Source organism: Actinomadura opuntiae (assembly GCF_030283205.1).
In the GTDB taxonomy this organism is placed as follows: Bacteria; Actinomycetota; Actinomycetes; order Streptosporangiales; family Streptosporangiaceae; genus Spirillospora.
The window spans coordinates 446,670-561,644 of record NZ_JASNWF010000002.1 but is presented as its reverse complement, the minus strand read 5'-3'; the positions used below and the strand labels follow the sequence as shown (position 1 = coordinate 561,644).

The 114,975-nt window shown below is 72.0% G+C and carries 99 protein-coding genes, 2 tRNA genes and 1 pseudogene (2 of these 102 running past the window's edge); 29 read left to right on the top strand and 73 right to left on the bottom strand.

What is annotated here, in order from left to right; genetic code table 11:
- The 5 genes from QP089_RS06045 to QP089_RS06025 all read right to left on the bottom strand — a co-directional run.
- Positions 1-759, bottom strand: partial view of an ABC transporter permease gene (locus QP089_RS06045; RefSeq protein WP_285910305.1) — the 5' portion only. The gene continues 1,773 nt to the left of window position 1, outside the view; only the first 759 of its 2,532 coding nucleotides appear in the window; it begins with the start codon at positions 757-759; its stop codon lies off the left edge, out of view.
- Between the two features lie 4 nt (positions 760-763).
- A complete protein-coding gene (locus QP089_RS06040) occupies positions 764-1,537 on the bottom strand; it encodes an ABC transporter ATP-binding protein (protein WP_285910304.1) in 774 nt (257 codons plus the stop codon).
- 263 nt (positions 1,538-1,800) lie between these two features.
- Positions 1,801-2,076, bottom strand: coding sequence for a chaplin family protein (locus QP089_RS06035; RefSeq protein WP_285910303.1), 276 nt, complete (start codon positions 2,074-2,076; stop codon positions 1,801-1,803).
- A 155-nt stretch (positions 2,077-2,231) separates the two neighbouring features.
- The gene (locus tag QP089_RS06030) at positions 2,232-2,927 is read right to left on the bottom strand and encodes a response regulator transcription factor (RefSeq protein ID WP_446474010.1); all 696 of its coding nucleotides are present in this window, start codon (positions 2,925-2,927) and stop codon (positions 2,232-2,234) included.
- Positions 2,928-3,051: 124 nt separating this feature from the next.
- The gene (locus tag QP089_RS06025; protein WP_285910301.1) at positions 3,052-4,215 is read right to left on the bottom strand and encodes a sensor histidine kinase; all 1,164 of its coding nucleotides are present in this window, start codon (positions 4,213-4,215) and stop codon (positions 3,052-3,054) included.
- Positions 4,216-4,320: 105 nt separating this feature from the next.
- On the opposite strand from QP089_RS06025, the gene QP089_RS06020 reads away from it, so the two are divergent.
- The gene (locus QP089_RS06020) at positions 4,321-5,337 is read left to right on the top strand and encodes an SAM-dependent methyltransferase (RefSeq protein WP_353070552.1); all 1,017 of its coding nucleotides are present in this window, start codon (positions 4,321-4,323) and stop codon (positions 5,335-5,337) included.
- Between the two features lie 327 nt (positions 5,338-5,664).
- On the opposite strand, the gene QP089_RS06015 is transcribed toward QP089_RS06020, so the two are convergent.
- Complete coding sequence (locus QP089_RS06015) at positions 5,665-6,873, bottom strand: cytochrome P450 (protein ID WP_285910300.1); 1,209 nt, start codon at positions 6,871-6,873, stop codon at positions 5,665-5,667.
- Positions 6,874-7,108: 235 nt separating this feature from the next.
- Positions 7,109-7,555 carry a MarR family transcriptional regulator gene (locus tag QP089_RS06010; protein ID WP_285910299.1) on the bottom strand — a complete coding sequence of 149 codons (447 nt, stop codon included), beginning with the start codon at positions 7,553-7,555 and terminating at the stop codon, positions 7,109-7,111.
- Between the two features lie 86 nt (positions 7,556-7,641).
- On the opposite strand from QP089_RS06010, the gene QP089_RS06005 reads away from it, so the two are divergent.
- On the top strand, positions 7,642-8,481 hold the full coding sequence (locus QP089_RS06005; RefSeq protein ID WP_285910298.1) for an alpha/beta fold hydrolase: 840 nt from the start codon (positions 7,642-7,644) through the stop codon (positions 8,479-8,481).
- 81 nt (positions 8,482-8,562) lie between these two features.
- On the opposite strand, the gene QP089_RS06000 is transcribed toward QP089_RS06005, so the two are convergent.
- Positions 8,563-9,726: a PH domain-containing protein gene (locus QP089_RS06000; protein ID WP_285910297.1), complete on the bottom strand. Its 1,164-nt coding sequence runs from the start codon at positions 9,724-9,726 to the stop codon at positions 8,563-8,565.
- 356 nt (positions 9,727-10,082) lie between these two features.
- Complete coding sequence (locus tag QP089_RS05995) at positions 10,083-10,733, bottom strand: PH domain-containing protein (RefSeq protein ID WP_285910296.1); 651 nt, start codon at positions 10,731-10,733, stop codon at positions 10,083-10,085.
- A 79-nt stretch (positions 10,734-10,812) separates the two neighbouring features.
- Between QP089_RS05995 and QP089_RS05990 the strand changes: the two genes are divergently transcribed.
- The gene (locus QP089_RS05990; RefSeq protein ID WP_285910295.1) at positions 10,813-11,961 is read left to right on the top strand and encodes an NADH-quinone oxidoreductase subunit D; all 1,149 of its coding nucleotides are present in this window, start codon (positions 10,813-10,815) and stop codon (positions 11,959-11,961) included.
- Positions 11,962-11,989: 28 nt separating this feature from the next.
- Here the strand turns inward: QP089_RS05990 and QP089_RS05985 are convergent, their stop codons facing one another.
- The 11 genes from QP089_RS05985 to dacB form a co-directional block, all read right to left on the bottom strand.
- Positions 11,990-12,463 carry a DUF3180 domain-containing protein gene (locus QP089_RS05985; RefSeq protein WP_285910294.1) on the bottom strand — a complete coding sequence of 158 codons (474 nt, stop codon included), beginning with the start codon at positions 12,461-12,463 and terminating at the stop codon, positions 11,990-11,992.
- The gene (gene folK / locus QP089_RS05980; RefSeq protein ID WP_285910293.1) at positions 12,460-13,047 is read right to left on the bottom strand and encodes a 2-amino-4-hydroxy-6-hydroxymethyldihydropteridine diphosphokinase; all 588 of its coding nucleotides are present in this window, start codon (positions 13,045-13,047) and stop codon (positions 12,460-12,462) included. Before folK ends, QP089_RS05985 begins: the two co-directional genes overlap by 4 nt.
- Complete coding sequence (folB, locus tag QP089_RS05975) at positions 13,044-13,424, bottom strand: dihydroneopterin aldolase (RefSeq protein WP_285910292.1); 381 nt, start codon at positions 13,422-13,424, stop codon at positions 13,044-13,046. Before folB ends, folK begins: the two co-directional genes overlap by 4 nt.
- Complete coding sequence (locus tag QP089_RS05970) at positions 13,421-13,858, bottom strand: nuclear transport factor 2 family protein (protein ID WP_285910291.1); 438 nt, start codon at positions 13,856-13,858, stop codon at positions 13,421-13,423. The genes folB and QP089_RS05970 overlap by 4 nt, the downstream gene beginning before the upstream one ends.
- A complete protein-coding gene (folP, locus tag QP089_RS05965) occupies positions 13,855-14,736 on the bottom strand; it encodes a dihydropteroate synthase (RefSeq protein WP_285910289.1) in 882 nt (293 codons plus the stop codon). Before folP ends, QP089_RS05970 begins: the two co-directional genes overlap by 4 nt.
- Before the next feature lie 148 nt (positions 14,737-14,884).
- Positions 14,885-15,499, bottom strand: coding sequence for a GTP cyclohydrolase I FolE (gene folE, locus QP089_RS05960; RefSeq protein ID WP_285910288.1), 615 nt, complete (start codon positions 15,497-15,499; stop codon positions 14,885-14,887).
- Positions 15,500-15,504: 5 nt separating this feature from the next.
- Complete coding sequence (gene ftsH, locus QP089_RS05955; protein WP_285910287.1) at positions 15,505-17,511, bottom strand: ATP-dependent zinc metalloprotease FtsH; 2,007 nt, start codon at positions 17,509-17,511, stop codon at positions 15,505-15,507.
- Between the two features lie 316 nt (positions 17,512-17,827).
- On the bottom strand, positions 17,828-18,391 hold the full coding sequence (gene hpt / locus QP089_RS05950; RefSeq protein WP_285910286.1) for a hypoxanthine phosphoribosyltransferase: 564 nt from the start codon (positions 18,389-18,391) through the stop codon (positions 17,828-17,830).
- Positions 18,392-18,486: 95 nt separating this feature from the next.
- Positions 18,487-19,494: a tRNA lysidine(34) synthetase TilS gene (gene tilS, locus QP089_RS05945; protein ID WP_285910285.1), complete on the bottom strand. Its 1,008-nt coding sequence runs from the start codon at positions 19,492-19,494 to the stop codon at positions 18,487-18,489.
- Between the two features lie 88 nt (positions 19,495-19,582).
- The gene (locus QP089_RS05940; protein ID WP_285910363.1) at positions 19,583-20,695 is read right to left on the bottom strand and encodes an Rv3626c family coenzyme F420 biosynthesis-associated protein; all 1,113 of its coding nucleotides are present in this window, start codon (positions 20,693-20,695) and stop codon (positions 19,583-19,585) included.
- A gap of 116 nt (positions 20,696-20,811) precedes the next feature.
- The gene (gene dacB / locus QP089_RS05935) at positions 20,812-22,122 is read right to left on the bottom strand and encodes a D-alanyl-D-alanine carboxypeptidase/D-alanyl-D-alanine endopeptidase (protein ID WP_285910284.1); all 1,311 of its coding nucleotides are present in this window, start codon (positions 22,120-22,122) and stop codon (positions 20,812-20,814) included.
- A 218-nt stretch (positions 22,123-22,340) separates the two neighbouring features.
- Between dacB and QP089_RS05930 the strand changes: the two genes are divergently transcribed.
- Positions 22,341-22,832, top strand: coding sequence for an inorganic diphosphatase (locus tag QP089_RS05930; RefSeq protein WP_285910283.1), 492 nt, complete (start codon positions 22,341-22,343; stop codon positions 22,830-22,832).
- Positions 22,833-23,037: 205 nt separating this feature from the next.
- Here QP089_RS05930 and QP089_RS05925 read toward each other — a convergent pair whose 3' ends face one another.
- Both QP089_RS05925 and QP089_RS05920 read right to left on the bottom strand, forming a co-directional pair.
- Positions 23,038-24,282, bottom strand: a complete 1,245-nt coding sequence (locus tag QP089_RS05925; RefSeq protein WP_285910282.1) for an NlpC/P60 family protein — start codon at positions 24,280-24,282, stop codon at positions 23,038-23,040.
- Positions 24,283-24,441: 159 nt separating this feature from the next.
- Positions 24,442-26,244: a sigma-70 family RNA polymerase sigma factor gene (locus QP089_RS05920; RefSeq protein ID WP_285910281.1), complete on the bottom strand. Its 1,803-nt coding sequence runs from the start codon at positions 26,242-26,244 to the stop codon at positions 24,442-24,444.
- A gap of 236 nt (positions 26,245-26,480) precedes the next feature.
- Between QP089_RS05920 and QP089_RS05915 the strand changes: the two genes are divergently transcribed.
- The gene (locus tag QP089_RS05915; RefSeq protein ID WP_285910280.1) at positions 26,481-27,338 is read left to right on the top strand and encodes a helix-turn-helix domain-containing protein; all 858 of its coding nucleotides are present in this window, start codon (positions 26,481-26,483) and stop codon (positions 27,336-27,338) included.
- A complete protein-coding gene (locus tag QP089_RS05910; protein ID WP_285910279.1) occupies positions 27,335-29,866 on the top strand; it encodes a VIT domain-containing protein in 2,532 nt (843 codons plus the stop codon). The genes QP089_RS05915 and QP089_RS05910 overlap by 4 nt, the downstream gene beginning before the upstream one ends.
- A gap of 746 nt (positions 29,867-30,612) precedes the next feature.
- Here the strand turns inward: QP089_RS05910 and QP089_RS05905 are convergent.
- Positions 30,613-31,566 carry an alpha/beta fold hydrolase gene (locus QP089_RS05905; protein ID WP_285910278.1) on the bottom strand — a complete coding sequence of 318 codons (954 nt, stop codon included), beginning with the start codon at positions 31,564-31,566 and terminating at the stop codon, positions 30,613-30,615.
- The gene (locus tag QP089_RS05900) at positions 31,563-32,459 is read right to left on the bottom strand and encodes an alpha/beta fold hydrolase (protein ID WP_285910277.1); all 897 of its coding nucleotides are present in this window, start codon (positions 32,457-32,459) and stop codon (positions 31,563-31,565) included. The genes QP089_RS05905 and QP089_RS05900 overlap by 4 nt, the downstream gene beginning before the upstream one ends.
- Before the next feature lie 99 nt (positions 32,460-32,558).
- Here QP089_RS05900 and QP089_RS05895 point away from each other — a divergent pair, with 99 nt between their 5' ends.
- Positions 32,559-33,152: a TetR/AcrR family transcriptional regulator gene (locus QP089_RS05895; RefSeq protein WP_285910276.1), complete on the top strand. Its 594-nt coding sequence runs from the start codon at positions 32,559-32,561 to the stop codon at positions 33,150-33,152.
- Between the two features lie 34 nt (positions 33,153-33,186).
- Here QP089_RS05895 and QP089_RS05890 read toward each other — a convergent pair whose 3' ends face one another.
- From QP089_RS05890 to QP089_RS05870, 5 genes are all read right to left on the bottom strand, one after another.
- Positions 33,187-34,125 carry an NAD-dependent epimerase/dehydratase family protein gene (locus QP089_RS05890; protein WP_285910275.1) on the bottom strand — a complete coding sequence of 313 codons (939 nt, stop codon included), beginning with the start codon at positions 34,123-34,125 and terminating at the stop codon, positions 33,187-33,189.
- Positions 34,122-34,643, bottom strand: coding sequence for an SRPBCC family protein (locus QP089_RS05885; protein WP_285910274.1), 522 nt, complete (start codon positions 34,641-34,643; stop codon positions 34,122-34,124). Before QP089_RS05885 ends, QP089_RS05890 begins: the two co-directional genes overlap by 4 nt.
- A gap of 80 nt (positions 34,644-34,723) precedes the next feature.
- A complete protein-coding gene (locus tag QP089_RS05880) occupies positions 34,724-35,134 on the bottom strand; it encodes a hypothetical protein (protein ID WP_285910273.1) in 411 nt (136 codons plus the stop codon).
- A gap of 44 nt (positions 35,135-35,178) precedes the next feature.
- Complete coding sequence (locus tag QP089_RS05875; protein ID WP_285910272.1) at positions 35,179-35,802, bottom strand: TetR/AcrR family transcriptional regulator; 624 nt, start codon at positions 35,800-35,802, stop codon at positions 35,179-35,181.
- Positions 35,803-35,940: 138 nt separating this feature from the next.
- Entirely contained in the window at positions 35,941-37,419 is a 1,479-nt protein-coding gene (locus tag QP089_RS05870; protein ID WP_446474005.1) for an MFS transporter, read from the bottom strand.
- Between the two features lie 75 nt (positions 37,420-37,494).
- On the opposite strand from QP089_RS05870, the gene QP089_RS05865 reads away from it, so the two are divergent.
- Positions 37,495-37,878 carry a MarR family winged helix-turn-helix transcriptional regulator gene (locus tag QP089_RS05865; RefSeq protein WP_353070551.1) on the top strand — a complete coding sequence of 128 codons (384 nt, stop codon included), beginning with the start codon at positions 37,495-37,497 and terminating at the stop codon, positions 37,876-37,878.
- Positions 37,879-38,156: 278 nt separating this feature from the next.
- The gene (locus QP089_RS05860) at positions 38,157-39,467 is read left to right on the top strand and encodes an aspartyl protease family protein (protein WP_285910271.1); all 1,311 of its coding nucleotides are present in this window, start codon (positions 38,157-38,159) and stop codon (positions 39,465-39,467) included.
- Positions 39,468-39,617: 150 nt separating this feature from the next.
- Here the strand turns inward: QP089_RS05860 and QP089_RS05855 are convergent, their stop codons facing one another.
- From QP089_RS05855 to QP089_RS05840, 4 genes are all read right to left on the bottom strand, one after another.
- Entirely contained in the window at positions 39,618-40,799 is a 1,182-nt protein-coding gene (locus QP089_RS05855; RefSeq protein ID WP_285910270.1) for a hypothetical protein, read from the bottom strand.
- Between the two features lie 80 nt (positions 40,800-40,879).
- Positions 40,880-40,955 (bottom strand) — tRNA-Thr (locus tag QP089_RS05850).
- A 64-nt stretch (positions 40,956-41,019) separates the two neighbouring features.
- Complete coding sequence (locus QP089_RS05845) at positions 41,020-42,546, bottom strand: alpha/beta hydrolase (protein WP_285910269.1); 1,527 nt, start codon at positions 42,544-42,546, stop codon at positions 41,020-41,022.
- Between the two features lie 44 nt (positions 42,547-42,590).
- Positions 42,591-43,373: a TetR/AcrR family transcriptional regulator gene (locus tag QP089_RS05840; RefSeq protein ID WP_285910268.1), complete on the bottom strand. Its 783-nt coding sequence runs from the start codon at positions 43,371-43,373 to the stop codon at positions 42,591-42,593.
- Positions 43,374-43,475: 102 nt separating this feature from the next.
- Here QP089_RS05840 and QP089_RS05835 point away from each other — a divergent pair, with 102 nt between their 5' ends.
- Complete coding sequence (locus tag QP089_RS05835) at positions 43,476-44,954, top strand: MDR family MFS transporter (RefSeq protein WP_285910267.1); 1,479 nt, start codon at positions 43,476-43,478, stop codon at positions 44,952-44,954.
- 689 nt (positions 44,955-45,643) lie between these two features.
- Here QP089_RS05835 and QP089_RS05830 read toward each other — a convergent pair.
- The 4 genes from QP089_RS05830 to QP089_RS05815 form a co-directional block, all read right to left on the bottom strand.
- Positions 45,644-46,081: a DUF5666 domain-containing protein gene (locus QP089_RS05830; RefSeq protein ID WP_285910266.1), complete on the bottom strand. Its 438-nt coding sequence runs from the start codon at positions 46,079-46,081 to the stop codon at positions 45,644-45,646.
- 1,240 nt (positions 46,082-47,321) lie between these two features.
- Entirely contained in the window at positions 47,322-48,599 is a 1,278-nt protein-coding gene (locus QP089_RS05825) for an ABC transporter permease (RefSeq protein WP_285910265.1), read from the bottom strand.
- On the bottom strand, positions 48,596-49,306 hold the full coding sequence (locus tag QP089_RS05820) for an ABC transporter ATP-binding protein (RefSeq protein ID WP_285910264.1): 711 nt from the start codon (positions 49,304-49,306) through the stop codon (positions 48,596-48,598). Before QP089_RS05820 ends, QP089_RS05825 begins: the two co-directional genes overlap by 4 nt.
- Before the next feature lie 29 nt (positions 49,307-49,335).
- Positions 49,336-50,562: an efflux RND transporter periplasmic adaptor subunit gene (locus QP089_RS05815; RefSeq protein ID WP_285910263.1), complete on the bottom strand. Its 1,227-nt coding sequence runs from the start codon at positions 50,560-50,562 to the stop codon at positions 49,336-49,338.
- Positions 50,563-50,746: 184 nt separating this feature from the next.
- On the opposite strand from QP089_RS05815, the gene QP089_RS05810 reads away from it, so the two are divergent.
- From QP089_RS05810 to QP089_RS05795, 4 genes are all read left to right on the top strand, one after another.
- Positions 50,747-51,499 carry a DUF427 domain-containing protein gene (locus QP089_RS05810; RefSeq protein ID WP_285910262.1) on the top strand — a complete coding sequence of 251 codons (753 nt, stop codon included), beginning with the start codon at positions 50,747-50,749 and terminating at the stop codon, positions 51,497-51,499.
- Between the two features lie 212 nt (positions 51,500-51,711).
- Positions 51,712-52,920 carry a ferredoxin reductase gene (locus QP089_RS05805; RefSeq protein WP_285910261.1) on the top strand — a complete coding sequence of 403 codons (1,209 nt, stop codon included), beginning with the start codon at positions 51,712-51,714 and terminating at the stop codon, positions 52,918-52,920.
- Between the two features lie 12 nt (positions 52,921-52,932).
- Complete coding sequence (locus tag QP089_RS05800; protein WP_285910260.1) at positions 52,933-54,045, top strand: fatty acid desaturase family protein; 1,113 nt, start codon at positions 52,933-52,935, stop codon at positions 54,043-54,045.
- 106 nt (positions 54,046-54,151) lie between these two features.
- Positions 54,152-55,582 carry an MFS transporter gene (locus QP089_RS05795; RefSeq protein WP_285910259.1) on the top strand — a complete coding sequence of 477 codons (1,431 nt, stop codon included), beginning with the start codon at positions 54,152-54,154 and terminating at the stop codon, positions 55,580-55,582.
- A 48-nt stretch (positions 55,583-55,630) separates the two neighbouring features.
- Here QP089_RS05795 and QP089_RS05790 read toward each other — a convergent pair whose 3' ends face one another.
- The 10 genes from QP089_RS05790 to topA form a co-directional block, all read right to left on the bottom strand.
- Positions 55,631-56,455 (bottom strand): PSP1 domain-containing protein, encoded by an 825-nt coding sequence (locus tag QP089_RS05790; RefSeq protein ID WP_285910360.1) that lies wholly within the window; start codon positions 56,453-56,455, stop codon positions 55,631-55,633.
- Positions 56,456-56,518: 63 nt separating this feature from the next.
- Positions 56,519-57,538: a TolB-like translocation protein gene (locus QP089_RS05785; protein WP_285910258.1), complete on the bottom strand. Its 1,020-nt coding sequence runs from the start codon at positions 57,536-57,538 to the stop codon at positions 56,519-56,521.
- Positions 57,539-57,682: 144 nt separating this feature from the next.
- Positions 57,683-58,525, bottom strand: coding sequence for a fructosamine kinase family protein (locus QP089_RS05780; RefSeq protein WP_285910257.1), 843 nt, complete (start codon positions 58,523-58,525; stop codon positions 57,683-57,685).
- Between the two features lies 1 nt (position 58,526).
- The gene (locus QP089_RS05775) at positions 58,527-59,006 is read right to left on the bottom strand and encodes a low molecular weight protein-tyrosine-phosphatase (RefSeq protein WP_285910256.1); all 480 of its coding nucleotides are present in this window, start codon (positions 59,004-59,006) and stop codon (positions 58,527-58,529) included.
- Between the two features lie 19 nt (positions 59,007-59,025).
- On the bottom strand, positions 59,026-59,838 hold the full coding sequence (locus QP089_RS05770; RefSeq protein WP_285910255.1) for a permease-like cell division protein FtsX: 813 nt from the start codon (positions 59,836-59,838) through the stop codon (positions 59,026-59,028).
- 52 nt (positions 59,839-59,890) lie between these two features.
- Positions 59,891-61,372, bottom strand: coding sequence for a carboxylesterase/lipase family protein (locus QP089_RS05765; RefSeq protein WP_285910254.1), 1,482 nt, complete (start codon positions 61,370-61,372; stop codon positions 59,891-59,893).
- 271 nt (positions 61,373-61,643) lie between these two features.
- Positions 61,644-63,350, bottom strand: a complete 1,707-nt coding sequence (locus QP089_RS05760) for a S8 family peptidase (RefSeq protein WP_285910253.1) — start codon at positions 63,348-63,350, stop codon at positions 61,644-61,646.
- Positions 63,351-63,500: 150 nt separating this feature from the next.
- Positions 63,501-64,643, bottom strand: coding sequence for a DNA polymerase III subunit delta' (locus tag QP089_RS05755; RefSeq protein WP_285910252.1), 1,143 nt, complete (start codon positions 64,641-64,643; stop codon positions 63,501-63,503).
- Positions 64,644-64,661: 18 nt separating this feature from the next.
- Positions 64,662-66,779, bottom strand: coding sequence for a dTMP kinase (gene tmk / locus QP089_RS05750; protein ID WP_285910251.1), 2,118 nt, complete (start codon positions 66,777-66,779; stop codon positions 64,662-64,664).
- Positions 66,780-66,807: 28 nt separating this feature from the next.
- The gene (gene topA / locus QP089_RS05745; RefSeq protein WP_285910250.1) at positions 66,808-69,549 is read right to left on the bottom strand and encodes a type I DNA topoisomerase; all 2,742 of its coding nucleotides are present in this window, start codon (positions 69,547-69,549) and stop codon (positions 66,808-66,810) included.
- A 253-nt stretch (positions 69,550-69,802) separates the two neighbouring features.
- Here topA and QP089_RS05740 point away from each other — a divergent pair, with 253 nt between their 5' ends.
- Positions 69,803-69,988 (top strand): DUF5703 family protein, encoded by a 186-nt coding sequence (locus tag QP089_RS05740; RefSeq protein WP_151540728.1) that lies wholly within the window; start codon positions 69,803-69,805, stop codon positions 69,986-69,988.
- A gap of 326 nt (positions 69,989-70,314) precedes the next feature.
- Here QP089_RS05740 and QP089_RS05735 read toward each other — a convergent pair whose 3' ends face one another.
- The 3 genes from QP089_RS05735 to QP089_RS05725 all read right to left on the bottom strand — a co-directional run bounded on the left by QP089_RS05735 (position 70,315) and on the right by QP089_RS05725 (position 74,878).
- A complete protein-coding gene (locus QP089_RS05735; protein WP_285910249.1) occupies positions 70,315-72,612 on the bottom strand; it encodes a chaplin family protein in 2,298 nt (765 codons plus the stop codon).
- Positions 72,613-72,744: 132 nt separating this feature from the next.
- Complete coding sequence (locus QP089_RS05730) at positions 72,745-73,467, bottom strand: hypothetical protein (protein WP_285910248.1); 723 nt, start codon at positions 73,465-73,467, stop codon at positions 72,745-72,747.
- Between the two features lie 100 nt (positions 73,468-73,567).
- Positions 73,568-74,878, bottom strand: coding sequence for a M20/M25/M40 family metallo-hydrolase (locus QP089_RS05725; RefSeq protein ID WP_285910247.1), 1,311 nt, complete (start codon positions 74,876-74,878; stop codon positions 73,568-73,570).
- A gap of 125 nt (positions 74,879-75,003) precedes the next feature.
- Between QP089_RS05725 and QP089_RS05720 the strand changes: the two genes are divergently transcribed.
- The 5 genes from QP089_RS05720 to QP089_RS05700 all read left to right on the top strand — a co-directional run bounded on the left by QP089_RS05720 (position 75,004) and on the right by QP089_RS05700 (position 82,754).
- Positions 75,004-75,089, top strand: a tRNA-Leu gene (locus QP089_RS05720).
- A 237-nt stretch (positions 75,090-75,326) separates the two neighbouring features.
- Positions 75,327-76,400 (top strand): tetratricopeptide repeat protein, encoded by a 1,074-nt coding sequence (locus tag QP089_RS05715; protein ID WP_285910246.1) that lies wholly within the window; start codon positions 75,327-75,329, stop codon positions 76,398-76,400.
- Positions 76,384-79,698 carry a CHAT domain-containing protein gene (locus QP089_RS05710; RefSeq protein WP_285910245.1) on the top strand — a complete coding sequence of 1,105 codons (3,315 nt, stop codon included), beginning with the start codon at positions 76,384-76,386 and terminating at the stop codon, positions 79,696-79,698. Before QP089_RS05715 ends, QP089_RS05710 begins: the two co-directional genes overlap by 17 nt.
- 2 nt (positions 79,699-79,700) lie before the next feature.
- Complete coding sequence (locus tag QP089_RS05705) at positions 79,701-80,192, top strand: hypothetical protein (protein ID WP_285910244.1); 492 nt, start codon at positions 79,701-79,703, stop codon at positions 80,190-80,192.
- A gap of 423 nt (positions 80,193-80,615) precedes the next feature.
- Positions 80,616-82,754, top strand: a complete 2,139-nt coding sequence (locus QP089_RS05700) for a tetratricopeptide repeat protein (RefSeq protein WP_285910243.1) — start codon at positions 80,616-80,618, stop codon at positions 82,752-82,754.
- On the opposite strand, the gene QP089_RS05695 is transcribed toward QP089_RS05700, so the two are convergent.
- Both QP089_RS05695 and QP089_RS05690 read right to left on the bottom strand, forming a co-directional pair.
- Positions 82,738-83,223 (bottom strand): hypothetical protein, encoded by a 486-nt coding sequence (locus QP089_RS05695; protein WP_285910242.1) that lies wholly within the window; start codon positions 83,221-83,223, stop codon positions 82,738-82,740. The genes QP089_RS05700 and QP089_RS05695 overlap by 17 nt on opposite strands.
- Before the next feature lie 170 nt (positions 83,224-83,393).
- Positions 83,394-84,566: a hypothetical protein gene (locus tag QP089_RS05690; RefSeq protein WP_285910241.1), complete on the bottom strand. Its 1,173-nt coding sequence runs from the start codon at positions 84,564-84,566 to the stop codon at positions 83,394-83,396.
- A gap of 766 nt (positions 84,567-85,332) precedes the next feature.
- Between QP089_RS05690 and QP089_RS05685 the strand changes: the two genes are divergently transcribed.
- From QP089_RS05685 to QP089_RS05675, 3 genes are all read left to right on the top strand, one after another.
- Entirely contained in the window at positions 85,333-88,503 is a 3,171-nt protein-coding gene (locus tag QP089_RS05685; protein ID WP_285910240.1) for an AfsR/SARP family transcriptional regulator, read from the top strand.
- Positions 88,504-88,679: 176 nt separating this feature from the next.
- Positions 88,680-89,624: an NHL repeat-containing protein gene (locus QP089_RS05680; RefSeq protein WP_285910239.1), complete on the top strand. Its 945-nt coding sequence runs from the start codon at positions 88,680-88,682 to the stop codon at positions 89,622-89,624.
- Between the two features lie 112 nt (positions 89,625-89,736).
- On the top strand, positions 89,737-90,912 hold the full coding sequence (locus QP089_RS05675; RefSeq protein WP_285910238.1) for a N(5)-(carboxyethyl)ornithine synthase: 1,176 nt from the start codon (positions 89,737-89,739) through the stop codon (positions 90,910-90,912).
- Between the two features lie 18 nt (positions 90,913-90,930).
- On the opposite strand, the gene QP089_RS05670 is transcribed toward QP089_RS05675, so the two are convergent.
- Together QP089_RS05670 and QP089_RS05665 are read right to left on the bottom strand one after the other, a co-directional pair.
- Positions 90,931-91,341, bottom strand: a complete 411-nt coding sequence (locus QP089_RS05670; RefSeq protein ID WP_285910237.1) for an STAS domain-containing protein — start codon at positions 91,339-91,341, stop codon at positions 90,931-90,933.
- 132 nt (positions 91,342-91,473) lie between these two features.
- Positions 91,474-91,677, bottom strand: a complete 204-nt coding sequence (locus QP089_RS05665) for a DUF7489 domain-containing protein (protein ID WP_285910236.1) — start codon at positions 91,675-91,677, stop codon at positions 91,474-91,476.
- Positions 91,678-91,978: 301 nt separating this feature from the next.
- On the opposite strand from QP089_RS05665, the gene QP089_RS05660 reads away from it, so the two are divergent.
- The 3 genes from QP089_RS05660 to QP089_RS05650 all read left to right on the top strand — a co-directional run bounded on the left by QP089_RS05660 (position 91,979) and on the right by QP089_RS05650 (position 94,820).
- Positions 91,979-92,437 (top strand): DUF5994 family protein, encoded by a 459-nt coding sequence (locus tag QP089_RS05660; protein ID WP_285910235.1) that lies wholly within the window; start codon positions 91,979-91,981, stop codon positions 92,435-92,437.
- A gap of 74 nt (positions 92,438-92,511) precedes the next feature.
- Positions 92,512-92,898 (top strand): STAS domain-containing protein, encoded by a 387-nt coding sequence (locus QP089_RS05655; protein WP_285910234.1) that lies wholly within the window; start codon positions 92,512-92,514, stop codon positions 92,896-92,898.
- 182 nt (positions 92,899-93,080) lie between these two features.
- A complete protein-coding gene (locus tag QP089_RS05650; RefSeq protein WP_285910233.1) occupies positions 93,081-94,820 on the top strand; it encodes a SpoIIE family protein phosphatase in 1,740 nt (579 codons plus the stop codon).
- 40 nt (positions 94,821-94,860) lie between these two features.
- On the opposite strand, the gene QP089_RS05645 is transcribed toward QP089_RS05650, so the two are convergent.
- The 3 genes from QP089_RS05645 to QP089_RS05635 form a co-directional block, all read right to left on the bottom strand.
- A complete protein-coding gene (locus tag QP089_RS05645; protein ID WP_285910232.1) occupies positions 94,861-95,157 on the bottom strand; it encodes a hypothetical protein in 297 nt (98 codons plus the stop codon).
- A gap of 100 nt (positions 95,158-95,257) precedes the next feature.
- Entirely contained in the window at positions 95,258-95,686 is a 429-nt protein-coding gene (locus QP089_RS05640) for an STAS domain-containing protein (RefSeq protein WP_285910231.1), read from the bottom strand.
- Positions 95,687-95,702: 16 nt separating this feature from the next.
- A complete protein-coding gene (locus QP089_RS05635) occupies positions 95,703-96,083 on the bottom strand; it encodes an STAS domain-containing protein (RefSeq protein WP_285910230.1) in 381 nt (126 codons plus the stop codon).
- 733 nt (positions 96,084-96,816) lie between these two features.
- On the opposite strand from QP089_RS05635, the gene QP089_RS05630 reads away from it, so the two are divergent.
- Positions 96,817-97,089: a MerR family transcriptional regulator gene (locus tag QP089_RS05630; protein WP_285910359.1), complete on the top strand. Its 273-nt coding sequence runs from the start codon at positions 96,817-96,819 to the stop codon at positions 97,087-97,089.
- 10 nt (positions 97,090-97,099) lie between these two features.
- Here QP089_RS05630 and QP089_RS05625 read toward each other — a convergent pair whose 3' ends face one another.
- From QP089_RS05625 to QP089_RS05580, 10 genes and pseudogenes are all read right to left on the bottom strand, one after another.
- Positions 97,100-97,711, bottom strand: a complete 612-nt coding sequence (locus QP089_RS05625; protein WP_285910229.1) for a dihydrofolate reductase family protein — start codon at positions 97,709-97,711, stop codon at positions 97,100-97,102.
- A gap of 72 nt (positions 97,712-97,783) precedes the next feature.
- Entirely contained in the window at positions 97,784-98,626 is an 843-nt protein-coding gene (locus QP089_RS05620) for a helix-turn-helix domain-containing protein (protein ID WP_285910228.1), read from the bottom strand.
- A gap of 27 nt (positions 98,627-98,653) precedes the next feature.
- On the bottom strand, positions 98,654-99,457 hold the full coding sequence (locus QP089_RS05615; RefSeq protein WP_285910227.1) for an ABC transporter permease: 804 nt from the start codon (positions 99,455-99,457) through the stop codon (positions 98,654-98,656).
- Positions 99,454-100,430, bottom strand: a pseudogene (locus QP089_RS05610) (ATP-binding cassette domain-containing protein). The gene QP089_RS05615 and the pseudogene QP089_RS05610 overlap by 4 nt, the downstream one beginning before the upstream one ends.
- A 29-nt stretch (positions 100,431-100,459) precedes the next feature.
- On the bottom strand, positions 100,460-101,305 hold the full coding sequence (locus QP089_RS05605; protein WP_285910226.1) for a DUF4097 family beta strand repeat-containing protein: 846 nt from the start codon (positions 101,303-101,305) through the stop codon (positions 100,460-100,462).
- A gap of 80 nt (positions 101,306-101,385) precedes the next feature.
- Positions 101,386-101,919 carry a toxin-antitoxin system HicB family antitoxin gene (locus QP089_RS05600; protein ID WP_285910224.1) on the bottom strand — a complete coding sequence of 178 codons (534 nt, stop codon included), beginning with the start codon at positions 101,917-101,919 and terminating at the stop codon, positions 101,386-101,388.
- Between the two features lie 80 nt (positions 101,920-101,999).
- Positions 102,000-103,934 carry a potassium transporter Kup gene (locus QP089_RS05595; protein ID WP_285910223.1) on the bottom strand — a complete coding sequence of 645 codons (1,935 nt, stop codon included), beginning with the start codon at positions 103,932-103,934 and terminating at the stop codon, positions 102,000-102,002.
- Between the two features lie 74 nt (positions 103,935-104,008).
- Complete coding sequence (locus QP089_RS05590) at positions 104,009-104,380, bottom strand: BlaI/MecI/CopY family transcriptional regulator (RefSeq protein ID WP_353070550.1); 372 nt, start codon at positions 104,378-104,380, stop codon at positions 104,009-104,011.
- Between the two features lie 66 nt (positions 104,381-104,446).
- Positions 104,447-105,160, bottom strand: a complete 714-nt coding sequence (locus tag QP089_RS05585) for a class I SAM-dependent DNA methyltransferase (RefSeq protein ID WP_285910222.1) — start codon at positions 105,158-105,160, stop codon at positions 104,447-104,449.
- Positions 105,161-105,186: 26 nt separating this feature from the next.
- Entirely contained in the window at positions 105,187-106,011 is an 825-nt protein-coding gene (locus tag QP089_RS05580) for a helix-turn-helix transcriptional regulator (protein ID WP_285910221.1), read from the bottom strand.
- Between the two features lie 104 nt (positions 106,012-106,115).
- On the opposite strand from QP089_RS05580, the gene QP089_RS05575 reads away from it, so the two are divergent.
- Positions 106,116-106,895 (top strand): SDR family NAD(P)-dependent oxidoreductase, encoded by a 780-nt coding sequence (locus QP089_RS05575; RefSeq protein ID WP_285910220.1) that lies wholly within the window; start codon positions 106,116-106,118, stop codon positions 106,893-106,895.
- A gap of 1 nt (position 106,896) precedes the next feature.
- Here QP089_RS05575 and QP089_RS05570 read toward each other — a convergent pair whose 3' ends face one another.
- Genes QP089_RS05570 through QP089_RS05555 form a run of 4 tightly spaced genes read right to left on the bottom strand, consistent with a single transcriptional unit; the run spans position 106,897 to position 111,771 of the window.
- Positions 106,897-108,372, bottom strand: coding sequence for an ABC transporter ATP-binding protein (locus QP089_RS05570; protein WP_285910219.1), 1,476 nt, complete (start codon positions 108,370-108,372; stop codon positions 106,897-106,899).
- Positions 108,366-109,232 (bottom strand): ABC transporter permease, encoded by an 867-nt coding sequence (locus tag QP089_RS05565; RefSeq protein ID WP_285910218.1) that lies wholly within the window; start codon positions 109,230-109,232, stop codon positions 108,366-108,368. Before QP089_RS05565 ends, QP089_RS05570 begins: the two co-directional genes overlap by 7 nt.
- A complete protein-coding gene (locus QP089_RS05560) occupies positions 109,222-110,205 on the bottom strand; it encodes an ABC transporter permease (RefSeq protein WP_285910217.1) in 984 nt (327 codons plus the stop codon). The genes QP089_RS05565 and QP089_RS05560 overlap by 11 nt, the downstream gene beginning before the upstream one ends.
- Positions 110,206-111,771, bottom strand: a complete 1,566-nt coding sequence (locus tag QP089_RS05555; protein ID WP_285910216.1) for an ABC transporter substrate-binding protein — start codon at positions 111,769-111,771, stop codon at positions 110,206-110,208.
- Positions 111,772-111,917: 146 nt separating this feature from the next.
- On the opposite strand from QP089_RS05555, the gene QP089_RS05550 reads away from it, so the two are divergent.
- A complete protein-coding gene (locus QP089_RS05550) occupies positions 111,918-112,349 on the top strand; it encodes a Fur family transcriptional regulator (protein ID WP_285910215.1) in 432 nt (143 codons plus the stop codon).
- Between the two features lie 112 nt (positions 112,350-112,461).
- On the opposite strand, the gene katG is transcribed toward QP089_RS05550, so the two are convergent.
- Entirely contained in the window at positions 112,462-114,702 is a 2,241-nt protein-coding gene (gene katG, locus QP089_RS05545) for a catalase/peroxidase HPI (RefSeq protein WP_285910214.1), read from the bottom strand.
- Between the two features lie 16 nt (positions 114,703-114,718).
- Positions 114,719-114,975: the 3' portion of a Fur family transcriptional regulator gene (locus QP089_RS05540; RefSeq protein WP_285910357.1), read on the bottom strand. Its footprint extends 163 nt past the window's final position; only the last 257 of its 420 coding nucleotides appear in the window; its start codon lies off the right edge, out of view — the gene reads right to left on this strand; the stop codon is at positions 114,719-114,721.

Sequence of the window (114,975 nt, the reverse complement as noted above, 5' to 3'; positions counted from 1 at the left end):
CTTGATGACCTCGGTGTCCGCGCCCGCCGCGGCGGCGAGCTCCTTCGCCAGCTCCCTGCCGGTCGAGACCTTGTACCCGCCGCCGACCGCCGCCGCGACCGCGCTCTCGCCCGCGCCCAGGACGTCGATCTCCTGGTACTTCTTCGCGCCCGTCATCGCCAGCGCGGTCGCGGTGTCGAAGCCGACGCCGCCCCGGTAGCCGGCCTCCTCGTCGATGCCGAAGTCCAGCAGGCCGACGACGGTGAAGCGGTGCGGGCGGTTCGCGTGGTCCAGGACCGTCACCGCGTCGCCGACCTTGTACCCGGACCGGTCCGCGAGGTCCTTGCCGAGGACGGCCTCGGACCCGCCGGACGGGATCCGGCCCTTGGTGACGTCGAAGCGCAGCAGTTTTCCGGACGGCACCGAAATGCCGACGGTCGGGGTGTCGCCCACGGTCTTGCCGTCCTTGCCGACGAGCGCCGCGTCCCCGCGCACCGCACCCTGCGCGTCGGTCACGCCGGGCACCGCCTTGACCCGGTTCAGGACGCCGAGCGGGATGCCGGGGTCGTCCTTGGAACCGGTCTCCGCGCTCGGATCCGGCCGGACGGCGACGTCGACCTTGCCGGCCGACTTGGCGAACGTCCGCGCGACCCCCTGGGTCATCGTGTCGGTCAGCACGAACGTGCCGGAGATGAAGCCCACGCCGAGCGTGATGGCCACCGCCGTCAGCAGTAGGCGCAGTTTGTGGGCCCGCAGGCCCGCCAGCGTCGTCCTCAGCATCGGCTCAGGCCCCCAGGCTCTTCAGCCGGTCCAGCACCGCGTCTGGCGTCGGGTGGAGGATCTCGCTGACGATCTCGCCGTCCCGCAGGAACACCACCCGGTCGGCGTACGAGGCCGCGACCGGGTCGTGCGTGACCATGACGATCGTCCGCCCCATCTCGCGGACCGAGGCGCGCAGGAACCCCAGCACCTCCGCGCCGGCGCGCGAGTCGAGGTTGCCGGTCGGCTCGTCGGCGAAGATCACGTCCGGGCGGGCCACCAGCGCACGCGCGCACGCGACCCGCTGCTGCTGGCCGCCCGACAGCTCGCTCGGCCGGTGCCCGAGCCGGTCGCGCAGCCTGACCACGTCCACGACCCGGTCGAACCAGGCCCGGTCGGGCTTGCGCCCGGCCAGCTCCAGCGGCAGCAGGATGTTCTGCTCGGCGGTGAGCGTCGGCAGCAGGTTGAACGCCTGGAAGACGAACCCGATCCGCTCGCGGCGCAGCAGCGTCAGCTGCCGGTCGCCCATCCCGGTGATCTCCGCGTCGCCCAGCACGATCCGGCCCGAGGTGACCGTGTCCAGCCCGGCCAGGCAGTGCATCAGCGTCGACTTCCCGGATCCGGACGGGCCCATGATCGCGGTGAACGCGCCGCGCGCGAACCCGACGCTGACCTCGTGCAGCGCCCGCACGGCCGCGCCGCCCGACCCGTACACCTTCGACACCCCGGCGGCGGCGACCGCGGACGGCGCCGCGGCATCGGGGGCTCCCCCGGACGGACTCGTGAACGTGCTGGTCACGGTGACTCCTTCAGGAACGGATACGACCGTGATCAACGCTAGGAATCCGCGGTGCCGCTGCCATCGGCCGAGCGGCTCCGCTCGGTGTCAGCTTTCCGGCTGCCCCGGGCCGCTCCGTACGACCTGAGACGTACGCATCCGTCCCCCTTCCTGCCGACCGACCCCGCGGCGGCCAGGAGAGGCGCCGGACAGGGCGAGGCGCCGGGGGCCCGTGCGGGCCTCCGGCGCCTCAGGGCCGGACGCTCGGCGTCCGGCGTTTCGTGTCAGTTGTGGACGGACGCGCCGCCCTTGCAGCCGGCGCCCGCGATGCCGATGACGGCGACGGCGTTGCCGCACACGTCGATCGGGATCGAGATCGGGGCGATGACCTGGGTGCCGCCCAGGATCGACCCGTTGCCGCTGGTGTGGTTGTTGGAGAAGTTGCCGTGGCCGTGACCGTGACCGTGGCCCCCACCCCCGGCGTACGCGGGGGCCGCGGCCAGAACCGAACCGGCGACCGCGAAACCGAGGATGCCGGTGGCGGCGAGCTTCTTGAACACGAGAGTCCTCCCGTACCGGGCCGAGGGCCCGAAGCGAATATTTCCGAAGCCGCCCGTAGAGGGCGTCGCGTACGGTAGTTACCCAGCTACTCTCGGGTAAGCCAATAGTGCACCCCAGCATGGCGGCAAATAGTCGCCAACGAGTAATCAAGGCGTTACAAAGGGTCACCGGTTTGACCGCTTTTGACCAGACCCGTCTCGTAGGCGAAGACGACCGCCTGCACCCGGTCGCGGAGCCCGAGCTTCATCAGGATCCGGCCCATGTGCGTCTTCACCGTCGCCTCCGAGACGAACAGCCGGCCGGCGATCTCGGCGTTCGACATCCCCCGCGCGACCAGCCGCAGCACCTCGCCCTCCCGATCGGTCAGGCTCTCCAGCGCGCCGCTCGCCCGGTCCTCGGTGTCCGGCAGGTGCAGCGCGAACCGGTCGAGCAGCCGCTTGGTGGTGCTCGGCGCCACCACCGCGTCCCCCGAGTGCACCGCCTTGATCGCCTCGATCAGCTGCGCCGGGCCGGCGTCCTTCAGCAGGAACCCGCCCGCGCCCGCCTTGATCGCCGCGAACGCGTACTCGTCCAGGTCGAAGGTGGTCAGGATGATCACCTTCGGGGCGGCCTCGCCGGACACCACCCGCCGCGTCGCCTCGATGCCGTCCATCCGGGGCATCCGGACGTCCATCAGCACCACGTCCGCCGCCGTCGTCCGCAGCAGGTCGAGGGCCTGCTGCCCGTCGCCGGCCTCGCCCACCACCTCGATGTCGGGCTGGGCGTCCAGCACCATCGTGAAACCGGCCCGGACCAGCTCCTGATCGTCCACCAGCACGACCCGGATGGGCCCGGCCTCCGACTCGTCCATCTCCATCACGCCTCCTCGCAACGGGCGCGCACTGGGCCCCCGCGTTCACGTCCTACGCTCCCACCCGCGGCGGCGCCCGCGGGCCCCGCGCCCCGGGCGAACCCCGGCGGGCACGCCGGTGAGGTCACGCGGCCTCCCCGGTCGGGATGCGCGCGACCACCTCGAAGCCGCCGCCGGGACGCGGCGCGGCGCGGACGCTGCCGCCGTACACCGCGGCGCGCTCCCGCATACCTACGAGGCCGTGGCCGCGCCCGTCGTCGGCCGCCGCCGCGCCCCGCCCGTCGTCGTGCACTCGGACCTCCACCGCGTCGTCGGCGTACCGCAGCCGGACCGTCGCGGCCACCCGCGGCCCGCCGTGCTTGAGCGTGTTGGTCAGCGCCTCCTGCACGATCCGGAACACCGTCAGCTGGCGGCCCTCCGACATGTCCGGCGGCGAACCGGCGACCTCGAACGTCACCGGCAGCCCCGAGGAGCGCACCTGCTCGACCAGGTCGTCCAGCTGCGCCACGCCCGGCTGCGGCGCGTAGGCCCCCGCGCCGTCGCTCTCCCGCAGCACCCCGAGCAGCCGCCGCATCTCCGCCAGCGCCGTGCGCCCGGTCAGCGAGATCGTCTCCAGCGCCTGCCGGGCCCGCCCCACGTCCGTGTCGATCGCGAAGGACGCGCCGTCCGCCTGCACCACGATCACGCTGACGTTGTGCGCCACGACGTCGTGCAGCTCGCGGGCGATGCGGGCCCGCTCCGCCGCCATCGCCATCGTCACCTCGGCGTCGCGTTCCCGCTCGAGCCGCGCCGCCCGCTCCTCCAGCGAGCTGAGGTAGGCGCGGCGCGTCCGCATGTGCAGGCCGAGGATCCACACGCCCGCCACCAGCGCCGACAGCATCAGCAGCGTCGACTGCTGGTCGTCGCGGCCGGACGCGTACCGCAGCGCCGCCAGCACCGCGCCGAGCTCCCCCACCAGCGCCGCCGCCAGCGCCCAGCGGAACGCGAACCCGGCCGCGACCGTGTACAGGCCCATCAGCACGGCCACGTTCGCCGGCACCGGGACGACACCGGCGGCCCACTGGGCGGCGCAGACCAGCGCCACCACCGCGAAGACGGTGCGCGGGAACGTCCGCCGCAGCACCAGCGGCGCGACGAGCCCGGCCGTCAGCGTGAGATAGACCAGCTCCGATATGCCCTGGTGGCCGCCGAGCCACGCGGGGAGCGACACGGCCAGCACCGCGGCCGCGAAGAAGGCGTCGACCAGCGCCTTCTTGCCGCGCAGCCACTCCCAGAACCTCCCGACCATGCGGACAGCGTATGTAGCCGCTGGTCAGGCCGGGATCAGCCGCAAGTCGGACCGGTGTCCGCCACAGGGATGGTCCGGAGGCCGTCCCACGGTAACGTCACGGACGTGGCGGCGTTGGTTACCGAGTGGCTGACATGGCGCACCGCGATGGAGCGGGCACTGTACGGAGAGGGCGGCTTCTACCGGCGGGGAGAGCGCCCCGCCGAGCATTTCCGCACCTCGGTGCACGCCTCGCCGCGCTTCGCCACCGCGATCGCCCGGCTCCTGCTCGACGTCGACACCGCGCTCGGCCACCCCGCCCGGCTCGACCTCGTCGACATCGGCGCCGGCTCGGGCCGCCTGCTCGGCAACATCCTCGCCTGCCTTCCCCCCGGCATCACCTCCCGGCTGGTCCCCACCGCCGTGGAGATAGCACCACGCCCCCCCGACATTCCGGCGTCCATCACCTGGCGCGCCGACCTTCCCGACCGCATCACCGGCCTCGCCGTGGCCAACGAGTGGCTCGACAACATCCCCCTGGACGTCGTCGAGCAGACCCCGGACGGCGCCCGCACCGTGCTGGTCGACCCGTCCAGCGGCAGCGAGCGCCCCGGCGCTGAGCCGTCCGCCGAGGACCGCGACTGGCTGGACCGCTGGTGGCCGCTCCACGAACCGGGCGACCGCGCCGAGATCGGGCATCCGCGCTGCGCCGCGTGGGCCTCGGTGGTCGGACGCCTCGACCGGGGTCTGGCGATCGCCGTGGACTACTCGCACGCCCGCGACACCCGCCCCCCGTACGGCACCCTCACCGGCTACCGCGACGGCGCGACCGTCCCCGCCGTCCCGGACGGCTCCTGCGACGTGACGGCGCATGTCGCCCTCGACGCCTGCACCGCCGCGGGCGAACGGGCCGGCGCCACGTCCACCCTGCTCACGACCCAGCGCGCCGCCCTCCTCGCGTTGGGCCTCTCCGGCGCCCGCCCGCCCCTGTCCCTGGCCCACAGCGACCCCCGCGGCTACCTCGCCGCCCTGTGCCGCGCCGGCGAGGAGGCCGAACTCACCGACCCGTCCGGCCTGGGCGGCTTCGGCTGGCTCGCCCAAACAGTCGGCATCCCCATGCCCACCTCACTCACCGCCCTCTGACTCACACTCCGGCAGCCGGCAAGGACCGCGGCCGCACAACCACCATCGATAAGCGGGTGCACGTACTTGGTACTGGTCGAGGCTTCTCGACGGTCCCCACACGGCCACGGCAAGCGGCCGAACGCCTGCCCGGCGGGCGCTCCACTCACCGCCGACACCCGCAGAGATCTACGACCTGCAGAGCGTTTCGTCCGCACTAACCGGCCCGCCACCTACCGGCTCGACCTCAGCGCCCTCCTACCGGCCATGAGCATGACGGTCTGGTGAAGACCCCTGTCACCCGTACAGGTCCGCCGGGCCTGATAGACGCGGTCGAGCCCACCGCGTTCAGCACTCCACGTGGAGGGCCTGCAGGCCGCGCAGGACGAAGCCGGGCTTCCATTCCGGCTCGGAGACCAGCCGCAGGTCCGGGGCCAGCCGGAGCAGCGCTGCCAGGGACTCGGCCAGTTCGATCCGGGCCAGCGGGGCGCCGAGGCAGTAATGGATGCCGAGGCCGAACGTGATGTGCGGATTCGGGTCGCGAGCGAGGTCGAGCCGGTCGGGATCGGCGAACACCTCGGGGTCCCGATTCGCGGACGCGAACTGCAGCGCCACTTCGGCACCGCGCGGAATGTCCACACCCGCGACGGTGACGTCCTCCAGCACCCAGCGCTCGAACATCGGCGCCGGGGTGTCGTAGCGCAGCAGTTCCTCGACGGCCGTGGGCACGAGCGAGCCGTCCCGCCGAAGCCGCTCCAGCTCGCCGGGATTGCGGAACAGCGTCCACCACCCGTTACCGGTCGCGTTGACGGTGGCCTCGTGCCCCGCGTTGAGCAGCAGGACGCAGGTGCCGATCAGCTCGTCCTCGGTCAGCCGGTCCCCATCGTCCACGACCTGGGCGAGCGCGCTGATCAGATCGTCCCGCGGCTCCTTCCGCCGCGACCGGGCCAGTTCCCGCAGGTAGTCGGAGAACTCCACCGCCGCGCGGACCGCCGTCCGCTGCGCCTCCTCGGGCGGGTTCAGCTCGTACATGCCGCAGATGTCCGCGGACCAGGGACGCAACAGCGGACGGTCCGCCGCGGGCACGCCGAGCATCTCGGCGATCACCGTGACCGGCAGCGGCTCGGCGACCGCGGCGATCAGGTCGCCGCCGCCCTCGGCGGCGAGCGCCCCGGCCAGTTCCCCGGCCAGCCTCCGAATCGTCGGCCGCAGTCCCTCGACCATCCGCGCCGTGAACGCCTTGGACACCAGCCGCCGCAGCCGCGTGTGCGTGGGCGGCTCGACGTCGAGCATCCCGGCCCGGATGAGGTCCCAGAACGGCTTGAGGAACTCCGCCTCCGGCTCCTGCCCGAACTCCTCGTGCCCGGCCACGTGCAGGTACGAACGGCCGAGCCGCCTGTCCCGCAGCAACGCGTCGACGTCCTCGTACCGGCTGACCACCCACTGCCCGGTCGCCTCATGGAAGAACACCGGCCGTTCCGCCCGCAGCGTCTCGAACACCGGATACGGATTCGCCACGAACTCCGCAGACCACGGCTCGTACCCAAATTCACCCACCCCCAGACAATAAGCCGCCCCCACCCCCACCACCCCCAAACAACCCGACCCCCGGACAGCGCGACCCACCAGACGGCCGCTCCAACCCGCGGAGCGTCCCAAGCGGCGCGGTAGGTCACGGCGCGGTAGGCCACGGCGCGGTGGAGCGCGGTCCGGTCGGGCGCGGCGAGGTGGAGCGCGGCGCGGTGGGGGCACGGCGCGGTGGGCGTGGGGTTGGGGTGGGCGGGGGTGGGGGTCAGGGGTGGGGGCGGGGGGTGAGGTTTTTTGGGGAGAGGTGGCGGGAGAGGGTGGTGAGGGCTTCCGTCACCTCCGGGAGGTGCTCGTTTCCGCCGAGTGCCGCTGTCAGGGCGGCGTCGATGGTGGTGGCGCGTACCTCGGCGACGCGGTCGGAGACCTCGTCGGCCTTGCGGACCAGGGAGCGGCGGCGATCGTCCGGGTCGGGGGCGGTCACCACCGAGCCGGTCTTCCGGAGCCGCGCGACGGCGGTGGAGACCTGGCTCTGCGGCAGGCCGGTCCGCTCGGCGATCTCCCCGATCGCGGTGTCGGGGTGGTCGACGATGTCGCTCAGCACGATCAAGACCGCGCGGGTGCCGCCCGCCGGGCCGCCGCGCGGCGCCGGCATCGCCTCCTCGCCGATCTTCATCAGGGTCCGCCCCAGCAGGAACAGCTCGACTCCGTTCACGCCTCCCAACTTACATCTGGACAGATACATCGATTTCGATGTATCTATTGAGATGTACTTACATTGACTCTCCAGGAGGACGCGGGATGGACGCGACCAAGACCGCGATGCTGCTGGTGCCCGGCGCGCAGGTGTACTACGAGGTCCGCGGGGACGGGCCGCTGCTGATCATCGGGCAGAGCGGCGAGGGCGACGCCCGCAGGACCGCCGATCTCGTCGACCGGCTCGTCGGGCCCTACACGGTCGTCACCTATGACCGCCGGGGCCTTTCCCGGACGAAGGTCGACGATCCGTCCGTCCCGGTGACGCCCGCCATGCACGCCGAGGACGTGCACCACCTGCTCGCCGCGTTGACCGACGAGCCCGCCCTCATGCTCGGGTGCAGCCTCGGCGCCCTGTACGGACTGCACCTGGCGGCGGCGCACCCCGGGCAGCTCTCCGCCCTCATCGCCCACGACCCCGCGACCCCCGGTCTGCTGTCGGCCGCCGACCGCGCCGACATCGAACGCCGGCTCGCCGAGATCGAGGAGGTGTACCGGACGGACGGCTGGCGCGCCGCCGTGCCGCTGGCGGCCGCGCTCACCGGCCTGGACCCCGCCCGGATCGAGACGGAGGCCGGCGTCGTCGCCGCTCCGATGACCGAGGAGCGGGCGGCCAACTTCGGCTACTACCTGGCCAACGACATCCCCCAGTGCCGCATGGACGCGCTCGGCCCGGCCGAGGTCGCCGCCGCCGCGGCGCACACCCGGATCATTCCCGCAGCCGGTAAGGACTCCACGAAGGCCTGGAACCACCAGTGCGCGGTCGAGCTGTCGATGCTGCTCGGACGTCCGATCGAGGAGTTCCCCGGCGGCCACAACGGCAACACCTCGTTCCCCACCGGCTTTGCCGCACGCGTCCACGAACTGTTCACGACGTCCTCCTGACGATTCGGTGCACGCCATTCATGCTCGGCGGTCGCCGATGACCAGGGAAGTAGAACGTCGTTCTGTGGATAACCCCGTCCGTCAGCGAGCGGCCCAGTGGGCGGGGTCTCCGCCAGCGCTGCGGGCGGCCTGCGCGCGGCGGGAGGCCGACTCGACGATCGCGCGGGCCTCGCCGACCTCCCGGTCGGCGGCGGCCACCCGGACCGGTCCCGGCGGCGCGTCGACGTGGACGGTGGCCAGGCCGAACAAGCGCTGGAACGGGTTCACCGTGAGCCGGACGCTCTGCGCGCGCGCATGAGCGATCACGTCCGTGCGCAGGCAGGGCCATCCGTGCCGCGCCACGAAGACCACGTCGTCGGCGCCGGCGCCGTCCGCCCGGTCGACCGCGATCGCCTTCGACGAGGCGGGGACGAGCGGCACGGCGTCGATGTGGGTGCCGGGGAAGACCTGTGAGACGAGATGCATGGCGACGTGCCGGGGCGCGATCGGCAGCAGCGTCGAGGAGAGTGCCTGGCGCTCCCCCGCGTACCCGGCGACGGTGACCTCGACGCGCGCCCATCCGACTCTGCGCCAGATCGCCGGTTCGACGATGCTGACGGCCTGGATACGGCCAGGCGGAAGCGTCTGCATCCGCGTCTCCAGCAGCCCGTACCGCAGCCTTATCCCGTCCGGTGACATCGCGACCGTGAAGTTGGCGTACATCACCAGCGGGGCGATGACTGCCCGGATGAGCCCGAGCAGAATAGGGACCGTGACCGCGAGGATGCCGCCCTCGGCGTACACCACGAGGAACACCAGCGTCGCGAAAAAACCGATCCCCGTGCCGAGCACCGGCAGCCGTAGAAGCAGCGAGGCGAGCAGGTTCCCGAACGGGACGCGCCACATATGCCGCTCAGGCGCCTCAGGCGTGTGCCCGGGGAGACCGGCCGCGCGCGCAAGGAGTTCGGCGCGCAACTGCTGGGCGGAGTGGCGTCCGAGATAGCGCAGCGCGATCTCGCTCTGCTCACCGCCCGCGAGCTCGACACGGACCTCCGCCAAGGCGAACACCCGCGTCACGAGCGGACGGACGACGTCGATGGCCTGGATGCGCGAGAGCGGGATGCGGCGCGCGCGCTTACGGAGGAGCCCCGTTTCGACCACGAGGTCGTCGCCATCGACGCGGAAACGCAGGGCCAGCCAGGTCCACAGGCCGGAACCGATGGCCACCGCCGTCATGACCACCGACACCACGAGGAAGCGCGTCACCACCCTGGGCGTGAGCTCCAGCGCGACGCCGCTTCGGGTCTGGGTCAGCAGCAGCGGGAACCCGAGTAGGACGAAGTAGATGATGAGGAAGACGAAGGCGCGCAGCGGCGCCGTCGCCCAATGCAGCCGATGCGTCCCTTCGGAGAACCGGATCGGAGGCGGAGGGGGCCGGTAACCGGGCGGCGGCCCGTAGGCGTACGGAGGCCCATAGGGCGGGCGAGGTGGCCCGTAAGGAGGACGAGGTGGCCCGTAGGGCGGTCGGGGCGGCCCATAGGGCGGTTGTCCGGGCGGACCGTACGGGCCTCGCTGCGGCCCATAAGGACCAGGCGCTCCGTACGGCGGGCCGTAAGGGCCGCTCATAGGCCCATGCTCCTGGCCTCGCCCTTCTGGGCGAGACGGTCCCGCAGGTGCGCGGCCTCCAGCGCAGGCAGGCCGGGAATGGCGGCGTCCGTCGCCGCGGCCGCCGTGTGCAAGCGCACCGTCGCGATCCCCATCCACCGCTCGAGAAGCCCGGCGGTGACGTCCACGAACTGCATGCGGCCGTAGGGGACGACGATGAGGCGCTTGACGAAAACGCCGTGAGTTACGACGAGGTCGTCCGCGCGCTCGACATAGCCGAACGACCTGCGGTCGAGTTCGGCGACGACCCACGTACCGACGGTCGCCAGCAGCGCCGCCGCGATCCACATGGCGGCCGCGACCGCGCCCCCGTTGCGCCACACCACGTACGCGCCCACGGCGCCGACCGGGACCGCCCACAGGACTGCCGTGAGCAGCCGGTGCGGCGCGTGTCGTCCGGAGATCGTCGCCCACTGGAGCCCGTCTCCGGGGGCGAACGCCTGGTCGGCCCGGTACGTCGGCGGCGCCGCGACCGGTGACTGCGGGTGGGCGCCCGCCTGCTGTCCGTCCACGGCGTGCGCCTGCCCGACCGGGCCGGGCGCGAAACCGGGCCGGCCCGGTGACGGGTCCGCGGGATCGTGCGGGTAACCGCTCTGGCTGGGGTTCATTGCCCCCTAGTCAACCGGATAACGGCCACCGCCCGCCATGGGACCATGAAGCGGTGATCGGAGCGGCGGAGACGCGACCATGACCACCGAGCGGATCGTCGGTATCGGTGCGGGCGCCAAGGAGCTCGCGACCGAGGACATGACGTTGAACATCGGCCCCCAGCACCCGTCCACGCACGGGGTGCTCCGGCTGAGGCTGACCTTGGACGGCGAACGGATCTCGGCGGCCGAGCCCATCGTCGGCTACATGCACCGGGGCGCCGAGAAGCTTTTCGAGGTGCGGGACTTCCGGCAGATCATCGTGCTCGCCAATCGGCACGACTGGCTGTCGGCGTTCTCCAACGAGCTCGGCGTGGTCCTCGCCGCCGAGCGGATGCTGGGCATGGAGGTGCCGGTCCGCGCGGTGTGGACCAGGACGCTGCTGGCCGAGCTCAACCGGGTCCTGAACCACCTGATGTTCCTGGGCTCGTATCCGCTGGAAGTGGGCGCGATCACGCCGATCTTCTACTCGTTCCGCGAGCGCGAGGCGTTGCAGCGGGTGATGGAGGAGATCTCCGGCGGACGCATGCACTACATGTTCAACCGTGTCGGCGGCTTGAAGGACGAGCTGCCCGCGGGGTGGACGGCGCGCGCGCGGACGGCGGTCTCCGAGGTCCGCTCCCGCATGGGCGACATCGCCGATCTCATCATGGGCAATGAGATCTTCCGCGCGCGCACACGAGGCGTCGGCGTGCTCACACAGGAGCAGATCCTCCAGTACGGGGTGTCGGGCCCTATCGCGCGGGCGTCCGGTGTCGATTTCGACCTGCGGCGCGACGAGCCGTATCTCGCGTACGGGGAACTCGACGTGCGGGTGGTCACGCGGCAGGAAGGTGACTGCCTCGCCCGTTTCGAGTGCCTGCTTGACCAGGTGTACGCGTCCCTCGACCTCGCCGATGCATGCCTGGACAGGCTCGGCGAACTGCCGCCCGGGCCCGTCAACCAGCGGCTGCCCAAGGTCCTCAAGGTGCCCGAGGGGCACGCCTACGCCTGGACGGAGAATCCCCTCGGCATCAACGGCTACTACCTGGTGTCGCGTGGCGAGAAGACGCCGTGGCGGATGAAGCTGCGGTCCGCCTCGTTCAACAACATCCAGGTGCTGGCGGAACTGCTGCCCGGCAACCTGGTAGCCGACATGATCGCGATCCTAGGCTCGATGTTCTTCGTCGTCGGCGACATCGACAAATAGCTCAGCGAGCAGCGGCGCTACCGGACGCCTACGCCCGGGAGGCGTTCCGGTCGCGCTGCTCCTCGTCGGGGTCCTTCGGCACGCGGCACGCGTACTCCAGGAAGAACGCGGCGCCGACCAGCACCACGGCCGCCAGGAACGTGCCGACGCTGACGAAGAAGTCGTGCCGCGGGGTCGACTTGTCCAGCGAGTCCGCCAGGCTGGCGGCGAACCCGCCGAAGACACCGGCGATCAACGCCGCGGTGTGCGCGCTCGCCTTCCCGAGCGCGGCCATGCGAGCGACGGCGAGCGGCTCCACCGGCCTGGTGTTCGGCTTGCGGCGGATACGGCGCAGCAGGTTGTACCCGGTGAACCCCTCACCGAGCGCCAGCAGCAGCAGCGTCGGCACCGCCGTCCACGGCAGTGGCGGCAGCGAGACGTACGCGGAACGCAACACCGCCCAGGTGATCACTGCCACGACGATCACGAGGGCGACGAGGAACAGCGGGCGGGACGGCCTCATGCAGGCTGCTGCAGGGTCAGATCGTTCCGGCGGCGAACGGCCGACGGGCCCCCTTCCGCCTGCTTGGCCTCCGCCAGGTCGCCCACGCGGCCGTGCCCGGGCAGCAGCACGTCCGGCTCGATGTCGGCCCACGGCACGAGCACGAACGCCCGCTCGTGCGCGCGCGGGTGCGGGAGGGTCAGGTCGGGGTCGTCGGACGAGATGTCGCCGAACACCACGATGTCGATGTCCAGGGTGCGCGGCCCCCAGCGGACCTCGCGGACGCGGCGCAGGGAGTTCTCGATGTTGAGCACCCGCTCGAGCAGGTTCTCGGGTGGCAGTCGGGTGTCGGCCACGACCACGATGTTCAGATAGTCGCCCTGTTCGGGGAGCGTCTCCCCGGGCGGCGCGAACGGCGGTGTCTCATAGACCGGGGAGCACGCCACGAACTCCAGTCCGGGGGCGTCGAACAGGGCGTCGACCGCCTCCTGCAGGTTGTCCAGGCGGTCGCCGAGGTTGCTGCCGAGCGAGAACACCACGCGGTGCTGGACCAGCATGTGGCCGCCGGTCGCGGTGCGGTCGGGCATGCGGTCGGACGCTGTCATGGGCGACTCCTCCTGATCTTCACGGCGACGTCCGTGAAGGGGTGCGGCACCGGGGCGCTCGGCTTGTGGACGGCGACCTCGGCCTCCGCCACCGCCGGGTCCTCCAGACATATCTTCGCGAGCCGGTCGGCCAGCGTTTCGATCAGGTCGACGGGGTCGGTCTCGACCGCGGCGACCAGCCGCCCGGCCAGTGTCCCGTAGTCGACGGTACGCGACAGGTCGTCGGTCTCCGCCGCCGGACGGGTGTCGAGGCCGAGCGAGACGTCCACCACGAACTCCTGCCCGAGCTCGCGCTCGGCCGGCAGCGCGCCGTGCCGTCCCCGGGCGCGCAGGCCGCGCAGCTCTATGCGGTCCAGGTCTGTGCGGTCCAGGCTCATTCTTCCTCTGCATCCGCGGGGTTGAGCACGGGCGAACCGTGGTGCAGCAGCAGCCGCCACTGCCCGTCGACCCGTACGAACAGTTTCGTGGCCACGATGCTTCCTCCGGCGAGGAAACCGGCCTCGGTGTCCTCGTCCGCGGTGAGGACGTTCTCCTTGCACGTGACCACGGCGTGGTCGCCGTAGACATCCGTCTCGACGTCAGTCAGCACGAACTGGATATAGGTGGTGTTGGCCATGATGAGCGCCCACGAGCGCAGGACCTCGTCACGTCCCCGGAGCATCGTCCAGCCGGGATGGACGCAGGAGACGCCCGCCGCGTAGGGGCCGTCCGCCCACACGGCGGACATGCGATCGAAGTCTCCCGCCTCGAAGGCGGCGTAGAACTCGGCGTGGACCTCTTCCAGGTCGGCGCGGTTCACTGCACGGCTCATTCGTGGTCGCTCCCGGGGTGCATGGGTCGGGCGGCCTCGATCGCGGCCGCCACCCGTACGGCGTCCACGTTCGGACGTACCCGGTGCACGCGCACGCACCACGCACCGGCCGTCGCGGCAAGGGACGTGACGGCGACGGTGGCGTCATCGCATTCGGCGAACGGGCGGCGCGTCCCGTCCGGCTCGGCCAGCAGGGTCGTGAAGAAGCTCTTGCGGGACGCGCCGACGAGGATGGGGTAACCCGTGCCGATGAACTCGTCCAGATGGGCGAGCAGGGCCCAGTTGTGCCCGGCGGTGGGGCTCTTGGCGAAACCCAGGCCCGGATCGAGCACGACCATGGACGGGTCGACGCCCTCGTCCAGGACGGCGTCGACACGGTGCAGCAGCTCCTCGCGCACCTCGCGCACCACGTCGGCATAGACGGACCTGGTCTGCATGTCGTGGCTGTGACCGCGCCAATGCATCACCACATAGGGAACGCCGGCGGCGGCCACGACACGCGGCATGTCCGGGTCGGCCAGCCCGCCGCTCACGTCGTTCACCAATCGGGCGCCGACGGCGACAGCGGCCTCCGCCACCTCCGCGCGCATGGTGTCGACGCTGACCGGGACGTTCTCTTCGCTGAGCGCCCGGATGACGGGCACCACGCGGCGCAGTTCCTCGTCCAGGGACACCCGCTGGGCGCCCGGACGCGTGGACTCCCCGCCGACGTCGACGATGTCGGCGCCCTCGGCGACGAGGTCCAGCCCGTGCCGGACGGCCTTCTCCGGATCGAACCAGGATCCGCCGTCGGAGAACGAGTCCGGTGTGACGTTGACCACGCCCATGACGAGACATCGCCCCGGCTGGGGCAGGCCCGGAACGGCGGCACTGGTCATGCGACCAACCCTATGCCTTGAGGCGGGTCCGTCGCGGGCGACCGCGTCCCGACCGTCCGCCCAGGCCCATCCGTCACACGCTGAACGGGCCTCAGCGCGACGCTGAGGCCCGTTCAGTGGTTCGGTCGAACGAGGGACGGGAGGACGGTCAGGAGCGGCCCAGAATCAGGCTCATCGCCTCGCTGCGAGTCTCCGGGTGATCACGGAAGTCGCCGCGGACCGCGGACGTGACCGTCTTGGCGCCCGGCTTGCGCACCCCGCGCATGGTCATGCACAGGTGCTCGGCCTCGATCACCACGATCGCGCCGCGCGGTTCGAGCACGCTCATCAGGGCGTCCGCCACCTGGCTGGTCAGCCGCTCCTGGACCTGCGGGCGACGCGCGTACACGTCGACCAGGCGGGCCAGCTTCGACAGGCCGGTGATCTGCCCCTTCTTGTTGGGCGTGTACCCCACGTGGGCCACCCCGTGGAAGGGCACCAGGTGGTGCTCGCACACGCTGTACACCTCGATGTCCTTCACCAGGACCATTTCCTCATGGTCGGCGTCGAACACCGTCGTCAGCGCGTCCTCGGGTGTCTGGCGCAGGCCGGCGAACTGCTCTGCGTACGCGCGCGCGACCCGCGCCGGGGTGTCGCGGAGCCCGTCGCGATCGGGGTTCTCCCCGATCGCGAACAGGATCTCGCGCACCGCCTTCTCGATCCGGGCGTGGTCGAACCCCGGGGGGTCCTCCTGCACCGGCTCCTCGTCGTACGGGATGGCCAAGGCGGTCAGCTTTCGCCCGGGGCCGGGTCGGCGGACTCGGAGGGGACACCGCCGCCCTGGCCGTTGTTCTTGGTCAGGTCGGTCACGTCCTGGGGACCGAGCAGCGCCAGCTCCTTCGGCGTCAGCACCGGCGGGCGGTCCGACGGGAGCCGCTTGCCGTAGCCGGTGTAGGAGTTCTGGTGCGGCCGCTTCTGGATCGGTGCGAAGATCCGCAGCACCATCTCCTTGGAGAGGGTCTCCTTCTCCATGAGGTTGACGACCAGGTCGTCCAGGACGTCCCGGTACTCCACGAGGATCTCCCACGCGGTGTCGTGCGCGGCCTCGATGTAGCGGCGGACCTCGTCGTCGATCGCGGAGGCGATGTCCTCGGAGTAGTCCCGCTCGTGGCCCATGTCGCGGCCGAGGAAGACCTCGCCCTGCCCGGTGCCGAACTTGCGGGCGCCCAGGCGCTCGCTCATGCCGTACTCGGTCACCATGTTGCGGGCGATCGAGCTGGCCTTCTCAATGTCGTTGGCCGCGCCGGTGGTCGGCTCGTGGAAGACCAGTTCCTCCGCGGTGCGTCCGCCCAGCAGCATGGCGAGCTGGTCGGTCATCTCCGAGCGCGTGGTGAGGAACTTGTCCTCCATCGGCAGGGTCATGGTGTACCCCAGCGCGCGCCCGCGCGGGAGGATCGTCACCTTGTGCACGGGGTCGGAGTTCGGCAGCGCGTGCGCCACCAGCGCGTGCCCGCCCTCGTGATAGGCGATGATCTTCTTTTCCTTCTCCGACATCACCCGGGTCTTGCGCTCGGGCCCGGCCATCACCCGGTCGATGGCCTCCTCGAGGGTGTCCATGTCGATGAGCTTGCGGTCGAAGCGCGCCGTGAGCAGCGCGGCCTCGTTGATGACGTTCGCCAGGTCCGCGCCGGTGAAACCGGGGGTACGGCGCGCGATGACGTCGAGGTCGACGTCCGGGGCGAACGGCTTGCCGCGGCCGTGCACGCGCAGGATGCCCTTGCGGCCCTCCAGGTCGGGACGGTCCACGGTGACCTGCCGGTCGAATCGGCCCGGGCGCAGCAGCGCCGGGTCGAGGATGTCGGGACGGTTGGTCGCCGCGATGAGGATCACGCCGCCCTTGACGTCGAACCCGTCCATCTCGACCAGCAGCTGGTTCAGCGTCTGCTCGCGCTCGTCGTGGCCGCCGCCGAGGCCCGCGCCGCGGTGCCGGCCCACGGCGTCGATCTCGTCGATGAAGATGATCGAAGGGGCGTTGGTCTTGGCCTGCTCGAACAGGTCGCGCACGCGCGAGGCGCCCACGCCGACGAACATCTCGACGAAGTCGGAGCCGGAGATCGAGTAGAAGGGCACCCCCGCCTCGCCGGCCACCGCCCGCGCGAGCAGCGTCTTGCCGGTGCCGGGCGGGCCGTACAGCAGCACGCCCTTGGGGATCTTCGCGCCGATCGACTGGAACTTCGCCGGGTTCTGCAGGAAGTCCTTGATCTCCTCGAGTTCCTCCAGGGCCTCGTCGGCCCCGGCCACGTCGGCGAAGGTGGTCTTGGGGGTGTCCTTGGTGATGAGCTTGGCCTTGGACTTGCCGAAGTTCATCACGCGCGAGCCGCCGCCCTGCATCTGGTTCATGATGAACAGGAAGATCAGCACGATGACCACGATGGGCAGCAGGCTGAACAGCAGGTTCAGGAAGAAGCTCTGCTTGGGGACATCAACGTTGTAGCCGCCGGGCAGCTTGCCGGCGTCGGCCTGCTTCTGCAACTGGTTCTGCAGCTGGAGGCCCTGGCCGTCGACCCAGGAGGCCTGCTGCTGCTTGCCGTTCTTGAGCGTGACCTCGATCCGCTGGTCCTTGTCGACGATCTTGGCGGACTTCACCTGGCCCGCGGCGATCTCCTGGACGACCTTCGAGGTGTCGGTCTTCTCGAACGAGCGGCCGGGGTTGACGCCCCACATCACCAGGGCGACCAAGAGGCCGAACAGCAGGATCCACAGCAGCGGCCCGCGAAAATAGCGCTTCACGTCCATTTATCCGGTTACCCCTACGGGGCCCGTCCCTCCTGACCAACGTCTGTGTGCGATCCTCGCCCGTCCCGGGGGGCGGACGCCACTGCGACCAACAAAAGGCCCGTCGCCCGGGGCTCCGGACCCACCGAGGCGGTCTCCGTCACCTGGCTCCCCGACCCGAGGGCCCGGGATAATGACGGTACACCGCAGGGCACAGGAGACGCAGCCAGCGCCGATCTCCTGATCCTCTCCATATACCCGTCAACGACCTTTGCAACGATCCGTCACGGCCCCTTGTTCCCTGGGGGGTCCTGGCAGGGCGCGCGCGGGGGCGGCCTCAGGCACCGTCGCCACCATAGACGTGCGGCGCCAGCGTCCCGACGAACGGAAGGTTCCGGTACTTCTCGGCGTAGTCGAGCCCGTACCCGATGACGAACTCGTTGGGGATGTCGAAGCCGATGTACTTCACGTCGACGTCGGCCCTCACCGCCTCGGGCTTGCGCAGCAGCGCGCAGATCTCCAGGGACGCGGGCCCGCGCGAGCGCAGGTTGCTGACCAGCCACGACAGCGTCAGGCCCGAGTCGACGATGTCCTCCACGATGAGCACGTGGCGGTCGAGGATGTCGGTGTCCAGGTCCTTGAGGATGCGGACCACGCCGGACGACTTGGTGCCCGATCCGTAGGACGAGACGGCCATCCAGTCCATGGAGGCCGGCGAGTGCAGCGCCCGCGCCAGGTCCGCCATGATCATGACGGCGCCCTTGAGGACGCCGACGAGGAGCAGCTCCCTGCCCGCGTAGTCCGCGTCGACCTGCGCGGCGAGCTCGCGCACCTTGGCCTGCAGGTCGGCCTCGGGGATCAGCACCTTCGCCAGGTCGTTGCCCAGGTCCTTCTCGTCCACAACCCCACCCTCATCGTTGTGACTTCGCCCGCCCGCGCGGGACGGACGCCTTGCGCGACGGACACGACATGTGACGAGTCGCACACGACGCGACGTCAAACCGGGCCGAACAGCAGCCTCCCATACCGCCGGAACGCTCGAAGGCCCCCGGGCAGATCGACGTGCCGCTGGCCGTGCCAGGCCGTGACCAGCCGATCCATTGCATCGACGTGGACGGCCGCGAGCGTACCCGGTGGGCTGCCGGCTTTGACCGCGGCCATCCGCAAGACGCGTGTACGGACGGCTCTGGGCAGTTCTTCGAGCCCGTCGGCGCGGAGTGCGACGCTGTAGCCGTCCTCGGCGGATCGGAGTTCGTCGTAAGCGCGCGCGGCCAGTTCGTCCAGTGCGTCGGCGTCATCGCGCAGCATCCGGGCTGTGCGCGCCAGCGCCTCGGCCACACCCGGCCCGATCGTCTCCTCCAGGACGGGCAGAGCCTGGTGCCGCACGCGCACGCGCGTGTAGGCGGGGTCGTCGTTGTGAGGGTCGTCCCAGGGCTCCAGGCCCATCGCCAGGCAGGCCCTTCGCATGGTTATTCGGTCCAATTCCAGCAAGGGGCGGAGGTACAGGACCTCTCCACGGGCGTAGGGGCGTCTTAGGGCCGGAGGCATTCCCGCTAAGGAACGAGCTCCGGAACCACGCGCCAGCCCCAGCAGCACCGTCTCGGCCTGGTCGTCCCGGGTGTGGCCGAGGAGGACCGCTGCCGCGCCCAGGCGATCGGCGGCCTCGTCCAGGGCCGCGTAGCGGGCGTTGCGGGCCGCGTTCTCCATCCCTCCGTCGCCGTCCACGGTGACGGCGATCGAGCCGGCCGGGTCCAGACCGAGGTCGGCCAGCGTGCGCACGACCGCGTCCGCGCGCGCGCCCGAACCGTCCTGCAACCCGTGGTCGATGGTGATTCCGCCCGCCTGAAGGCCCGCCCTGGGCGCCTCGAAGGCCAGGGCTCCGGCCAATGCCAGCGAATCCGCGCCGCCGCTACAGGCGGCTAACACCATGTCTCCGGCGGGCAGATCGGCCAGTACGCGCCGCACCGCCAGCCGCACCGCCGCTACCGCCGGATCAGGCCCCATGGGAAACGTCTATCACCGGACGGCACGACACGACGGAAGCGGCGTCCGCCTCATACACCTGCCGTACGCCTGCACGCTGTGTGCGACGTCACGCCTCGCTGGCCTCCGGCGGCGCCACGTCGATGGCGCGCGGGCCGATGACCCGGTCCATCCAGCGGGCGGGCTCCTTGATCTCCTCGTGCGTGGGCAGCGTTTCCGGGGACTGCCACACCTGGTTGAACCCGCTCATGCCCGCCTCCGCGACGACCCGCCGGACGAACCGGGAGCCCTCCGCGTACTGCTTCATCTTGAGGTCGATGCCCAGCAGGCGCCGGATCGTCTTGTCCAGCTTGGAGCCGCCGTCCCGGCGTCCCTGGAAGCGCGCGCGGATCTGCTCCACCGAAGGCACGACCTCCGGGCCGACCGCGTCCATCACGTAGTCGCCGTGCCCCTCGACCAGGGTCATCACGGCGGTCAGCCGATCGAGGATCTTGCGCTGCTCGGGGGTCTGGATCGCGTCGATGAGGTTGGAGTCCCCGCCGCGCACCGCGTCCGCCACAGCCTCCGCAGCGTCGCGGATGCGGTCCAGCATCACGCCCGGGTCCAGATCGGACGCCAGCAGGAACTGGGTCATCTGGTCCTGTACGTACTCGCGCAGCCACGAAACCCCGGTGAACTGTGCGCGGTGCGTCTCCTCATGCAGGCACACCCACAGCCGGAAATCGCGTGTGTGAACGCCGAGTTCCTGCTCAACATGGACGATGTTGGGCGCCACCAGAGTGAGCCGTCCCGTCGGGGCCCGCCCTGACGGGTCCGGCGGCAGGAACAGCTCGTACTGCCCGAGGACACGGCTGGCCATGTAGGCCAGGATCGCGCCCACCTGCATGCCTGTCACACGCGAACCGACCGCCTGCACCACCACGTTGCCGGCGCTGCCCCACGGGCCGGGGCCGCGCCGTTCGGACATCTGCTCCATGAGCGGTTCCAGCACGACCCGGAAGCCGTCCACATTCGCCCGGATCCATCCGGGCCTGTCCACGACCGTCGCCGGGTCCGGATCGAGCTCGGAGGCCATGCCGGTGAAGTCCCGCACGTGCCCGTGCGCGTGCGTGGACAGCTCCCGCAGCTCCGCCACCACCTCGCGGGCCTCCTGGTGGCTGACCTGCGGTCCCGGCCGCACCAGGCGGGTCCCCGCCTGGACCGCCACGTTCCAGTCGATCATTGAGGCGCTCATGTGCTCCACCGTACTTTTCGGACACGGCGCCGGAGCGCCCCTGCACGATCGTTCAACGAACAACCGTTCTGGTTATCTCCCGTACGGCCCCGCCCACACTCCGATCAGCAGCCACAGGTGGCGACGGCCGCCGCGAGCTGGTCGAGCTTGCCCGGATCCACCGGGCCCTTCCCGTCCCCCGCCATGAAGGCGAACGTCAGCAGCCGCCCGTCGGCGTCGTAGGTCAGCCCGGCCAGCGTGCTGACGCCGGCCAGCGTGCCCGTCTTCGCGCGCACGACGCCGGCGCCGCCCTGGCTCGCCGAGACGGTGTAGCGCGGCGGCTTCAGGGTGCCCGAGAACCCGGCGATGGGCAGGCCGGTGATGACCGAACGCAGCTGCGGGTGCGCCGGATCCGATGCGAGCGCGATGATGCGGGCCAGCGCGAGCGGCGTGATGCGGTTCCGCGGCGACAGGCCGCTGCCGTCGTTGACCGACACGCCCTGCGTGACGCCGAGCTTCGCGAGGGTCTGCCGCACCGCCTGCGCCGCGTCCGCGAAGGTCGCCGGACGCCCCAGTTTGATGGCCACCTGCCTGGCCACCGCCTCAGCGACGTCGTTGTCGCTCTCGGTCAGCAGATGCTCGATCAGGGCGGACAGCGGCGGGGACTGCACCGCGCCCAGGCGCGCGGCGCCCTTCTGCGCGACGGCCCTCTGGCCGGCCTTGGCCGCCACACCGTCCTTGGTGAGTAGGCGCGCGAAGATGGCCGCGGCTGTGGACGGCGGGTCCGAGACACGGGCGCGCTTAGACGGATCGGCGGGAGAGACGCGTCCCTCGTCCACCGTTAGGGCCGTGACCGGCGCCAGCTCCCCCTCCGGTAGGTAGTTGGGTTTCCAACCCGCAGCGGTACGCGGTCCCTGGTACGCCGACGCGTCGTAGTCCACGCGTACGCGCGTCACACCGGAGGCCTTGAGCGCCGTGGCGGTCTGCTTGGCGAGGTCGAGCAGCGACGCGTAGGGCGGGTGGCCCGCGTCCGGGCGCGCGGGAAGGGCCGTCAGGGTAGGATCCCCGCCTCCGACCAGTACGATCCCGCCGCCGGTGCCACGCACCACCTGCGTGGTGATCCGATGCGAGGGACCCACCGTGGCGAGCGCGGCCGCGGTCGTCGCCAGCTTCGTCGTGGAGGCCGGTGTGGCGGGCTGGTCGGCGCGTTGCTCGAACAGCGGACGGCCGGTCTCCGCGTCGACGACCACGGCGTTGATCTTCGCCTGGGGGCCGCCGATGACCGCGGACAGCCGGCCGGCCAGGGCCTGCGCGTTCGGCACCCGCCCGCCGGCGGGGTCGGCGGCCGGGATCTCGGCCGAGGCCCGCACGAGGTCGCGCGCCGCGACGCTGGGCGGCTGGGGGGACAGGTGCCGCTCGGGTGTGAGTTTCGCCACTGCCACCCCCGCGGCGACGGCGAAAACGTTAAGGAGGGACAGCGACACCACGGCGAGGGAACGGCCGCGCACACGCACGTGACCGCCCCTCTCCCACTCAGCACTCACCAACGTGCGACATCCTTATATAAGGGAACTCACCCCTGTGAGGGCCGGCCTCGCCCGCACAGACCCCCGAAAGACTATGCACTGCGACCGCGCAGGGAGCGGAGGACATCTTGGATTTCGACGTCACCATTGAGATCCCGAAGGGCCAGCGGAACAAGTACGAGGTGGACCACGAGACCGGCCGCATCCGGCTCGACCGCATGCTCTTCACCTCGACGCAGTACCCCGCCGACTACGGGTTCATCGAGAACACGCTGGGCGAGGACGGCGACCCCCTGGACGCGCTGGTGCTGCTCCAGGAGCCGACGTTCCCCGGGTGCCTGATCCGCTGCCGCGCGGTCGGGATGTTCCGGATGACCGACGAGGCCGGTGGTGACGACAAGGTCCTGTGCGTCCCGGCGACGGACCCGCGCATGGAGCACCTGCGCGACATCCACCACGTCGCCGAGTTCGACCGGCTGGAGATCCAGCACTTCTTCGAGGTCTACAAGGACCTGGAGCCCGGCAAGTCCGTCGAGGGCGCCAGCTGGGTGGGGCGGGTCGAGGCCGAGGCCGAGATCGAGCGGTCCCGCAAGCGCCAGGCCGATCAGGGCGGTCACTGACCCGCGTCAGGTACGCCCCGGCCGGTGAGCCGGGCCCGGATGCCGCGGAACGGCGCTGCTCCGCTCCCCGCCGTACCCGCGTCAGGTCGCGCGCAGAACCCTTCCGCACGAAAGACCGTGCGGAAGGGTTCTCGCTTCCGCACGGCGTGGCTGTAGACGCTGAAGCGACCGGACGATCGCCGGTGCGTGCGTCGCGGCGCCGTGGTCAGCCCGCTGGGCGGGTCGCCCCGATCAGGTCGCTCCGGTGGATGCTGGAGATGCGTACGCGCGCGCCCGTGTAGGGCGCCTCCACCATCCGGCCGTTGCCGATGTAGACGCCCACGTGGTGGATGGTGCCCGGGTCCGAGGTGTTGGTGGCGAAGAACACCAGGTCGCCCGGGCGTAGCCTGTCGATGGGAACGTGCGGTCCCGATGTCCACTGGGTGCCCGTCCAGTGGTCGAGCCGTATGCCCGCCTTACCCCACGCGTACATGGCCAGGCCCGAGCAGTCGAAGCCGAGGATGCCCGCTCCTTGGTCGACGCCCAGGCTCGGACCCGCGGCGGTGCCCCCGCCCCAGGAGTACGGGGTGCCGAGCCATTCGAGCGCCGCTTCGGCGACCATCGCGCCGCGTCTGACGACGTTCGCCGTTTCGAGGCCCGCGCGTACCTTGCCGACCGTACGCGCCTCGCCGGCCGCCCTTTCCTTGCCGGCTGCCCTCGCCTTGCTGGCCGCCCGTGCCTCGAGGGCGCGTTCACGCGCACGCGCGAGCCGGGCCGCGCGCGCACGAGCGTCGCCTAGCCTCTTTTCCAGCGCACGCTTGCGGTCGGTGATGCGCTGGATGGACGCCTGCTGCTCGGCGACCGCCGTCTGAGCGAGCCGCTTGGACTGGTCTGCGTCCCTGGTCGCCGCCGCCTGCTCCTGGAGCGAGGTCTGGGCCTGCCGCCGGAAGACGTCCGCGACGGTCTTGGACGCCTCGACGCGGCGCACCATCGCGGTCCGCTGACCGGCCAGCACCTCGACCATGCCGGCCCGGTCCATGAAGCCCTGCGGCCCGCCCCGGCCGGAGATCGCGGAGGAGACCTGGTCGTAGCCGGTGGCGTTCTGGTAGACGCGCGCGGCGAACGCCGCCAGCTGGTCCTGCGCCTCCCCGACCTTGCGGGTCGCCTCGGCCAGCCGCTGCCGGGTGCCCTGGTAGGCCTGCTGGGACCGTTCCAGCTTGACCCGCTCCCCGTTGTAGCGTTCCACCGCCGCCTCGGCCGCCGCGTTCAGCCGGTCCAGCTCTCCATCGGCCTGGGCGAGTTCGGCCTTGGTCCGTCCGACGTCGGCTGCGCGATCCTTCGCCAGCTGCCTGCTCTTCTCGACGTCGTGCGCACTCGGGATCGGCTTGCCCGTTGCGCGCTGCACGGGACGGGCGTACGCCGGCGGTACCAGCCAGTTGACGGCGACCGCCACTCCGGCGGAGAACGTCATCAGCCGGAGGGTCGCGTTCTTGGCGGAGGAAGTGGTTCCGCGACGGCGCGGTTCTGTGGCGCTCGGTCCCATGAACACGTCCTCCCCCCGGCGTGTTTTACTTAGCGCAAACGATCACCTACGAAGAGTAGTTGAGACGGGCAACAATCGGAACGTGCCTCACGCGGGCGTCGCGTTCCCGCTTGTGGCGCTCGGCGAGCCGGGCGCCGAGGACGAGGCGGGCGGGGCAGAGGACGACGGCGGATCCGGCTCGCCGCCCGCGGGCGGTGGGTCGGACGTCGTGGGCGGGTCCGAGTGCGTCGGCTCTGACGACGAAGCCGGACCCGTGCCAGGCGACGTGGACGGATCGCCGGGTCGGCCGGTTTCCGGTGGCGTGGACGGTGTGCCTGTACCGGGCCCTGTCGGCGGCGGAGTGGGATCGGTGCCTCCACCTGGCGTGCCTGGTGCGTCGGCGCGCCAGGTGACGCACACCTCGACGCCTCCGGGCTGGAATGTGATGCCGCCCTCCCCGCGCGAGCGTGATCGGCGGGAGACGTGCACGGCTATGGTCACGCTCTGTCCGGCCTCGAGACGTCCGGAGGACCGGCTCAGACGCAGCGCGCCCCAAGTTCCTGCCTTCCATGACACTGGGCCGCCCACCGCCTGCAGCTCCACGGAGCCGTCCGCACCTCCGGCCAAGTCGAGGTATTGCGGGGAGACCACGAGAGCCGCCGACGGATCGTCCGGCGTAGGAAGCGGACCACTGGACACCGGCACTGGAGGCGACGCATACAGGGCCGTAGGCGGTGCGGAAGAACCCAACGCCCCCAATGGAAATGTGGCGGACACGGGTGCGACGTCCACGACGCCATTTCGGCCATCACCCGCAGAATGGCCGTCCGGTACCGGTTTCCGCGAGAGGCCGGGGAGCAGGCTCGGATGAGGCCTCGCAACAGTGCCTGCCGAGCCCGCACCCTCGGACGTACCGAACAGCCCGCGCACAATGGCGATCCCGCCGCCGAAAAGGACCGCCACGATGACGAGCACGGCGAAGGCGCGGGCCGCCTGCGCGGTCATGCCGTCCGGCGGTAACACGCCGCGTTCGCCCCGCGGCCGCCTTCGCGGTGAGAGCCGCCTCCTTGGACGGGGCGCTCGCAAGGCGCCCGCCGGTTGCCCCGGCTGCACGGGGAAGCCCGCCGGCGTGAACTCGGTGACGCGCGTGGCGACGAACAGCCGGTAGCCGACGAGCTCGGGGTCCATGAAGCAGTTCATCACCCGCAGTTGCAACTCTGCGGGCGGGTCCGCGTCCGGGAGAAGCCCGTACACCTTGGCCGCCGACACGCTTCGCGGCCGGAACGCGCCGCAAGTGGCGCACTCGTGGGCATGCTCCATGAGCTGTTCGCTCAGGTCCGCCGTAAGGCCGCCTTGCCGCTGGCGCAGCAGCCGGGCACGCTCCGCGCAGCCGTACGGCCCCTGTTTGGCCAGGATGTCGGCCGTCAGCGCCGCCTCCAGCTCGGTGTGCGCGCGTTCCAGGGCCGCTTCGGCCTCCTTGACCGGGACGTCCAGGATCGCGGCCAGGTCGGGGATCGACATCTGGTGGCGCACCCGCAGTTCGAGAATCTCCCTGGAGACGGCCGACAGCGCCGCCACGGCCTCCCATGCCGTGATCCTCTGATCGACGTCCTCCTGGTCGTGGCTGGCCACCGGCAGATCGGGCGGGCGTTGCCCGGCCGGCGACCGCCGGGTGCACTCCTGCCGGGCGATGGCGTACAGCCATGGGCCGAACCGGTCGGGATCGCGCAGCTTGTCGATGTGCGCCTCGGCGACGACGAACGTGTCCCTCAGCGCGACCTGCGCGGCGTCCCGGTCCTGCAGCTGGAACCAGCAGTAGGCGTAGAGCCGGTCGGCATAGGCCGCGTACATGTCGGCCGGGGCGCCGGCGACGCGCTCGCGCAGCGCCTCGACCAGGAGATGGTCGTTCATACCGGAAAAGGTAAAGCCTCCCGAAGGTCTTTACTGGCAATTTCAAGAGATCGAACCCGATGACCGAACTCAATTCTTCCGCTTTTTTGGACGCTTTTCCCTAGTGTTGCTATTAGCGGTTTTGGAGATGGTTCGTCCGATCTTCTGGCGTCCCGTCCGGACGCGGCCGAGGGTCGCAGCCCGGGGTTGGTCGGGCGAATTTGACAGTGTCATCGTGACAGTGTCAACATCGAGCCATGGACGGTACCTGGACGATCGGCGAGCTGGCGGAACGCGCCGTCGCGGCCCTGGCCGCGGGCCAATCCGCGCAGGTCAACGGCCGGGTGCGCGACCTGCCCAACGAGCGGCTGATCCGCTGGTACACCACCATCGGCCTGATCGACCCGCCCGCCGGCAGGCGAGGCCGCACCGCGCTGTACGGCCCGCGCCACCTCCTCCAGCTCGTCGCGATCAAACGGCGGCAGGCGGCCGGGCGCTCGATCGCCGAGATCCAACTCGAGCTCGCCGCCGCGACCAACGCCATGCTGGAACGGATCGCCGCCCTCCCGCCCGAGGCGACGGACCCGGAAGCCACCGTGCCGCCGCCTGGTACGACTCCGCCCGCGGCCTCGATTCCCGCGGCAGCCGCCCCTCCGCCGGAGCCCGCCTCCGGGCAAGGTCCTTTCGACACCGAGAGCACGACCGACACCGTCGGCAAGGCCAGCACCGCCGGTACACCTGACACCGCTAGCACGACCGACAAGGGCGCAAGCGCGGAAGCCGCGCGCGCTGGATCGTCCGGCGCCGCTCAGGACCGGGCGGACGGTGACGCGCGGTCCAGGGAACGCTTCTGGAGCGCCCGTCCCGATGTGTCGTTCGGCCGCGCCGCCGTGGCCGACGGCTACTCCGGGTCCGTCCCACCGGTGGTGCAGGGCGTGCGCCTCGCCCCCGGCCTCACCCTGCTGCTGGAGGTCGGCGCGCTCGACGCGGAAGACCTCCACGCCATCGAGTCCGCCGCCCGGCCGTTGCTCGACGTCCTGGCCGCACGAGGGCTCATCGCCTCCCCCGCAGGCCCCGTCCGCCCGCCCGCAGACCCTCCCCGGAGGCCGCAATGACCGTCCGCATACTGCCGCTGCCCGAGCCAGAGACGCCCCCGGCCCCCGGCGGCGGGCTCGGCGCACTGACCACCGACCGCGGCAACCTGCCGCTCGACTCCGTCGATGTGCACGCCTCGATCGCCGGGCTCGCCGCCGCCGTCGAGGTCGTCCAGGGGTTCCGCAACCCGTTCGACGTGCCGCTGGAGGCGACCTACGTCTTCCCGCTGCCCGACCGCGCCGCGGTGACCGCGCTGCGCATGGAGGCGGACGACCGGGTCATCGAAGGAACGCTCAAGGAACGCGGCCAGGCGCGCGAGGATTACAGCACCGCCATAGCGGCCGGCAAGCGCGCCGCCATCGCCGAAGAGGACCGCCCGGACGTGTTCACCATGCAGGTGGGCAACATCCAGCCGGGCGAGCGCGTGACCGTCCGGTTGGCGCTCACCCAGCCGCTGCCGCACGAATCGTCCTCGACCGCCACGTTCCGGTTCCCGCTCGTGGTCGCGCCCCGCTACATCCCGGGAGCCCCGCTGGGCGAGGAGGCCGCAGGCGCCGGGGTCGCCGAGGACACCGACGCGGTCCCGGACGCGTCCCGGATCAGCCCGCCCGTGCTGCTGCCGGGGTTCCCCAACCCGGTGCGGCTGGCGATCACCGTCGACATCGACCCGTCCGGGCTACCGCTCACCGAGATCCGCTCGGCGCTGCACGTGGTCACGGAGGACGGCGGGGACGAGCGCACCACGATCCGGCTCCGGCCCGGCGAACGCCTCGACCGCGACTTCGTCCTGCGGCTGGGATTCGCCCCACGGGAAAGCGCGGCCCTTTCGCTGGTTCCGGACGACACCGGTGACGAGGGGACCTTCAGCCTGACCGTCCTTCCCTCCGGGGACATCCGGCCGCGCCCCCGCGACGTGGTGCTCGTCCTCGACCGCTCGGGCAGCATGCACGGCTGGAAGATGGTCGCCGCCCGGCGCGCCGCAGCACGCATCGTCGACACCCTCCGCGTCGAGGACCGCTTCGCCGTCCTGTCCTTCGACACTGTCATCGAGCGCCCCCGCGAACTGGACTCGGGCCTCGTGCCGGGCACGGACCGCAACCGGTTCCGCGCGGTCGAGCACCTGGCCGCGCTGGGCGCCCGCGGCGGCACCGAGATGCTCACCCCGCTCCAGGAGGCCTGCACCCTGCTCGCGGACCCGGGCCGTGATCGCGTGCTCGTCCTCATCACCGATGGGCAGGTCGGCAACGAGGACCAGATCCTCGCCCAGTTGGCGCCCCGGCTGCGCGGCGTGCGCGTCCACACCGTCGGCATCGACCGCGCGGTGAACGCGGGCTTCCTCAACCGGCTGGCCGCGATCGGCGAGGGCCGCTGTGAACTGGTCGAGTCCGAGGACCGCCTCGACGAGGCCATGGAGCAGATCCACCACCGCATCGGCGCGCCCGTCGCCTCCGGCCTCACCCTGCACGCCGACGGGCTGGAGATCGTCCCCGATTCAGTGGCCCCCGCCCGCATCGGCGCACTGTTTCCCGGAGTACCGCTCGTGGTCGCGGGCCGCTTCCGGGGTGCGCCCCAGGGGTCGGTGACCGTCCAGGGCACAGCCTCCGACGGGACGGTCTGGCGGCAGCAGGCGACCGGAACGGTCACCCGCAACCCGGCCGCCACATCGATCTGGGCGCGCGCCCACCTGCGTGACCTCGAGGACCGCTACACCATCGGCGGCCCTCCGGACCTCGAACACCGCATCGTCAGCACATCGCTGCGGTTCGGCGTCCTGTGCCGCTTCACCGCCTTCGTCGCCGTGGACAGCCGGGTCGTCTCCGAGTCCGGCACACCGCACCAGGTCGTCCAGCCCGTGGAGACACCGGACGGCTGGGCGGCGCCCGCGGTGGCGTACGGGGCCGCGAGCCCACTCATGGCCCCGCCGCCCCTCCCACCTGCGGGCGGCCCTCCCCCGCCCACCTTCGCGCCGCCGGCTCCGGCCATGCCGGCCGCCCCTGGCAGCGCTCCTCGGAGCAGGCTCCCCGCCGCCGGCAGCCCGCCCGCCCCGCGTGTCTCCCCCCAGGCAAGCCGCCAGCGCCCGGCCGTCTTCGACGATCACGACGACTGCGACGTACCCGACTTCCTCCGCGACTCCTCGCCTCCCGCAGACAGGGCCGCCCCTCCCGAGTACGGCGCCCCCACGGGCCACGGCTCGCCAGGACAGCCCCCGACGCCAGACCTCGACCCCTACAAGGAGGAACTGGCACGCCTGCTCGAGTCGCTGCGCGGAGTGCCGGACGACACCGGTCACCGCATCGACCGGCTACGGCAGGAGGTGCTCCCGGCGCTGACGTCCATCGTCGAACGCATGCAAGCCCACTTCGCCCCCGGCACCGAGCACCTTCGCACGCTGGAGTCGCTCCGCCGCGCCCTGCTCCGCGTCACCCCCCAGAGCCCGAAGCACGAGGTCGACGACATCTGGACCCGCACACTGCAAACCCTCGGCGAGCTCGTCGGCAAGCCCGCCAACCCCCCGACCCGCCGCCCCTTCTGGAAACGCAACCCCTGACCCGGTGGGGGCAGACCACAGGCCTGCCCCCACCCCACCTCCCACCCACCCGACCTGGACGCCGACCCTGAGTCCTGCAGCCCGTACACCAAACGCCCACCCGATCACTCGTCCACCCGCCCAGCGAGAACACAGGCCGCAACGTCCGTACTCCAGCCGACCGCATCCAGCGGTTGGCACAGGCCCAGCCCCACGCACGCGCCCAGGCCTAAGCCTTCGCGCAGGCCCAAGCACAGGTCACAGCGCCCCTGGACGCGCGCGTAGCCGCCTGGTCGGCGAAGGCACAAGCCACCCGCGGTGTTGGTCAGGGGCCGGGGGCCGCTGGGCATGGTCGTGTGTGTTGGAACGAACTCTGGCAAACGCCGGAATAGCGCTGTCCGAGAACCGACGCTGCCCGGCCAGTCCTCAGGCGCCCGTCAATTTTCCAGGTCGCCGTGGACATGGACCTCAGCGTCTTCGCATGCCTCGTCCGAAAGCTTCAGGCGGACGGCGAATACGCCGGTCTCAGCGTTCCTGGCACCCGCCCGGCCGCCGAGGACACAGGCCGCGCCCTCCTTCAATGCTCGGACAGGCCGCAGTCTGCGGGCGGCATCGGCGTCGTCCTTAGATGCTCGCGTGGCTTGCCCATCGGCGAAAGCGCGGGCAGGAGTGGCCTTTGCTGGGGTCTGGTCGGTCGCAGTCAATGGGCGGGCGCGGGGCGGAGTGGCCTTGGGCGTCGCTGTCTGTTCGGGCCGCGGGGGGCGCTTTTATCCGGTGGGCTGCGTCCAACGGTTGTAGGACGGATTTGTTATTGGTGGGGCAGCGTCGGTTGTTGGAGGGGGGTGGGTGTGTGAGGGGTTGACTGCTAGGAATTTCAGGGCTCGTTGTGCGAGCTCGGTGGGGCTCTCGGCGGCTGGGAAGTGCCCGACGTCTTCGAGGAGTTCGACGCGCAGGTCGGTGGCGTGACGGCCGAAGCCGGACATCTGGCCGGCGGGTAGGAGTGGGTCCCGGTCGCCCGAGAGCACGAGGGTGGGGACGGTCAGCCGTGCCCAGCGGTATCGGCCCGCCAGCAGCAGCGGGATCTCCCGCAGCAGCAGGTTCCGGTAGTAGCGGACGGTGGCACGCACCCGTGCAGGCTCCCGGAATTGGGCCAGGAAGATCTTCCGGTCGTCGGGCGTCAGCGCGGCGGGGTGGTGTGGCCAGTGGCGCAGCGCCCAGCGCGGTATCACCGAGCCCGCCAGGCGGGGGCTCGCGGCGTTGGCGACGATGTGCCACAACCGGCGCCCGTTCAGCAGGACTCGCGGCGTCGGCCGCAGGAAGGGGCTCGCGGTGTTGATCGCGATGAAGTGCCTGACACGGTCGGGAAACCGGAGCGCGAGGACGTATCCGGCGGCTCCGCCCCAGTCATGCCCGATCAGGTCGAAGGCCCGCACGCCGAGCCGGTCGAGCAGCCCGATCACGTCGTCGGCCATGGCGGCGGGGCCGTAGCCGTCCGGCGGCGCGGCGGTCCAGCCGAGGCCGCGCAGGTCCGGGCAGATGACCCGGTGGTGCTCGGCGAGCAGTCCGATGAGGTGCCGCCACTGCCACCAGTGCTGGGGCCAGCCGTGCAGCAGGACCAGCGGTTCGCCCCGTCCGGCCAGGGCGACGTGCATGCGCAGGCCGTCCACGTCGATGAACTGGTGCTCGACGCCGTCCAGCTCGGGAAGGGGCCGGTCGCTCATCGGGTGGCCCGCAGCGGGACGAACCCGGCGATCGCGGACGCCAGGCGGGTGGGCTGGTCCTCGGGAGAGAAGGTGCGCGCTCCGGGGATCCATTCGAGCCGGGCGTCGGGGAAGTCGGTGGCCAGCCGTTCGGCATGGGCGGCGGGGAAGAAGCGGTCCCGCTCGGACCAGGCGACGAGCACCGGCGAGGTGAAGGACCCGAAGCGTTTCGCAGCGGCGAGGGTGTGCCGCGCGTCCAGGCCGCGCAGCACCCGGAGGAGGTCGTCGCGGACGCCGCGGTCCGCCCAGGCGGGCAGGACGTAGGAGTCGGTCACCGCGCGCGGCAGGGGGCGGCGGGCCAGCCATCCGAAGGCGATCGGCAGCCGGCGCAGCGCCGGGAGGAACCGCAGGGTGGCCAGCAGCGCCCCGATCCCGCCGGGGATGCGCGTCGCGAGCTTGAGGTAGCCGAAGAACCTCGGCGGGAAGTTGTCGTAGGCGTCGCAGGAGGTGAGCACGAGCCGACCGACCAGTTCGGGTCGGGTGGTAGCGACGAGCTGGCAGACGGCGCCGCCGCTGTCGTTGCCGACCAGCGTGACCGGCCCGACGTCCAGGAACTCGATCGCGCCGGCGACCATGGCTGCCAAGGCCGGCGGGGTGAGGTCGGCGCCGGGCATCGGCACGGTGTGCGCGCCGAACGGCAGGTCCAGCGTCACACAGCGGTAGCGGTCCGACAGCCGCGCCACGACGCGGCGCCAGAGGTTGGCGTTGGCCAGCACGCCGTGGACGAACACCACCGGTTCGCCCTCGCCCGCCTCGAACACCGCGATCCGTCCGCCCGGCACGTCGATCTCGCGCCGCGTGCCCAGGTCCGCGTCGCGCCACCGCGCCCGGGTGGCGGCCTGTACGTCGCTCATCTCCACGCCCCTTGTCGAGAGAATGCGTATGAGAGCCACAATAACAAACAGGCTGCCTGTTTTAAACAGGCGGCCAGTGCACCCATGGAGAGGCGAGCGATGAGCCGGCAGGCCGAGAAGTCCGAAGCGACCCGCGCCCACCTGATCGCGGCGGCGCGCGCGCTGTTCGCCGAGCGCGGCTACGCGGCGGTCGGCACCCCGGAGATCGTCGGCCGGGCCGGCAGCTCGCGGGGCGCCATGTACCACCACTTCAAGGACAAGAAGGACCTGTTCCGGGCCGTCTACGAGCAGCTCCAGCAGGAGCTGATCGCGGAGATCTCCGCGGAGATGGACGGTCTGGGCGGCGCCGACCCGATGGCCGCCCTCGAGGCGGGGGTGCGGACCTACCTGCGGTCCTGCGTCGAAGCGGACCGGGCCCGCATCGGCCTGGTCGAGGCGCCGTCGGTGCTCGGCTGGGCCGAGTGGCGGGAGATCGACGAGCGGTACGCCCTCGGCGTGGTGATCGCGGGTCTGGAACTAGGCCGGGCGGCCGGGATGCTGCGCGACGACGTCCCGCTCCGGGCGCTCGCCCACGTGGTCCTCGCCGGGCTGGGCGAGGCCGGGCTGCTCATCGCCGCCGCCGACGACGCCGAAGCCGCCCGCGCCGAGGCCGAGCCCGCCGTCCTCGCCCTCTTGGACGGTCTCCGCCGCTGAACCTCCCGCGTCGCCGGAGAGCAAGGGCGGGTCCTCACCGTGCTGGCAGTGGCGTGTCGAGTTCGATGCCCTGGCCTGTGGGGAGGTCGCGGAGGTCGAGGCCGTTGTGAAGGTGGTGCGTTCCGGGCGGCAGCCCGGTCACGAGGCCGACGGCGGCGGCCGCGATGATCGCCGTGCCGCGGGACTGGTCGCGTCCGCGGGCCCATCGCGTGGTGCCGTCGTGGCCGCGGGCCAGGACGAGCCAATGGTCGCCGCCCGGGACGCGCAGGCCGCGGGGCGCGTGCGAGCCGCCGGGCACCCAGGTCAGGGCCGCCAGGGCCGCGGTCGCGGACCGTGAGTCGAGGCCGAAGTAGGTGCGCGTCCGGACGCCCAGGTCGCGGGTGAGGGTGTGCTGGTCGGAGAAGTCCAGGCGATAGAGCCGCCTGCGGCCGTGGCCGGGCAGGTCGAACCGCCGCGACCCGGCGAAGTTGCGGACCGCGGCGCCGTCGTGGTGGAAGCGCCTGCCGAGCAGCCGGTACGTCCACTCGGTGGCCGCCGGGCCGTGGCGTTCGCCGGCGCCGAGCAGGACGGCCACATCGATCGGGCCGGGGGCGGCGCGGTGGACGGCGGCGGCGAGCAGGTTGGTCAGGCCGGGAGCAAGCCCGACGCTGAGGAGCACCGGTCGTGGCGGATCGAGCCGTTCCAGCGCGGTGACGTAGGAGGTGGTGGCCGTGATGTCGACGAACGCGGCCCCTTGCGCCGTCGCGAGCTCCGCCAGCCGCGGATCCTCCTTTCCCGAGGCGTTGACCACGACATCGATTCCGACCAGCGCGGACAGATAGGAACGCAGGTCGGGTTGAGCGAGATCGATCGGCCGGTCGGCGCGGGCGGCGTCCCGGCCGGCCGTCAGCGCGACATGCCCGTCCTGCCACAACCGCGCGACGAGGTGGCGGCCGACCGCGCCGTAGCCGCCCAGGACCAGCACCGTGGTCATGGTCGCCTCGCCGCGGACGTCTCGGCGGTCGACGCCAGCGCCGCGAGGGTCGCCTGCATGGTCCGGCGGTTGTGCCGGGCACGGTCCGATACGCCCGAGACCAACCGCGACAGCGGCTTCGCCCATGCCGGACGCAGGTCGGTCCACCGCTCGGCGACCCGGCATCCGTCGCCGTCGCCCTGGAAGGTGTAGCGCCAGCGCGCGACGGGCCGTCCGCCGATGCGGACCTCGAACTCGAACCGCCGGCCGGGTTCGGCGGCGGTGACCGTGCAGGTCGTGGACCAGCGGCGCAGGCCACGCCGGTTCGTCCCCCTGAAGCGGGCGCCGACGGCCGGGCCGGTCGCCGGGGCGATCCATCGGCAGCCGGTCGTCTCCGGACTCCATCGCCCCATCTGGGACACCTCGCTGACCAGCGCATACAACGCCTCGGGCGAAGCGGCGATGCTCTGCTCCACAACGACGGACGCGCCATCACGTCCGGTGATACTTCGCTCGTCGGGTGGGCCGTGGGTTCTCATGGTGTCCGCCAATCCCTTGAGGTGGGCCGGGCGGCCAGCAGCGCGATGGTGACGCCGCCCGGCGGCCGCACGGAAGCCGTCTAGTGGTGGGGGACGTCGGCCAGCAACCCCGTGAGGCGCTCCTCGGCCTGGCGCCAGATCAGCCGGCGGTCGAGTCGCTCGGCCGTCCACATGGTGTTGATGAGCGTTCCGGAGTCGCGGAAGTCGCGCACCACCCGCCGATGCCCCGGCGATCGGACGAAACGCTGCAGATCAGCCGAATCGCGCCAGACCGAGACGGAGATCTGCCGCCGCCCATCACCGGTCGTGGCGAGCCACAATCCGAGCGCGCCCTCCGTGTCGGGCCAGGCGTGGCGGAACCTCATTCCGGCCCTCGCCACGCGGGGGACGTCGCGGAACCGGTGCACCAGGTAGTCGTTCATGCTGACGTGCACCCGGCCACCGTCCGCCGCATCGTCCCCGTTCTTCCAGAACCGCACGAACCATGTCATGCGGCCACGATACGACTGTATTTTGTCCGATACAACCGTATCGGTCAGGTGGACAGGGCCCGGCGGTACAGCTCGGTCGTCGCGGTGTTCCACCGGTGCAGCTGCTCGGGGCCGAAGAACGGCCCGGGAAGATGCCGGCTGATCGCCGGCTCGAAGAACACGCAGGCCAGGTTGAACACCACCACGTGGAGCGCGGCCCAGTCCCGGTCGGCGTCGGCGCGCAGCCGTCCGTCGCGGTCGAGCGGCGCGAGCCAGCCGGTGCGCGCGATCTCGATCAGCGCGTCGAAGATCTTGGCCGCCTCCTCGTCCCCCTCGGCGAGCGCCCGCGCCAGGTACCGCAGCGCGACCGCGTTGTCGCGGACCCACGCCGTCACGACGTCGCCCATCGCGCCCCACGCCGTCTCGCCGTCACCGTCACCGTCCCGGGCGAGGTCGCGGAAGGTCTCGACGGCGACCGCGATCACGTACTCGTTGACCGCTTCGCGCAGCCGCGCCTTGGTGCCGAAATGGTGCTGCACCAGGCCCGGGGACAGCCCGGCCGCGGCGGCGACGTCGCGGATCGACGTCGCGGCGACGCCCTTGTCGGCGAACCCCTGCAACGCGGCGTTCCGGATGCGCGCGTAGGTACTCAGATCCGATGGCTGAGCAGGCACCTGCGAGTCACTCACGCTTGCAGAGCTAACCACAGCCGCCCTTCTGCGTCGGCGCGGACGGTGCGGCGATGGCCACCGTGCGCGGGCCGGCAGGAAGCGGAAAGGGCGGCCTCCCGGTCGGGAGGCCGCCCTGTGGTCCGGCGACAGCAGGGGTCAGGCGTGCTTGCCGCGGGTGACGCGGAGCAGCGGGATCAGGTTCAGCACCAGCCCCACCACGGCGACGCCGCTCACCAGGTTGACGCCCGGGTGGAACTCGGCGAAGTCGCCGCCGCCCGCACCGGTCCCGCCGGCGACCAGCGCGGTCACCACGGCGAGCACCAGGGCGGCGCCGACCTGGCCGGACGTCTGGACCAGCCCGGAGGCCAGGCCCTGCTCGGAGTCGTCGATGCCGTCGGTGGCCTGGGCCATGATCGAGCTGAAGCCGAACGCGAAGCCGCCGCCCAGCAGGAGCATCGTCGGCAGGATCGTGAAGGCGTAGCCCGGGGTGTTCCCGGCGGTGGCCAGGAACCACACGTAGCCGAGGCTCAGCGAGGTCATGGAGCTGATGATCAGCCGCGGCGTCCCGTAGCGGTCGATCAGCCGGCCGACGAACGGGGAGCCGAAGGCGACGATCAGCCCGGCGGGCAGCAGCGCCATGGCCATCCTGAGCGGCGACCAGTGCAGGACGTCCTGCAGGTAGAGGGTCATCATGAACTGGAAGCTCAGGTAGGAGCCGAAGAGCGCGACGATGCTGAGGTTGGCGCGGACGATCGAGCCGATCTTCAGGATGCCGAGCCTGATCAGCGGGTGCCGCACCTTGTTCTCGGTGACGACGAAGCCGATCAGCAGCGCGGCGGCGAGCGCGATGGAGCCGAGCGTGACCGGGTCGAGCCAGCCGCGGTCCGGCGCCGAGACGACGGTGTAGACCGCGAGGAGCATGCCGCCGGTCAGCGTGACGGCGCCGACGAGGTCGTGGCCGCCGTCGGCCGCGGGCTTGTCCCGCGGGATCAGGGCGATGCCCGCGACCAGGGCGACGAGGGCGAGCGGGACGGGGGTCAGGAACGTCCAGCGCCAGCCGAAGCTGGTGAGCAGCCCGCCGAGGATCAGCCCGGAGGAGTAGCCGCTCGCGCCGAAGACCGAGAAGACCGACAGCGCCCGGTTGCGCGCGCGGCCCTCGGCGAAGCTGGTGGTCAGGATGGACAGGGCGGTCGGCGCGGTGAACGCGGCGGCCAGGCCCTTGACGAAGCGGGTGACGACGAGCAGCGTCCCGTCGCTGACCAGGCCGCCCACCAGCGACGCGATGGCGAACACGGCCAGCGCGGTGAGGAAGACCCGGCGGCGGCCGAGGAGGTCGGCGGTGCGCCCGCCGAGCAGCAGGAGGCTGCCGTAGCCGAGCACGTAGCCGTTCACGATCCACTGCAGCGAGGTGGTGGACAGGCCGAGCTCGGTCCCGATCGACGGGAGCGCGACGCCGACCATGGACACGTCGAGGCCGTCGAGGAACAGCACGGCGCACAGGACCGCGAGGACTCCCCACAGCCGGGGAGTCCAGGCCTGTTCGGCCGGCGCGCTCGCGGCGGCCGGCCGGTGGACGGCAGAGGCAGGTGAGGTGTCGGTGATAGTCACGTCGGAGGACGTTACATGCACATGCATTCAATGTGCAAGCATAAATTTCGGCCGAATTTAATGCTGGTGCATCTGATGCGCATGCATGCTAGGATGCGCGGCATGGAGTCGGAAGCGGCCCTGGTGGGCCGGTGGCGGACGCTCGCGACCTGCTACAACACGGTCGCCTGCGATCTCGACCGTGCACTGCAGGAGGCCCACGGCCTGAGCATGAGCGAGTTCGAGACGCTCGACAGGCTCGTCGAGGCCGACTGCGAGAAGCGCCGCATGCAGGAGATCGCCGCGGCCATGTACCTCAGCCAGAGCGCCCTGTCCCGGACGGTCGCCCGGCTGGAGAAGAACGGCCTGGTCCAGCGCGGCCTGTGCGAGTCCGACCGGCGCGGCGTCTTCGTCGAGGTCACCGAGGCCGGCCGCAGGCGGCACGCCGAGGCGCACCGGACCCACATCGAGGTCCTCGCCAGGCACCTCCCCGTCCCCGTCTCCTGACGCGCAGGCGCCACCGCGCGCCGTGCCACCTCCATCTCGGTGACGCCGTCGACGGGATCGGGTCCTCGGCGACCAGTTCCTCATCGCGGTAGTCGGTAGCGCTCGGTGCTTGGACCGCTTCCTTGACGCCTGGGACTGGGTGTATCGCGGGCGTATCGAAAAGCGCATACGCCACGGCAACACTCTTCGGTCTTCGGTGGGAGGCATGGACCACAGCGGTCCGTGCCGAGGGCTTGGCGCCCCGGTTCCGGAAGGTGATCGCCGAAGAGGAGAGGGCCGTGGCTGATGACGGGAAATGGGACCGGCGTTCGCTACTGCGGGGCGCAGCCGTGGTGGCCGGTGCCGCCGCGACCACACCACTGCTGGGAAAGGCCGCTACGGCGCACGCCGACGGCAGTGACGCGGACGCGTTGTTCAAGGCCGGGAAGTTCGAGCAGGCCGGCCGCGCGTATGAGGAGATCCTGAAAAAGGACCCCACGAACCTGAACGCGGCTCGCCAGCGCGGCTACATCGGGCTACTGGGCAACAAGTTCCCCGACGCGGAGAAGTTCCTCACGATGGCGCTCAAGTTGGCGCCCGAGGACAAGCAGACCAACGCGCTGCTGGGCGACTGCTACATCCGGCAGGACAAGTTCTCCCTCTCCGTACCATGCTGGCGAGCTGCCGGCGAGGAAGGCTACGCCAATTGGTTCGCGGCCGTCCGCGGCAAGCCGTACCAGATCTACGGCGACATCGGCCGTGTGCCGTGGCAGCGGATGGACCCGTCCCCGGTGGTAGAGGCCTCGGTCAACGGCGGACCGCCGAAGCGCCTGATGTTCTACACCGGCGCGCCGAATCTGAGCCTGACCTCGTCGGCGGCCAAGGAAGCCGGGGTGAGCCCCGTATACAAGGAAAAGAGCGACTTCGAAGGCACCGCCATATGGGTGTACTACGGGGTGCTGGACTCTCTCAAGCTGGGCGGCATCGAACTGCGCAACGTCCCCGTGGGTTGGTCGTCGACGGAGACAGGCGAAGACGTCGACACTGACAACGACGGCCTGATCGGGACGTGGGTCTTCTACCACCTGCTGACCACCTTCGATTACGCGGGCCGGTCGTTGATCCTGCGCCGCCCGACCCCCGAAACGGCCAGCCGGGTGCGCGCCGCCGCCCAGGCGGGCACCAAGCCGCTGCCGCTGTGGCTGTCCCGTGACCACGACCTCCAAAGCACGGGCAGCATCGCCGGTTCCGGCCTACGGGTGATGGGCGTGAACTTCGGCGGAATCGGCGAAATGGTCGCGGGCATGGCCGGGGAGACGGCCAAGCGGTTGGGCGTCCGCACCGATTACGACCGTCCGATCGAAACGGCTGCCCACAGCCACGCCACCACCACCTACCCCTGCTACCCCAAGGAGATCCGCCTCGGCGACGCCGTCGCCAACGACGTCTATTGCGAAACGGACCCGAACATGCCGGTCAACGTGCCCTGGCCTTACGGGTCGGGGTTCGACACGATCGGCTGGTTCGCCCACTGCTTCTGGAAGCCCTACAACATCACCCTCGACTTCACCAACATGAACCTCTACATCGCCCGCGGCGAGGCCACCTGATCACTGCCGGCACGGGCGTCAAATGGGGAGCTACCTAAAGCCGCCGGGGTGACGCTTCACGCCGGCAGGGGACCCGCGGTCGGCCGTGGTGACGGAACGGGCCGAAAAGGCCGCACGCCCGTCGTCCGGCCGACCGCGCAACGCAGGACTTCAGAGAACTGGAGGCTTCCGTAGACGAAGAGGGCCTCCGGGGCCGCCGATAGCCGGTCCGGCCGGCCAGAGTTCGGCGAGGTCGGTCGGGGTGAGTGGGGCTCGGTATGCGGCCTGAAGCACTTTGCGGGACACGTCGGTGTCGGCATCGGCGAGAGCGGCGAACCAATCGAGTCCGGCCGGGTAGGCCCACATGTAGGAGCGGTGCTCGGGGCTCGTCCCCCGGTCTGCGAGATAGCCCGTAATGGTCTTGTCGGTCATCCAAGGGACGGTGGCGCGCAGATAGTCGGCGCACTCGATAGCGGGTGTGCCGTCGTTGATGGCGCGGTGGACCTGGGCGAGGACGAGTTGCGTGTAGTGGGCGAGCTTCACGCGAGTGATCAGAACCTTGTCCTCGCGCAGGAGAAATAGCGGCCATGCCTGGGCGAGTCCTTCGAGCATGACCTGTTGCGGGGCGTGGATGCTGAGCAGACGGACCCAGGGGACGTCTTCGGCGGCGGCGCGGGCGGTGAGGCTGGCGCTTTGGAGGCCGTGGCCGAGTACCTCGTGCAGGGCGAACTGGCGGGCCCCGGTCTGGGTGAACTCGACGTTGGGCAGGTTGAGCCGTAGCCGGACCTGGTCGCCCGCACCGTCCAGCCAATACGCCCAGTAGGCGTCCACCTCGGCCGTCTCGATCGTGAGCGAGTAGGAGGCGGTGCTGCCGGTGGCTTCGCGTACAGCGGGCTCCAGCTCCTCGGCGGCCTGACGGATGGCGTCGGGGGCTTCGCTGACGTTCAAGAGCCCTTCGGCCTGGCGCAACTCGGTGTTGGTGTGGGCGCCCCAGGTGATGCCGAGATCGGCGAGTGGGGCGCGGGCCTGGTCGGCGCGGTCGGCGATGTACTCCTCCGGCCAACCCGCCGTCCCGCACCCTTGCGTCTTGCGGACGTAGTCGGCGAACGGCGGGTGCTCACCGAGCAGGGCACCCAGGTACGCCAGATCGGCGTCAAGACGGGACGCCAGGGGGCCGGTGGCGGTGGGGCGCAGTTCTGCGAGCCGGCGGTAGACGGTGAGCCGATCGGGCGCAGGCTCGGGTTCCGGGCCGCCGGGGTCGCAGTCGAAATCGATGATGGGCGATCCGCCGCGGGCGATCTCGTAGGCGTTCCACGCGCGCAGTACGTTCTCGATCTCGTCACGCAGGCTCATGCGGTACGTCCCATCGCAGCGTCCGATAGCCGGCCCGCGAGCAAAAGGCCCCTTGCGGTGATCGCAAGGGGCCTTTGAGCTGGAGCCGCCTGTCGGAATCGAACCGACGACCTATTCATTACGAGTGAATCGCTCTGCCGACTGAGCTAAGGCGGCGCGCCGTGCGGACACGGCTGCGAGAAGTCTACCGGGTCCGCGGGGGTGGATGCGCACCGGTTAATCAGTGGCAGAGCGTCCCGTCCTTCGGCGGCTTCGTCGTGAGCAGGTAGCTGTCGGTGGCCTTGGTGATGCAGGCGTTGCCCTGCAGGTAGGCGGTGTGGCCGTCGCCGTCCAGGGAGAGGAGGGTGCCGGAGTCGAGCTGCTTGGCGAGGCTCTGCGCCCACTTGTACGGGGTGGCGGGGTCGCGGAGGGTGCCGATCACGACGATGGGGCCGGCGCCCTTGGCGTGCACGGGCTGCGGCTGCTGCTTGGGCTGGTCGGGCCAGTAGATGCACGGCAGGCCGCCCCAGACGACGAAGGGGCCGAAGTGGGGCGCGGACTTCTTGGCCTGGTCGACGGCCTTGCTGTAGGCGTCCAGGGACGGCGGGTTGGGCTTGTCGATGCAGTTGACCGCCATGTTGGCGTCCGTCTGGTTGCTGTAGGAGCCGTCCGGTTTGCGCTCCACCATCTGGTCAGCGAGCGTGATGAGGAGGGTCCCGTCCCCCTTCTGCATGGCCTGGGTGAGGGCCTGGCGCAGGAGGGGCCAGTAGTCCTTGAGATACAGGGCCGTGGCGATGCCCATGACGGCGAGGGACTCGGTGACCTTCCGTGAGTCGCGGGTGTTCGACAGCGGGGTCTTGTCCGTCTTGGCCATGAAGGCGGTGAGGTTCTTCTCGGCCGCGCTCGTCGAGGTGCCCAGCGGGCAGCCGGTGGACTTCACGCAGTCGTCGGCGAACGCACGGAAGGCCGTCTCGAAGCCCTTGGACTGCTCGACCAGGGTGCCGATGGCGGATTCCTTGGGATCCACGGCGCCGTCCAGCACGAGGGCACGGACGTTCTTCGGGAACTCCTCCGCGTAGATGGCGCCGAGATAGGTGCCGTAGGACGCGCCGTAGTAGGTGAACTTGGAGTCGCCCACGGCGGCGCGGAGGATGTCCATGTCGTGGGCCGCGTCCTTGGTGCCCACGTAGGGCAGTTCCGCGGACGCCTTGGCCTTGCAGTTGCCCGCGAACTGCTTGCTCAGCCCCGCGAAGGCGTCGACCTCCTGCTTGTCGTCCGGCGAGGAGTCGGCGGCGAAGAACGCGTCGAGCTGCGGCCCGGAGTTGCAGCGGACGGGGTCGCTGGCGCCGACACCGCGCGGGTCGAAGCCCACGATGTCGAAGCGTTTGCGCAGGTCGGCACCGAAGCTCGAGGCGGCCTGGCGGACGAAGTCGACACCGGAACCGCCCGGACCGCCGGGATTGGTGAACAGCGAGCCGATCCGGGCGGACTTGTCCTGGGCGGGGAGCCGGATCATGGAGATTCCGACCTTCTCACCGGACGGCTTGGCGTAGTCGAGCGGGACCTGGGCCGTCGCGCACTCGAATCCGCCGCCGCAGCTCTTCCAGGACGGCTTCTGCCCGTAGAACGCGCCGAGCCCGGACGAGGCGGTGCCCGGCGACGTGGCGGCCGTCGCCTCCTTGCCCCCACCGCCGCCCCCGCCGCTGCACCCGGTCGCCGCCGCCAGCGTCGCCGCCATGGCCACGCCGATGTATTTCGCTGCCCGCACCTGGACCCCGTCTCGTCGTAGCGGCACGTACCCCGGCGCCTACGCTACGTCGGAGCGGTAGCCGAAGGCCACTTCCCCCGATGACCGTGTTCGATGCCGTCGAGCAGCCATTTGAGGCCTAGGTCGAAATCCTCCTGATTGTGGAGGCCGCTGTCGAAGACGGATCGGAGATAGGGGAACTCGCCGCTTTCCAGGAGCTTGCGGATGTAGGCCTGCTCCAACACGCTCTGCCGCGTCTCGCCCGCGGCCGTCGTCCCCATCTCGCGGATCCGCTGTTCGCGCAGGACGAAACCGAGCATGTAGTGGTCGACGGTCGTGACGATGGCCAGCATCTCCTGCGGATCATCGGTGAGCTTGGCCGCGGCGGCCATCGACTGCTCGGAGTGCCGCAGCCCGTTCGGCCCGATGCGCGGCGACCGGCCGGCCAGCTCGAACATCCAGGGGTGCCGCAGGCCGGCGGCGCGCTCCTTGCGGGTGATCTCGACCATCGCCGCGCGCCAGTCGTCCGGCAGGCCGTCCTCGACCAGGACCTCCTCGGCGACCACGTCGTACATGAGGTCGAAGAGGTCCTCCTTGGCGTCGATGTGCGTGTAGAGGCTCATCGCCCGCACGCCCAGCTCGGACGCGACACGCCGGATGGACACCGCGTCCAGCCCCTCGGCGTCGGCGATCTCGATCGCCTTGCCGACGATCGCCTCGCGCGTCAGCTTCGGACGGCGGCCACCGCGTGGACGTGCCCAGACGTCGTTGGGCCGGGCCCGTTCGCGGCGCTCGGCCCGCTCGTTCCCGGTCGCCTCGGGACCCGGCTGATCACTGCTTTCTGCCACGTCGACGATCCTAACCGGTACGGCGTATCGATACGGTGTACAGATTGAGCGAGACGGTGTACGGTGTGAGCGATACGGTGTACGGAAACTGGAAGGAGAGTCGTGACCACGACCCGGAAGGCACCCCCGGACGCGCGGGCCGGAACCGGCCCCCACCTGCGCAATCTCGCGATCGTCGTCGTGCTCGGCGTGATCATGACGGTGCTCGACAGCACGATCGTCAACGTCGCCGTCACCGCCCTCGGCAAGGACTTCGACACCTCGCTCTCGACGATCCAGTGGGTCGTGACGGGCTACACCCTGGCGCTGTCCATGGCGATCCCGATGACAGGCTGGTCGGTGCGGCGCTTCGGCGCCCGGACGATGTGGCTGGTGTCGCTCGGCCTGTTCATCGGCGGTTCGCTGCTGTGCGGGCTCGCCTGGTCGGTGCCGTCCCTCATCGCGTTCCGGATCCTGCAGGGGCTGGGCGGCGGGATGCTGATGCCCGTCGGCCAGACGATGCTCGCCAGGGAGGCCGGCCCGGAACGGATGGGCCAGGTGATGAGCATCGTCTCGGTGCCCGCGATGCTCGCCCCCGTCCTCGGTCCCCTGCTGGGCGGCGTCATCGTCGACCATCTGAGTTGGCGCTGGATGTTCTACGTCAACATCCCGCTGTGCGCGCTGGCGCTGCTGGCGGCCGTCCGGATGCTCCCGCGCGACACCGAACGCGACCCGGACACGCGGCTCGACATCATCGGCATCCTCCTGCTGTCGCCCGGACTGGCCGCCCTGGTGTACGGACTGTCGGAGGCCGGGAACGGCGCCAGCCTCACCGGGGGCCGCTTCCTCGCCGGCGTCGTCGGCGGCGCCGCACTCGTGATCGCGTTCGCGGTGCACGCGCTCCGCGAGAGGGAGGGAGCCCTCATCGAACTGCGCCTCCTGCGCACCCGCGCGTTCACCACCGCCACGGGCGGGTTCTTCCTCTACAGCGCGTCCGTCTTCGGGCTGATGATCCTCATTCCGCTGTTCGCCCGGATCGTCCGCGGCGAGTCCGCGCTGGACTCGGGCTGGCTGCTGGCCCCGATGGGGATCGGCGCGATGATCACCATGTCGGTGGCCGGACGGCTGGTCGACCGGTTCGGCGGACGCTGGATCGCGACCTCCGGCCTGCTGCTCGTCCTGCTCGGCACCCTCGTCCTGACCACGCTCGATCCCGGCACCGGACGGGCCGTCATCATGGGCGCGATGCTGGTCGTCGGCCTCGGACACGGCATGATCGCGCCGTCCCTGATGGCCGCGAGCTACCAGGGGCTCCCCCGTCAGGCGGTGGGCGCGGCGACCACGGGCGCGAACATCCTGATCCGCGTGGGCAGCTCGTTCGGCACCGCGGTGATGGCCGTCGTGCTGCAGATCGCCATCCGGGACGAGGTCCCCGGCGCGAGCGGCAGCCTCGGCGAGGCCGCGGCCCGACACACCGCGCAGACGCCCGCACTGCTCACCAACGCCTTCACCGAGACGTTCTGGTGGACGGCCGCGATCCTCCTGGCCGCGCTCCTGCCCGTACTGGCCGTCCCGCGCAAGACGCAGGGGTCCGAGTCATGACGTTCGCTATCTGGCCGTCCATGGCGTCGTGGGCGGCACGATGGACTTCTTCGGCCGTCCTAGGGATGATCTCGGTGCGCTGCGCCGGGAGGCGAATGACAAAGAAGGGTGGTGGGGCCCGCGGAGGTGGGCGGGCCCCACCGGCGCGCATCGCTACAGGGGATGGCGAGCGCGCGTCTCACAGGACCGAGTTGCAGCGCATCGCGGATGCTCACGGCCCTGAACGGTCGGGCAGGGCGCCTAGGACGCCGGGGCGCCCGCGTTCGGTCCTCCGCTCGGGTTACCTCCGGGCGGACCGCCGTTGCCGCCCCGGCCGCCCCGCGGAGCCAGGGAGGCGCAGGCCTGCATGGCCTTCTGCTGTGCGGCTGAACGCGTCGGGCGATCGCTGGGACGGCCGGTCGGACGTCCGCTCGGGCGAGCCGTCGGGGCACCGCTGGGACGCCCCGTGGGCGCACCGCTCGGGCGGTTGCCGCGGTCCGGCATCGTGACGCCCTGCTTCTCCAGGCAGGCACGGAATGCCGACATCTGGTCCGCGCCTGCGCTCTTGCTGGAACTCGCGTTCGCCTTGCCGTCGCCGCCCCCGCCGCCCCCGCAGGCCGCGCTGAGCAGCAGCGTCCCGGTGACGGCGAGACCGCCGAGCCATCGGCCCGCGTTCGCTCTGTTCATCGTGGTCTTCTCCTCATCGGTGCTCAACGGCCGGAGCCCTGGTTGACGCTGGTCGCGGTGACCGAGCCGTCCTTGCCGGTGGTGCCGCGCACGACGACCGAGGCGCCGGAGCCGAGATCGCGGAGCCCACCGTCCTTGGTGATGCTGATCTTGGTGCTGTCGCTCGTCGTGACCTTCACGGTCTTGCCGTCCGAGGTGCGCAGGTAGAGGGTGTTGCCGGAGATCTTGGTGACGGTGCCGGCCGTCATGCCGCCGCCTCCCCCGAACCCGCCCCCGAAGCCTCCGCCACCGGTCGCGCCACGGCCGTCCTGCTCGGTGCCCGTCCCGCCGGCTCCCGGCTGGCCGGGGAAGCCGCCGCCGTATCCGCCGGGGGCGCGTCCGCCCGTCCGGCCGTACCCGGCCGCGGCGGGTCCGCCGCCCGACGAACCGGAGTCGTCGGCCTTCCATTTCTCCGCCTGCACGCCACCGAGAAAGCCCGCGACAAGGATGAGCCCGGCGCCCAGGTAAAGGGTCGGCCCCGGCAGCGACCGCCTCTTCGGCCGCGCCGTGAGCTCGGCATCGAGATCGCCATCAAAAGGAGAACTGGCCAGCAACTCAGCATCCCCCACAGGCACCCCCGCGCCCTGACCTGCCCTGCCACCCCATCCAGGCCCCATGCCCTGACCCGACCCCGCGTCTAGCCCCGAACCCTGACCCGGCCCTGCGGCTTGGCCTAGCTCCGCGTCGCGGCCTTGCCCTGACCCCACGCCCTGACCCGACCCCGCACCCTGCCCTGGTCCGGCGTCGTGGCCTTGGCCCGCGTCCTGGCCAAGGCCAGCGTCGCGGCCTTGGCCTGTGACCTGGCCCGGGCCTGCGTCCTGGCGTGCGGGGTATTCACCTGGTCCTGCACTGGCCCATGGCCGGGCGTGCGCTCCCGGCCCGGGCGAGGCGGGCGTGCCCGGTGTACTCGCGGCGCCCGGTGCGCCCGGGGCCCGTCCGTCGTGCCCTGAAACGCTCATCCGCGCCTCCTCTCGGTCGAAGCCCGACAACAACCACTGCTCGCCGCCCGCGCTGGGTTCGGTCGGCAGGTCCTGCGGCGTCCACCGCATGGCACCGGCGCCTTCCGCTACCGACCGGTCGCCCGGCTCGGCCACCAGCGCCACCTCACCGGCGGCGCGATCAGGAAGCGTCGAGCCCGGATCACCCCCGGCGAAGCCTCGTCCGGGCACGCCGCGACGCCTGCCTGGGGCGCTCGGGGACGCGTCGTCCTGCACACCGAAAATTTGCGGGCCCGGCCTCACGCCAGCGCCACCCAAGGGCTCGGCCTCCTGCGGCCCGGAAACCTGCCAGCCGGGCAGCAGGCCACCGCCGCTCGAACTCCCGGCGCCGTTCGAGGGCGCGGGCCGCATCGCCAGGTTCGGGTCGGCGTCGCCTGCGGACGCGTCGTCCTGGAGGGCCAGAGCCCGGAGGCCTGGTTCAGGAGCGGCGCCGCTCGAGGACGCGGCCACCTGCGTGCCTGGGGCCTGCGGGTCGGGGGGCGGGACGGTGCCGCTTGGCGGGGCGGCGGCCTGGCTGTTCGGGATCTGCGGGTCGGGGGGTGGGGCGGCGCTGTTTGGGGGTGTGGGCTGGCCGTTCGGGATGCGTGGGTGGGGGTGCGGGGCGGTGGTGGGTGGGGGCGTGGTGGTGTGTGTGCGGGGCTGCGGGTGTGGGGGTTGTTTGGGGTTACTCATGGCGGAGGGCTTCTATTGGGCGGAGCTTGGCAGCTCGATTGGCGGGGTAGCTGCCGAAGAACAGGCCGATCGCCACGGAGACGGCCAGGGCCAGGACGATCGACGACGGGACCAGGACGGGTTTGACGCCGACGATCGTGAAGAGGCTGCCGACGACGCCGGCGACGCCGCCGAGGACGCCGCCGATGAGGGACAGGACGGTGGCCTCGGCGATGAACTGGCCGAGGATGGCGCCGCGGGGGGCGCCGATGGCCTTGCGGATGCCGATCTCGCGGGTCCGCTCGGTGACGGTGACCAGCATGATGTTGGTGATGCCGATGCCGCCGACGAGCAGGCTGATCGCGGCGACGGCGCCGAGCAGGACGGTGAAGGTCCGGTTCGACTCCGAGACCGCCGACTGGACGCTGGCCTGGCTGGAGACGGTGAAGTCCGCGGTGCCGGAGGCGGCGGTGTCGTGCCGCTGGCCGAGGATGTCGGTGATCTCGGCCTGCGCGGCGTCGACGGCGCCCGAGTCCTTGGCCTGGACGATGATCTGGTCGAGGGCGCCGTAGCCGGTGAGGGACTCCTGGACGGCGGGCAGCGGCGCGATCGCGATGCTGTCGGGGTCGGAGAAGCTGGAGGAGGACGAGCCGGTCGCCTTGAGGACGCCGACGACGGTGAACCGGATGCCGCCGACGTCGATCTTCCTGCCGATCGGGCTGACGCGTCCGAACAGGTCGGAGGCGGTGGTGCTGCCGAGGACGACGGTCTTGTTCGCGGCGGTGACGTCGGCGGCGGTGAAGGCGGTGCCGGCGGCGAGGGTCTTGTTGGCCGCGGCGAAGTAGGTCGGGGTGGTGCCGACGAACTGGTCGATGGTGGCGCTGGTGCCCTCGTAGCCGGCGGTGACGGACTGGCTGGTCACGACCGGGGAGGCGCTCCTCACGGACGGGGCGTCGGACGCGTCGGCGAGGGCCGCGGCGTCCTGGGCGGTGAGGTCGTGGGCCTGGGTGCGGGGGCCGGAACTCTGGCCGGTCTGCGAGCCGGAGCCGCCGAACGGGCCGCCGAAGCCGCCGCGTCCGCCGCCGCCCGTGGTGGTCTTGGTGACGGTGAGGGAGTCGGCGCCGAGCCGCTGGATGCTCTTCTTGATCTGCTCGGACGAGCCGTTGCCGACGGCGACGAGCAGGATGACGGCGCCGACGCCGATGAGGATGCCGAGGGTGGTGAGCGAGCTGCGCAGCTTGTTCGCCGACAGGCCGCGCAGCGCGAACCGCAGGATCTCCAGGGGGCTCACCGGGCGCCCTCCGTGGTCCAGGCCGCGGCGGGCGGCGGGCCGTCGACGGGCGCGCGGCGGACGTCCTCGACGACGCGGCCGTCGACGAGCCGGACGACGCGCTTGGCGTGCGCGGCGACGTCGCCCTCGTGGGTGATGACGACGATGGTGCGGCGGGCGAGGCTGAGCCGGTCGAACACCGCGAGCACGTCGGCGGTGGAGCCGCTGTCGAGGGCGCCGGTCGGTTCGTCGGCGAGCAGCAGGGTGGGGGCGGTGACGAGGGCGCGGGCGACGGCGACGCGCTGCTGCTGGCCGCCCGACAGCTCGTTGGGCTCGTGCCGGGTACGGTCGGCGAGGCCGACCTCGCGGAGGGCGGCGAGGGCGCGGCGGCGGCGTTCGGGGCCTTTGACGCCGCCGTAGGCGAGCGGGAGTTCGACGTTGGCCTGGGCGGTCATCCGGGGGATGAGGTTGAAGGACTGGAAGATGAACCCGATGCGGCGGTTGCGCAGGATGGCGAGGCGGCGCTCGTCGAGGGAGCCGACGTCGATGCCGTCGAGGAGGTAGCGGCCGGAGGTCGGCACGTCGAGGCAGCCGATGATGTTCATCAGGGTGGACTTGCCGGAGCCGGACGCTCCCATGATCGCGACGTAGTCGCCGGGGTCGACGGTGAGGGAGACGCCGCGCAGCGCGTGCACCGCGGTATCACCTTGCCCGTAGGTTTTGCTCACCTCGCGGATGCTGAGGACTGGCTTCGGGATCACCTGCGGCCTCCGCCGCCGCCGCCCGGCGCGCCGCCCCCGAAGCCGCCGCCGGGCGCGCCGCCGCCGGGCAGGCCGCCGCGCTGGCCCGCGCCGGAGCCGCTCGTCCCGGTCGTGCTGGAGGTGACGACGACCTGGTCGCCCTCGCTGAGGCCGGACGTGATCTCGGTGCCCTGGTCGCCCTTGACGCCGGTCTCGACGGTGACGGCGACCTGCTTGCCGTTGCGGACGACCGTGACGGTGCTCTGCCCGCCGGCCGTCTTCACGGCGGCGGTCGGCACGTACAGGACGTCGTCGGCGGACGCGGTGGTGATCTCGACGGTGGCGGTCTGGCCGAGCCGGACCCCGGAGGGCACCTTGGTGAGCGAGATCGTCACCGGGAACTTCACCACGTTGTCGCTGGTGGTCGGGGACAGCCCGATCTCGGTGATCTTGCCGGTGGCGGTCTTGCCGGTGAGCGCGTCGAAGGAGACGGACGCGGTCTGGCCCACCTTGAGCTTGGTGGTGTCGGCCTCGGTGAAGTCGCCCTCGATCTGCAGGTGCTTGGTGTCGGTGAGCTCGATGAAGCCCGACCCCGACCCCGACGACGAGGACCCGGAGGACGAGGAGGCCCCGCCGCCCGCCGAAGCCCCGGAACCGGACGATCCGGACGACCCGGAACTCGCGCCCGACCCCGACGAGGACGAGGACGAGGACGAGGACGACGATCCCGAGCCGCTCGAACTGCCGCCGACCGTTCCGTTGACGGCCGTGACCGTCCCGGCGAACGGGGCTTTCAGCACGGTGCCCTGGTAGGCGCGCAACGCGGAGTTGTAGGCGTTCTTCACCTGCAGGTAGCCGGCGTACCCCTTGGCGGACGTGGTGTCGCCGTCCTCGGCGGCGGCCAGGTTCGCCTTGGCCTCGTCGACGTTCTCGAGCGCCTCGGTCTGGTCGAGCCGGGCCAGCACGGCGCCGGCGGGGACCTTCTGGCCCGCCTTGACGTAGATCTTGGCGACCGTGCCGGACGTGCCGAACGACAGGTCGCCGCTGCGCGCGCTCTCCACCGAGCCGGACGCCGACACCGACGCCGACACCGAGCCGCGCTGCACCCGCGTGACCCGGGTGGCCGCCGCGGCGTCGTCACCTCCGTCGCCGAGGGTGAGGTATGCGGTGCCGGCCCCGGCCACCAGCAGCACGCCGAGGGCGCCGTTGATGAGCGTGGTCCGGCGTTGGAACGGCCATTTCATGCGAGAAGGCTCTTGGCCGCGCATGGGGCTGAGGTGAGGCGAATATGAGAATTGGATGAGAGAGCCGGGACGGGTGTGACTGGACGGGCTCGTGTGGGCAGGTACAGGGGTCGGCGTCCAGGGGCGTCGGAACGTGGCCGCGAGAAGACGAAATAGGCCTGCCGCCGGGCAGGTTGGTGCGGTCATGAGTGCACCGAAGGAGCGGACCCGCGTCCGCATCGAGCAGGGCGGCAAGCGCGTCAGGGCGTACCTCGGCGGGCACCTGGTCGCCGACACGACGACCCCGTATCTCGTCTGGGAGATCCCTTACTACCCGACCTACTACATCCCTGTGGCGGACGTGCGTGCCGAGCTCGTCGAGGACGGTCCGGGCGAGCACTCGCCGAGCCGGGGCGACGCGACGGCGTTCACGGTGAAGGTGGACGGCGCGGAGGCCCCGGGCGCGGCGCTCCGCTATGCCGAGTCGCCGGTCGAGGAGCTGCGCGGGCTCGTCCGGCTGGCGTGGGACGCGATGGACGCCTGGTTCGAGGAGGACGAGGAGGTGTTCGTCCATCCGCGCAACCCGTACACGCGCGTCGACGTGCTGGCGAGTTCGCGGCACGTGCGCGTGGAGGTGGACGGTGTGACGGTGGCGGAGTCGTCCAGCCCCAGGTTGCTGTTCGAGACCGGTCTTCCGGTGCGGTACTACCTGCCGAAGACGCACGTCCGGATGGATTTGCTGGAGCACACCGACACCGCCACCCACTGCCCTTACAAGGGCACGGCGGAGTACTGGTCGGTGCGGGCCGGCGGCAAGGTTCACGAGGATCTGGCCTGGGGATACCGGACACCGCTGGAGGAGTCCCGCAAGGTGGCCGGCCTGGTCTGCTTCTACAACGAGAAGGTCGACATCTACGTCGACGGGGTGCTGCAGGAGCGTCCGAAGTCGCGTTTCTGAGGCCGGACGGTCTCGTCAGCTGAGCGAGGAGAGCTAGCGCCCAACCCAAATATCGGCGCCGAACCTTGTCACCAGGCATTACACCATCGGATGGACCATCGTGCGATGGTGTGATGCCTGTCGCTTTTGCCCGACAGGCCTTGCTCCTTCCCTACGGCTACGTAACCGTAGGTTACTGAAGCGTATGGCAGAGCGCCGACGGGGAGGCACCCTTGACTTCTGCACTCCCGGCCGCCGCGCGGCGGCCGGACCGCTCCAGGCCGGACCGCTCCGGCCCGCTCCGCTCCAGGCCGGTCGGCCCGGGGCCGGTCCGCCGGCTCGCGCGGGCCGCCCGCATGCTGACGACACCGCTCCTGCCCGAGGACTACCTCGGCCTGGTCAACCCCCTGTGGTCCACCGCCGAGCCGCGCGGACGCGTCGAGGCGGTACGGCACGAGGCGCCCGGCGCGGCGACCCTCGTGATCAGGCCCGGGACGGCCTGGCGCGGCCACCGCGCCGGCCAGTGGGTGAAGATCGGCGTGGACGTCGACGGCGTGCGTCACTGGCGCACGTTCTCGCTGTCGTCCCCGCCCCGCCCGGACGGCCGGATCACGATCACGGTCAAGGCGGCGCCGGACGGCTTCGTGTCCGCGCACCTCGTCAACGACATCCGTCCGGGCGCGATCGTCCGGCTGGGCGAGGCGGACGGCGACTTCACGCTGCCGTCGCCGGTGCCGTCCAGGCTGCTGTTCGTCACCGCGGGCAGCGGGATCACCCCGGTCATGGCCATGCTCCGGCACCTCGCCGACACCGAGGCCGTGCCCGACACCGGCGCCGCGCCCGACAGCGACGCAGCGCCCGACAGCGACGCAGCGCCCGACAGCGACGCAGCGCCCGACATCACGCTCGTCCACTCCGACCGGCACGCCGGCGACGTCATCTTCGGCGCCGAACTGCGGCAGATGACCGGGATACGCCTGCACGAGCGGCACACGTCCACCGACGGCCGCCTCACCCCCTCCGACCTCGCCGCGCTCTGCCCGGACTGGGCGGAACGCGACACCTGGGCCTGCGGTCCGTCCGGAATGCTCGACGACCTGACCGAGCACTGGCGCGCCGCCGGGATAGAGGACCGGCTCCGCGTCGAGCGATTCCGTCCCGTGCTGGCCGCGGGGACGGGCGGCGAAGGCGGACGCGTCTGCTTCACCGAGAGCGGCATCGAGACCGACGCCGACGGAAGCACCCCGCTTCTGGACGCCGGCGAGCGCGCCGGCGCGCTGCTGCCGAGCGGCTGCCGGATGGGCATCTGCTACAGCTGCGTCGGCCGCCTCCGCTCCGGCCGCGTCCGCGACCTGCGCACCGGCGAGGTGCACGGCGAGGAGGGCCAGATCGTGCAGACCTGCGTCTCGGCCGCCGCCGGCCCCGTCGACATCGAACTCTGAAAGGGACCGACGATGCCCGCACCGACCGACCATCTCACCCCCGCCGACTACGCCGCGATCGCCCGCGAGCTCGACGCGCTCCGCGACGAGATCACCGCCGACCTCGGCGAGCGCGACGCGGACTACATCCACAAGGTGATCCGCTGGCAGCGCGGCCTGGAGATCGGCGGCCGCGCGATGCTGATGGCGTCCGCGCTGCCGCCCGCCTGGCTCGCCGGGACCGCGACCCTCGCCGTCGCGAAGATCCTGGAGAACATGGAGATCGGGCACAACGTCATGCACGGCCAGTGGGACTGGATGCGCGACCCGAAGATCCACTCGACGACCTGGGAGTGGGACAACGTCTCCCCCGCCGAGCAGTGGAAGCACTCGCACAACTTCGTCCACCACACCTTCACCAACGTCCTCGGCAAGGACAACGACGTCGGCTACGGCATCCTGCGCGTCGCGCCGGAGCAGCCGTGGAGCTGGGGGAACGTGCCGCAGCCGGTCTACAACGCGCTGCTGGCGATGTTCTTCGAGTACGGCGTCGCGCTGCACGACCTGGAGATCGACAGGATCCGGCAGGGCACCCACGACGAGGAGGCGACGAAGGCGAAGCTGCGCGCCATCGGCCGCAAGATCCGCCGCCAGTGGGGCAAGGACTACCTGGCGTTCCCGCTGCTCAGCGGCCCGCAGTTCGCGACCACCCTGGCCGCGAACTTCACCGCCAACGTGGTCCGCAACGTCTGGGCGCACACGATCATCTTCTGCGGGCACTTCCCCGGCGACATCGACGTGTTCGAGGAGGACTACCCGCTCGAGGACGAGACGAAGGGCGAGTGGTACGTCCGGCAGCTGCTCGGCTCGGCGAACATCACCGGCGGCCCGCTGTTCCACCTGATGACCGGCAACCTCAGCCACCAGGTCGAGCACCACCTGTTCCCGGACCTGCCGAGCAACCGGTACGCCGAGATCGCCCCGCGCATCCGCGACCTGTGCGCCCGCTACGGCCTGCCGTACCACACCGGCTCGCTGTCGAAGCAGGTCACGAGCACCTGGAAGAAGATCTTCCGGTACGCGCTGCCGGGCGGGGCGCCGAAGCCGGAGCCCGAGCCCGCGACCCGCGAGCCCGTCGCCGCCTGACCCCGCCCGCCTCGCGCGTCGCATTACCTCCCGCGTCATCGACCCGGTGACCGCCCGCGGGAGATCGTCAGGGTGCACACCACGACGAACGACCCGGGGAGCACCCTTGTCAACGACCGCGACACCGCGAGCGGGCAGGCGGCCGCAGGACGCCGCGCCGGCGCACACCGCGCCGGCCGGCGGCCTGCTCGTCCTGCTCGTCGGAATCTTCATCACCACGCTCGACTTCTTCATCGTCAACGTCGCGATCCCGGACATCCAGGGCGACCTGCACGCCGGGGCCGCCGCCACGCAGTGGGTGGTCGCCGGGTTCGGGCTCGCGCTCGGCGGCGGGCTGATCACCGGCGGGCGGCTCGGCGACCTGGCCGGACGCCGCCGGATGTACGCGATCGGGCTCGCCGCGTTCACCGTCGCGTCCCTCGCCTGCGGGCTGGCCCCGACGGCCGGCGCGCTGATCGCCGCCCGCGTCGCGCAGGGTGTCGCGGCGGCGCTGCTGATGCCGCAGGTGCTCGGCATCATCAACGGCGCGTTCGACGGCGCGGCGCGCGTCCGGGCGTTCACCGCCTACGGCCTGACGATGGGCTTCGGCGGCGTGTTCGGGCAGCTCATCGGCGGCGCGCTGATCCAGGCGGACGTCCTCGGCAGCGGCTGGCGGAGCATCTTCCTGATCAACGTCCCGATCGGCGTCGCCACCGTCGCGCTCGTCCGCCGGACCGTCCCGGCGACCCCCGCCGCCCGCGGCACCCGGCTCGACCTGGCCGGGACCGCGCTGGTCACGCTCGGCCTGGTCGCGCTCGTCCTGCCGCTGATCGAGGGGCGCCGGCTCGGCTGGCCGGAGTGGACATGGGTCTCGTTCGCCGGCTCGGCCGTCCTGCTCGCCGCGTTCGCGCTGTGGCAGCGGCGCGGCGGCGCCCCGCTGATCGCCCCGGCGCTGTTCCGGCAGCGCGCGTTCACGGTCGGCGTCGGCATCGCGCTCGCCTACCAGCTCGCGATGGCGTCATTCTTCCTCTACCTGGCCCTCTACCTGCAGCAGGGGCGCGGCCTGAGCGCCCTGGAGTCGGGGCTGCTGTTCACCGCCCTCGGCGCCGGCTACTTCGCCGCCTCGACCCGCGCCGGCGCCGTCGCCGCCCGGATCGGCCGGCAGGTCCTCGCGCTCGGCGCGGTCGTCCAGGCGATCGGCTGCGTGCTGCTGATCGGCGGCATCGCCCAGGACGGCGGCGTCGCCTGGCTGATCCCCGGCCTCGCCCTCGCCGGCGCGGGCATGGGCTTCGTCCTCGCGCCGATGTCGGCGCTGGTGCTGGCCGGTGTCACCGAGGGCCACGCGGCGTCGGCGGCGGGCGTCCTGTCGACCTTCCAGCAGGTCGGCGGCGCGCTCGGGGTGGCGCTTGTCGGGATCGTCTTCTACGACGTCCTCGGCGCCCACCCGCTCCCGGCGGACGTCGCGGACGCCTTCGAGGCGGGCCTGCTGCCGATCATCGGCTTCTGCGCCGCCACCGCCGCCCTCACCCAACTCCTGCCGAAACCGCCCCGCGCATGACCCGATCCTCAGCGTCCGCCCCGGCCCCGCCGAGGCGGACGCTCGCCGTCAGTCGGAGGCGGGGTTGTAGTGGGCGTCGTGTTGTTGGCGGGGGGAGCAGACGGAGGCGGACGGGCAGGCGCAGCGGCCGCCGCTGTTGAGGCGGACGGTGACCTTGTCCGACGGCACGTTGCGGCCCACCACCTGGCCGGGGCCTTGCGGGGTGTCGACGCGGGCGCCGAGCTTCGGCATCCGCTCGTGCGCCTCGATGTAGAGGGGGTGCTCGTACTTGAGGCAGCACATGAGGCGGCCGCAGGCGCCGGCGATGCGCAGGGGGTTGACGGGGAGGTCCTGCTCCTTCGCCATCCGGACGGAGACGGGCTCGAAGTCCTTGAGGAAGGTGGCGCAGCACAGGTCGCGGCCGCAGGGGCCGATGCCGCCCTGGAGGCGGGCCTCGTCGCGGGGGCCGACCTGGCGCAGCTCGACGCGGGCCTTGATGTTGCGGGCGAGGTCGCGGACCAGGGCGCGGAAGTCGACCCGGTGCGGGGCCGTGAAGTAGATCTTGAAGACGTTGTCGGCGTCGAGGTAGTCGACGCCGATGACCTTCATCGGGAGCTCGTGCTTGCGGATCAGGCGCTTGGCGATCGAGCGGCCCTCGGCGCGGCGGCGGCGGTTCGCGTCGTCGCGGGCGAGGTGCTCGTCGGTGGCGGGGCCGGCGCACTCGGGGAGGCCGCCGATGTCCTCGGACACCCACTGCGGCGCCCACACGCACTCGGCGACCTCCGGACCCGCGTCGGTGGGGACGAGGACCCTGTCGCCCACCTTCGGGCTGTGCGGGCCCGGATCGAGGTAGTAGAGCCGGCCGTAACGGGTGAAGCTGACGGCCATCACCATGCCCACGGTTTCGCTCCGTTCGCCCGGTTTCGTCGTCCACTCTACGGCGGACACGGGCCCGGATCACCAGGCGGCGTCGGCGAGATCTTTCCCGGACAGCGTCCCGGCGTCCTCGGCGTAGACGCGGCCGTCAGCGGCGGAGATCAGCAGCTTGCCCTTGGCGCCGGAGTCGAGGCCGGTGATCGGGGCTTTCAGCGCCTGCTTCCAGAGCGTCTTCGCCGGGGCGCCGGTGGCGGTCGAGTACGCCTGGACGGATCCGAGCGAGCGCCGGACGACGCCCGCGACGACGGTCTTTCCGTCGCGGCTGACGACCGCGCTGACGGTGCCCTTCGGCAGCTTCGCGACCGCCTTGCTGGCCTTGAGGTCTCCGGAGGCGCCCCCGGTGTCCAGCATGCGGACCTCGTGGCGGAGCTCGGTGAGCTTCCCGTTCACCCGCCGGACGGGGTTCCAGACGAACGCGAGGGTGCCACCGGCCCAGGAGAGGCTGCTGACTCGGGCGGAGTACCCGGTCGTCCACGTCTTGCGGGCCCCGGTGCGGGCGGAGACGACGTCCACGCGCGCGCGAGCGCCCCGGTAGGTGACGTAGGCGATGCGGTCGCCGTCGGACGCGACGGCCAGGTCCGACCACGCCGCCGAGACGCCGGAGATGGTCGCCTTGGGCAGGTCCGTCAGGGAGTCGGGACGGCCGTCGTCGGCGAGCTTGAGGCGCTGGAACGTCACCTTCCGGTCGCCGTAGGAGGCGACGACATAAGTGTCGCCGTCGCCCGCGACGCGCTGGAATCGGCGGCCCTGGGGAGCGGCGACGGGCAGGCCCACGGCGGCGCCGGAGCGGGCGTCGCGGACGGTCAGCGCGGTGCCCGGACGGGTGACGCCGACGACGAAGCGCGGCCCCGGCGGCGTGGTGCTGGCGGCGGCGGCCTCCGCGTCGTGCTTCTTGTTCGCCTCGCGCTGGTGGCGGTGCACCACGTCGATGCTGCCGCCGACGAACAGCGCCGCGGCGGCGGCGACACCGACCGGCAGCGCGGTCCGCCACGCCTGCCGGATCCGGATCCCGGTCTTGCCCTCGTCGCGTCGGCCGTCCATGGGGTCGCTCCGCACCGCCTCTCCGCTGCCCGGCTCTGATATACCTCGCGGCATACGCCCGTGTTGGCGGAGTTATCGCTTCGAGTCCGAGCCTGTGCCGTGAGGCGCCACGACCCTAGTGGATGACCGCGGGGTGACGTGACATCAACCCAGAGCGGACCGGGCCGCCTCGACCGTCGGCGCGCGGTACGAACCGCCGAACAGCGCGACATGGACCAGCAGCGGGTGCAGCTGATGCAGCGGGACGCGGGCGCGCCAGCCGTCGGCGAGCGGCGCCGCCTCGTCGTAGGCGGCGAGGATCCGGTCCAGGTGGGGCGTGCCGAACAGCGCCATCATCGCCAGGTCGGTCTCCCGGTGGCCGCCGTGCGCGGCCGGGTCGATGAGCAGCGCGCGGCCGTCCGTCCACTGGACGTTCCCCGACCACAGGTCGCCGTGGATCCGGCTCGGCGGCTCGGGCGGTCCGGCCAGCTCCTCGATGCGGTCCATGACCTGCTCGACGAGCCGGACGTCGTCGGCCGACAGGTGCCGCTCGGCCCGGCGCAGGAACGGTTCGAGGCGGCGCTCGGCGTACCAGCGGGGCCAGGCGCGGTCGTCGAGGGTGTTGTCGAGCGGCAGGTCGGCGATGTATCCGGCCCAGGGCGCGCCGTAGGCGTCGGGGCGGGCGCCGGCGTGCAGGGCGGCCAGCTCGCGCCCGAGTCGCTCGGCGGCCGGCGGGGTGGGCGCGCCGGACGGCAGCCACGGCAGCACGAGCATCTGGTCGTCGGCCGCCAGGACGTCCGGGACGGGCGCGCCGGGCCCCGCCTCCCCCAGCCAGCGCAGCCCGGCGGCCTCCGCCGCGAACACGCCCGCCTGGTCGGACGCGGCCTTCACGAACACCTCGCGGCCGTCGGCGAGCGCCGCCCGGTGCAGCGTCCACGCGTGGCTGGCCCCGAAGTCGCTGACCGACTCGACCGGGCTTCCCAGCAGCCGTTCGATGCGCTCCCGCACGTCAGGCGGCCTTCAGCCCGGCCCGGATCTCCTCCAGCAGGCCCGGTATCGCCGCCTCGACCTGCTCCAGCACGAGGTCGAAGTCGGCCCGGCCGCCGTAGTACGGGTCCGGGACGTCCAGGTCGGCGCCCGCCTCCGGGTCGAATTCGCGCAGCAGCCGGACCCGCGCCCGCGCCTCCTCGTCCGGCGCCATCGCCCGCAGCGCCCGCAGGTGCCCCTGGTCGAGCGCCAGGATCAGGTCGTACCGGTCGAACCAGGACTCCTCGAACTGGCGGGCGATGTGCGCCGACCGGTAGCCGGCCCGTTGCAGCGCCGCGACCGTCCGCTCGTCGGCGCCGTCGCCCACATGCCAGTTGCCGGTGCCGGAGCTGTCGACCTCGACGTCGAGGCCCTCCGCCTCGGCGTGATGGCGCAGGATCGCCTCCGCCATCGGCGAGCGGCAGATGTTCCCCGTGCAGACGAAAGTGACTCGGTACGGCATGGCCCCATCATGCCCGAGGTCAGCGCGGCACCACGACGACGGTGTCGACGCCGGGACGCCCCAGGCAGGACTGCATGACGCCCTTCGCGTCCCCGCGCGCGACCGTGACGATGAACGCCTCCGGGATGTCCCTGGGCAGGCCCGACGGCGGCGTCCGCGCCCCCGCCTCGTTCATCCGCGCCTTGAATCGCTCGTAACGCTGCTTCTTCGTCATATAGACGGCCTCGCGCACCCGCCGGTCCGCCTTGAGGACCCTCTCGAGCTCCGTCCTCTGAGCGCCGGTCACCTCCTCGCCGTTGCATACGGAGTTGGTGGTCGTCCTGGTGCACAGGTTCACCTCGACCTGCACCTCGCCGACCGGTGCGCTCAGCGGGCCGGCCTTGTGGCCGGACGACAGCGCGCCTCCGGCGACCGCGCCACCGGCCACGACGGGCGCGGACGTCGCGACGGCGGCCGCCAGCAGCACCGGGCGCCGGAACGCGGCGCGGTGCCGTCCGGCGAAGCGCGGCGGCGGGACGTCCCCGGGCCGGAAGGTCTCGCCCACGGTCCGCAGCGCGTCCGCCAGGCGCTCCTCACCGACCATCGCCGCGGCCTCGGCTGACCACACCGGCGCCGCGTGGACGGCCCGCAGCGGCCTGCGGCGGCGGCGCAGCGCCGTCCGCGACCCGTTCAGGACCGCCGACCGCACGTACGTCAGCGCCCTGTCGCGGTCGCGCTGCCGCGGCCACCGCTTGTAGAGGCCCGCGAACGCGTCCTGGACGACGTCCGCCGCGTCATCGGCCGCTGCGGCCGCGGGGCGCCCCCGTTCGGGGAGCACCGTTTCAGTGTCCATGTCCCAGAGACGCCATCGAGCACCACAGGTTGCTTCGCGCGGCGGATTCCTTTCAGGGGGATGCGGGGAAGCGCATGGCGTGCGCTTCCGGGCCGGGCCGGTAGGGCGGCCATCCGGCGAGGTCGTCGGCGTTGGGCGAGCCGGTCGCGGTGAAGGCGGCGAGCGCGCCGCCGAAGGCCCGGGCCAGGGCGTGGTCGTCGGCGCCGGCCGTACCCAGCATGGGCGCGTCGGGGTAGGCGTCGAACGTGCCGAACAGGAACGGCAGTTCGGCGCAGTGGGTCGCACCGAGCGTGCCGTCGTCGCCGGGCGGGCGGCGTGCGAAGCGGTAGACGTAGGTGCGAACGCCCTGGTCGGCGCGCCGCTCGGCGATCTCGGCGACGCCCGCGTGGAAGACCTGATCGCCGAACACGGCGGTGAGGATCTGTGCGGGGGACGCGCCGGGGCGCCGTGCGGCGTACTCGTCGTAGGCGCCGGTGAAGGCCCGCGCGGCGTCCGGCGTGAGGTTCCGGATGGACGGGTCGAACGCGAAGAAAGCCGTCAGCTCGTCCTCGTTGCTGCCGAGCAGGACGTCCTTGCCGTCGAGGAGGCCGTCGGCGACGGCTTGCCCAAGCGCGCGCGGGAGGCCGGCGCCGCCGAGCACCGGACGTATCGGCGGCGCCACATCGCCGGTCCTGGCGAACTCCGCGGCGACCTGCCCGGTGGCGTCCAGCAGCCGCTCGACGGGGAGGCCACGCAGGTCGGCGGCGCTGTCCACGCCGAGGTGGCGCAGGTAGAACGCGGCGATGTCGGCGGCGTGCGCGGGGTCGCCCGGTTCCATGCCCCAGGGGCCGCTCTGCGCGATCACCCGGCGGACGAGGCCGCTCGTCGCCGGATCGACGGCGAGCGCGACCGCCGAGTACGCGCCGGCCGACTGCCCGCCCACCGTGACCAGGCCGGGGTCGCCGCCGAACGCCGCGATGTTGTCGCGGACCCAGCGCAGGGCGGCGGCCTGGTCCTGGCAGCCGATGTTGTCCGCCCCGAGGTCAGGGAGGCGCAGGTAGCCGAGCGCGCCGATCCGGTAGTTCGTGGTGACGACGACGATGCCGCCCATGGCGGCGAGCCGGGCGCCGTCGTACCAGTCCCAGCCGCCCGAGCCGCTGGAGAAGCCACCGCCGTGGAACCACACCAGCACGGGACGCGGCGGCGCGCCGGGCTCCAGGGCCGGGGTCCACACGTTCAGGTTCAGGCAGCCGTCCTCGTTCCAGTCCGGGACGCGCCGCCCCATGACCGCCTCCAGCCGGGACGGCCCCTGCGGGACGGACGGCCCCGGGCGCGCCGCGTCCCGCACGCCCGTCCAGCCCGGATGCGGGCGCGGCGGGGCGAACCGCAGCGGCCCCACCGGGGACGCCGCGTACTCGATGCCGCGGAACGCCGCCACCCGGCCCTCCTCGACGCCCCGCACCGGGCCGCTGCCCGTCTCCACCACCGGCCGCCGCTCGTCCGCCATCGCGCTCCCCTTCCCGTCGTCGTCGGCACCGGTATAGAGCCGCAGCATGGGACGGCGCCAAAACCGACGCCGATCATGCTGAAAACACGACGGCCAATGTCGTGCGATGCGGAATGTGCGCCAGGCCCTTGACCGGACGGACCGGACGGACCGGACGGACCGGACGGACCGGACGGACCGGACGGACCGGACGGACCGGATGGACCGGACGGACCGCGGCCGATCGGTCGTCAAGCGGTCCGGCCTGGTCCGCCGCGCCGCCCGGGAATGAGCGCGGCCCCCGGCCGGGAGGATCCGGGGGCCGCGTGTTGGAAGAGGGCTACCGCTGGACGGCGTGGAGCGCGTCCACGATGCCGTTGCCGAAGAACCCGTTTTGCTCCTTGGTGCCTTCACAGGTCTGCGTGGAGGTGTGCTTCACCCACTTGCCGTCGGTCTGGGTGTACCAGACGTACTCGACGGTGTTCGGGCTCGGGCACGCCTTGGGGGTGGCGCTGCCGCGCAGCTTCCATTCCACGAAGTCCGGGTCGAGGGTGAGGCCGCCGTGGTGGTCGCGGTGCCCGTACTTGCTGATGATCAGCGCGGCGACGCCGACCGCGTGCGGGGACGCCATCGAGGTGCCCTGCAGCGACTGGTAGTAGGCGCACGTCTTGCCCTTGCAGCTGCGGATCACGTACGACACCTTCGGGGTGCCGTCGGCGTTCAGCTCGCCGCGCTCCTTCGCCAGGCGCGCGGGGTAGGCGGCCCAGATGCCGCCGCGGTCGTCCGGCCGCTGGGCGGCGTTGTCGACCTTGTCGCCGCCGGGCGCGGCCACCGCGACGTAGCCGTTGCCGAAGCTGCTGTAGTACGACTTGCGGGTGCTGGGCCCGGTCGCCGAGATCGCGATGACGTGCTTGCCCTCGGACGGCATCGACTGGCAGCTCGCCGGGATCGTCCGCTCGTACGGCTTCTCGCCCGGGTAGGACGGGAAGTCGGGGCTCGTGTCGTCGATGTTGGTCTTGGTGTAGTCGACGAAGTCGTTGCCCGCCGCCGAGATCAGCGTGACGCCGTGCCGGTGCGCGAAGTCCAGCGCCCGCTGCGTCGCCTGGATGATGGTGCGCTGCTCGAGCTGGTCCTCCGGCTTGTCCGCCGGGTTATTGGCACAATTCCACAGCCACGGGTCGATGTAATAGCTCATGTTGACGACGTCGATGCCGTGTTTCGCGGCGTAGGTGAGGCCGTCGACGGTCGGCTGCAGATAGAACTGCCCCGAGTCCTGGCCGACGCGCAGATTCACCAGCGTCACCTTCGGCGCGACGCCCGCCATTCCGAGTCCGTTGCGCGGCGAGGCGATCTCCGACGCGACGTGCGTTCCGTGGTCGTTGTCGTCCCAGTCCGCCGGGTCGACGCACGATTTGAACTCGCACGGCCCGTCCAGCACGTTGCCGTCGGCGTCGTACGGGACGTCGTGGGTGAAGTTGCGGCTGAGCTTGCGGTCGAAGTTCGGCTTGATGTCGGGGTGGTCGCCGTCCACGCCGGTGTCGAGGATGCCGACGAGGACCTTCTTGTCGCCGGGCTCGGCCTTGTACGACCCGTTCGCCGTCGCGTGGATCTGCTTCATGTCCCACTGGAGGTCCGTGAGGGGCTCGGTGTCCTTGGACGGCTTGCCCTTCACCGCCACCCGGCCCTGCGCGCCCGCGGTCTTCTCGACCTTCTTCGCGGCGGCCTTCTTCTCCTTCGGGGCCTCGCCGATGACCCGGTTGTGCGCGGCGCCGTCCAGGGCGCCCTGCCCCATCGCCGCGCGGACGAACTCCGGGTTCTTCGACCGGACGGTCGCGACGCCCACGTCGGTGTTCTCCTGGACGATGGAGCCGCCGGCGGCCTTCACCGCGTCATGGGCCCGGCCCAGCGAGACGCCTTCCTTGTAGAGGACGACGTACTCCGACGCCTCGCCTTTCGCGCGCGGCCCGACCGGTGCCGCGGACGCTGGAATCGCGAGCGCCGCCGTGGTGACGACGGCGCACGCGGCGGAAATCAAGGCTCGCCGCAAAGCAGACCTCCTGGCCAAGGGGGGAGCTCGCCTTTTCGGCGTGCTATGGCCAGCAGACGGTACGGGTGCGTCTGTTGAGAGAAGCGTACGGAGTTGTAACAAAATGGGACGACTTGTGTTAATCCCAGACGAGTCGTCGAATAAGGGTGCTCAGCCCGTGCGCAGGGCGAGGGTGAGCGCCTCGAACGCCAGCTGCGGATTGACGTTCGCCGCCAGCTTCTCCCGGCAGTCCATGATCGCGTCCAGCCGGCGCAGGGTGTCCTCGGGACGGCCCGCGCCCGCCGCCGTCCGCAGCTCCGGGCCCAGCTCGATGTTGACCAGCTCGCTGCCCGCGCCGAGCTGGATCGTCAGCACGTCCCGGTAGTAGGAGGCGAGGTCGAGGAGCGTGCGGTCCAGGGCGTCGCGCAGCAGCCGCGTCGCCCGCGACTTCTGCCGCTCCTCCAGCTCCTTCAGCGCGCCCGCCGTCCCGCGCGGCATGCGGCCCTTCTCGCTCTCCCCCAGCGCCTTGCGCAGCGCGGACGTCTCCGTCTCGTTCAGCAGCGACGTCTGCGCCTCCATCTCCGCCTTCGCCGCCTTCACCAGCGTCTCCGCCGCCGCGACCGCCGGGCTCACCCCGGTCAGCCGGCGCGGCACCGCCACGACCTCCTCGCGGACCCGGCGCATCTGCGCGTCGGAGGCGAGCATCCGGGCCCGGCTGATGTGCCCCTGCGCGGCCCGCGCGACGATCTCCGCGGTCTCCCGGTCGACGCCGTCGCGCTGGACGAGCATGTCCGCGACGGCCGCGATCGGCGGCGTCTGCAGCGTCACCTGCCGGCACCGCGACCTGATCGTCACCAGCAGGTCCTCCGCCGACGGCGTGCACAGCAGCCACACCGTCCGCGCCGGGGGCTCCTCGATCGCCTTCAGCAGCGCGTTCGCCGCGCCCTCGGTGGCCCGGTCGGCGTCCTCGAACAGCACGACCTGCCAGCCGCGCCCGCTCGGCGACGACGACGCCCGCAGCACCAGCGCGCGGGCGTCCTTGATCCCGAACGACAGCCCCTGCGGGCGGACGACCTCGACGTCCGCGTGCGTGCCCTGCAGGACCTGGTGGCAGGATGCGCAGTGCCCGCACCCGCGCGGCCTCTCGGTGCACTGCAGCGCCGCCGCGAACGCCCGCGCGGCGGTCACCCGCCCCGACCCGGGCGGCCCGGTGAACAGCCAGGCGTGCGCCATGCCGCCGCCCGTCCCCTCGGCGGCCGACGACAGCTGCTCGACGACCGGCGCCTGCCCCACCAGGTCATCCCACACGCTCATGGCACCAGGCTACGGCCTCTAGACGTCAGTGATGGCCGGGAAGGTGCTCGTCGCGTCCTCGGTGCCGGCCGGGATCGGGTCGGGGAGGATCTCGCGGATGCGGTACTGGATCTCGCGGCTCAGCTCGGCCTGCGGGCGGCTCGCGTCCAGCACGAGGTACCGGTCGGGATCGGCCTCGGCGAGCGCGCGGAAGCCGGCCCGGACGCGCTCGTGGAACTCCTGCGGCTCGGACTCGATGCGGTCGGCGGGCGCCGACAGCCGGCGCAGCCCGTCCGCCGGCGGCACCTCCAGCAGGACGGTCAGGTCGGGCATCAGGCCGCCGGTCGCCCACGCGTTGACGCGGGCGATGTCCTCGACCGGCTGCCGCCGTCCGTATCCCTGGTAGGCCAGCGACGAGTCGAGGTAGCGGTCGCTCACCACGATCGCGCCGCGCTCCAGCGCCGGCCTGATCACGTTGGCGACGTGGTCGGCGCGGTCGGCCGCGTACAGCAGGCTCTCGGCCCGGTCGGACAGCCCGGTGGTGTCCCGGTCCAGCAGCATCGCGCGCAGCCGCATGCCGATCTTGGTGGCGCCGGGCTCGTGCGTGGTGATCACGTCGTAGCCGTGGTCGCGCAGCCAGATCGCGGCGAGCCGCGCCTGCGTGGTCTTGCCCGCGCCCTCGCCGCCCTCGAACGCGATGAACACGCCGTGCTCGCGGCGGACGGGCTCGGGCTCCACGGCCTGCGACGGCGGGACGTACACCTCGCCGCGCAGCGCGGCCCGCAGGTCCGGGACGAGCGGGATGCCGGGCCGGTCGTCCAGCCTCCGGTAGGCGACGGCCCCGGCGGCCAGCGCGAGGACCGCGGCGATCAGCTGCGCGGCCATCGACCCGTCGAGGTCGTAGCCGTCGCCGGCGTCGATCCGGTGCGAGCCGAGCGCCCCCGCGACGGCGGGCACGGCCGCGAACGCGACCAGCGCGACGACCAGCGTCACCGACCGCAGGAACGCGCGCGGACGATCGTCGTCCTCCGCGTCCGGGTCGCGGACGACGGCGGCTCCGCAGGACCAGGCGGCACCGGCCGCGACGCCCAGGAACGCCGTCACGAACGCCACGACGACGAGGTTGCGCACCAGCGCGTCGACGATCAGCAGCAGCGCGGCGGCGATCACCGCGAGGCCGAGGAGCCGGCGGCGGCTGAACGGCCCGAGCACGCGGGGCCCGAGGAACAGCCCGAATGCCAGGCCGGCGGCCAGCCCGGTGAGGACGGCGCCGTACCCCGCGTCGCCCCCGCCCAGCTCGCCGGTGTGCACGCGGGCGACCGCGACGGCGGCGCCCGCCGCGAGCGCGGCGCCGCCGACCGCCAGGCCGAGGCCGCGGCCGGCCCGGTCGAGCCCGGACCCCTGGAACAGCAGCTTCAGCGGCGCGGGAACCGAGATCGGCTCTGTCGCCGGGACCTCCTTGACCAGCGCCGTCAGCGCGGCCGCCACGACGAACGCCACCGCGGTCGCATACAGCGGGAGGTCGGCCCGGTGCGACGCACCGAGCGCCGCGTTCGCGATCACGGCGAGCAGCGCGAACACCAGCGCGGCGACCGGCGCCGGCCCGTACACGGCGCGGACCGCCGTCCGGCGGGCGCCGGCGCGCGGATCGGCCTCCGCCGTCGCGCGCGCGACCAGGACGCCGCCCCCGGCCATGTCCGCGCTCTCGCCGGCGGCGAGGGCGGGCAGCGACGCGGCCGCCGCCGGGGCCCACAGCACCGACAGGCAGCCGACCAGGAACGCGGCGGCCAGCGTCCACGGCAGCGCGTCGACCAGCGGAACCGTCAGGACGACCACGAACCGCAGCGCGTCGGCGATCAGCAGCGCGAGGCGCCGGTCGATCCGGTCGGCGAGCGCCCCGGCGAGCGGCGCGAGCAGCACCGCCGGCAGGACCAGCAGCGCCAGCGCGCCGCCGGCGGCCCGCAGCCGCGCCCCGGTGCCGTCGGCCGGCAGCACCGCCATCGCCGACAGCGCCGGCACGGCGAGCCACAGGCCGAGGCCGGACACCGACAGCGCGGTCCGGAGCCGGCGGAACGGCACCGCCGACGCGGCGGGGAGCGACGAAGCACCCGGCTGCGGCGCGGCGGGGTGCGGCCGGGTGGCGTCCGTTCTGGTCATGTCGGTCAGGGTATCGGCGCGAATGTCGTTATGAGCCGGACTTTGCAGAGGTGCGGCGGCGGGTCGTCGTCTTCTTCTTCCCGCCGCCCGCGGCCACCTTCTCACGCCGCTCGGCGAGCAGCTCCGCGGCGCGCTGGATCGTGATGGACTCGACCTCGTCGCCCTTGCGGAGGCTGGCGTTCGTCTCGCCGTCGGTGACGTACGGGCCGAACCGGCCCTCCTTCACCACCACCGGCTTCTCGCTCACCGGGTCCTTGCCGAGCTCGCGCAGCGGCGCCGCCGCGGCGGCCCTGCGGCCCCGCTGCTTCGGCTGCGCGAACAGCTCCTTGGCCTGCTCCAGCGTGACGGTGAACAGCTCGTCCTCCGAGCCGAGCGAGCGGCTGTCGGTGCCCCTCTTGATGTACGGGCCGAACCGCCCGTTCTGCGCCGTCACCGGCTCGCCGTCCAGCTCGCCCAGCGTGCGCGGCAGCGACAGCAGCTTCAGCGCGTCGTCCAGCGTGATCGTGTCCAGCGACATCGACTTGAAGAGGGAGCCGGTGCGCGGCTTGGCCGCGTCGGCCTTCTTCGTGCGCCCACGCTTTTGGCCAGCAGGTTTCGAGCCCTCGGCGGGCGGTGTCGCCGAAGGCGACGTCGGCGAAGCCGACGCCGCCTCGGGCAGGATCTCGGTCACGTACGGGCCGAACCGCCCCGACTTCGCCACGATCATGTGCCCGGTCTGCGGGTCGACGCCCAGCTCCCGGTCACCGGACGGCTGCGCGAACAGCTCCTCGGCCTTCTCCGCCGTCAGCTCGTCGGGCGCGATGTCCTCGGGGATGTTGACGCGCTCGCCGTCGCGGTCGAGGTAGGGCCCGTACCGGCCGACGCGCACCATGATGTCGGTGCCCTTGACCGGGAACGAGCTGATCCCCTTGGCGTCGATGTCGCTGATGTCCTCGGTGAGCTCCTTGAGCCCCTCGTCGCCGTTGTCGCCGAAGTAGAACCGCGACAGCCAGCGGACCCGCTCGGCCTCACCGCGGGCGATCTCGTCGAGACCGTCCTCCATGTGCGCGGTGAAGTCGTAGTCGACCAGGTTGCCGAAGTGCTGCTCCAGCAGGTTGACCACGGCGAACGCCAGGAACGACGGGACGAGCGCCGTGCCCTTCTTGAACACGTAGCCGCGGTCGAGGATCGTGCCGATGATCGAGGCGTAGGTGGACGGGCGGCCGATCTCCCGCTCCTCCAGCTCCTTGACCAGGCTCGCCTCGGTGTAGCGGGCCGGAGGGCGGGTCGAGTGGCCCTCGGCGTCCACCGCGTTGGCCGACAGCCGGTCGCCCTGCTCCAGGTTCGGCAGCCGCCGCTCCTGGTCGTCGCGGTCGGTGGCCGGGTCGTCCGCGCTCTCGACGTAGGCCTTGAGGAACCCGTAGAAGGTGATCGTCTTACCGGTCGCGCCGAACTCGGCGGTCTCGTTCTGCGTGGAGACGCCGGTCACCCGGATCGACACCGAGCGGCCCGCCGCGTCCTTCATCTGCGACGCGATCGTCCGCTTCCAGATCAGCTCGTACAGCCGGAACTGGTCGCCGGACAGGCCCGTCTCGGCGGGCGTGCGGAAGCTGTCGCCCGCCGGGCGGATCGCCTCGTGCGCCTCCTGCGCGTTCTTCACCTTCGACTGGTAGACGCGCGGCTTGTCCGGCACGTACTCGCCGCCGAAGAGGGTCGCCGCCTGCCGCCGCGCCGCCGTGATCGCCGTCTCCGACAGCGTGATCGAGTCGGTTCGCATGTAGGTGATGAAGCCGTTCTCGTACAGCTTCTGCGCCACCGACATCGTGTACTTGGCGGAGTACCCCAGCTTGCGGCTGGCCTCCTGCTGCAGCGTCGTCGTCCGGAACGGCGGGTACGGCTTGCGCGTGTACGGCTTGGACTCGACCGACTTGACCTCGTACGGCCTGCCGCGCAGACGGTCGGCCAGCGCGCGCGCCGACGGCTCGTCCAGGTGCAGCGCGTCCCTGGTCTTCAGCGTGCCGTCGGAGGCGAAGTCGCGGCCCTGCGCGACCCGCTTGCCGTCCACCGAGACGAGCCCGGCCTTGAACGCCTTGGGCTCGTCCTCCTTACCGGTGTCGAACTCGGCCAGGATGTCCCAGTAGTGCGCCGGGACGAAGGCGATCCGCTCGCGCTCGCGCTCCACCACCAGCCGCGTCGCCACCGACTGCACCCGGCCCGCCGACAGCTTCGGCATGACCTTCTTCCACAGGACGGGGCTGACCTCGTACCCGTAGAGCCGGTCCAGGATGCGGCGCGTCTCCTGCGCGTCGACCAGCCGCATGTTCAGCTGCCGCGGGTTCGCGGCGGCGCGCTGGATCGCGTCCTTGGTGATCTCGTTGAAGACCATCCGGTGCACCGGCACCTTCGGCTTCAGGACGTCCTGGAGGTGCCAGGCGATGGCCTCGCCCTCCCGGTCCTCGTCCGTGGCGAGGAAGAGCTCGTCGGCCTCGGCCAGCAGCTTCTTGAGCTTGGCGACCTGCGCCTTCTTGTCGGCGTTGACCACGTACAGCGGATCGAAGTCGTGCTCGATGTTCACACCGAGCTTCGCCCACGGCTCGCCCTTGTACTTGGCCGGCACCTCCGAGGCGCTCCCGGGCAGGTCCCGGATATGGCCGATACTGGACTCCACGATGTAGCCACGGCCCAGGTAACCCGCGATCGTCTTCGCCTTCGCGGGCGACTCGACGATCACCAGTCGCGTGCCGGCGCCGTTCGCCTGGCCACTCTTCGCAGTGCCGTTCTTGGCTGGCACAGTCGCTCCAACCTCGCTGTCTGGTCTTCTCGCTCACACTCTTCTTACACAGGCTTCCTACAACGTCGCATGACGGCGGGTTCATGCCCGGATGCCCCCACGCCGCCCCTTCGGTCGTCGCTCCGCCCGTGGCGGGCGCAACTCTCATCCGCCGCTCGCCTCCGGACAGGATGACATGCCGCCACCACCCGTGCGGACCGGGCCGCCGCCCTGCGCTGCACAACACCCGGTCCACCAAGTAATAATGGTCGCAATGGTGCAGTACACCTACCTCGTCCTGTCACTGCCGGCCGGCACCACGCGTGACACCGCCCGGCAGATCCTGACCGAGCACGCCGAGCACGGCGGCTGGGAGATCGATCGGTTGCGCCTCTACCCGGACGGCCGCCGCCGTATTCAACTGCGGCGCAAGGTCATCCGCGCGGTCCGCACGTTCTGAGAACCGCCCCGGCCGTTCCGGCGTTCCGGCCGGCCGCGGAGGTTCGCTCCGTTTCCCGCCCCTCCCCGGAGATCGGCGCCCGTTCAGGGCGGCTCACCCGAGTCCCGGACGGAGCGTAGCACTACGTACGAAACGCATGACGTCCCGTAATCATATTCGCCGGCCGGGATGCCCGCGCCCGAACGCCGTGCGCGCCGGCTGGGCGCGGACAAGGCTTCGCCCGCCCCGGACCGCGCCTCCGGGACGGGCAAAGCGTTCATGGTCGGGCCTGCCGGACGGGAGTCGTCACCGTCCGGCAGGCCCCGCCGGGCCGGCGGCCGGGTCGGTCAGCGGCGGCCGGGACGCAGGCGGCGGCCCAGCGTGACCGCGCCGGAGAGCGCCGCGGCCAGCGCCGCCGCACCGAGCGCCCACAGCGAGCCGCTCTCGGTTCCCGAGGTGAGCGGCGCGTTGTCGGCGACGTTCCGGACCGGGCCGAGGTCGGTGACCGCGCCGCCGACCTTCGGCGCCTTGGCGGTCCCGGCGGGCAGCGCGACGCCCGCCGGCAGCTTCACGCTTCCGGTCCCGGGGTGCTTGACGCCCTTCGTCCCCGGCAGGCCGGTGACGGGGAGCGCGGTGCCGGACGTGCGGGCGTTCGGGGCCACCGGGACGACCGGCACCGCGGGCAGCGCCCTGGTCGGCAGCGCGCTCGGGTCGACGGGCAGCGTCGCGATCGTCATGCCGTTGCCGCCGGTGTGGACGGTCCGCTCGGCGTCCGTGCGCGGAGCCTTCGGCAGGCCGTTGACCTTGGGCGTGACCTTCGGCGTCATGGCGCCGCCGAGCAGGCCGTTCACCGTGGGCAGGTCGCCGCGGACGGGCAGGGTCTCGGCGGCGGGCAGCTGCGAGCCGGGGACCGGGCCCAGGGCCGGGGCGCCGGTCCGCTGCGCGGCGGTGCGCTGCGCGGCGGTGCGCTGCGCGGCGGTGCGCTGCGCGGCGGTGCGCGGGAGCAGGTTGGTCGCGGACAGGGCGTCCGACACCGGCACGCTCCTGGTCGCCGGGATCCGGTTGACGGTCGAGGTCGCGCCGGAAAGGGCCTGCGACACGTTCGGCAGGCCGGTCACGGGCAGCCCGGCGGTCCCGTTCTTCCCGGTGGTCCCGGGCGTCCCGGGCGTCCCGGCCGCGCGGTCGCCCGCGCCCGGCAGCTGCGGCACGACGGGCAGCGCCGAACCGGGGTTCACCGGCAGCGGGTCGCCGGCGGAGCGGGCGTAGGGGTGGTAGCCGCCGAAGCCCGGGCCGTCCTGGCAGTGCGCGAGGGACCGGCCGACCACGGCGCCGACGTTCCCGCACGCGTCCACGGGGGCCTTCGCCGGCGCGTGCGCCTGGTTGCCGCCGCCGACGCTTCCGTTCCCGGAGGTGTGCCCGCCGGGCCCCTGCGAGCCCTCGACCAGCGTCTGGCCGTTGCAGTGCGCGGCGGCCTTCCCGACGACCGCGGCGGCGTTCCCGCAGACGTCGACCGGCGCGGTGATGGGCGCGTTGCCCTGGTTGCCGCCGCCGACGCTGCCGGTGCCGGAGGTGTGCTGGTCGCCGCCGGAGCTGCTGCGCGCGTGCGCGCCGCCCTCGCAGTACGCGCCGGCCTCGCCGACCAGCGCCGCGGCGTTGCCGCAGACGGTCGCCGGGACGCTGATCGGCGCGTTCGCCTGGTTCCCGCCGATGACGCTGGACGTCCCGTCGGTGGTCTGCCCGCCCGTCCCGTGCCCGCCGTTGCGGACCGACGCGCCGCCCTCGCATTCGGCGAGGGCGTTGCCGATCGCGTTGCCGCACACGTCCACCGGCGCGCTGACCGGGGCGTTCGCCTGGTTGCCGCCGAGCACGCTGTGCAGCCCGGACGTCCGCTGCCCGGCACCGGTGTCCCCGCCGTTCTTGACGATCGCGCCGCCCTCGCAGCCGGCGACCGCCTCGCCGACGATCGCGACGGCGTTGCCGCAGACGTTCACCGGCGCGCTGATCGGCGCGTTCACCTGGTTGCCGGCGATGACGCCGAGCGAGCCGTCGGTGCTCTGCCCGCTGCCGTGGCCCGCGCCGCCGTTGTGCACGGTCGCGCCGCCCTCGCAGCCCGCCTCCGCCTTGCCGATGATCGCGACCGCGTTGCCGCAGACGTCCACGGGCGCGGAGATCGGCGCGTTCACCTGGTTGCCGCCGAGCACGCTGTGCGCGCCGGAGGTCTGCTGGCCGCCGGCGCCGCCGCCGTTGTGCACGGACGAGCCGCCGGGGCAGCCCGCGTCCGCCTTGCCGATCAGGGCGACGGCGTTGCCGCAGGCGTTCACCGGCAGCGAGATCGGCGCGTTGACCTGGTTGCCGCCGCCGACGCTGCCGGTGCCGGAGGTGTGCTGGCCGCCTCCCCCGCCGCCGTTCAGGACGGACGCGCCGCCGCGGGACACCCCGTGCCCGCTGCCGACGATGCCCGCGCCGTTGCCGCTGACGTCGACCGGCGCGGAGACCGGCAGGTCGACCTGGTTGCCGCCGAGCACGCTGCCGTCGCCGTTGGTGGCGTCGGCGAAGGCGTTGGCGGGAATGGCGCTGACACCGAGGGCGACGAAACTCGCGGTGACCACCGCGGTGCGTGCGGTGCTTTTTGCCCACGTTCGCATGATGCTCCGTTCGGGGGATGAAGGAATGGAATGCCGAGACGTCGGGGGTCTCGTGGAAAGGGCGCGCCTGACGGCAGGCCGCGGACCGGCCCGAGCCGCACGGGCATCCGGCCGCAAGCCTGTGATCAGGGATTAGTCAGGCGCGAAGGAGGGCTCGTCCGCGGCGGTGCGGACGGCCGGGGGAACCGCGCCGAAACGGCGCGGAACGCAGGCTCGCGGCGGGACGGGAGCCCACGGGAAAACGGTCGGCAGCCCGGCGGCGGCACCGATCGGAACACCGCCGCAGGTCACCGAATGCGTGCCGGACTGGCCCGGCGCCTGGAAAGGCGCGGGGTGCCGCTCGATGGCACGGTGGTGCCGGGCATGGGACGCCGGACGCGGCCGGGAGACCGCATGCGCCCGGACGTGTGCACGGCGCACCGGCGCCGCGCTCCCGCTCGCGCGGCGCGGTGCGCCGTGCGCCTTCGGCGGCGCGGTGCGCCGCTCCGCCGGCGGCGCGGCCTTCGCCGCCCCGGCCGGCTTCGCCTGACCCGCCTGCTCCGCCGCCTCGACGGGCGTGACGGGCTTGACGGGCGCCACCGCCCGCACGGGCGGCGCCTGGTGCTTGACGGCCCCGACCACCGACGGGATCGGGGAATGCGGAGCCGGCAGCACCGTGGCCAGCACCGGAGCGTCCGCGACGGCCTTCGGCGGCGCGGGCGCCTCGGCGGCGCTGGCCTGCTGTGCCATGCCGCCGAGGATCCAGCCCGCGACCAGCAGGCCGGCGAGGACGAGCAGCCGCCGGACGGTCCGCCCGGTGGCGACACGGCGCAGCCGGGCGCCGAGCGCCCGTTCCCGCGTCGCGTCACATGCCACCGTGAGACCTCCGTTGCGACCACCGCCCATCCCTCACGGGACGGGCGGGTCCCTACGAACGGTGACGATAGCACCACTCATCGCATTGGCAACGGGAAATTCAAGAGCGGTCGAGGAATTGGTCGAGAACGCGCACGCCGAAGCGCAGGCCGTCCACCGGAACGCGCTCGTCGATGCCATGGAACATTCCGGAAAAGTCCAACTCTGGGGGCAATTTCAGCGGTGCGAAGCCGAAGCACCGCATGCCGAGGCGCGCGAACGACTTGGCGTCCGTCCCGCCGCTCAGGCAGTACGGCACCGGCAGCGCCCCCGGGTCCTCCGAGGTCAGCGCCGCCTCCATCGCCGCGACCAGCGCCCCCTCGTACTCGGTCTCCACCGCGTGGTCGTGATGCACGAAATCCCGCTCGACGCCCGGCCCGAGAAGTTCGTCCACGGTCGCGAAGAAATCGTCCTCGTAGCCGGGCAGGAAACGCCCGTCCACCTGAGCCGTCGCGCTCTGCGGAATGACATTGGTCTTGTATCCCGCGTCCAGCCGCGTCGGATTCAGCGTGTGCCGCAGCGTCGCCCCGATCATCCGCGCGAGCGGGCCGATCCGCTCCAGGCACGCCTCCGGGTGCTCCGGATCGAACTCCACCCCGTACGCCAGGCACGCCCGCTCCAGGAACGCCCGCACCGTCTTCGTCAGCTGCACCGGGAACTCGTGCTCCCCCAGCCGCGCCACGGCCGCCGCCAGCGCCGTCACCGCGTTGTCCGGATGCACCATCGACCCGTGCCCCGCGGTGCCCTTGGCGGTCAGGTTCATCCAGGCGATGCCCTTCTCCGCCGTCTCGATGAGGTACAGCCGCTTGTCGCCCGGCACGGTCAGGCTGAACCCGCCGACCTCCCCCACGGCCTCGGTGCACCCCTCGAACAGCCCGGGATGCTCATCGACGAGCCACCGCGCGCCCCACTTCCCGCCGGCCTCCTCGTCCGCCAGGAACGCCAGCACCACGTCCCGCGGCGGCCTGCGCCCCTCCCGCAGCCGCTGCCGCACCACCGCGAGGATCATCGCGTCCATGTCCTTCATGTCCACGGCCCCGCGGCCCCAGACGCACCCGTCCGCGATCTCGCCGCCGAACGGGTCCCGCGTCCAGTCCTCGCGGCGCGCGGGCACCACGTCCAGGTGCCCGTGCAACAGCAGGGCGTCGCGCCCCGGGTCCTCCCCCTCGATCCGCGCCACGACGCTGGCCCGCCCGGGATGCGACTCGAGGATCGTCGCCTCCAGCCCCACCTCCGCCAGCTTCTCGGCGACGTACTCCGCCGCGACCCGCTCCCCGGGCCCCGAATGATCCCCCGGATTGCTGGTGTCGATCCGGATGAGCTCCTGGCAGAGCCCCACGACCTCGTCCTCAGCGGTCGGCTGCTGGGCCACAGTGATCACCTTCGCGCTCGCCGTCCTGGTACCCCACCATCGTGCCCGCTCGATCGACTTCGCCGCGACTCGGCTCCTTTGGTATGGTGAAGCCCGCCGCAGCCGCGCTGCGGCCGGCGACACCGGTCCGGGTGGCGGAATAGGCAGACGCGCTAGCTTGAGGTGCTAGTGCCCTTCACGGGGCATGGGGGTTCAAGTCCCCCCTCGGACACAGACCGATCGCACATGTGGAGGCTCCGGGATCATCCGGGCCTCCACTTCGTGTCTCTGATGGCGCCCGCCTTGGCTTCGGCCCGCGGGCCGTCGTGGGTCGGCTCGCGTTGGGGTCCGGTGCGGTGCTCGCCGGGCCAGTTGGCCTGACCAGGCCATTCCTGTTTTCTCGCCTTGTCGCGGGCGCGCGGCGCGAAACATACTCGGCTGACGCCCCAACGGCGACGGTGAGGTCTGCGTGGACCGGATTCGGCGCGATGTCGCCCTGTCGAACGTCCGCACGCGGCTGGCGGCCGTCGAGCGGTCCGGGGACGCCGCGACGCTGTTCGACGACGAGGCCGTCCGCGACGCGGCCGAGCTGGTGGAGTACGCGCGCGAGCATCCCGGCGACGCGCTGCTGGGGCTGGCGGCGGCGGGACGGCTGTTCTGGAAGCGGTACCTGAGCGTGGCCGGCCGGGGCCGCGGCACCGACAACCCCGACTTCGTCGCCGTGCTGGCCTTGCTGGCGCCGGTGTACGCGGCCGACCGCGCGGCGGTCCCGCAGCCGCTCTGGCGCACGCTGCGGGAGGTCGGGGACGACTTCACCCGGTCGAGCCTCGTCGAGCAGGCTCCGGACGAGCTGCTCGACGGCGTGACCGCCGTGCTCGCCTCCGGAAGCGAGCACGCCGAGACCGCCGCGCTCATCGCGGACGCGGCGATGGTCATGCTGCCGCGGGGCCATCCCGTGCGTCCGCTGCTGGCGTCGGAGCTGGCCGTCGCCCTCGACCTGCGGTACGAGCGCGAGGAGGCGCGGGAGCACCTCGACCGGGCCGTGGCCGTGGCCGCCGAGGCCGCGGAGGAGTCGCGCGGCCCGGTGCCGCTGTCGCGGCTCGGGCTGATCTCGTGGCGGCGGTACACGGTGGCCGGCGAGCGCGCCGACCTCGACCGGGCGGTGGCCGCGAACCGGGCCGCTGCGGACGCGGCGCGCCCGTCCGATCCGTCGCTGGCGGGGTGCCTACACAACCTGTCGCTCTCGCTGGGCTCGCTGGCCGACGCGACCGACGACGTGGATCTCTTCGAGGAGGCCGTGCTCGCCTCAAGGGAGGCGGTCGAACTCACCGGCCCCGACGACCGGATGGTGCTCCACCACACGGTCCTGCTGGTGAGCCTCCTGACCGACCGGCACAGGGTCCACGGGGCGCGCGGCGACTTGGACGAGGCCCTGCGGATCGGGCGGGCCGCCATCGCGTCCGCCCGATTCGGCGCTCCCGGTCTCGACACGATGCGGGCCGCCCTGGACCGGGCCGAGGGGCGCCATGCCGATCTTCCGTAGGAGCGCACGGCCGTTCCAGCACGCCCGCCAGGTCCTCACTGTGCGCGCGGAGGACGACCGGGAGGCGGTCGTGTTCACGGCGCGGCGCCGGGGCCGCACCCATCACCTCGTGGTGATCGCGTCTCCCGGGCGCAGCGTGCCGTACACGACGATGCCGGAGGACATCCTCGCCGACCTCTTCGCCGGCCTGTGGGGTGAGGACGCCGGGAAGGGCTCCAGGCGGTCCGGCACGACGTCCGGCACGACGGACGGTGAAGCGCTCGTCCTCCTCGAACAGGCCGACGACGAAGGGCAGTACCGGTCGCTGCCGTACCTCCTGCCCGATCCGCCGGATCCGCGGGTGCTCGCCGGGAACGCCCTCGCCGACACCGGGGAGCCCGTGACGGTGCGCGGCCCGTACCGGGTGCCGTGGACCCCGGCGGTCGCGTTCGTCGTCTCGGGACGGCTCGCCGGGCGGTCGCGGCGGTTCACGCTGGTCACCGGGGACCGCAGCCACTGGGCGGTGACGGACGACGACCCGGGCGCGCTGCGCCGCCTCTTCCACGACGTGATGGCCACGCCCGCGTCCGCGGGCGGCCTGAGCTGGCTCATCGAGCATCCCGTGCCGCCCGTCTCCTGGACGTTCGTGCCGGAGCCGCTCGCGTCGGCGTCCTCTCCCGCCGACCTGACGCCCGCCGAACTCGGCCGCTCCGTGCTGACCGCCACGACCATGCACCGGCACGCCGGCCTGACGTACCGCTGGCTCGGCCCGGACGGCGACGGCGGGCACACCGTCCAATACCGCCGCGACGACGACGAGCCCTGGAGTTCCGCCACCCTGGACGCGTGGCCGCCGAGCGACTTCGTCGTCGAGACGTTGGCGGCGACCTGGGACGCCCGGCAGCGCATGTACGCCGCCGAGTACCTGCGCGGCGCCGTCCATTTCGCGCGGGACGACCGGCTGGAGGAGGCGTTCCGCCAGTTCGCCCTCCACGCCCGGATGGCCCGTCCGGACACCGCCGAAGACGCTCGGGACACGCTCGGCGGTGCGGTGGTCGTCGGGTACGCGCTCTACCACGACCATCCGGACCTCGCCGAATGGGTCGCGACCAGCGCGGCGTCACTCGCCGAGCGGTTCGCCGAGCACGACATGAGACGCCACATGCTGAGGCTGGCGGCCATGGCCTGCGAGTCCCTCACCCAGCGGGCCGAGTCGCTGCTGCACTACGAGCAGGCCCTCGCCGTCGACGCGCCCTACGGCGTCCCCTTCCTCGAACGCGACCTGAACCTCGACGTCGTGACCACGACCGTCCGGCTCATGGGCGACCACGAGCCGGAAGGGCTGTTCCGGCGGGACCTCGAACCCGGGATGGCCGGGCTGCTGCGCAGGGCGGCCCGCCACCTCGACCGCGCCGCGGAGCTCGTCGCCGCGGAACCCGCCGAGGACAGCGGCTGGGCCCGGCTCGCCGTCGCCGTCTACCGCTGGCGGCTGCGCGACCTGGCGGGCGAGCACGAGGCCGCGGCGGACGGCCTCGCCGGGCTGCTCGCCGACCCGGCCCTGCACGAGCACGAGCCGCTGCGGCAGAGCGCGGTGGTGTTCCGGCTCATGGCGCTCTGCAAGCTCGCCGACCAGGACCCCGCCTGGGAGGGCCGCTACGCCGAGGCGCTCACCGGGCCCGAGAGCGAAGGGCTGGGAGGGGACCGCGCCTGCGTGTACCTCGTCCTGCGCTCCGACCAGCTCGCCGGGCAGGGCATGAACCACGAGGCGTTCGCCCACGCGCTCCTCGCCCACCGGATCCAGCTGGCGGCCGACCGGCAGCGGATCCGGCAGCCGCGCCCCGGCGAGAGGCACACCGGCTGGCTCGCCATCGACGCCCTGGCACGGCTGCACTTCCTGTGCGTGCTGATGATCCTGCAGGAGGGGGACACGCCCGACACCCGTCTCAACGGCCGGATCCGCCTCCTCGTCACCGAGAGCGCCAAGGGCCGCTGGTTCCGCCGCGACCTCGGCCGCGGGCTGCGCACCGAACCCGACGGCGGCCTGGTCTACTCGCCGGTCCGCGGCGCGGACGAGGGCCTGGACGAACGCCTGACCTGGACGGTCGACCTCCCCACCGTGGAGGACGAGGTCACCGCCGGCCACCCCGCCCGGCGCCGTCTCGACCCCGAGCTCCTCCTCCCGCCCGAGGCGGCCGACCCGACCGGCCCCCAGGACCTGCGCGTGTTCGCCGAGGCGTTCCCCGACTTCGACCTGACCGCGCTGCGCTCCCGGCTCCCCGAGGGGACCGCACTGCTGTCCTTCTACGCCGCCCGCGACGTCAGCTACGTGGTCTGCCTGACGCCCGGCCGCACCGCCAGCCTCCAGATCGATGTGACGCTGGACGGCCTCACCCGCGCGGCGATGTCCCTGCAGGCGGCGTTCTCCGGCACGGGCCTGCACGGCCGCATCGACCCCGACCGCCCGTTCGACATGGACGACCGGTTCTACGCCCCCGTCCGGGACCTCGGGTCGTGGCTGCAGGAACTGGTTCCGGTCGTCCGGGACGCGCCGCTCATCATGATCGCTCCGCATGCGGCCTGGCACAACATCCCCGTCCACGCCCTGCTGCTGCCCGAGCTGTGGGAGACCGGCCGCAACCCGGCCCTGACCTACGTGCCCAGCATCGGCGTCGCCGAGGACCTGCTGCGCCGCGCCGCGGAGCGTCCGTCCGCCGTCACCGCCGCCGCGGTCGCCGCCGTCCCGGCGCGGGCCGCCGAGGCGGAGCAGTTCGCCGGCTGCCGGGAGCGGATCACCGCGGCGCTGCGCGGCTCCGGCGTCCGCGTGGACGAGCCGTCCGCGCGCGACGCCACACCGGACGAGGTGATGTCCGTCCTCGCGAAGACCGACCTCGTCCACGTCCTGGCGCACGGCTGGTACCGCGACAACGCCGAGGCGATGGACTCCGGCCTGGCCCTCTCCCGGACCCGGACCGACGACGGCCGGCTGTCCGGGCGCGACCTGCTCGGCGGCGCGATGGCCGCCGCCCACGTCACCTTCCAGGCGTGCTCGCTCGGACGCGTCGTCGTCTCCGCCGGCGACGACCAGTGGGGGCCCGCGCGGGCCGCCCTGCTCGCGGGCGCCGACAGCGTCCTCGCCCCGATGTGGGACGTCGACCTGCGCTCGTCGACGGAACTGATCGCCCGCTTCTACGAGTCGTATCTGAGGGGCGGCGTCACCAAGGCGCGCGCCTTCACCGAAGCGCAGCGCTCGGTGTACCAGTCCGGCGACGCCTGGCGGCATCCCTACCACTGGGCCGCGTTCAAACTGACGGGGGTCTGACCATGCCCGAGCTCGAGACCGTCCTCGCCTCGCTCACCGACGCGCAGGTGGCGCAGGTGTTGCAGCATCTGTTCAGCCAGTTCGACGACAGCGAGGTCCCGGCGGTCACCCAGGACGAGATCGACGCCCGCGTCAGCGCCGATCGCGAGTTCCTCGGCGAGCTGGCAGCCGCCGCCGGGCCCCCGCCCGCCGCGGCCGAAGACGGGGACGTCCGCGCCCTGATCGCGGCGCTGGCGGAGGCCGTCCCGGAGACCCGCCCCGCCGTCGACGCCGCCATCGCCAGGGCCGAGTCCGAGCGGACCCTGCCGATCGACCACGACACCGCCCTGAGCGTCCTGGCGATAGCGACGTCGGCCGCGATCCTGCGCCCCCGGTTCAGCTTTCGCCGCACGAGGAAGGAGGACGGAGACGACCTCCAGATCGACCTGGACATCCGGGGCACCCAGGGCATGGGACGCGTCGTGGACATCATCACGCGCTTCCTGAACCCATGACCCGCCAGAGCACCCCGCCGCAACACCGCCCGCGCCGCTCCAAGCGGCGCGGTCCCCAGCGCAACGGTCCGGCCAACAGGTAAAGGCGTGCTCGTGCCGGCCCGCACTCCGCCACGACCTGCCACGAGCGGTTCGGTCCCGGTAGGGCCGCGGCCTCGACGCTGTCTCCGTTGGTCCGCTGTTGGCTCCATTTCGACGGCCGGGCCCTGGATTCGATACCGAACAGTGGTTCGGATTCGCTTCTCGACCGAGGATAGGGATGTGTATACGAATATCTTCGGTGAGGCTGGGCCGTAGGTCCAGGATAATGTCACGGAGATCGAATCCCGGTTTTCGTGGAGTGAGCGGCTCGTGAGGGATCACGGTGAGCGGCACGAGGTTTCCCAGGCAGATGGATCCGAGGGCCAGGGGGCAAAAAATGAAATGTCTGGAAGTGTCGCCGGTTCCTTCGTGCAGGTGGGGACGGTGCGGGGCGGCTTCCATGTGCACCATGCGGCCTCCGAGGGCTGGTCGCGTCCCGTGCCCGCGCAACTCCTGCCGCCGCGCCCGTATTTCGCCGACCGGACGACCGAGATGGAGTGGCTCATCCAGGTGAGCGACGCGGTCACCGGAACCGGCGAACCCGCCACCGTGCTGATCAGCGGGGTCGGCGGCGTCGGAAAGACCTCACTGGGATTGGCCTGGTTGAACCGCATTAGAGAACACTTCCCCGATGGGCAGCTATATACGAATCTGCGGGGTTTCTCCGGCGCGCTTCCGGTGCCGCCCGACGAGCCATTGGGGCATTTCCTGCAGGCTTTGGGAGTGCCGTCCGACGCGGTGCCCAGCGGTCTCGGCGAGCAGGCGGCGCTGTTCCGCTCGATCACGGCAGGGCGCCGACTGATCATCATGCTGGACGGCGCCGCCTCGGCGGCACAGGTCCGCCCGCTCTTCCCGGGCCACGGCCCGGCCCTGGTGCTGGTCACCTCGCGCCGGCGGCTCCCTGCCCTGGCCCTGGACGGCGCGTCCTTCCTGCCGCTCGGCCCCCTGGACGAGGACGGCGCCGTCCAGCTGCTGGACGGGATGCTGGGCGCCGGTCGCACCCGCGCGGAGCCCACGGCCGCCCGCTCCCTCGCGGCGCTGTGCGGGCGCCTGCCGCTGGCGTTGTGCACGTCCGCGGCCCGGCTCGCCATCCGGGAGAACTGGCCGATCTCGCGCGTCGTGGCCGAACTGGCCGACGAGCGCCGCCGGCTCGCTTCACTCGGCCACGGGGACGAAGGAGAGATCTCGGTGCGCTCGGTCTTCGACGTCACCTACCGCGACCTGCCGGCGGAGGCCGCACGGTTGTACCGGTTGCTCAGCGTCCATCCGGGCGCGCGCTTCGCCCTGACCGACGCCGCGGCCGTCGTCGCCGCGTCTGCCGAGCAGGCGGCCGAGCCACTGGAGGCGCTGGTGGACGCCAACCTGGTGGAGGAGGAACCGGACGGCCGTTACCGATTCCACGACCTCGCGCGGCTACACGCCCGTGACAGGGCGATCGAGGAAGAACACGAGGACGACCGCGTGCGGGCATTCGAGCGGTTGCTGGAAAGCCGGGTGGGCATCGCCGCAGCCGCCGACCGCATGGTCATCCCTGGCCGCTGGCACCTCGGCCGCCACTACGCGGCCGCACCCGCGGCCTCGTTCACCGGCATCGCCGACGCCCTCGCCTGGCTGGAGAGGGAACTGCCCGACCTCGCCGACCTGGTCTCGACCGCGCACGACCTCGGCCTGCACCGCGGCGCCTGGGAGTTGTGCGAGGCGTTGTGGGGGCTGTTCACCTTCCGCAAGCACTACGCGTACTGGATCCGGACGCACGAGACCGGCGCCGCGTCGGCGGCCGCAATGGGCGACCGGCGCGCGGAGGCGCGCATGCTGGAGGCACTGGCCTCCGCCCACCTCAATCTGCGCGACTTCCGTGCCGCCGCCGACCTCGCCGACCGCGCACTGGAGCTCGAACGCGGAACGGAACACGCACGCGGTGAAGCGGCCGCACTGGAGTGTCTCGGCGTCGCCCGGCTCGGCTCGGACGACGTCGCCGGTGCCATCGACGCGTTCGACCGGGCCCGGCAGATACAACAGGAGATCGGGATCGAGCGCGGCGTCGCGATGATGACGCGCCGCCTGGGCGAAGCCCTGGCCAGGGACGGCCAGACCACCAAGGCGATCGACCATCTCTCGCGCGCGCTCGCCTATTTCGACGGTCAGAGCGACGACTACAACCGTGCCCGGATACTCCTCGCAATCAGCGCCGCCCTGACGGCGGACGGCCGCCCGGGCGAAGCGCGGGACAGCCTGGACGCCGCGTTGGAAGCCGCTACCCGCGCCGGCGCCCGGCACGAGCAGGGCAACGCCCACCTCGCACTGGCCGGGCTGGCGCGACACGACGGGGACACCGACACCGAACGGGCGCATCTGGAGCAGGCCCATGCCGTCTTCGAGGCACTGGGAGCCCCGCAGGCCGCGGAGGCACTCGGCCTCCTGAACGAGCTCGGGCCCGGCGATGGCGGCGCGGAGGGATCACGGATCACGCCTGATCGGTGAGAGGCGCGCAAGGGATCAGCACGACGCACCCGTCTCCGCGGCCCGAATCCCGGATCACCAGCCGGGCCGCTCTCAACTCGGTCAGCGTGTGCCCCCGTACGAGCAGGCAGTGGACGAACGAAGCGGCCCAAGCCATGGTGGTGAGCGTGTCAGCAGCCCCGGTGCCGGCGACGGTGTCACAGGCGGTGAAACATGCGTTCTCCCCGTCCCGGGAGACGATGGCGCACGTGCGCGCTTGCAGATCGGTGGTGCACGTGACCAGCGCGGCTCTGCGCGAGCGGACGTGAGTGCGGGGTCCGCCAGCGCTCTGGACGAGGACGTCGGCAATGGACGTCCAGCGGTCCGCTGCCCGGTTGTCGTCGGCGTCCTCGCACACCGCCACGTGCTCGTCCGTCACCCGGTCCGACGGCCAAGCCGGCTTCTGCTCCCCGGAGAAGACGCACCGTGCGGGGATCGCGCACAGGGTCATCCTGATCAGTTCGCTGCCGGTCCGGGCGGTGACGTGGACGGGGCCCTCCCGCGGAGGCCGGGCCGATCCGGCCGGGCCTGTGGCGACCGGGGCCAGCGCGGAGCCGCCGCGCCGGGGCGCGCCGTCCGCGATCTGGTCGGGCGCGCAACCAGCCTGGACGAATAGGGCGCTCAACGGACAGGCTCCAAGTCGGACGGGCCGGCGAGAAGCCGGGGCCTGGGCACCGGGTCAGGGATCGCAGGGGCCGGGGGCTCGTCCAGACGCAGAAGCCGGTAGATCTCTCTCCGGAGCAGAGGAGCGGCGCGCCCCGGCTCGGAGGTGAGCCGGTCACGGAGAACGGCGGCGATCGACTCGCTTCTTGCCCGGCGTCCGGCCTGCGACTCGATCTGAGGGAGCAGAGGCCGCTGCGTGTTCAGGCGCGGAACGAGGCTCGCGAGCAGCTCGGCCTGGGAGCCCGGTACCGCGTCGCCGTCGGGAAAGGCCGCCAGCAGCACGGGAACACCGGATGCGGCCCCGAAGTAGGTCGCCGTCCCGTGATCACCAACGATCAGGTCGGCCGCGATCAGCGCGGCGCGCCAGCCGTCGTGCGGCGGCAGCAGACCGGCGCCGGCCCGCAGACCGGCCGCACTCCAGACGAGCGTCTGCCGGAGGCCATGCCAGGAAAAGATCGCCGGGTGAAGGGCCACCACGACGGTGTACCGGTCCCGCGGCAACTGCTCGGCGAGCCGCTGGATCAGGTCCCGATGCCTGCCGAACAGGCCGCGCGGTCCCCAGGTGGACGAGACGACGACCAGGCGACGGTCGCCGGTGACGCCCAGCGCGTCCCGGTAGGACGCGCGCGACGGACGGCTCGCGGCCATCCGATCGAAGGCGGGCTCGCCCACCACCCGCACGGCGGACCTGGTCTCGGGGCAGACCTCGAGCAGGCGCCTGCGGTGCTCGTGATGGGCCAGAGCGATCGCCGCCGGAATGACCCGGCCGCCGGCCACGAAAGCCTCCCGCCGCACCCCCGCGACCGGCCGGGACGCCTCGGTCCCCGCACCGACCCAGCGATGGCTCAGCACGGTCGGCCCCATGCCGTGCTGAAGGTGCAGGACGGGAGCGTGCAACCGCTCCAGTGCCCCGTCCCCTGCGGCGACCGCCAGATCCCACGGCATCTGCGTCGCGTGGTCGAAGGGGACCACGCACGCTCCCGCGGCCCGCAGGTGATCGTCGACCCCTCTGGAGAAAACCGAGGAGGGCGCCACCGTGTAGACCGTCTGCACGCGCTGGTCCGGCTCCACCAGACCGAGCACGTCGTCAAGCCGGGTGACCGCGGCGAGGTGGTGGACGACGGCGAGCACGGTGCGCCGCGTCCGGACCGTCGCGCCCTTCGCGGCGTCGGGCCCGTAGGGGCCCGGGGACCAATCTCCAGCTGACATCTCGCCTCCGTGAAGTGACCGGTGCGGCCGCGGTAGCCGCCGGTGGTCTCACGGTGGGGCGGACATGCGGACAGGACGCCTGCACCGAACGGGACGGAGATATTGCAGACCCCGGATCACCTGCGACGAGGGAGGGGCGGAACCGTACCCCGGTCCCGCCCCTCCCTACGACATGGTCAAACCATGAAGATCCCTACCAGCAGGGCGCTGACGGTGATGGTGACGTTGAGAATCTCATGCAGACGCCGGTACATCAGTCAGTCCGTTTCTATGAGTCACTCGTGCACGTGCAGATGCCTTGTGCGATGCAATTGCAGGCGCACGCCCATTTGATCAAGGTCCGCGAGCCCTCACCCTCGAACCCCGTGCGTGACATTAGCGCACGATTACTTGAGGTTTCCCCGTATTCGCGATCTTTTTCCGTCCTCGATCAAGTCGAGGTTTCGGTACGCGGGACAACCGCCGACTCTGCTATAAGCATCCGTCCGATGTTGTTGAGGCAATAGTTGCAGCGACATCCTCGAAAGGACGTTCGCATCCCGTGGCGCTGGGTAAGGCGACTCTTACCTTGACCGAAATGTCCGGTTACTAGTAACCGGGACAAATCACGTGAGACACTCCAAATCGACCAAGATCGGGGGTAGTGCACGGGGAGCCGAAATTGGAGGAGACCAGACTTCTAGGTCCCGTGGAGTTGCTGAGGGACGGGGTCCCCCAGAAGCTCGGATCGTTGAAGGAACGCTGTCTGCTCGCGATTCTCGCGATGGAATGCGGCAGCGTCGTCTCGGCGGAGACCTTGGCAGAACGAATCTGGGGCGGGCACAGGCCGGCGCACGCGCGCACCACGCTCACCAGCTACGTCACCCGGCTGCGGGGAAGGTTCCGCACGCACGGCGGAGACGAACTGCGCGGATCGTCTCCGATCGAGTCGGGTCACGGGGGCTACCGCCTGGCGCTGCGTCCGGAGACGGTCGACCTGCACCGGTTCAGAGAACTGCGCCGCCAGGCGCGCGCGATCTCCGGCAGCGGCGACGACGAGCACGCCGTCGCGCTCCTCGACGAAGCCGAGGGCCTGTGGCGGGGCGAACCGCTGGTCGGCCTGCCAGGGGGCTGGGCCGCGGGAATGCGCAAGATCCTTGAGGAGGAGCGGCATGGTGCGCGGCTCGAACGCATCGACCTGCGGCTCCGCCTGGGTCGACATGCAGAGGTCATCGCCGAACTCCTGCAGCTGACCGCCGAGCGCCCCATGGACGAGCGGGCCACCGCCCAGTTGATGACCGCCCTTTACCGGCACGACCGGGCGGCGGAGGCACTGGAGGTCTACCGGCGCGTGGCCCGGCTGCTGGCTTCGGAACAGGGCTCCGACCCCGGCCCGCGACTGAGTGATCTGCACGAGCGCATTCTTCGGCGCGACCCCGATCTCGGTGTGACGCCACGTCACTTCCGGGGCGGCGGAACGCCGCAGCCGCGTTCGCTGCCGGAGGAGCCGGACGGCTTCACCGGCCGTGAGCGCGAACTGGAGATTCTCACCGCTCCTGCCGGGCCGGACGCGCCGCAACCCAACGTCGACGTCATCACCGGCATGGGCGGGATCGGTAAGAGTGCTCTGGCCCTTCGCGCGGCGCAAATGCTGACCGGCAGATTCCCCGACGCGGCGCTGCACGTGGGGCTCTGCGGGCATGACGAGGTCCGGCCGCCGCTGTCGGCCGGTGCCGTCCTGACCGAATTGCTGCGCATGCTCGGCCTTCCGCCGGAGCGCATTCCCGTGTCACACGCAGAGCGCACGGAGTCGTGGCGGCGCGAGATGTCCGAGAGGCGCGCCATCGTGGTCCTGGACGACGCCATCGACCTGGACCACATCCGCCCGGTCATCACGGGAATCCCGACCTGCCGTGTCCTGGTCACCAGCCGGCGCCGGTTGGCCGGACTGCCCGGCGTGCGGTACCTGCGCCTGGACGTCCTTCCGCCGGACGAGGCGCGCCGGTTGGTCGCTCGCATCGCCGGTGACGGCTTGGACGCGGACGCCGTCGACGAGGTCGTCCGCCGCTGCGGCGGGCTTCCGCTCGCTTTGCGCTTGGCCGCCGCGCAGGCCGCGAAGGCCACCGAAGGCGGTGCCGGCGGGTGGCCGGGGGAAGCGCACCAGCCGTACCGGGGGCCCGGGAACGGTCCGGACGACGGTGGCGACCTGGACGACTCGGTGGCACGTGCGGCCTTCGACCGCTCCTACCGGGCCCTCACCGACGAGCAACGTCGCCTCTTCCGGCGGCTGGGCTGGAGCCCCTGCCCGGACATCACGGTGGACGCCGCGACGGCCCTCGTCGCCCGGCCGGCCGCAGAGGTGTCGGCAGAGTTCGAGGTGCTCGTCGATCACCATCTTCTCCATGTGCAAGGGCCCGAGAATGTGCGCATGCACGACATCGTGCGGGGGTTCGCCCGTGCCCGGGCGCTCGAGGAGGATTCCCGTGACGAGCTCAGACGGGTGCTCTCCCGATTAGTGCGCCACTACCTGCGATGGGCCGACCAGGCCGACCGCGTCCTCTACCCACACCGGCGCAGGCGCGGCCTCTCCGAGGCCCCCGGGGGCGCGCGGATCCCGTCCGACCACGATCGGGAGCGCTGGAGCGGGTGGCTCCGGGCAGGTCCCGCCGACGCTTCCGGTTGGTTCGAACGGGAATGGCGCAACTGCCTCATGCTGGCCGACCATGCCATCGAGCATGAGATGAAGAAGAATGGCGCGCTGCTGGTGCACGCTCTCTCCCAATTCCTCGAAACCCAGGGACGTCGCGAGGACGCGGGCAAGGCTCAGGAGACGGCCGTGCGAGCGGCACGCGAGATCTCGAGTCCGGGAACGCTCGCCCAGGCGCTCTTCGAGCTGAGCTTCACGCGGTTCCGAATCGGTCACCATGTCGCCGCGCTGGAGCACGCCACCGAGGCGTTATCCATTTTCCGCTCCTTGGGCGATCGGCGGGCCGAGGCCGAGACTCTGGACCGCATCGGCATCGTTCTCTGGACCACCGCCTGCTACCGCGAGGCTCTGGCCCACCATCAGGAGGCGCAAGACCTCCACCGGAAGGCCGGCGATTCACACGGCGAGGCGGACTCGCTCGGTTACGCCGCCATCGCACTGTGGCATCTCGGCCGCTACGGGGACGCCTTGCAGCACCTGAACTTCTCCCTCGAGATGTGCCGCAGGTCAGGGGATCTGCGTCGCGAGGCGATGGTCCTCAACAATCTCGGAGACGTCCAGCGGCAACGCGGCTTCCACCGCGACGCCGTCCGCTGTTACGAGGAGTCGAGCGCGATCTTCAAACAGATCGGCGGGGTGCAGAACGAGGCGATTCTCAAGAACAACATCGGGGGCGTCCACCACTACAAGGGCGACTACCCGAGTGCGCTGCGCTGCTACCGCGAGGCGATCACGGTGTTCCGCGAGATCGGCGACCGGCGGAACATCGCCGACGCGCTCAACAGCATCGGGGCCGTCTACCTGCTGATGGGGCGCCCCAGCGAAGCGCTCGTCCACCATCAGCAGGCCGAGGACGCCGCCCGGGACGTCGGTGATCCGTACCAGCAGGTACAGGCTCTGCGCGGGATGGCGGACGCCCATCAGGCCTGCTGCCGTTATCCGGTGGCCCTCGACCATTACCGCAGGGCCCTCGACATGGCCCTCGACATCAGCGTTCCGTACCAGCAGGCCAAGGCGCACGAGGGCATCGCCGCAACGGTCCTGCACCTTCAGGGGGAGCAGGCCGCGCGCATCCACTGGCGCCAGGCCCTGGAGATCTTCGAGGAACTCGGCGTGCCGGAAGCGGAATCCATTGCATTGAGGCTGCAGACGATCAACGAGGTCGCCTCATGACGGCGCACGTCCGCTTCGGGAAGGGGGCCGGTCGGGCGGCGCGCCCCTCGTGACGCGGTCGAGGGCGGCGCGGCTCTACTTCTCAGCGTTGAACTGTTTGACGTCGAGGTGTTGCAGGGGTTAGCGTTTCGGCGTTGAAGACTTCAGCGTTGAAAGGTTGTGCCTTGCTGCGTCAGATGACTTCTGCCGTGCTCGTGTTCGGGCTGGTCACCGCTGTGGGCGGGACGGCGCGAGCGGCCGTCGGCCACCATCGTGATCCGGGGGTGTACCCGACCACGCTCCGGTTGCCGAACGGGTTCCAGCCGGAGGGGATCGCGACCGGGCCCGGCCCGTTCGCCTATGTCGGGTCCATGGCCGACGGCTCGGTCTACCGCGCCGACCTGCGGACCGGACGCGGCGCGATCCTCAGCCGGGGGCCGGGCACGCAGGCGCTCGGGCTCAAGACCGACCCGCGGGGACGGCTGTTCGTGGCCGGCGGCACCGGCGGCGACGCCCGCGTTCTGGACCTCCGTTCCGGCCGCGTGCTGGCCTCCTACCGGCTGGCCACCGGTCCGGCGTTCGTCAACGACGTGATCCTCACGCAAGGCGCCGCGTGGTTCACCGACTCCACCAATCCGGTGCTGTACAAGCTGCCGCTGAGCGGCGGCCTGCCCTCCGCCGCCGTCCGGATCCCGCTCACCGGCGACCTCGTGTACCAGGGCGATCCCGGCAGCCCCGACGGCTCCGGCTTCAACGCCAACGGCATCACGCCGACACCGGACGGCCGTGGTCTGATCGTCGTGCAGTCGAACACCGGCGGGCTGTTCCGCATCGATCCGGCGACCGGTGAGACCCGCCGGGTGGACCTGCACGGCGAGTCGCTGCCGGAGGGCGACGGCCTGCTGCTGCGCGGCCGGACGTTGTACGCGGTGCAGAACCGGCTCAACACCGTCGCCGTCCTGCGGCTGAACGCGGCGGGAACCGAGGGCCATGTCGTACGGCGGGTGAAGGACCCCCGGTTCGCCCTGCCGACGACCGTGGCCGCGTTCGGCTCCCGGCTGTACCTGCCCAACATCCAGTTCTTCGCCACGGGGCCGACCCCTGGCATCTCTTACAACGCCGTCGCCATTCCCCGTCCTTGAGCGGCGGTCGTGGTCGGAGATTCCTGACGTAGGGTCCGGAGGGCCGGGGGATCGCGACATCCAGCCCCGAGGCTGACCCGCGCCCCCGGCTCACCCCCCGAGAGGGGACGTCTTGCCGACCCTGAACGGTTCGCCCCGCCCCGGCCTGAGCCTCGGCGTCCTGGCGCACACGGCCAAGGAGAACGAGCACCGGCAGCCGATACATCCGCTGCACCTCCAGCGGATCGACCCCGGCCTGCGGTCGCGCATCTACCTCGAACGCGGCTATGGCGAAGCCTTCGGCATCCCGGACGAGGAGCTCGCCCCCCAGGTCGCCGGGCTGCTGCCCCGCGACCGGCTCATCGCCCGCTGCGACATCGTCCTGCTGCTCAAACCGCTACCCCACGACCTGAAGGAACTGCGCCCCGGCCAGATCCTGTGGGGCTGGCCGCACTGCGTCCAGGACCGCGAACTCACCCAGGTCGCCATCGACGGACGGCTCACACTGATCGCGTTCGAAGCGATGAACCACTGGACCCCCGACGGCGGGTTCAACCTGCACGTCTTCCACAAGAACAACGAACTCGCCGGCTACTGCTCGGTCCTGCACGCTCTCGCCCTCACCGGATCCACCGGCGCCTACGGGCGGCGGCGCCACGCCGCCGTCATCAGCTTCGGGGCGACCGCCCGGGGCGCGGTCACCGCGCTCAACGCCCATGGCGTGCACGATGTCCACGTCCTGACGCATCGGGGCGTCAGCGCCGTCGGCTCACCGATCCATTCGGCACAGATCGTCCACTTCGACCGTGACCCCGAGGAGCCCGCCCGCACCCGTGTCCTCACCGAGGACGGCCCGCTCGCGACGGCCGCCTTCCTCGCCCGGCACGACATCGTGGTCAACTGCGTCTTGCAGGACACCGGTGCCCCGCTGATGTTCGCCACGAACGACGACCTGCCGCTGTTCTCCACCGGCACCCTCATCGTCGACGTCTCCTGCGATGCGGGCATGGGCTTCGAATGGGCCCGGCCGACCACCTTCACCGATCCCATGTTCACCGTCGGCCGCAACGTCCACCACTACGGCGTCGACCACAGCCCCTCCTACCTGTGGGACTCCGCGACCTGGGAGATCAGCCAGGCCCTGATCCCGCACCTGGCCACGGTCCTCGCGGGCCCCGCCGCGTGGGACGCCGACAAGACCGTCCGGCGGGCGATAGAGATCCGCGACGGCGTCGTCCAGAACCCCGCCGTCCTTTCGTTCCAGCGCCGCTCCCCCGACTACCCGCACGCGACGGACCGGCCGGAGTAGAGGCGCACGACGGATCGGTCAGACTCCGGCTGGTTCCAGCGCCGGGGGGACGGGCTGCTGGAGCGCTTGGGACAGGGTGGGGAAGGTTCGGAGGCCGTGCTCCAGGGCGGCGTCGTCCAGGATCTGCGCGACGTGCGAGCGAGGGGAGGCCAGGCGCATCGAGACGCCCAGAGCCAGCGCGCGGTGCCAGGCGCTGATCAGAGCGGAGATCCCGGCCGCGTCACAGAACCACAGTTGCGACAGGTCCAGCACCAGGATCCTCTGCCCGGGGTGCAGCAGTTCCAGCAGCCCGTCATGCAGCGCGGGCGCGGTCACCAGGTCGAGTTCGCCCTGCAATGCGGCGACGGTGAACGAGGGCCGGCGCACGACCGACAGCACCACCCGCGGATGGATTTCGGTATGGCCTTGAGTCCTGTACGTGGAATTCATGATGTCGCTCCGATCGCGCTGCGGATGGCGCGCGAGCGGTCGGTAGCGCGTTGACCGGCGGACGCGCTGCACTCCACGCTACGCCGCATATCGCCCGCTCTAGGGCAATGACATGCAAAGACGCCCGAGTCGCTATTTCTTGACCGGGTCGGATCCGGGCCGCTTGACGATCTGGTCGCCGGTGCTCAGCGAGTCCCAGAGGGAGCGTCTGACGCGGATCTTCTTGCTGCCGCCGCCGGTGAAGGCGACCTCGAGGTAGCGGTAGAGATTCGACCCGTCCGACATCTTGCGTGACTTGCCGGTGACGACGCCTTCCCACGCCTCGTCCTTGCGCACCCGCCGTGACCTGAACATATGCCTGCCCGCCCGTTGTGATGAGCCTCTTACTTCCTGTGATCAGGCTAAAGAGAAGCGCGGTCGGGGGCATCAGCCGCATGGCGGGTCTTGGGGGTGCGACTTTAGGCTGAGAAACGGCGGCGGGCGCCATAGTGACGGGCCGTCCTCACGGCCCCCCGGCGGGGCGTTCCGTGGCGTAGTCTGGAGGGGCTGAGGGCACTTCGTGCGCGGGCCTCCTTGCCGGCGCCGTCCTCGGGGATTACGACCCGGTCCTCGACGGACCGAGAATGGGGCCTTCGTGATGGCCCGCCACAGCGCTCAACTCGCGCACCTTCCCGGCGCGGCCGCGCCGCTCCCGCTTCCGCCGGCGTCGTCCCGGCTGCGGCTCGCGGCGGACGGCACCGGGCGCGGGCTCATCGACGGCGGCTGGTGGCCCCGCTCGCGCGACGCCGCCGCCGAGCTCACCGAACTGGCGATCGCCCTGACCGACCGGCTGGGCATGGCCACCCGCCTGACCATCGACTTCGACGACTGGGACCACGTTCCGCTGCGCGTCACCGCCCTGGGCCGGGTCATCAGGGTCGGCTGGCTGCCGCACCTGGACCACATGGTCGCGGTCACCCGCGGACGCGGCGAGCCGGTCCTGCTGCTGGTCGTTCCGCCCGAGACGTCCCGGACCTCCGCGCAGGAGGCCCTGGCCAAGGCGGCCGCGGGCGATGTGCCGCCGGAGGAGATCCTCGCCTCCTGCGCCCGCCCGTGAGCCCGCACGACCCCGCGTCACTCATCGTCTGCTTCCGGGCCGCCCCGCACGGCGCCCCGCGATCGGAGATCACCATGACCACCGCCGCACCCGCCGACGACGGCTCGACTCCGGTTCCCTCCGAGGTGCGGATGCCCGCCCACCGGCGCCCCGGCCACACCATCATCGCGCTGCGGGGCGGCCTGGACGCCGCCGCGGCCCCGGCGCTGCGCGAGCATCTGCTGGACGTGCTGCGCCACAGCGGACGGCTGCTGATCCTCGACATGGGCGAGGTGTCGTCCTGCGACGAGGTGGGGCTCGCCGTCCTGGTCGGCATACAGCACCGCGCCGCGGCGGTCGGGATCACGGTCCAACTGAGCGCCGCCAACCGGCAGTTCACCGACCTGCTGCACGCCACGGGCCTGGACCGCGTCTTCACCGTCCGGACGGCCCCGCCCGCGCAGGCCGAGTCAGCGGCATGACCGCGTGAACTCCGGGCGCAGGACGATGAAGGACGAATACCTGGCGTTGATGAAAGGGCTCGCCGGCGGCATCGCGATAGCGCTGGTCGCCGTGTGCACGGTCATCGCCGCGGTCGCGCTGATCGTCTCCTGAACGTCCCGGGACGGACGTGTTCCAGGTGGCCTGGGGGGCAGGGAACCTGGTGTCCGACCGGGAGGACCAGATGAGCGGGCAGCCGGACGGCCAGGCCGGCATGCAGCATGACGGCCTGGTCGAAGCCATGAACGCGGGCGTCGTGGCCGTCAACGCGACCGGCCGGATCACGGCCTGGAACCCCCGCGCCCGGCAGCTGCTCGGCTACACCCGCGAGGAGGCGCTGGGCAGGCCGCTGCACCGGCTCCTGCACCGCGCCGGCAAGGGGGATCCGGCTCCGGAGCGGGACTGCCGCCTGCTGCGGACGCTGCGGACCGGCGTCGCCGACCACGGCGACGGCGACCGGTTCACCCACCGCGACGGGCGGGCGGTGCGGCTGTCCTGGTCGTCCGCGCCGATCTACGCCGACGACCCGGCCGCGGCCGCCGGGGAACCCGGGGCCGGGACGGTGGCCGGAGCGGTCGTCGTGCTGCAGGACGCGGCCGAGCGGTTCCGCATCGAGCAGGAGCGCCACGACCAGATGGCCCAGGTCAGGCGGGCGAACTCGCGGCTGGCGCTGGTCGCGGAGATCACCACGGTGCTGTCGTCCACGCTGAACGAGGACGAGGTGCTGCGGCGGCTGGTCCGGCTCGTCGTGCCCGCGCTCGGCGACTGGGCGGAGGTCGACCTGCTCGTCCCCGACGGGCGGGTCGAGCGGACGGCCGCCACGCACCGCGAGCTCTCGCCCGCCGACATCGCCGCCCTGGAGGGCCCGCTGCCGCCGCTCCCCCGGACCCCGCGCGGGCCGCTCGCGCGGGTGCTGCACGGCGGCACGACCCTGGTCGTCGGCGGCGACGCCGCCCGGCTCTATCCGGACGAGCCGCTGGCGGCCGCCCAGCACGAGCTCTTCCAGGTCATGGACGCGCACACCGCGATCATCACCCCGCTGGCGGCGCGCGGCGAGACCTATGGCGCGCTGACGCTCGGCTACTCCCGTCCCGGGGACGGCTACGGTCCCGACGACCGGCTCGTGGTCGAGGACATCGCGCGCCGCACCGGCCTCCTGCTGGCCAACGCCCGGCTGTTCGCCGCGCAGCGCGACACGGCCGAGGCCATGCAGCGCAGCCTGCTCACCCCGCTGCCCCGGTCGGGCGATCTGCAGCTCCAGGCCCGGTACGTGCCGGCCGCGCGGGTCGGGTGGGTGGGCGGCGACTGGTACGACGCGTTCCCGCTGGCCAACGGCGCCACCGGGCTGGTCATCGGCGACATCGTGGGCCATGACCTGCACGCGGCGTCCCGGATGGCGCAGGTCCGCAACATGCTGAGGGCGCTGGCGTGGGATCCGGCCGCACCGCCGAGCATCGTCCTGGAGCGCCTGGACGCGGTGATGGACGCCGTCAGCGACGCCGAACTCGCCACCGCCGTGTTCGCCCGCGTCGAAAGGAGCCCGGACGGCCGCTGGCATCTGCGGTGGTGCAACGCCGGCCATCCGCCGCCGCTGCTGATCACCCAGGACGGCGGCACGTCCTTCCTCGAGGAGCACGGGATGCTGCTCGGCAACCCCGACCTCACGACCGGCCGCCCCGACGGCGCCCGCGACCTGCCGCCCCTGTCCACGCTGCTGCTCTACACCGACGGACTCGTCGAGACCCGCGGCACCGACCTCACCGACCGCCTCACCGGGCTGCGCCGCCACAGCGCCCACCTGGCCCGGCTTCCCGTGCCCGACCTGTGCGACCAGCTTCTCGAGCGGATGGAGCCCGGCGGCGAGGACGATGTCGCCATCCTCGCCCTCCGCGTCCCCGCCTGACGTCCGGGACGTCCGGGACCGCGGGGAGTGCGGCCGGCGCCTACAGGGGCTCGCTGATCCAGCGCCACCCGCCGTCCACGTGCCGCGCGCTGATCACCTGCGCGCTGCCGGAGTCCGCCACCTCGGCGATCATCCGGATCAGCTGGCGGTGGAAGTCGGCGGGCGGGTTGCCGCCGCCCGCGGAGCCCTCCAGAAGGCTCACGCTGACCTTCGCCTCGTCGCGCAACTGCACGGTCAGCCGGCCGGTCTTGTCCAGCCGCAGTATCACGATCGCGTCGGCCCGGATCAGGTCGCCGTCGGCGGCCGCGATCCACACCTCGGGCATCGTCCCGCTCATGAGCCTCACCTCCCCTGAGCCCAGGAGCCGGGCCCCGTCGACTCCAACATAGGGGTCGACTCCAACATTAGGGACTCCTCCCGGCCCTCCGCCAGCGCGGTCACCTGCCGGTGCCGGTGGGGTCGCCCTTCCCGGCAGGGCGGTGCGGGCCGGCCTGGTGGACGACGACCGCCGTCTCCACCGACGGGTAGATCGGGATGATCCGGGTGAAGCCGGTGGTCCGCAGGACGTGGCGGACGCGCTGGTTCACCGCCGCGACGGCGAGCGTGCCGGCGAGGTCGCCGTCCGCCCTCGCCCGCTGCGAGGGCTGCATGAGGCGGTGGACGCCGGCCAGCACGCTGAGGCCGTTGGAGTCGACGAAGTCGACCTGGGCGAAGTCCAGGATGAGGTGGTCGGCGCCGCGGCCGATCAGGGCGGCCAGGTGGCCGCGCAGCAGGCCCGCGGAGGCGACGTCCAGGTCGCCGGTCAGGGTCACGACGGCCAGGTCGGCGCCCGCCGGCTGGAATCGGCTTTCCACGATCAGGCCCATGGCCGGCACCCCCCGGTCAGGGGGATGCGATGCGCCGCAGGGCATGCCGGACGGTGGGACTGACGCCGATGTGCTGGTCCAGGCGGGTGCGGGCGAGGATCCGGCGGCACACCTCGGGCGGCCGGGCCACGACGAGGTCCCCGCGGCGGGAGCGGACCGCCTTCCAGATGGCGACCAGTGCGGTCAGCCCGGAGGAGTCGCAGAAGCCGACCTGGTCCAGGTCGAGCACGATCCTCGGGCGCGCGAGCGGCGCCGTCGCAGCGATCGCCTGCTCGCGCAGCGCGTCGGCGGTGAACGCGTCGATCTCGCCGTGGACGCGCACCACCACGCCCGCCGGGGCGCGCTCGGCCCGGATCCGCAGCCGTTCTCGAGGCGTCTCCTCTCGGGGAGCGGTCATCTGCTTCACCCGCCTCACCTCCACTGTTGCGGGCTGCCTACCCGCCCGTAGCCGGGGCACTCGTGATCGACGCAGAGAAGCGGGCGATGTGATCTACGAAACTCTGTAGTGATCGAGGTAGATTTTCGACCCGACGCCGGGTAGTGTTCTGGTCATCGAAGAGAGACGAGTCCATGAGAAACGGCAGAGGACGAACTGCCGGACGTATGGATGACGCCGGCCGGGCGTGCCGGGGCCAACGCAGTGCAAGGGGCTCCGGCAGCCGGCCGGGACCGGCGGCCAACGGGTCGCCGGGAGCGAAGCAAGATCAGAAATCGCAGTACACAGGGAAACACGCAGTACAGGTAGTGATGTCGAGGAAAGGAGAGTCGACGCCATCGGGATCGCCCGCTGCAGGCTCCAGTCACGCCGCGCGGGTACCGCAGTTCCACAGATTGGACGGTGGTCTACGGTCACGCATACGCGATCCCCGCGTTCCCGCCCCCGTCTGGGCGGCTGACGCGGAAGACCGGCTCGCAGAGCCGGTAGGTGGTGTTGTACCTCTGGGCCCCGGTGCCGCAGTCTGGCACCGGGGCCCCTGTCGTCGTCCCTGCCGTCCCACGGCAGTACGGAAGGTTCCGTGAACGCACCCCACCCGGCCCAGGCCGACGGCCGGCCAGACCAGTTCCACCGCCAGGGCGACCCCGGCGGTCTCGAGGACAAGTTCGACGACGAGGACTACCCCGCCTACAGCATGGGCCGCGCCGCCGAGATGCTGGGCGTCACCCCGGCCTTCCTGCGCAGCCTGGACACCGCGCGGCTGATCGTCCCGCAGCGCTCGCCCGGCGGGCACCGACGCTACTCCCGCTACCAGCTGCGCCTGGCCCAGCGCGCCCGCGACCTGGTCGACCAGGGCACCCCGCTGGACGCGGCCTGCCGCATCATCATCCTGGAAGACCAGCTCGCCGAAGCGCAGCGCATCAACGCCCGGCTCCAGCAGGGCCGCCACCCCCAGGACCCGGAGTAGCACCCTCCGTTCAGCGGCGGACCTTGAACTTCAGGTGCAGCACCCCGTCGCCCTGGACGACCACGTGCGGGTCCTCCAGAAGATGCTGCCCGTCGATCCCGCCGAAGTAGCGCTTGCCCGATCCGAACACCACGGGCACCACGTCGATCGCCACCTCGTCGACGAGACCGGCCGCGAGGATCTGGGCGCCCACGTCACCGGCGTTCACGCTGATGTTCCGCTCGCCGGCGAGTTCCCGGGCCTTGCCGATCGCGGCCGTCACGTCGTCGACGAAGTGGTACGACGCCTCGGGATGCCAGCCCTCGGGCTTGGGCCGGTGGGACACCACGACCACGTGGTCTCCCGTCGGCGGGTCCCCTTCCCAGCCGTTCACCAGGTCGAACAGGGTGCGGCCCATCACGATCACGCCGATCGACTCCCACATCGTCCGGACGTACTCCGCCGATGCCTTGGAGACCTTGAAGGAGCTTCCGACGCCGGAGTGGTCGAAGGTCCGGCCGGCGTCCTCGACGATCGGGGTGTCGCCGTTGAAGTACCAGTCGTGGAGCGGGCCGACGTCGTCGTTCGCGTCGGCGATGAAGCCGTCGACCGACATCACGTTGTGCATGAACACTGAACCCACGGGTCCTCCAGGTCGTCTCGCGTCCTCGCCTCCGATCCTGTCGTCCCCCGGCGGGTCCGGGCATGTAAGAAATCAATCGGCGGGCATCGGGCCGTTGTCCGGCGGGAATTCCCGGTCGGCGGGGAGCCGGCGCCGCAGCGCCAGGTACTCCGTCGGCGTGCAGCCGGTGAAGTCCTTGAACTCCCTGCTGAAGTGGGCGTGGTCGAAGTAGCCGGCCGTGTGGGCGAGGTCCGACCAGTCGACCGGGCGCAGGGCGTCCACGGACAGGATCAGGCGCGCGAAGCGGTAGATCCGCGCCACGCGCTTCGGGGTGACCCCGACATGGGACTTGAACTGCGCGGCCAGGTGGTTGCCGCTCACCCCGGCGGCGTCGGCCAGCGCGCCGACCGGGACCGCGCCGTAGGCGGTCGCCAGGCGTCCGCCGGTGTGCCGGACCAGGTCGAGGCCGCGCGGCGGCGCCTCGGCGAAACGCGACCGCAGCTCGTCCTCCAGCACCCGCAGCGTCTCGTCGGCCGTTGTGAACTCGCCGACCTGGTTGCGGATCCGGTCCACGGACCGTCGCCAGACGGCGTCGACCGGCACCCACCGGTTCCGCAGCTCGGACGCCGGGACACCGATGAACGGCGAGAGCCCCCAGGGCTTGAAGTGCACGCCGACGAGCCGCACCCGCGCGGGGTATTCGAAGAGGAAACGCCTGGTCCACACGCCCATGAACCAGCCGTCGGCGAGCGTCTCCGGCGGTACGGAGGGGTCGGAGTCCCACAGCCGGGCGGGCGCGCCGAGGTTGAGGAACAGGTGCGCGGACGGCATCGGCGGCACGTTCATGCGGCGGTGGCGCGGCACGCCGGTCAGGCAGTAGAGGTCGTCGATGAACCGGTCGAGCGGCGGGGCGGGCACCCGGCCGACGTATTCCATCCGCCCAGTGTGCCCTTGCTCGCCGGATCAGGCGCTGAACGTCTTCTTGTAGCGGCGGGTCGCCAGCGGGACGAACGTGACGAGGATGACGGCGATCCAGAGCAGGGACGCCAGGACGGCGTGCTGGATGGGCCAGGCGTCGGAGGTCTTCATCGCGGAGCTGGTGTTGCCGAAGAGTTCGCGTGCGGCCTGGGTGAAGGTGGACACGGGGTTCCAGTCCGCGACGACGCGCAGCGGCGCCGGCAGCTGGGAGCTGTCGAGGAAGGCGTTGGAGACGAACATCAGCGGGAACGAGACCATGGTCGCGACGTTGTTGAAGCTCTCCGGGGTGCGCAGGGCCAGCGCGACGGTCGCGGTGACCCAGGAGAACGCGTAGGCGAACAGCAGGAGCAGCCCGAAGCCGAGGACGGCCTCGTACGGCGAGGTGTGCACCCGCCAGCCGACGATCAGCCCCACCGCCGCCATGGCGGCCAGGCTGAACAGATTCATCAGCAGGTCGCTGACGGTCTGGCCGATCAGCACCGCGGACGGGGCCATCGGCAGCGAGCGGAACCGGTCGAAGATGCCCTTCTGCAGGTCGAGGGTGAGCGTGTAGCCGGTGGTCTGCGCGCCGATGATCACGGCCTGGACGAGGATGCCGGGCAGCAGGAAGTCCCGGTAGGACATGCCGGGGACGTGGATGACGCTGCCGAAGACGTAGGCGAACAGCAGCACCAGCACGATCGGGACCATGACGATGCTGCCGAGCAGGTCCGGCGACCGCCTGATCTTCAGGGTGTTGCGCTTGGCGATCGTCCAGCCGTCGGTGATGGGCAGGGTGAGCGCGTTCATCGGGCGGCCTCCCGGGCCTGCGGGTCGGTGCCGGACGCCTGGTGCCCGGTCAGGGTGAGGTAGACGTCGTCGAGGGTGGGGCGCCGCAGCCCGGCGTCGCGGATGCGGACGCCGTCCTCGGCGAGCCGGCCGAGGACCCGGCGGAGCGCCTCGGGCCCGTCGGTGACAGGGACGGTGATCCGCAGCGACTCCGGGACGGTCCGCATGGCGCCGACGGCGACCCAGGCGAGGGCCTGGCGGGCGGTCTCCAGTTCGGCGGGGTCGGTCACGGTGATCTCGATGCGGTTGCCGCCGACCTGGTCCTTGAGCTCGTCGGCGGTGCCGCGGGCGATGGCGCGACCGTGGTCGACCACCAGGATCCGGTCGGCGAGGCGGTCGGCCTCCTCCATGTACTGGGTGGTCAGCAACAGGGTGCTGCCGCCCGCGACGAGGTCGGCGATGGTGTCCCACAGGGCGGCGCGGGCGCGGGGGTCCAGGCCGGTGCTGGGTTCGTCGAGGAACAGCACCGGCGGGTCGGCGACCAGCGCGCCGGCGAGGTCGATGCGGCGGCGCATGCCGCCGGAGTAGCCCTTCACCGGACGGTCGGCGGCGCGCCGGTGAGGTCGAAGCGTTCGAGCAGTTCGCGGGCGCGGGCCTTACTGCGCTTGGCGCCGAGGTGGTACAGGCGTCCGACCATCTCCAGGTTCTCGGCGCCGGTGAGGTGCTCGTCGACGGCGGCGTACTGGCCGGACAGGCCGATGTGGGAGCGCAGCCGCCGGGCGTCGCGGACGACGTCGCATCCGGCGACGGTGGCGCGGCCGCCGTCGGGGCGCAGCAGCGTGGTCAGCACCCGCACCGTCGTGGTCTTGCCTGCGCCGTTCGGGCCGAGCAGGGCGAGGACGGTGCCCTGCGGGACGGTGAAGCTCAGCCCGTCCAGCGCCGTCGCCTCGCCGTATCTCTTGACGAGTCCGTCGGCTGTGATCGCGTCGCTCATGGGGGGCTCCTTGCCGGTGGTCGAGGGGGTCAGGCCCGGTGGACGTTGATGTCGCCCCAGTTGGTCTGCGCGTGCACCTCGACGACCGCGTCGCTGCTCTCGGGGCCTTCGGCGGCGGCCAGGGCGTTGCGCACCATGCCGTTCTTGGAGTGCAGGTCCAGCCAGGCGGCGGTGCCCTCGGCGATGCCGAGGTCGACCTTTCCGTGGCCGCCCTCGATGCGGACGGTGCCGGCGATCACCGCGCCGATCCGGATCCGGCCGTGCGCGGTCCTGGCGGTGAGGCCGGCCGGGACGCGGTCGACGGTGATGTCCCCGATGCCGGTCTTCAGCTGGAGGTCGCCGGTCGCCTCGCCGAGCGTGATCCCGCCGGTGGAGTTCTTCACCGTGCCGGGGCCGTCGATGGCGCCGATCCGGACCGTCCCGGTGGAGGCGGTCACCTCGGCGGGCCCGCTCACCCGGTCGACGGTGATGTCGCCGACGGACGCCTTGGTCTCCAGCGGGCCGGTCTCCTCCAGCCGGACGTCGCCGGCCAGGCTGCGCAGGACGGTCTCGCCGAGCGTGCCGGTGGCGGTGAAGTCCGCGGCGACCCTGGCCTCGACGCGGGAGCCGGCCGGCAGGTCGACGGTGACGTCGATGGCGCCGCGCCAGGAGCGCAGGTGCGCGAGCCCCTTGGGCTTGGGGCCCTTGACGAGCAGCCGGCCGCCGGAGAACTCCACGATCGTCCGCTCGGCGGCCTGCACGCTCGCCTCCAGGGACGGGTCGCTGGGCCGCACCTCCACCACGGTGTCGGCGCGGTCGCCGGCGTGGACGCGGACCTGGCCGATGTAGACGTCGATGTCGGCGGTGATCGGTTCGGGGGTGGCGAATTCGGGCATGGCGAAGCCTTCCTCACGGGTCGGGAGCGAGATCCCGGCCTCGGCGGCCGGGCGATGAGCGGTGTCGGGCGCGGGTGCGGCTAGCGCACCCAGCCGGTGTAGCTGCGCCCGGTCTGGGACGGCTGCGGCCGGTCGGCGGGACGGCTCGCGGCGCCGGACTCGAACGCGGCGGAGATCGCGCGGACCAGCCAGGCGTTCACCGAGATGCCCTGCCGGCCGGCCGCCTCCTCCACGCGCAGCTTGAGGTGTTCGGGCAGCCGCAGTGTGATCCGCGCGGTGCCGCCCTCCTCGCCGGACGCCGGCGCGGCGGTCGACGGCGCGGCGGTCGGCGCGGTCTCCGCCGGCTCCCCGGCGTTGCCGGCGGAGGGCGGCTGCGGCGGCGTCACCACGAACGAAGGATCGCCGCCGCGGAGCCGCACGTCGACCGAGCCGGGGGCGAGGTCGCTGGTGATCTCGTCCGCCGCGGCGGACAGCGCCTCCAGCAGGGTGAGCCGCGTGGCCGATTCCAGGGCGCCGGTGAGGCGTTCGGCCAGCGCGCGGGCCTCGGGACCGCCGGCCTCGGCGGCGACGGCGAGTTCACGGCGCAGGTTCTCGACGTACGGCATCAGGTCCATGCCTCCACTATGACGTCATGATGACGTCACGTCAAGCGGCATAATGACGTCACTGGCGTCGCCGTGGCATCACCGGGAGGTCAGATGTCGACCTGCGAGCCCATGACGACGGTGCGCGTGTCGGGCAGGCCGAAGTACTCGGCGGGGCTGGCGGCGTTGCGGGCCAGCGCCAGGAACAGCCGCTTGCGCCAGCGCGGCATGCCGTCCGCGTGCGTCGACCGCAGCGTCACCCGGGACAGGAAGTAGGAGGCGTGGTCGGGGTCGAAGCGCAGCTCGGCGTCCGGGATCCGGGCCGCCCGGCGCAGGGCCGCCGGGAGGTCCTGGCGGTCCTGGAACCCGTGCCGGACGGTGACGTGCAGGATGCCGTCGTCGCGGTAGCCGAGGTCGTCGATGGCGAGCTGCTCGGCGGCGGGGACGTAGGGCACGTTCTCCGAGATCATCGAGACGATCACGACGTGCTCGTGGACGACGTGGTTGTGCTCGTAGTTGGCGCGCAGCGCCAGCGGCGTCGTCATCTTGGTCGGGTGCGGGAACACCGCGGTGCCCGGGACCCGCTGCACGCCGTCGTGGTGCAGCTTGTCGATGAACTCCGGCAGCGGCCCCTCCTTGGCCGTCCGGCGGTCGGTGACGATCTCCCGCCCGCGCTCCCACGTCTTCATGAGCGTGAACACCGTGATCCCGATCAGCAGCGGCAGCCAGCCGCCGTGCGCGACCTTGGTGAGGTTCGCGGAGAAGTAGGCCAGCTCCGCGCCGCCGAGCACGACCCCGGCCACGACCAGCTTCCAGGTCGCCCACCGCCACGACACCCGCGCGACGACCAGGAACAGCGCGGTGGTGATCAGGAAGGTGCCGGTGACGGACAGGCCGTAGGCGGTCGCCAGGCGCCCGGAGGAGCGGAAGCCCAGCATCAGGACCAGCACGCCGGCGAACAGGATCCAGTTGACCGCCGGCAGGTAGACCTGGCCGGCCTCGCGCGGCGAGGTGTGCCGGATCCGCAGGTACGGCAGGAAGCCCAGCCGGACGGCCTGCCGCGACACCGAGAACGCGCCGGAGATGACGGCCTGCGAGGCGATCACCGTGGCGGCGGTGGCGAGCACGACCATCGGCAGCCGCGCCCAGTGCGGGAACAGCAGGAAGAACGGGCTGTCGGTGTTGCCCGGGTCGTCCAGGATCAGCGCGCCCTGGCCGAGGTAGTTGAGCGTCAGCGCGGGGAACACGACCACGAACCAGGCGCGGCGGATGGGCGCCTTGCCGAAGTGGCCCATGTCGGCGTACAACGCCTCGGCACCGGTGATCACCAGGACGACGGCGCCCAGCGCGACGAAGGCGGTGAAGGGCCGGTCGACCAGGAAGGCGCCGGCGTAGGTGGGCGACAGCGCCCGCACGATGCCGGGCCGCTGGACCACCTCGACCAGGCCCGCCGCCGCCAGCGCCGCGAACCACACCAGCATGACGGGCCCGAACAGGCTCCCGACCCGGTGCGTGCCCCAGCGCTGCACGACGAACAGCACCGCCAGGATCGTCGCCGCGACCGGCACCACCACGTGCGACAGGCCCGGCGTGCTCACCTTCAGGCCCTCGACGGCCGACAGCACCGAGATCGCCGGGGTGATCACGCTGTCGCCGTAGAACAGCGAGGCGCCGAACACCCCGAGGGCCATCGCCACCGCGGCGCGGCCCCGCACGTCGCCGAGCACCCGGCGCACCAGTGCGGCGAGCGCCATCACCCCGCCCTCGCCGTCGTTGTCGGCGCGCAGGATGAACGTCACGTACTTCACCGACACGATCAGCGTGATCGTCCAGAACACCAGGGAGATGACGCCGTAGACGTCGCCGCTGGTCGGGCGGACCTCGCCGTGGTCGATCGAGAACACCGTCTGGAGGGAGTACAGCGGGCTGGTGCCGATGTCCCCGTAGACCACGCCCAGCGCGGCGAGCGTCAGCGCCGCGCGCCGCCGCGTCCCGGCGTCCGGGTTCTCCGGTTCGGACACCGTCTTCTTCCCTGGGTCGGCCATGAAGGAAGGTCTACCGGACGACCAGTACGTTGACGATCAGCGCGCGGGGGGTGTCGGCGGGGGCGTGAGGATGTTCACCGGGGTTCGCCCCGCCCGCCGAGGATGTCGCGCAGCGCGCGCTCCTCGGCGGCGCTGAGCGTCCGGACGAACCGGCTCAGCACGCCGCCCGGGTCGCTGGCGTGGCGCAGGTGGTCGCGCATCCGGCCGGCCACCAGCTCGGACTCGTCCACGGCCAGCCGGTACCGGTAGTGGCGCCCGGCCCGGACGCGGGTGACGAGCTTCTTCTCGTACAGCCGGAACAGCACGGTGTTCACCGTCGTGTAGGCGAGGTCGGCGTCCAGGTGGGGCAGCAGTTCGGCCGTCCCGGCTTCGCCGCCCCGCCGCGCGAGCGCCGCCAGGACCTCCGCCTCCAACTGCCCGAGCGCCTTGCGCGACACGTCCCTCACCCCTCGGTTACTACAACTGTACTAACAACGGGGATCACCGGGAGGGAAGCGGCCGTTACCCGAACGTCAGCCGGGTTTGCGGGCCAGGACGAGACGGGCGCGGGGGCCGCCGTCCTTGCGGTGTCCCAGGCCGGGCATGGGGGGCGTCGTCACGGTGAAGCCGGCCGCCGTCAGGTCGTCGCGCACCGCCTGCAACGGGCAGGTGCGGTAGTACATGACGAACGGCGGCCGCCACACCGCGTTCCGCACCCGCATCGCCGCGTCGAACCCGAGCAGCGCCCAGTACCAGACGGAGGCGATGGGCGGCGGCCCGCCGATCGGGAACGCGAAGACCCCGCCGGGACGCAGCGCGCGGTGCACCCCGGCGAACAGCGCGGGCCGTTCGCCGGGCAGGAAGTGCCCGAGGGCGCCGAAGGTGACCGCCAGGTCGAACGCCTCGGTGAAGGGCAGCGCGCGCACGTCGGCGCGGACCCAGTCGGCGTCCGGGTGGGACGCGCGGGCCTGCGCGAGCATGCCGGCGCTGAAGTCGACGCCCGTGGCCCGTCCCCGGCACAGCGGGCCGAGGACGCGCATGCCCGCGCCGGTGCCGCAGCACACGTCCAGCCCGTCGCCGAACGGCCCGAGCGGGCGGAGCGCGTCGGCGGTCGCGTCGAGGAGTGTGTCGGGGGTCCGGAACGGCGTGCGGTCGAACTTGGGGGCGAGCAGGTCGTAGCCGTGCTCGACCGAGGACAGCGCCTGCACCGCCAGTTCGCGCAGGGATGGGCCTTGGGGCGAGAACACCGGCCAAGGGTACTTGCGGCGGCGGGTCACCCGGCGGCGGTGGCGGCGAGGGAGCCGAGGAGGGCGAGCGCCTCGCTGCTCGCCGAGCCGGGCTCCGCGTGGTAGACGACGAGTTCCTGGCCGGGGCTGGAGCGGACGTCGAAGGTCTGCATGGACAGCGTCAGGGGCCCGACGTCGCGGTGTTGGAAGCGTTTGCTCTCCAGCGACTTGCCTCGGGCGTCGTGCCGGGCCCACAGCTCGGCGAACTCGGGGCTCTGGTCGAGCAGTTCGGTGAGCACCTGCCGGATGCGGGGATCGTCGGGCGCCGTGCCGTAGCCGAGCCGGAACCCGGCCACGGAGTTGCGCGCGACCTCGTGCCAGTCCCGGTAGAAGGTGCGGGCGGCGGGTTCGGTGAAGACCACGTGCATGAGGTTGCGCGAGTGCGACCAGTCATGGAAGAGCGCGTCGGCGATCGCGTTGGAGGCGAGCACGTCGTAGGCGCGGTTGTAGACGATCGCCGGGTTGTCCGGCCAGGCGGACATGAGCTGCAGCAGGTTCGGGTCGACGCGGTCGGTCGCGGCGGCGGCGCGGGCGCGCGGGCTGAGGCCGGCCAGCCGGAACAGGTGCAGCCGGCCGTCCTCGGGCAGCCGCAGCGCGGCGGCCAGCGCGTCGACGACCTGCGCCGACGGGGTCCGCTCGCGGCCCTGTTCGAGCCGGACGTAGTAGTCGACGCTGACGCCGGCGAGCGACGCCACTTCCTCGCGCCGCAGGCCCGGTACCCTGCGCTGCCCGGTGCTGAGGACGCCGGCCTGCTCCGGCGTGACCTGGGCCCGGCGGGCCTTGAGGTAAAGACCGAGATCGGAGGAGGTCATACCGCCCATGCTAGGTCGGGTTCCGGCCGGTCTGGGTGGGTGCGTTACTCCCAGGGTGAATCGCGCCCTTCTGCCCGCCGCCGGACCCGGCGAGGGTGGTCTCCATGACCACAACGCATGACCACACCACGCTTCCGGCCTCCTGGGACCTGACCGGACGGGTCGCCGTCGTCACCGGCGCCGCCCGCGGCATCGGCCGCGCCACGGCCGTCCTGCTGCGCGAACGCGGCGCCCGGCTGGTCGTCACCGACCGGTCCGAGGCCGTCCGGGAGCTCGCCGACGAAGATTCCGACGGCGTCGCGGCGCTGGTCGGGGACGTCGCCGACGAGGAGCTCGCGCGGGCGACGATGCGGCTGGCGACCGACCGGTTCGGGCGGCTCGACATCCTGGTGAACAACGCGGGCCGCACGCTCAACAAGCCGATCACCGAGACGTCCGTCGACGACTTCGAGGGCATCCTGCGCGTCAACGCGCGCGGCAACTTCGTCCAGGCGCGCGAGGCGTTCGGCATCATGGCGGACGCGGGCGGCGGCGCGATCGTCTCGGTCGCGTCGGTGTCCTCGGTCGTCGCGTTCGAGACGCAGACGGCCTACGCCGCGTCGAAGGGCGCGCTCGCCCAGATGACGCGGGTGCTGGCCATCGAGGGCGGCCCGAAGGGCATCCGTTCCAACGGCGTGCTGCCGGGCGTGATCGACACCGACATCATGGAGGGCGTCGTCGACAACGGCCGCGAGATGCTCGCCTCCTTCGGCCCGGCCCACCCGATCGGCCGGATCGGGCACCCGCGCGAGGTCGCCGAGACCATCGCGTTCCTCGCGTCCGACGCCGCCGCGTTCGTGACCGGCGCGCTCGTGGCGGTCGACGGCGGATGGACGGCCCAGTGAGCTAGCCCGGGCCGAGCGCGGTGGCCTGGAGAAGGCGCACCGACTCGGGGTGCCGGGCCGAGTCGAGGGCGCCGGACGGCAGGTCCTCGACGATCCGGCCGTCGTGCAGCACGACGATCCGATCGGCGACGCGGCGGGCGACGCGGAGGTTGTGGGTGACCAGGACGACCGTGAGCCCGTCGTCGCCGCGCAGCCCGGCCAGCAGGCGCAGGATGTGCTCCTGGGTGAGGACGTCCAGGCCGCTGGTGGGCTCGTCGGCCAGCAGGACGCGGGGATTCTGCGCGAGCGCGCGGGCGATGGCGACGCGCTGGCATTCCCCGCCCGACAGCGTGGCGGGACGCCGCCCGGCCATGGACGGGTCGAGGCCGACGCGGCGCAGCAGCCCGTCGTCGTAGGGGCCCGCCTCGGCGATGACCTGGCGGACGGTGTGGCGGGGATCGAAGGACGCGAGCGGGTCCTGGAAGATCAATCCGGTCCGGTGCCGGACGGCGCGCCGCTCGCGATCCCGCAGAGCCCATACGTCCTGGTCGCCGCGCAGGACGGTGCCCTCGGCCGGGCGGTCGAGCGCGGCGAGGGCGCCGATGAGCGTGGACTTCCCGGATCCGCTGCGCCCGACGATCGCGACGGCCTCGCCCGGCCGGACGCGCAGGTCGACGCCGTCCAGGGCCACGGTCCTGCGCCTGCGCGAGCCCAGGACCCGCCGCACCTTCCGGAGTTCGAGCCCTTCCCCGGCGTCCGCCTTCACCGAAGGAACGCCCGGCGGACGAGACGTCACCCGCACGGCCGCCACGAGCTCGCGGGCAAGCTCGCTACTGGGCTCGGCCAGGATCCGCCGGGCGGGCCCCTGCTCGACGATGCGGCCGTCCCGCATGATCGCGATGTCGTCGGCCCAGCGGGCGGCGGCGCTCAGGTCGTGGGTGATGAGCAGCGTGGCGCGGCCCGCCGCCTGCGCCCGGACCAGGTCCATCACGGTGGCCTGGGTGACCGGGTCGAGGGCGGTGGTGACCTCGTCGGCGATCAGGACGGGCGGCTCGTGCACGGTCGCCAGCGCGAGCGCGACGCGCTGCGCCTGTCCCCCGGACAGCTCGAACGGGCGGGCCCGGCCGAGCGCGGGGTCGAGGTCGAAGCGGGCCAGCGCGGCGTGCGGGTCCCCGGTCCGGTGCGCCTTGACGGTCTCGGTGAGGTGCCGCCGGACGGTGACGGTCGGGTTCAGCGAGGCCAGGGCGTCCTGGAAGGCGTATCCGACGTCCCGCCCGCGCACCGGCGGGCGGCCGTCCACCAGGACCGTGCCGCCGTGCGGCCGCAGCCCGGCGACGGCCCGCGCGGTGAGGGTCTTGCCGCTGCCGCTCGGCCCGACCAGCGCCAGGACGCGCCCGGTGGGCACGGCGAGGTCGACGCCGTGCACGACGCGGCGTCCGGGGACGTCGACGGTGAGGCCCGTGACGCTCAGGCCGGAACCGGCGGGATCGCTCACCATGTCCTGCCTTCGGACGGGCCGGAGATCGCCCCGGCGACGGCGTTCACCGCGATGATCGTCACGACCACGGCGGCGGCCGGGACGGCGACGGTGTACCACTCGCCGGTGAGCAGGTGCGACTGCGCCTCGGTGAGCAGGTTGCCCCAGCTCGGCCGGTTCGGCGGGACGCCGAGGCCGAGGAAGCTGAGCGTGGACTCGGTGAGGATCGCGTGCCCGACCTCGAACGCGGCGATGGACGCGACCGGCGGCACCGCGCCCGGCAGCAGGTGCCGCCACATGACTTGCCGCCGCGACAGGCCGAGCGCGTAGGCGGCGCGGACGTAGAGGCGCTCGCGGCGGCTGCGCAGCTCGGCGCGGACGATCAGCGCGACCGGCATCCAGCTCGTCAGCGCGATCGCCGCGACGACCAGGCCGAGCGACGGCCCGGCCACGGCGGCGAGCGCGAGCACGACGACCAGCAGCGGAAGCGCCAGCAGGATGTCGGCGGTGCGGGCGATGAGGCCGTCCAGCCAGCGCGGCGCGACGGCGGCCTGCCCGCCGGCGAGCATGCCGAGCCCGACGGTGATGGCCGCGGCGGTGAGCCCGACCAGCAGGGACGTGCGGGCGCCGTACAGCATGCGGGTCCACAGGTCGCGGCCGAGCAGGTCGGTGCCGAGGGGATGGCCGGACGAGCCGGGCGGCAGCGAGGTCGCGGAGGTGTCGGTGGCGACCGGGTCGAGCGAGGTGAACAGCGGAGCGAGGACGGCGAGCACCGCGAACGCGGCCAGCACCGCGACGGCGGCGGCGAGTGCGGGCCGCCGGGGCCGCAGCCGGACGGCGAGCAGCCCCCGCGGCGCTCCGGTCGGAGGTTCAGTGCGCATGGGCACCGCCGGTCCGGGCGCGCGGGTCCAGCGCCGCGACGGCGAGGTCGGCGACCAGGTTCGCCGCGATCACGATCAGGCCGGTGACCAGGACGATCGCGATGAGCAGCGGGTGGTCCCGGGCGCGGGCGGCGGTGATGGCCGCCCGGCCCATGCCCGGCCAGGAGAAGATCACCTCGGTGGCGTAGACGCCGGCGATCAGGGTGCCGACGCCGACGCCGAGCCGGGCGGTGAACGGAACCAGCCCGGGCCGCATCAGGTGCCGGGTGATCACCGTGCGGCGGGGCAGCCCGCGGACGCGGGCGTTCTGCACGTGCGGCGCGTCCCGCAGCCGTCCGACGCCGTCCTCCACCAGCCGCACGTAGACGCCGAAGTGGTGGCCGAACGCCAGCGCGCACGCGGGCAGCACCAGATGGGCGAGCAGCCCGTAGGCGGTGACGGGTTCGCCGGGGCGGCTGACGCCTCCCGACGGCATCAGGTGGGTCGCCGCCGCGAACACGTAAAGCAGGAGCAGCGCGGCGACGAATCCCGGCAGGCCGCCCATGACGAACAGCAGGAGGTCGATGCCGCGACGCAGCCACGCTCGCCGGGTGAGCGCCGCGACGAGCCCGACCGCCAGCGCGGCGGCGAAGCTGAGCAGCACCGACGCGGCCGCGAGCAGCAGCGTCCACGGGACGGTGTCGCCGAGTGTCTCGGTGACGGGGCGGCCCGACATGTACGAGGTGCCGAGGTCGCCGCGCAGCGCGTGCGACGCCCACCGCCAGTAGCGGACGGGCGGCGGGTCGTCCAGCCCCATCTCCCCGCGCAGCTCGGCGACGGCCGCCGGGGACGCCGGGCGCCCGCCCGACCGGGCCTCCAGCACGGACGCGGCCGGGTCGCCGGGCGCGGCGTCCAGCAGCCCGAAGCACACCACCGACAGGGCGACGACGACCAGCGCCGCCGTCGCGAGCCGGCGCACCACTCGCAGCGCCATCTAGTTGTAGCGCCAGGTCTCGGCGTTCCAGAAGAACCCGTAGCCGTGGTGGCCGAGCGTGCGCTGCGCGGGGCCGGTCAGGTTCTTCGGGACGGCGTTGATGGTCTTGAGGTAGGAGATCCACACGAACGGCGGGTCGTCCTGCAGCGCTTGCTGGAACGCGGTGTAGGCGGCCTTGCGTTTGGCCGGGTCGAGGGTGGAGCGGCCGTCCTCCAGCGCTTTGTCGGCGGCGGGGTTGCTGTAGGAGCCGTAGTTGGAGCCGCCCTTGGCGAGGGCCTGGGACGAGGCGAACGGCCCGTACACCGAGGAGTCGGGGTCGTAGGGCGTTCCCCAGCCGCCCACCATGCCCTGGAGGTCGCCCCAGTGCTTGCGCACCCAGTCGCGCGGGCGCGGATGCGGGTCGACGTCGAAGCCCTGCTGCTTGAGCTGCGTGGCGGACACGTTGAGGATGGCGACGCGCAGCGAGTCCTCGGCGAAGGTGGTGAGTTCGAACTTCACCGTCTTGCCGTTCCTGGCCCACATGCCTTGGGCGTTCTTGGCGTAGCCGGCCCCCTTCATCAGGGAGGCGACCTTGGCGGGGTCGAAGCCGAATCCGGGCGCGGCGGCGTAGGGGCTGGTGTCGAGCGGGCCCTTCGCCGGGGAGCCGTAGCCGAGCACGACGCTCTTGGTGATGGCGTCGCGGTCGACGGCATGGTTCATCGCGATGCGGACGCGGCGGTCGGCGAACACCGGGTCCTTCATGTTGAACATGAGCGCGCGGTAGTCGGCGGTCGGGTACACCTCCAGCCGGTGCGCGCCGGCCTTGCCCGCCTGCTGCGGCGCCAGGTTCGCGGCGTCGACCTCGCCGTTGCGCAGCTGGATCAGCCGCGCGGAGTCGTCCGGGACGTACTTGACGACGATCTTCTTCAACCCGGGCCTGCCCTCGTAGTAGCCGTCGAAGGCGGTCAGCTCGGCGTACTGGCCGGGCTTGTAGGTCTTGAGGGCGAACGGGCCGGTGCCCACGGGGTGCCGCCCGAATCCGGGGTCGGTGAGCTTCTTCCCTCGCAGCAGGTGCTCGGGCAGCATGCCCATCGACACCGCGTCCAGCATCGGCGCGAACGGCTCGTCCAGGGTGAGGCGGACGGTCGCCGGGTCGGGCGTCTCGACCGCCTTCACCATGCTGAAGTTGCGCGACAGCGGGGAGTCGGCCCCCGCGTCCCGGACGGTCTCGATGGTGAATCTGACGTCACCGGAGGTGAACGGTTTGCCGTCCTGCCAGGTGATGCCGGGGCGCAGCGCGAAGGTGTAGGTCCTGCCGTCGGGTGCGACGGTCCACGACTTCGCCAGCGACGGGACGACCCTGTTGCGCTCGTCGTGCCGGGTCAGGCCGCGGAACACCAGCTCGGTCACCGGGTCGGTGTGCTCGTCCTGGAGGCCGGGGTCGAACGTCTCCGGCTCGTCACCGATCGCGTAGGTGAGTGAGCCGTCGTCCTTCCCGGGTGCGGGCTCGTCCCCCTGCCCGCACGCGGACGCGACCGACGCCGCCACCGCGACGGCCAACACCACCAGAACCGGACGTCTCACCATGCCCGGCATTATTGCAAACTCTTTGCAGTAACCAAATCATCGCATCTAGGGTCCGGCCACCGGACGGCGCGGCGTCCCGAAGCGCGATGACTTGTACCGTTTGCTGTTTTGAATCGTTCTGGATTTGTTAAGGTACCCTGGGCGTCATGTGCGCATCGCAGACCCCGACCACCGCCGAGGAACTGCGCGGTGCCGGCCTGCGGGTGACCGCCGCCCGCGTCGCGCTGCTGGAGACCGTCCGCGAGGGCGACCACCTCGACGTCGAAGGGATCGCCGCCGGAGTGCGCGACCGCGTCGGCCACATCTCGCTGCAGGCCGTCTACGAGGCCGTCCACGCGCTCACCAAGGCCGGGCTGGTCCGCCGCATCGAGCCCGCCGGAAGCCCCGCCCGCTTCGAGGGCCGGGTCGGCGACAACCACCACCACCTGGTGTGCCGCAGGTGCGGCGCGGTCCAGGACGTCGACTGCGCCGTCGGGCACCCGCCCTGCCTGGACCCGGTCGACGACGCCGGCTACCTGGTCGACGAGGCCGACGTCACGTTCTGGGGCCTGTGCCCGCGGTGCCGCGAGGCCGGCTGACCGTTCTCTCCCCGGACACGGGACGGCCGGGCCGGTCCCCGTGGACCGGCCCGGCCGCCGTCATGTCACGCCCTGCTCACGACACCGTTCACGGCACCGCTCACGGCACCGCTCAGCGGGTCGAGGTGAGGTCGTACCGGTCGAGGTTCATGACCTTGTCCCACGCCGCGACGAAGTCCTGGACGAACTTCTCCTGCGCGTCGTCGCTCGCGTAGACCTCCGCGACCGCGCGCAGCTCGGCGTTCGCGCCGAACACCAGGTCGGCGCGGCTGCCGGTCCACTTGACCTCGCCGGAGGCGTCGCTGCCCTCGAAGATCTCCGACGTCTCCGAGGTCGCCTTCCACGTGGTGCCCATGTCGAGCAGGTTCACGAAGAAGTCGTTGGTCAGCACGCCGGGCCGGTCGGTGAGGACGCCCAGCGACGACAGGTCGTGGTTCGCGCCGAGCACCCGCAGGCCGCCGAGCAGCACCGTCATCTCGGGCGTGCTCAGGGTGAGCAGGTTCGCCCGGTCGATGAGGAGGAACTCGCCCGGCAGCGTGTTCCCCTTCGCGAGGTAGTTGCGGAACCCGTCGTGCGTGGGCTCCATCACCTCGAACGACTCGACGTCGGTCTCCTCCTGCGAGGCGTCGGTGCGCCCGGGGGTGAAGGGGACGGTGATGTCGAAGCCCGCGTCCTTGGCCGCCTTCTCGACGCCGGCGCACCCGCCGAGCACGATCAGGTCGGCGAGCGAGACCCGCTTGCTGCCGGTCTGCTCGGCGTTGAACGCCTCCTGGACCTGCTCCAGGGTGCGCAGGACGTTGCGGAGCTGGTCGGGGTTGTTGACCTCCCAGTCCTTCTGCGGCGTCAGGCGGATGCGGGCGCCGTTGGCGCCGCCGCGCTTGTCGGTGCCGCGGAACGAGGCCGCCGACGCCCACGCGGTCGTCACCAGCTGGGAGACCGAGAGGCCGGAGTCCAGCAGCCGGGCCTTGAGGGCCGCGACGTCGGCGTCGTCCACGAGCTCGTGGTCCACCACCGGGACCGGGTCCTGCCAGACCAGCGTCTCGTCCGGGACCTCCGGGCCGAGGTAGCGGGAGACCGGGCCCATGTCGCGGTGCGTCAGCTTGAACCACGCGCGGGCGAACGCGTCCGCGAACTCCTCGGGGTTGTCCTTGAACCGCCGCGAGATCGGCTCGTAGATCGGGTCGAAGCGCAGCGACAGGTCGGTGGTCAGCATCCCCGGCTGGCGGTTCAGCGTGCCGTCCTCGGGGTCGGGGACGGTGTCGGCGCCGCCGCCGTCCTTCGGCCGCCACTGCTTGGCCCCGGCGGGGCTCTCGGTCAGCTCCCACTCGTACTTGAACAGCGTCTCGAAGAAGCTGTTGTCCCACGTGGTCGGGGTGGGCGTCCAGGTGACCTCGAGGCCGCTGGTGTAGGAGTCGCGGCCCTTGCCGGTGCCGTGGCCGTTCTTCCAGCCGAGGCCCATGTCCTCCAGCGGGGCGGCCTCGGGCTCGGGGCCGACGTGGGTGTCGGGCGCCGCGCCGTGCGTCTTGCCGAAGGTGTGGCCGCCGGCGATCAGCGCGACGGTCTCCTCGTCGTTCATCGCCATCCGGGCGAACGTCTCGCGGATGTCGCGCGCCGCGGCGATCGGGTCCGGGTTGCCGTTCGGGCCCTCCGGGTTGACGTAGATGAGGCCCATCTGCACCGCGGCCAGCGGCTTCTCCAGCTCGCGGTCGCCGCTGTAGCGCTCGTCGTCCAGCCAGGCGGTCTCGGGGCCCCAGAAGACGTCCTCCTCGGCCTCCCAGGCGTCCTCGCGGCCGCCAGCGTAGCCGAACGTCTTCAGGCCCATCGTCTCCAGGGCGACGTTGCCGGCCAGGATCATCAGGTCGGCCCAGGAGATCTTCCGGCCGTACTTCTTCTTGACCGGCCACAGCACGCGGCGGGCCTTGTCGAGGCTGGCGTTGTCCGGCCAGCTGTTCAGGGGCGCGAAGCGCTGCTGGCCGGCGCCGGCGCCGCCGCGGCCGTCGCTGACGCGGTAGGTGCCCGCGCTGTGCCACGCCATCCGGATGATCAGCGGCCCGTAGTTGCCGAAGTCGGCGGGCCACCAGTCCTGCGAGTCGGTGAGCACCTGCGCGATGTCCTGCTTGACCGCGTTGAGGTCGAGGCTGTTGAACGCCTCGGCGTAGTTGAACTCCTCGCCGAGCGGGTTGGTCATCGGCGGGTTCTTGGCGAGGATCTTGAGGTTGAGCCGCTCCGGCCACCAGCCGCGGTTGCCGCCGCCCTGGGTCGGGTGCGGGGCGCGCTTGTGCGCGACCGGACAGCCCGAGCTCTCGGTGGCCTGTTCGGGGGTCGGCGTGACGACTTCATTGTTGTCGGACATGAGGTTCCTTCCGGGACTACGCGAGGTTGGCGGACGAGGAACTCCGGGCGGAGCAGGCGGAGCACAGGCCCCAGTAGACGACCTCGGCCTCGTCGATCGTGAAGCCGCTGTCATCGGGAGCGGTCAGGCAGGGCGCCTCGCCGACGGCGCAGTCGGCGTCGGCGATGGCCCCGCAGGACCGGCACACGATGTGGTGGTGGTTGTCGCCGACCCGGGCCTCGTACCGGGCGACGGAGCCGGACGGCTGGATGCGCCGCACCAGGCCCGCCGCCG

Excerpts from the sequence above, each read along its gene's own strand:
- QP089_RS05640 (WP_285910231.1), bottom strand. The coding sequence starts at position 95,686 with ATGGGCCTGATCGTGGAAAGCCGATTCCAGCCGGCGGGCGCCGACCTG.
- QP089_RS06025 (WP_285910301.1), bottom strand. The coding sequence starts at position 4,215 with ATGGTCGGGAGGTTCTGGGAGTGGCTGCGCGGCAAGAAGGCGCTGGTC.
- QP089_RS05995 (WP_285910296.1), bottom strand. The coding sequence starts at position 10,733 with ATGAACCCCAGCCAGAGCGGTTACCCGCACGATCCCGCGGACCCGTCA.
- QP089_RS05680 (WP_285910239.1), top strand. The coding sequence starts at position 88,680 with ATGACTTCTGCCGTGCTCGTGTTCGGGCTGGTCACCGCTGTGGGCGGG.
- QP089_RS05705 (WP_285910244.1), top strand. The coding sequence starts at position 79,701 with ATGCCCGAGCTCGAGACCGTCCTCGCCTCGCTCACCGACGCGCAGGTG.
- QP089_RS05895 (WP_285910276.1), top strand. The coding sequence starts at position 32,559 with ATGAGCCGGCAGGCCGAGAAGTCCGAAGCGACCCGCGCCCACCTGATC.
- ftsH (WP_285910287.1), bottom strand. The coding sequence starts at position 17,511 with ATGGACGTGAAGCGCTATTTTCGCGGGCCGCTGCTGTGGATCCTGCTG.
- QP089_RS05915 (WP_285910280.1), top strand. The coding sequence starts at position 26,481 with ATGGACGGTACCTGGACGATCGGCGAGCTGGCGGAACGCGCCGTCGCG.
- QP089_RS05630 (WP_285910359.1), top strand. The coding sequence starts at position 96,817 with ATGGGCCGCGCCGCCGAGATGCTGGGCGTCACCCCGGCCTTCCTGCGC.
- QP089_RS05920 (WP_285910281.1), bottom strand. The coding sequence starts at position 26,244 with ATGAACGACCATCTCCTGGTCGAGGCGCTGCGCGAGCGCGTCGCCGGC.
- QP089_RS05770 (WP_285910255.1), bottom strand. The coding sequence starts at position 59,838 with ATGGACACTGAAACGGTGCTCCCCGAACGGGGGCGCCCCGCGGCCGCA.
- QP089_RS05635 (WP_285910230.1), bottom strand. The coding sequence starts at position 96,083 with ATGACCGCTCCCCGAGAGGAGACGCCTCGAGAACGGCTGCGGATCCGG.
- QP089_RS05905 (WP_285910278.1), bottom strand. The coding sequence starts at position 31,566 with ATGAGCGACCGGCCCCTTCCCGAGCTGGACGGCGTCGAGCACCAGTTC.
- QP089_RS05595 (WP_285910223.1), bottom strand. The coding sequence starts at position 103,934 with ATGGCCGACCCAGGGAAGAAGACGGTGTCCGAACCGGAGAACCCGGAC.
- QP089_RS05645 (WP_285910232.1), bottom strand. The coding sequence starts at position 95,157 with ATGAGCGGGACGATGCCCGAGGTGTGGATCGCGGCCGCCGACGGCGAC.
- QP089_RS05815 (WP_285910263.1), bottom strand. The coding sequence starts at position 50,562 with ATGAAATGGCCGTTCCAACGCCGGACCACGCTCATCAACGGCGCCCTC.
- QP089_RS05990 (WP_285910295.1), top strand. The coding sequence starts at position 10,813 with ATGACCACCGAGCGGATCGTCGGTATCGGTGCGGGCGCCAAGGAGCTC.
- QP089_RS06005 (WP_285910298.1), top strand. The coding sequence starts at position 7,642 with ATGGACGCGACCAAGACCGCGATGCTGCTGGTGCCCGGCGCGCAGGTG.
- QP089_RS05790 (WP_285910360.1), bottom strand. The coding sequence starts at position 56,455 with ATGGTGATGGCCGTCAGCTTCACCCGTTACGGCCGGCTCTACTACCTC.
- QP089_RS05885 (WP_285910274.1), bottom strand. The coding sequence starts at position 34,643 with ATGAGAACCCACGGCCCACCCGACGAGCGAAGTATCACCGGACGTGAT.
- QP089_RS05660 (WP_285910235.1), top strand. The coding sequence starts at position 91,979 with ATGGCCCGCCACAGCGCTCAACTCGCGCACCTTCCCGGCGCGGCCGCG.
- folP (WP_285910289.1), bottom strand. The coding sequence starts at position 14,736 with ATGACCAGTGCCGCCGTTCCGGGCCTGCCCCAGCCGGGGCGATGTCTC.
- QP089_RS05900 (WP_285910277.1), bottom strand. The coding sequence starts at position 32,459 with ATGAGCGACGTACAGGCCGCCACCCGGGCGCGGTGGCGCGACGCGGAC.
- QP089_RS05855 (WP_285910270.1), bottom strand. The coding sequence starts at position 40,799 with ATGAGCCTGCGTGACGAGATCGAGAACGTACTGCGCGCGTGGAACGCC.
- QP089_RS05655 (WP_285910234.1), top strand. The coding sequence starts at position 92,512 with ATGACCACCGCCGCACCCGCCGACGACGGCTCGACTCCGGTTCCCTCC.
- QP089_RS05765 (WP_285910254.1), bottom strand. The coding sequence starts at position 61,372 with ATGCTGCGGCTCTATACCGGTGCCGACGACGACGGGAAGGGGAGCGCG.
- QP089_RS05785 (WP_285910258.1), bottom strand. The coding sequence starts at position 57,538 with ATGGACGGCCGACGCGACGAGGGCAAGACCGGGATCCGGATCCGGCAG.
- QP089_RS05575 (WP_285910220.1), top strand. The coding sequence starts at position 106,116 with ATGACCACAACGCATGACCACACCACGCTTCCGGCCTCCTGGGACCTG.
- QP089_RS05985 (WP_285910294.1), bottom strand. The coding sequence starts at position 12,463 with ATGAGGCCGTCCCGCCCGCTGTTCCTCGTCGCCCTCGTGATCGTCGTG.
- QP089_RS05925 (WP_285910282.1), bottom strand. The coding sequence starts at position 24,282 with ATGACGTTCTCCGCCGGAGTGGCGGTCGCCGTCAACTGGCTGGTACCG.
- QP089_RS05890 (WP_285910275.1), bottom strand. The coding sequence starts at position 34,125 with ATGACCACGGTGCTGGTCCTGGGCGGCTACGGCGCGGTCGGCCGCCAC.
- QP089_RS05870 (WP_446474005.1), bottom strand. The coding sequence starts at position 37,419 with ATGCATGTGCATGTAACGTCCTCCGACGTGACTATCACCGACACCTCA.
- QP089_RS05810 (WP_285910262.1), top strand. The coding sequence starts at position 50,747 with ATGAGTGCACCGAAGGAGCGGACCCGCGTCCGCATCGAGCAGGGCGGC.
- QP089_RS05605 (WP_285910226.1), bottom strand. The coding sequence starts at position 101,305 with ATGCCCGAATTCGCCACCCCCGAACCGATCACCGCCGACATCGACGTC.
- QP089_RS05580 (WP_285910221.1), bottom strand. The coding sequence starts at position 106,011 with ATGACCTCCTCCGATCTCGGTCTTTACCTCAAGGCCCGCCGGGCCCAG.
- QP089_RS05615 (WP_285910227.1), bottom strand. The coding sequence starts at position 99,457 with ATGAACGCGCTCACCCTGCCCATCACCGACGGCTGGACGATCGCCAAG.
- QP089_RS05735 (WP_285910249.1), bottom strand. The coding sequence starts at position 72,612 with ATGCGAACGTGGGCAAAAAGCACCGCACGCACCGCGGTGGTCACCGCG.
- QP089_RS05670 (WP_285910237.1), bottom strand. The coding sequence starts at position 91,341 with ATGAATTCCACGTACAGGACTCAAGGCCATACCGAAATCCATCCGCGG.
- QP089_RS05600 (WP_285910224.1), bottom strand. The coding sequence starts at position 101,919 with ATGGACCTGATGCCGTACGTCGAGAACCTGCGCCGTGAACTCGCCGTC.
- QP089_RS05910 (WP_285910279.1), top strand. The coding sequence starts at position 27,335 with ATGACCGTCCGCATACTGCCGCTGCCCGAGCCAGAGACGCCCCCGGCC.
- QP089_RS05865 (WP_353070551.1), top strand. The coding sequence starts at position 37,495 with ATGGAGTCGGAAGCGGCCCTGGTGGGCCGGTGGCGGACGCTCGCGACC.
- QP089_RS05710 (WP_285910245.1), top strand. The coding sequence starts at position 76,384 with ATGCCGATCTTCCGTAGGAGCGCACGGCCGTTCCAGCACGCCCGCCAG.
- QP089_RS05695 (WP_285910242.1), bottom strand. The coding sequence starts at position 83,223 with ATGACCCTGTGCGCGATCCCCGCACGGTGCGTCTTCTCCGGGGAGCAG.
- QP089_RS05775 (WP_285910256.1), bottom strand. The coding sequence starts at position 59,006 with ATGCCGTACCGAGTCACTTTCGTCTGCACGGGGAACATCTGCCGCTCG.
- QP089_RS05880 (WP_285910273.1), bottom strand. The coding sequence starts at position 35,134 with ATGACATGGTTCGTGCGGTTCTGGAAGAACGGGGACGATGCGGCGGAC.
- QP089_RS05940 (WP_285910363.1), bottom strand. The coding sequence starts at position 20,695 with ATGATCGACTGGAACGTGGCGGTCCAGGCGGGGACCCGCCTGGTGCGG.
- QP089_RS06030 (WP_446474010.1), bottom strand. The coding sequence starts at position 2,927 with ATGGACGAGTCGGAGGCCGGGCCCATCCGGGTCGTGCTGGTGGACGAT.
- QP089_RS05550 (WP_285910215.1), top strand. The coding sequence starts at position 111,918 with ATGTGCGCATCGCAGACCCCGACCACCGCCGAGGAACTGCGCGGTGCC.
- QP089_RS05620 (WP_285910228.1), bottom strand. The coding sequence starts at position 98,626 with ATGGAATACGTCGGCCGGGTGCCCGCCCCGCCGCTCGACCGGTTCATC.
- QP089_RS05565 (WP_285910218.1), bottom strand. The coding sequence starts at position 109,232 with ATGCGCACTGAACCTCCGACCGGAGCGCCGCGGGGGCTGCTCGCCGTC.
- QP089_RS05800 (WP_285910260.1), top strand. The coding sequence starts at position 52,933 with ATGCCCGCACCGACCGACCATCTCACCCCCGCCGACTACGCCGCGATC.
- folB (WP_285910292.1), bottom strand. The coding sequence starts at position 13,424 with ATGAGCCTGGACCGCACAGACCTGGACCGCATAGAGCTGCGCGGCCTG.
- QP089_RS05970 (WP_285910291.1), bottom strand. The coding sequence starts at position 13,858 with ATGAGCCGTGCAGTGAACCGCGCCGACCTGGAAGAGGTCCACGCCGAG.
- QP089_RS05555 (WP_285910216.1), bottom strand. The coding sequence starts at position 111,771 with ATGGTGAGACGTCCGGTTCTGGTGGTGTTGGCCGTCGCGGTGGCGGCG.
- QP089_RS05570 (WP_285910219.1), bottom strand. The coding sequence starts at position 108,372 with ATGGTGAGCGATCCCGCCGGTTCCGGCCTGAGCGTCACGGGCCTCACC.
- katG (WP_285910214.1), bottom strand. The coding sequence starts at position 114,702 with ATGTCCGACAACAATGAAGTCGTCACGCCGACCCCCGAACAGGCCACC.
- QP089_RS05755 (WP_285910252.1), bottom strand. The coding sequence starts at position 64,643 with ATGAGCGTGTGGGATGACCTGGTGGGGCAGGCGCCGGTCGTCGAGCAG.
- QP089_RS05740 (WP_151540728.1), top strand. The coding sequence starts at position 69,803 with ATGGTGCAGTACACCTACCTCGTCCTGTCACTGCCGGCCGGCACCACG.
- tmk (WP_285910251.1), bottom strand. The coding sequence starts at position 66,779 with ATGACCAGAACGGACGCCACCCGGCCGCACCCCGCCGCGCCGCAGCCG.
- QP089_RS05560 (WP_285910217.1), bottom strand. The coding sequence starts at position 110,205 with ATGGCGCTGCGAGTGGTGCGCCGGCTCGCGACGGCGGCGCTGGTCGTC.
- QP089_RS05700 (WP_285910243.1), top strand. The coding sequence starts at position 80,616 with ATGTCTGGAAGTGTCGCCGGTTCCTTCGTGCAGGTGGGGACGGTGCGG.
- tilS (WP_285910285.1), bottom strand. The coding sequence starts at position 19,494 with ATGGGGCCTGATCCGGCGGTAGCGGCGGTGCGGCTGGCGGTGCGGCGC.
- folK (WP_285910293.1), bottom strand. The coding sequence starts at position 13,047 with ATGACAGCGTCCGACCGCATGCCCGACCGCACCGCGACCGGCGGCCAC.